Genomic DNA, 114,206 nt, shown 5'->3' on the forward strand with positions numbered 1-114,206 from the left:
GAAAGGTCGCGCCGCCGAAGCCGAGTGGGATCAGCGTTTCGCGGCTTACTCCGCGGCGTTCCCGACCGAAGCCAATGAACTGGTGCGTCGCCTGAGCGGCGAGCTGCCGGAAGATTTCGCGGAAAAAGCCTCGGCGTATATCGCGGAAGTCGCGGCCAAGGGCGAAACCATCGCCAGCCGTAAAGCCAGCCAGAACGCCTTGAATGCCTACGGCCCGTTGCTGCCGGAACTGCTCGGCGGTTCCGCTGACCTGGCCGGTTCCAACCTGACCCTGTGGAAAGGTTGCAAAGGCGTGTCGGCGGAAGACGCCAGCGGCAACTACATGTACTACGGCGTTCGCGAGTTCGGCATGAGCGCAATCATGAACGGCGTGTCCCTGCACGGCGGCCTGGTGCCTTACGGCGCGACCTTCCTGATGTTCATGGAATACGCGCGCAACGCGGTGCGCATGGCTTCGCTGATGAAAAAACGCGTGGTGTTCGTTTACACCCACGACTCCATCGGCCTGGGCGAAGACGGCCCGACGCATCAGCCGATCGAGCAATTGACCAGCCTGCGCAGCACGCCGAACCTCGACACCTGGCGTCCAGCCGATGCCGTGGAGTCGGCGGTATGCTGGAAAAAAGCCATCGAGCGCAAGGACGGTCCTTCGGCGCTGATTTTCTCGCGTCAGAACCTGCAGCATCAGGAGCGCAGCACGCGGCAAATCGCCGACATCGCCCGTGGCGGTTACGTGTTGAAGGATTGCGCGGGCGAGCCTGAGCTGATCCTGATCGCCACTGGTTCGGAAGTCGGCCTGGCGGTTCAGGCGTACGACACACTGACCGACCAAGGTCGCAAGGTTCGCGTTGTTTCGATGCCGTGCACCAGCGTGTTCGACGCGCAAGACGCCGGTTACAAGCAAGCGGTCCTGCCGCTGCAAGTCAGCGCCCGGATCGCCATCGAAGCGGCGCATGCGGACTATTGGTACAAGTACGTGGGCCTGGGTGGCCGCGTGATCGGCATGACCACGTATGGTGAATCGGCACCTGCACCGGCGTTGTATGAACTCTTCGGGATCACCCTCGAAAACGTGCTCGAAACTGCGCGCATCCTGCTGCTCAAGTCGCGGGCGGGGGCGTAACCATGGACGCCGAAGTCGATTGTGAAGCCCTGGCTGCCAGGGCGACGCTACTTGCCCTGTCTACGTCCGAGCGGAAACCTTCCATCAAGCATTACCTGCAACCGCTGGACGCCACCGGTCTGCCGTCCTGGCGGGCGCTGCAAAAGCACCGTCTGGCCATGCAACGCTTCAACATGCGCGACGAGTTCGAGGTTGATCCTGGACGCTTCAATGAGTTCTCCGTTTCCAGCGGTGGTCTTTTCCTGGATTACTCGAAGAACCTGATCACCCGTGAAACCCGCGAGCTGTTGATTCGGCTGGCTCGGGAATCAGGGCTCGGCGAGGCGATCCAGGCGATGTTTGCCGGTGAGCCGGTCAACGCCTCGGAGCGGCGTCCCGCGTTGCACACGGCGCTGCGTCGGCCGTTGGGCGATCGCCTGATCGTTGATGGACGCAACCTGATGCGCGACGTCCACGACAGCCTCGGGAAAATGACCGAGATCGTCGGCCGCATCCATAACAAGCTGTGGCGCGGCTACAGCGATAAAGCGATCACCGATGTGGTTAATATCGGTATCGGTGGCTCGTTCCTCGGGCCCGAACTGGTGTCTGAGGCGCTCTTGCCCTACAGCCAGCCGTCCGGGGTGCGCTGCCATTACCTGGCGAACATCGATGGCAGTGAGTTCCATGAGTTGACGGCGCGGCTGAATGCCGACACCACGTTGTTCATCGTGTCCAGCAAGACGTTCGCGACCCTGGAAACCCTGAAAAACGCCCAGGCTGCCCGTGCCTGGTACCTGAGCAGCGGCGGCAATGAGCAGCAGTTGCACCGTCATTTCATTGCCGTCACCAGCAACAATCAGGCAGCGATCGACTTCGGTATTCGCGAGAAGAACATCTTCCCGATGTGGGATTGGGTCGGTGGTCGCTATTCCTTATGGTCGGCCATCGGTTTGCCCATTGCGCTGGCGATCGGCATGACCAACTTCAAGGAGTTGCTGTCCGGTGCCTATGCCATGGATTGCCATTTCCTCGACGAGCCGTTCGAAAGCAACATGCCGGTGCTGCTGGGGATGTTGGGCATCTGGTACCGCAACTTCTGGGATGCCCAGGCCCACGCGTTCCTGCCCTACGATCATTACTTGCGCAACTTCGTAAAACACCTGCAGCAGATGGACATGGAGTCCAGCGGCAAGAGCATTCGTCAGGATGGCGCGGCGGTGTCCTGCGGGACCGGGCCGGTGATTTGGGGCGGTGTTGGCTGCAATGGCCAACATGCGTATCACCAACTGCTGCACCAGGGGACGGCGCTGATTCCCGCGGACTTTATCGTCCCGGTGGTCAGTCACAAGCCACTGGCCGACCACCATCACTGGTTGTACGCCAACTGCCTGTCGCAAAGCCAGGCGCTGATGCGTGGCAAGAACCTGAAGGAGGCCGAGGCCGAGTTGCGGGCCAAGGGACTGTCGAAAGCCAATGTCCAGCGTCTGGCTCCGCACAAAGTGATTCCGGGCAACCGGCCCAGCAACACCCTGGTGATGGAAACCCTCGATCCCCGGCGTCTCGGCGCATTGATCGCGCTGTATGAACATAAGGTGTTCGTGCAAGGCGTGGTCTGGGGGATCAACTCGTTCGACCAGTGGGGCGTGGAGCTGGGGAAGGAGTTGGGCACCAGCGTCTATAGCAGCCTGACCGGGTTCGATCCGCCCCCCGCCGACGATTGTTCAACCCAAGGCCTGATCGATTATTTCCGCAGGCGTCACCGCGGCTGAATCCAGCCGTTTTCAAAGCAGGCGAACAACCTGAACGGGGTGTTCGCCTGTCGGTGCTGGCGCTCGTGGCCAATTATTTACATGGAGTGATCTATGCTTCTCAGAAAGCTGAATCTCGCGCCTCGCTCGGTGGTTTGTTTTGGGCTTTTCTGCTTGTTGATCAGTGGCATGGGCCTGTTCGCACTGAGGCAGGCGTCCGCGTTGAATGACGCAGAAGACTTTGTGGAAACGACGATCGTTCCCACGATCCAGGTCTTGGGGGAGCTGGACAAAAGCTTCGTCCTGGTTCGTACCGACAACGCCAATTTGCGTAATCCGCTGGAAACCGAAGAAGTGAATACGGCGGCTTTGGCAGAGATAGCGGCGCTGCACGCCAGCACTCAAGACAAAATGAAACGCCTCTCGGGACTGATTGTGGCAGCCAGGGACAGGGCGGTATTCGATGAGCTGGAAACCATGATCCAGGCCTTCAATGCCATCGAAGAAAAGTACCTGGCCTTCATCAATGGCAACGACTTGATCGGGGCCAACCGCTTTACGATGACGGATGTGCGACCGTCCATCGACAAGGTGTCTGCCAGCGTCCAGAAACTGATTGATCTGGGGCAGCTCAAGGCCAGACAGGCCGGCGAAGCGGCGGACACCGTCTATCTGCATACGCAGGTCCTGGTCAGTGTGTTGATCGTCATTTCATTGCTGGCGACAGTGTTGTTGGCCTGGCTGTACACCCGCAGCGTCACCGTTCCGCTGAGCCTCTCGCTGGCGATTGCCCGACGAATTGCCAACAACGATTTCAGCCAGCCGATTGCGGTGAAAGGTTCGGATGAACTGGCGAGGTTGCTGGCTGCACTGGCGACCATGCAGGCCAACCTGCGTGAGACGATCGCCCAGATTGGCGGCTCATCGACTCAGCTCGCCACCACCGCTGAACAAATGTTCGCGGTGACCGAGGACGCCTCCAAAGGGATGATCCGTCAGAACAATGAAATCGAGATGGCCGCGACCGCCGTCACCGAAATGAGCGCGGCGGTCGATGAGGTCGCGAGCAACGCGGCATTGGCCTCCGACGCAGCGACCCAATCGAGCGCTACCGCTTCGAGCGGCCGCAGCCGTGTCGATGAAACCCTCGGAGCCATCGGCCTGATGGTGACCAGCGTGCGCTCCACGTCCAGCGAGGTTAAACGCCTGTCCGTCATGGCCGTGGACATCAGCAAAGTGCTGGATGTGATTCGCGCCATCGCCGAGCAAACCAACCTGCTGGCCCTGAACGCGGCAATCGAGGCCGCACGTGCCGGTGAGGCGGGGCGGGGGTTCGCGGTGGTGGCGGACGAGGTGCGGGCGCTGGCCCATCGCACCCAGGTCTCGACCCAGGAAATCGAGCAGATGATCGGCAACATTCAGACCGGGACCAGCAACGCCGTGATGTCCATGGACCAGACCACTGTGCAGGCCGAAAACACCTTGCGCCTGGCGGAAGCCGCCGGTCAGGCCCTGAGCGAGATCACCGAGTCGATCATTCAGATCAACGAGCGCAACCTGCTGATTTCGACGGCTGCCGAAGAGCAGGCCCAAGTCGCCCGCGAGGTCGACCGGAGCCTGATCAGCATTCGCGATCTGTCGACGCAAACGGCCACCGGCTCACACCAGACGTCGATTGTCAGCGGCGAACTGTCAAAGCTGGCCGCTGGCCTCAATGGTCTGGTCGAGCGTTTCAGGTTGTAAGGCTCTGATTCACACAAGGTCTCTGGACGTCAGCATCCGGACCCCGGCAGACCTCGACAGCACGGCATCGATCATCACCCTGGCTATATTAGCCGGGGCGTTGATCCACAAGCTTCGCGGCAATATCGGCTTAAGCAGGGCGGCGATAGGGAGAATCACGCGCTCGGCGGGACGGAACTCTTCACGGCTGCCGCCAATCATTCCAGGGCGGATGATCGTCAGCGAAGGGAACCCGATGCCTTGAATATCCCGTTCCAGCTCACCTTTGATCCGGCAGTAGTAAACCGGAACGGACAACGAGGCGCCGGGCGACGAGATGATCGCGCAAGCCTGTGCGCCGAGGCTCAACGCCAGTTCGCCGAACTTGATCGGCAGCACGTAATCGACCAGTCGAAATGCCTCCTTCGAGCCGGCCTTCGACGGGGTGGTGCCCATCGCGCAAATCATCGCGTCGATCGACAGCCTGGCGACATCCGGCAGTACCTGGCGCAGATCATTGGCGACCGGGTTGATGAGCTTGGGGTGTGCCGCCATTGCCCGGCGCGTGGGTGCGATGACCTGCTCGATGCGCGCATCGTCCAGCGCTTGCTGCAGCACATTGCGGCCAACTTGTCCGGTCGCGCCGAGAATCAATACTTTCATCGTGGTGGTCTCTGTGTTCAGCGGGCCGCAAGCCCCGGGGTCTTGGAAGGAGTGTGGAATATCGAGTGGTAATACGTACGGCCATCATCAAGGTGTTGGTCGAATGCGAAGCCTTGTTTGAGCATAGTGTCCATGTCGGCCTCGGTGATGCGCATCACGTAGCTGTGTTCGGTGGTGATCAGCGCGAAGCGCGCGCCCTGGGCTTCGCGCAGGTTGAACCACTTGCCCGGCGCCGCGTGTCCGCTGGGAAAGGTGTTGCCGTCGTAGTGCAGGCGCCATTCGCCATCGAGCAGGATCCAGTAATCCGTCGCTGACGCGCCGGTCTGATCGTCCTTGGCGATGACCGATCCCGCCTCGGTTTCCCACTCGCGCGAATGGTCGATGACCCAGCGCAATTGGTCGGTCGACAACGTCGTGAAAAACGGTGTGTGGCGAAGCAAATGCAAATAGGTGATGGAGGGTTTCATGGTCATGTCCTGCTTGGCATCGGGTGTGCGCTGAGCGCCACACGCCGTGAGACAAATCGTGGCGAAAAGCGCCAGGCTGGCGATTTTCAGGCGACTGGGCAGCGGTGCCATGGCGTTACTCGGCGTGAGACAAATTAATGGGCATAGGCGCTTCTCTCGTGGGCAGTGGCGAGCGGGCGCATGATGGACTGTTTTTTTACGCCGATAATTACGTCAAAACGGGTTATATAATTCCATTTACTTCAACTATCAGGCGTTGTGTCTTGCGATGGATCGATTCCAGGAAATGCAGGTGTTTATCCGGGTTGCCGATCGCCAGAGTTTTACGGCGGCGGCGGAAGATCTGCGCATCCCGCGTGCCACCGTGACCAATTTGATCAAACGCCTGGAGTTGCGCATTGGCGTGCGCTTGTTGGAGCGCACCACACGCCAAGTGCGCCTGACGCATGACGGCGAGGCTTACTACCATCGTTGCGTGCGTTTGCTGGCGGACCTGGAGGAAACGGAAACCTCCTTTCGCGATGCAAAACCCAAGGGCCTGCTGCGGGTGAATCTGCAGGGCACGCTGGCCAAGCACTTCGTGATGCCGGCGTTGGGGGATTTTCTGGCGCAATACCCGGATATCACCCTGCACCTGGGCGAAGACGATCGTCTGGTCGACCTGGTGCGTGAAGGCGTGGACTGCGTATTGCGCGCCGGTTCTTTGCAGGACTCGTCGATGATTGCCCGGCGCGTGGCGCGCATGGAGCAAGTCACCGTGGCCAGCCCTGCATATTTGCAGCGTTATGGTGTGCCGCTCGATCTTGAAGCGCTGCGCTCCCATGTGGCGGTGAGCTACGTATCGAGCGCCACCGGCAAGCCCATGGGGCTGGACTTTATGCTGAACGATGAAGTGATCGAGATCGACTTGCCGGCCATCGTCTCGGTGACCGGCGCGGATCTGTACACGGGGGCCGCGCTGTCCGGGCTGGGGTTGGTGCAAGTGCCGCGCTACCGGATCGAGCAGGAGCTGGCCGAAGGTCGGTTGACGATCGTCTTGCCCGGTTTTGCGCCACCGCCCATGCCGGTGTCGGTGCTCTATCCGCAGAGTCGTCAGTTGTCCTCTCGCGTGCGTGTTTTCGCCCAGTGGCTGGGCAAGCGCTTTGAAAATGCGCCCTACACCGTGGGGGATTGAAGCCATGCCCCGCAGCACCTGTGGGAGCCTGCTCGCGAAAGCGGTGGACCAGCCAACATCAATATTGAATGACACACCGCCTTCGCGAGCAGGCTCGCTCCCACAAGGATTGCAGGCTTTCCTTCTGTGGGTGTGAAGTGAGTTTCATGGCCGGCGGCTAATCCCTGCGGCGCATTGCCGGTAGTGTCACCGCGAAGTATTGAATGCATGTTTTATGCGACCAGGAGCTGATGATGCCACCGATTGTTCGTCGCGATTTCCTCAAAGCCGCGGCAGTCCTGCCGGCGGCACTGGCAGGGCTGATGGACGTAGCCTCAGCCGACACCACACCCACTTCTGCCAAACAGGCCAAAGCACCGTCGGAGTCGTTCGATTATGTGATTGCAGGCGCAGGCCACAACGGCCTGGTCTGCGCGGCCTATCTGGCTAAAGCGGGTTTCCGGGTGTTGGTACTCGAAGGCGATGCCGTCATTGGCGGTGGCTGCAAAACCACCGAGCCGTTATTGCCGGGATTCAAGGAAGACCTGTGCTCCAGCGTTCACGGGGTGATTCTCAACAACCCGCTGATCCGCGACCATGAATTGGACCTGGCGCAATACGGCTACGAACTGCTGTACCCGGACGTGGTGTTGCACTACCCGTTCCTCGATGGTGCGTCCTTCACCGTGTTTCGCAATGATGTCGAGCGCACGGCGGCGACCATCGAGCAGGTCTCCAAAAAGGATGCCCAGACCTTCCGCCGCGCCGCTGCGGCCCGTGCGGGGCTGGCGACAATGAGCGCAGAAGCGGCGGCCAATTCACGTGACGGAATCTACCTGCGTCGGTTAAGCGAAATGACCGGTTTCGCCGCTTCCCAGACAGTTTGGGAGAGTCCGCAAATGCGCGCCGCAGCGCTGTCGGGCGGGCGGTTTTTCGGGCCGATGGGCAGTGACTACGGCACGGGGAAACAGGCGTTCTCGATGCTTGATCACCTGAAGGGGCGGCCGATTCCCAAAGGTGGCTCGGGGATGTTGAGCGTGGCGCTCGGGCGGTTTATCGAAGCGCACGACGGGGTGATTCTCACCGACAGACCGATTACCCGGCTCGTGATAGAAAACGCTGCGTGCAAAGGCGTCGAGTGCGCGGACGGCACGCAATACCGAGCCAGCAAGGGCGTGGTTTCCAGCATCCACGTCAAGCATCTGATCAATATGGCGCCACAGGAGTTGTTCGGCGACGGGGTTCTCGATGGCGTCAACCTGATGCAGCCAGAGCTGGCCATGTTCCAGTTTCATTTCGCCTTCAGCGAGGAGCCGGAATATGCGCTGGCCTCAGGGGGCACCGTTGCCAGTGTCGAGGCGTCGTTGATGGAAGACCCGGCGAGTATTTTCAGCCTCAGCCCGGACGACGCCCATGGCGAACTGAACATTGCCGACTACCCGCTTCAGGTGTGTCATCCGTCGGTGTTCGACAAGACGCGCGTGCCGGAGGGGCAGGGTCTGTTGAAAATCGAAGGCTGCATGCCGTACAACCTCAAGGGTGGGCCGCAGCGCTGGGATGAGATCAAGGATCAAGTGGCCGATGCGGTATTGACGCGCTACCTGCGTTACACGAGCAATCTGAGCAAAGACAAACTGCTCGCCAAATTCCTGCTGAGCCCACTGGATATCGAGCGGATGAACCCCTCGATGTGGCGTGGCAGCGCGCACCATTTCGACAATCGCGGCGGCAACTTCGCACCGTGCCGCATGGGCATTCTCGGCCTTTATCAGACAGGCGCCTGTACCGCACCGGGCGGATCCATCAGTGGTCTGCCGGGCCGTAACACGGCACAAGTGGTGTTGCAGGACCAGGGGCTTGATCTGAAGGAAGTGGTGGCCAGGGGGGCGTCGGGTCGTCGGGCGACGACCTGATCGGGATAGTCGGGCGGCTAGCCGTGAGGTCGCCGCCCGGTACTCGCCTTGCTTCAGGCTTGACCGAACACCTGCAGGATCTGTTTGTACTCCAGGAAGTCATCCAGGCCGGCCAGGCCGCCGAGCCGACCTTGTCCGCTGTTCTTGAAACCACCTTCTTCGAACTCGACCTGCATGCTGGCCCAGTCGTTGATGCAGATGTGACCGGCATCGAGTTGTCGAGCCACGCGAATCGGTCGGTTGACATCGCGACTCCAGATACAGGCACTCAACCCGTACACGCTGTCGTTCGCCATGGCGATGGCCTCATCTTCGGTGTCGAACACTTGCAACGTCTGCACCGGGCCAAACACTTCGTCCCGTGAAATCGCCAGGCCCGCCGCTGGCACTTCCAGCAGCGCGGGGCGATAGAATGCACCGCCGGCCAGTGGGCCTTCGCTGATCAAACCACCGCGCACGATCGCCGTGGCGCCTTCGTTGAGCGCGACCTTGACCATCTGTTCCACACGCTCGGCCGCCTGGCGGTCGATCAGTGGCCCTATCTGGCTGGCGGGATCGGCCGCTGGCCCCGGCTGCACGGCCGACAGGCGTTCTGCGAGCAAGCCCTTGAGTTTTTCCGCGACGCCACGTTGCACCAGGATGCGGCTGCCGGTGACACAGAACTGACCGGCAAACACCGTCGATGACGCGACGATGGCCGGCACTGCCGCTTCAAGGTCTGCATCGTCAAACACCAGGTGCGGTGTCTTGCCACCCAACTCCAAGCCAATCCGCTTGAACTGCGCAGCACCGGCAATGGCGATGTTGCGACCGGTCGAGGTACTGCCGGTGAAACTGATCACCGGTACGTCGGGAGAGTCCACGAGGAATTTCGCGCCTTCTGCGCCGCTCTCGACAAAAATGTTGATCGCGCCCTTCGGAATCTCCGCAACGCTGGCCAGTATTTGCGCAGACAAATACGCGGTCTGCGCGGCTTGGGCCGGGAGCTTGATCACGGCGGTGCACCCGGCGGCGAGGGCCGGGGCGAGGGCACGAATCAGCAGAAACGCGGGGGAGTTCCACGGCACGATCAGGCCGGCCACACCCACTGGCTGACGCAACGCCATGGATTGTGTGCCCGGGCGCGGTTCAGCCACGCGGCCGAAGGTGGTCAGCGCCAGGCCGGCGGCGAAGCGCAGGGCGCGAACGATCTGCATGGCTTCGAAACCGGCTTCCATTTTCAACTTGCCGTTCTCGCTGGTCAGGCAGTCGATCACTTCTTGTGAGCGGCGTTCGTAGGCATCCGCCAAATGGCTGAGTGCGGTCGAGCGGCGCATTGCATCGACTTTCCAGTCGCTGTCGTGAAAGACCTGTCTGGCGGCGGCTACAGCTTTTTTCGCTTCAGCCAGGCCACCATCGTAGAACGTGGCGAAGGCTTCTCCGGTGGCGGGGTTGATGCTGTCACGCAGTTGCCCGCTGTCCATCCATTCGCCATTGATCCAGTGCTTTGCTAGCTGTCCCATGAGAAAACCTTTGAAATATTCGGGAGGTAAAGAATGCTGTTCTCGATTCGATAATTCAACATAAATCTAACAATATGGGATTTGTGTGTTTATCTGGCATCGATCACGATCTTGCCGAAATGCGCACCCGATTGCAGGTATTCATAGGCGGCGACGGCTTCATCGAACGGGAAAACCTTGTCGATGGTCGGCACGATCCGGTTGACGTCGACGAACCGCACCAAGTCTTCGAGCATGGCCCGGCTGCCCGCTGTAACCCCGACCAGCCGCTTGGCGCCGCCGATCAGCATGCCGGGCTCGATCGAGACACCGCCGCCGCCACTGACGCGGCCAATCACCACGACGGTCGCGCCGACACCGGCGGCCTTGAGGGAGCGGGCCAGCGTGTCTTCGCCGCCGACTTCGACCACCAGATCGACCCCGGCGCCAGCGGTCAGTCGCAGCACTTCGTCTTGCCAGTCTGGCGTCGTGCGGTAGTTGATCGTCCCATCGGCCCCGAGGGCTTTGACCCGTTGCAGTTTTTCATCCGACGACGAGGTCACGATGGCGAACAGGCCGGCGGCCTTGGCCAGTTGCAGCGCCCACAGCGATACGCCACCGGTGCCCAGAATCAGCACGCTGGAGCCTGGCTTGAGCGCCCCGGCGACGAACAGCGCATTCCAGGCGGTGACGCCAGCGCAGGACAAGGTCGAGGCCTGTGTTGGCGTCAGACTGATGGGGGCTGCAGTGAAAAACTCCTCGCTGGCGACCACTTCCCCGGCGAGGGTGCCGTCGAACTGGGCGCCAAATGAAATCGCGGTTTTGCTCGACGACAACGCCCCATCCACCCAGCGTGGGTAGTAACTGGTGATCACGCGATCACCGATTTTGAAGCGAGTGACGGCGTTGCCCACCGCAATGATTTCCCCGCAGCCGTCGACCAGCGGGATGATCGGATAGCTTGGCGGGTTATAAAACTGGCCCTTGGCAAAGCTGAGATCGCGGTGGTTGAGCGAAGTCGCGTCGATGCGCACTTTGACTTCGTGGGCGTCGGGGCTGCGCTCGGGACGCTCGACACGTTTGAGTCCGGCAATGCCGGTGCCCGCCAGGATTTGATAAGCCTTCATGGTTGCTTCCTCGAAGTAGGTCAGTGATGGATTCGAAAGTGCCAGGTCAGCTCGCGTAGGCGGCCCGGCGTAGTGCGGTGGGGAAGTCGCCGCTCATGCCGGCGACGGCGGTATTGGTCAGCGTCACCACGCTCAGGCCCTGGACGGGATCGACCCAGAAATTCGTGCCGTAAACCCCGGCCCAGTTCCAGCTACCGGCGTACAGCGGCAGTTTCGCCGCCACCGGGTCTTTGAGCACCGCGACGCCCAGGCCCCAGCCAAACCCCGGGCCGGCGGCGGCGACCGGCAGATTGCCGATGGCGTTGCGCGTCATCGCCGCCACCGTGTCCGGCAGAATGATCCCGGCGCCGCCGGTACGCATGGCTTCGACGAAACGCAGGTAGTCCCTGGCCGTGCCGACCATGCCGACGCCGCCCGAAGGGTAAGCGCCGTCATCGAAGGCCCGGGCGGGCGAATAGACAATCGCGCTGGGGCCGAATGGCAGGGAGAAATGCTCGGTCATTCGCCCGGGGGCAGGCGCGGCATCGCCGTACGGAGTGGCCAGCACGCTACCGGCGTCGGCCACGAATTTGAGGCTGGAAGTGCCCAGCGGATCGGTCACGATTTGGCGTACGGCTTCGGCCAGGGGCAGGCCGGTCACCCGTTCGATGACCGCGCCCAGCACATCGATGGCGACTGAGTAGTGCCAACCGGTGCCCGGTTCGAACAGCAACGGCGCCGCGGCAATACGTCGAAGATTTTCGTCCAGGGTCAGGCCGGATGCATCCAGCCCATCGGAGACGCCAAGCCGATGGTAAGGTCCGTCCGGCGCTTCCAGAAAACCGTAGGTCAGGCCCGCCGTGTGGGTCAGCAGATGGCGCACGGTGATGACCGGTTCGCGCCCGTCTGCGAGTTTGGGGCGGAAATCCGGAAGCCAGCGAGTCAGCGGATCTTCCAGGCCCAGTTTGCCCTGGTCGATCAGCGCCAGCGCCGTCACGCCCACGATGGGTTTGGTCATCGAGGCCAGGCGAAAGATTTCATCTTCTTGCATCGGACGCCGGGTTTCCCGGTCGGCGAAACCGGCCGCGCGCTGGTAGACGATTTCGCCGTTTTTCGCGGCGATGACGGTTGCGCCAACAATCTTGCCGCTGTTCACTGCACTGAAGATAACGTCATCCATGGCCTTGGCCCGATCCCATGTCGGCGTTGCCGCCAACGCATGGGAAAGGGGGCCGGCCAGCGCAACGCCCAGGCCTCCTACCGAGGCGTTAACGAGCACCTGGCGGCGTGAAAATTGTTTAGCGGTTGCCGCGTTTTGAAGCGGTGTGGACTCCATGGCTGATTCCTGTCGCAAGCATGATGAAGTGAATGATCCGCACTCTAGCTCTTCACTATGAGGGTGATAATCCACTACGCTGGCGGTTCAGTTTTTAGCGACAGTGAGAAATCGAAATGCTGGATCGGATTACCGGAATGCAGGTGTTTTCTCATGCCGCCCATCTCGGCAGCCTCTCGGCCAGTGCTCGGCAGATGGGCGTGTCGCCGGCGATGGCGACCAAACATGTGGACGCCCTGGAGGCGCGATTCGGTGTGCGTCTGTTTCATCGCAGCACGCGCAAGCTGACCCTGACGGAAGCGGGCCAGCAATATCTGGAAGCGTGCAGCCGGATTCTGCCGGACCTGGAAGATGTGGAAGCGATGATCGTCTCCCAGCGTGTGGATGCCAGTGGGTTGTTGCGGCTCAATGTGCCGCTGTCGTTTGGTGTGCGCTTCGTCGCGCCGCTGCTGCCGGAATTCAATCGCAAGCACCCGGGCGTCACCGTTGACCTGGGGTTGAATGATCGCGTGGTGGATTTGATGGAGGAGGGATGGGACCTGACGATCCGCGTGGGGCCGCTGAAAGACAGTCGCCTGGTGTCGCGCAAACTGGCCGACAGTGCCATGGTCGTATGTGCCGCGCCGGGCTATTGGGACCAGCACGGACGCCCCGCGCGCTGGGCGGATTTGCCCGCGCATAATTGCCTGAGTTTTTCCTTGTCGAGCCTGTCGCGTCCCGATGAATGGCGCTTCGGCAAGGAGGCCGATAAGCGTGTGGCGATCAAGGGCAGCCTGCGCACCAACAACGGCGATGCGCTGGTGGCGGCGGCTGCCGCCGGTCTGGGTGTGCTCTACGAGCCGGCGTTCATCGTCGCCGATGCCATCCGCCAAGGGGCGCTTGAACAGGTCACACTGGATGCGCCGACCGCTGACCTTGGCGGGATTCATCTGGTGCGCTCGTCCGATCGCACGCCACCGGCGAAGGTCCGCGTGATGACCGACTTCCTGGTCAATGCCTTCAATCCGCTCGCGCCGTGGTCGCTGCCTTGAGCTGAGTGCCCGTAGCGGCCGTTCAGCCGCAACGGGCGGTCGGATCAGTCAGGCTTGATGAGGCCGGGGAACCCTTGGTCTGTCATCGATTTGCGCTTGCCCGGCAGGGTTTCCTTTAAGAAAAGGCTCACCAGCAACCCGATCCCCAGACTGCCCAGTGCCAGCAGCAGGGTTTTCTCAATGCCGTAATGCTGGGCGATAAAACCGGCCAGTGCCGGCGCCACTGCGCCACCGAACAACTCTGCAGCGCCGACGATCAGGCCTGTCGCCGTGGCGATCAACGAGGGCGGCACCGATTCACTGGTCAGCGGGCCGTTGAGCACGCAAATCATGCTGAAGTTGAAAAAGGTCGTCATAAACAACAGGCCGAACAGTTTCAGCGGTTCGGCGCCGGTGTTGGTCAGCAGCCAGAGAAACAGCGCCGTGCCCACGAACGACAGCAGCAGCACGGGTTTGCGTCCGAAACGGTCCGACAGCGAGGGCATGATCATGTCCCCGATAAAGCCGCCGAAGCCGATGGCCGACATGACGAAACCCATCTGCGAAATGCTTAGGTGCAGGTAATCGGTCAGGTAGTTGGCCGTCATCACACTGACGACAAACAGACAGGTCAGCGCGCAACACATGCAGATGATGTTCAGCGGCATGTTGCGATGGCGCAGCACGGTCAGCCAGCTGTGTTTCTCCACCGGTTCAGCGCTGGCCACCGTGGCCTTGGCGCGCTGCGGCCGGGTTTCCTTGAGGTTGCGGTAGATCAACCAGGCCAGTACAAAACCCGGCAGCGCGACGATGGCAAACACCCAGCGCCACGACGGCACCACGGCGAGCAGTTGCGTGGCGATGATCGGCGCCAGGCCTAAGCCGAGCAGGGGAAAAAAGCCCAACTGGATGCCCATGTTTCGCCCGCGTCGCAGCGGATGGGAGACTTCGGCGTTGGTGGCAATGGACGTGGTGGTGAACGCACCCTCGGCCACGCCCATGACCGCGCGGATCAGCAGTAACGAAGCGATGCCGGTGGCCAACCCGGAGAGGCCGGCCAGCAGTGAAAAGATCATCAGCGAAGGAATCAGTACTTTGCGGCGGCCGAACGTGTCCGAGATCCGCCCGATCAGGATGGACGACAGCGCCCAGGCCAGGGCCAGTACCGCCGAAATATTGCCCAGGTCCTGATAGTCCAGGGCCAGGTCTTTCATGATCGCCGGGAACAGCGGCAGGATGATGAAACGGTCTAGGCCGACCAGGCCAAAACCGAACGCCAGGAGCAGCACAGCTTTCCATTCGTAACGCGAGTCCCATGCAGATTTGTTGTTGTTCATGGTTCGGGTTTCCAGTTTTCAGGGATGAGAAGTGCCCATGGCCCGGGGCTTCCAGGGCCAGATGCGGCTCGGGAACAGCGGTTTAGAAGTAGAACAACGCATCCACGGTGGCGGTCAGCTGATCGCGATCGCGGCCGTTTCCGAAGGGGTGATCCTCACGATTGCCGTCGAACCAGTCGTAGCGAAGTTCCGGGCGCAGCGAGAGGTAGCGGTTGACGTCATAACGAAAGCCGGCGGTGAGCGCATTGAAGTCGCCGCGCGCGGCGCTGACCGGGAACAGGGCGAAACCGTCCGGGTCGCTGAAGTGCTCGCCGCGTACCGAAAAGGCCAGGTCCTTGCGATAGCGGTAGGTCAGCACCGCGTTCGCGCCCCACCAGCGGGCACCGTCGAAACCGGGGCCGTTGACGATGTCGACGGTGTCGGGTTTGCCGTCGCCGGCCTGATGCCCATACAGCACTTCCGCGCCCATCGACCAGTGATCATCGAAGGCATGCCAGCCGTTGACCGAGTGCTGTTGCTTGAGCTGGCCATCCGGTGAAATCAGGCGTTGGATCGGTGCCTGGACATCGTCGGTGTTGCTGTTCTCCTCGTTACCGACGACGAACTCATAATCGATCCAGGTTTTCATGTCGGGCGTGCGCCAGCGCACGGCGCCGGTCAGCGACTTGCTGTCGTTGTTGTCACGCAGGTTGTTCCAGCCTTGCACCACGCCCAACTCGACGCCCAGCACCCCACTGGCATTGCTCATCAGGCGTGTGCCCATCAGCACGCCGGAGAATGTGCCCGGCTCCGAGACCAGGGCGTAGGTCTTGGTGGCGAAGGCGTTGCGCGCTTCGCGAATGTCCGGCGGGATTTCGTAGCCGATCCCCGGGCCAAAAATCCCGGCCATGACCGTCAGGCCGGTGCCGATCGGCACGTAGGCGGTGGCGGCCAGGTTGGGCACGGCGAGGAAGCGTTGTTTGTCCCGTTGCGCCTTGGCTGGGTCATCGTCACCCGGAGAGTTCACGCCCCAGTGCATGTCCCAGCCGAAGGTCCGGGCGAATTGGGCATTGCGCCCGTAGTTGCCTTCAAAGGTGAAACCGAAGGAGAAGTTTTGCGGCGTCGGACCGGGCAGCGGCGTGACCCGGGGAATCACGTTCGACGCCAGCGGCTTGTCGATAAACAAACGCAACGAGCCGAATTCCACGTTCTCGTCACCGGCGCCGATGATCGGGAAATTGCTCATCCCGTCATGCCGTTCGGCATGGGTCGAGTTGCTGTTGCGCGAGAACGTGGTCTCCGACAGACCGGAGACGATGATCCCGGTTTCTTTCTCGAAGTTGTCACCGAAAATCGAGGTGAACAGCGCGCCTTCGCCCCGATCTTCCGTCGGTGCAGCATGCACGTTGAGCGTTACGCAGGCGGCCAGAACCGCACCAAGCTGAGTGATCTTGATGGTATGCATTGCCTTTTCTCTTGTTTTTGTAGGTAGGCGAATTCACTGCCCGCCCGGTCCGGGCGAATGCCTGGAGACGGGAGGGCAGCCTGTTGCTTGCGCCGGGGTTTAACCCATACGCAGGATCGGTTTGACGGTCAGGCCGCTTTGCGCGTCGGCAACGGCCTGGTTGATGTCATCGAAGTCGTAGAAGCGCACCAGTTTGTCAAAGGGGAATCGGCCCTGGCGATACAACTCCAGCAAGCGCGGAATGAACACCGAGGGAATACTTTCGCCCTCGATCACCCCGCGAATCGTGCGGCCCTGGGTCATCACCTCGTTGACGTCGAAACTGGCTTCGGTGCCGGCCGGCGGCGCGCCGACAATGGCGCAGGTGCCGCGCGTGCGCAGCGCATCAATCGCCTGGCGCAACACGGCGGGGCGGCCGCTGGTTTCCAGGGTGCAGTGCGCGCCGCCGCCGGTGATGCGCCGGACCTCTTGCACAGGGTCGACTTCCAGGCTGTTGACCACATGCGTGGCCCCCAGGGATTTGGCCAGCTCCAGGCGTCCCGGCGTGATGTCGACCGCAATCAGCGTGGTGACGCCGGCAATGCGCGCCGCCATCAGCGCGCTCAAGCCCACGGCCCCGGCGCCGAACACCGCAAAGGATGTCCCGGCCTTCGGTTGCAAGACATTCAGCACCGCGCCCGCGCCGGTTTGCACACCGCAACCCAATGGCCCGAGCAACTCCAACGGCAAGTCCTTGTCGACCTTGACGAGGTTGCGGCGGTTGGCAATCGAGTAGGTGGCAAACGAGGACTGACCGAAGAAATGGTCATGGATCGCATGCCCGTGGCTATCGTGGGTTGAACCGCTGCCGTCGAGGCGACTGCCTCCAAAATTCAACGGGAAGGTGTGGGTGCAATACGTTGCCTCGCCGGTGTTGCAGGGTTCGCAGTGGCCGCAGGAGAGGTAGGTCATCACCACGTGGTCGCCGACGCTGAAGTCCTTAACATCGGCACCCACCGCTTCGATCACCCCCGAGCCTTCATGGCCCAGCACCATCGGCAGCGGGCAGGGGAAGTACTGGTCCCGCACGATCAGGTCGGTGTGGCACACCCCGCAGGCGACCACCCGCACCAGCACCTCATCGGCGCGGGGCGCTTGCAGTTGAATCTCTTCCATCAGGAAGCGCCCGCCCTTTTCCCGGACGACCGCCGCTTTGGCGCGGCGCAAGTTTGACTGTGGCTGTTGCATGAGCAATCACTCCTCGGGTCAGAACGGATACGGACGTGGCGCGTGTTGCACGCTGATCCAGTGGTCGGTGGTGAAGGCGTCGATGATCCAGTCGCCGTTGAAACGTCCCAAACCGCTGTTTTTCACCCCGCCAAACATGCTGTTGGGGCTGTCGTTGGCCGGGATGTCGTTGATGTGCGCCATGCCTGCCTGCAACTGCTGGGCGAAGCGCAGGCCGCGGCCTTCGTCGCGGGTGAACACCGCGCTGCTCAAGCCGTATTCGGTGTCGTTGGCCATGTTCAAGGCATGAATTTCATTGTCGGCGCGGATGATCTGCGCAATCGGGCTGAACAGCTCGGCCTGGGCCAGCGCCGAGTCATTGCTGACCGGACCGAACACATGCGGCGGCAACACCAGCCCTTGCGCCTCGCCGCCGAGCAGTTGCGGCAGGCCATCGGCGCGGGCCTGGGCGATGTGCGCCAATGCGCCGTCCAGTTGACGACGGTTGATCAGCGGGCCGATCACCGTGTCGGCGGCGTCCGGGTCGCCGAACTTCAGGCGCGACACCCGTTCGATGAACAGTTCGACAAAGTCGTTGTAGAGCGAGCGGTCAACGATGATCCGGTTGGTGCTCATGCAGATCTGGCCCTGATGCAGGAAGCGCCCGACCACAGCGGCATGCACCGCGTGCTCCAGATCGGCGTCATCAAGGACCACCAGCGGCGCGTTGCCGCCCAACTCCAGCGCGACGTGCTTGAGGGTGCTGGCGGCGGCGATCTGCGCGTTGATATGACGACCGACGTTGTTCGAGCCGGTAAAAGAGATAAAACGCAGCGCAGGATGCCGGACGAACGCATCGCCAATCTCGCTGTTCTGGCCCACCACCACGTTCAACAGCCCGGCCGGCAGACCGGCTTCTTCATAGATGCGCGCCAGCAGCAGGCCGCCAGTGATCGGAGTTTCCTGGGACGGCTTCACCACCACCGCGTTGCCGAGGGCCAGCGCCGGGGCGATTGAACGGTGCGACAGGTGCATTGGCCAGTTCCACGGGCTGATCACGCCGATCACCCCCAGCGGCTTGCGATAGACGCGGCTTTCCTTGTCGGCGATATCAATCGGTAGAATCCGCCCCACAACCCGGTTGGGGAAGGTCGCGGCTTCGAGCATGCCATCGCGCACGGCGGCCCATTCCATGTTGGCCTTGGTGCGGGTGCTGCCGCTTTCACGGATCAGCCAGCTGACGATTTCTTCGCGGCGGGTCTGCATGATCTGCACCGCGCGGTGAAACACTGCGCTGCGTTCGGCCGGCAAGGTGCGCGCCCACTTCAACTGTGCGGCTTGAGCGGACTGGCAGGCCCGTTCGAGGTCAGTGAGGTCGGCCAGTTGCAGTTCGGCGATCACCTCGCCGTTGTACGGGTTGGTGTCCAGCAACGGGCGACCACTGCCGCCGCTGCGCTGCTCACCGTCGATGTATTGCCCGGCAAAACCGGTGTAGTGACTGGTGCTCATAATCTTCGCTCTCTAAAGGGTGACGAGCGCCGCGCGCTCGTGGCGGTCTCAGCCTCGGCGCAAACGCGGGAACAAGCGCAGCGCATTACCACGGGCAATCGCTTCGTGTTCGCTGGCGCTCAAACCTTCAAGCTCGCGGAAATGCTTCACGTTGGCGGCGACATTGGCCGCCGGCTGGAACGGAAAGTCCGTGCCGAACAGGATCTGCGACAGCGGCGCCAGGGTGCGCAAACCGTCGAAGGTCGGCTGGTTGGCCGACATCGCCACGTCGTAGTACAGCCGTTGCAATTCCTCGATCACTTCGGTCCCCGGCTTGGGCGTCGGCTTCATCTGCGGCATGCCGGACAACAGCGCGATGCGCCGGGCAATCGACGGCAGTACGCCACCGGCGTGGGGCAGGATCAGGTTCAGGTCCGGGCAGCGCTTGAAGGTGTTGGAAAACACCAGGTCGATCACCGTGCGGGCGGTGTCCACCGGGAATTCGAACAACGGCGCCGGGCGACCCAGGCCCACCGCGTCGAAGCATTGCGGCGACGTCGGGTGCAGGAACACCGTGGCCTGGCGGCGGTTCAATTCATCGAAAATCGGCGCCAGATCTTCGCTGCCCAGGTACTTGCCGTCGGCGTTGGTTTCGATCACCACACCGTCGAATTTCAGTTCGTCGAAGGCGTAGGCGATTTCCGCCAGCGACGCCTGAACGTGGGGTAATGGTAGCGTCGCGAAACCACCGAAACGGCCGGGGTGCTGCTGGATGACGGCGGCGGTGTCTTCGTTGATCGCGCGGGCCAGGGCCACGCGCTCGTGTTTTTCCTTGAGAAAGCTGACGCTGGGCGACGAGACGGACAGGATCATCGTCTCGATATTGCCGGCGTCCATGACCGCGAGGGCCTTTTCCGGCGACCACTCCGGCACCGGATAACCGCCGTCCAGGGTCAGCAGACCGGCGTTGGTCAGTGCCGCTTTATAGGTCGGCGACAGGCAATGGGCATGAACATCGATCAGGCCGCAGTGGCAGCGCGCTGTCGAATCGGTGGGCAGGGACATGGCGATTCCTCGACTCAATACAATTGCAATTCGATCGGCAACCAGCCGTAGCCACTATCGCGTTCGACCAGATGACCATGGCCCGGAAACGGGAAGTGGTAGGACAGAACGGCGTAGCGTTTGCGGGCGACTTCTTCGAGGACTTTGATGCGGGTGTGAGCGGCGGCCGCATTGTCATAGTCGAACAGGAAACCCCATTGCGGCCGCTGCAACAGCAACACCTGGTGGTGACACAGATCGCCCCAGAGCACGAGCGTCTGCTCCTGGCTTTCGATTTTGTACAGGGTGTGGCCCGGGCTGTGACCGGGGGTGCTGACTGCGGTGATGCCGGGCAGCAGTTCGAAGCCGTCACCGATCAGGATGATGCGTTCCAGTTCCACGTACGGCGTGAGGTTCTTGTGCGCACCCAGGAAGTGGTCGCGCATGTGCGGGTTCATCGCTTCGCCCTTGGGCGTCGACAGAATGCTCAGGTCGGTCCAGTAATCCAGTTCGCGTGGGTCGATGGCGATCCGTGCATTCGGGTAGAGCAACTGACCGTCATCGTCCACCAGGCCCCAGCAGTGGTCGGGGTGGGCGTGGGTGAGGGCGACGATGTCGATGTCCGCCGGGTCGATGCCCGCCGCGCGCAGGTTGGTCAGGGCCTGGCCGGTTTGCGCGCCGAAGGTCTTGATGCCGAACTCGGCATTGACCCCGGAACCAGTGTCGAATAACACCAGTTGGCTGCCGGTGTTGACGATCAGAATGTTCTGGTTCAGGGACATCCGGTCTTTGGGCAGGAAGTTGTCTTCCAGCAACTGGTCGATTTCCTTCGGATCAGCGCCGATGAAGGTCGGATGCGGCGCGCCCATGTGCAATGGGCCGTCGGTGATTACCGTGCATTCGAATTCGCCGTGCATGAAACGAGTCCAGCCACCTTGCAGTTGCTGAGTGAATGAAGCGCTCATAGGTCACCTGTCTGTTGTTATTGTCGTGTTGATGGGGAAGGCGTCGCTCAGGTTCTGATCCAGGCCTTGCCCCAGGAGTTGAGTGAGTATTCGCAGTGCGGCCAGACGCCGGCCTGGCGCTCCGGGCGGGTGATTTCCAACTCGGAAGACAGCTCCAGGCGATTGCGGTCGGCATCCACCACCATGAAGAACAGGTTGTTGCCGGGGCCGTGGCGACCGGGGCCGAAGAAGATCGTGATGTGTTCCTTGGCGAAGCGATCACCCCAGTCGCGGATGTCGTTCCACTCATTGGTTTCGTAGCAGTGGTGATCCAGTTCGTTGCGCGAGCCACGGAAGAACGCCAGTGAGTGGTGTTCGTTGTCCGAGCGCATGAAGCGGGTCATGAGTGCGCCGTTGGCCTCATCGACGACATCGTCGGACACGGTGAAACCGACCTTGTTGATGTAGAAGTCCAGCACCGCTTCCAGCTCGGTGGTCTGGAACACCACATGTTGCAAGCGGCCCGGCATGCCGGGGTGGCTGGCGTCGGGAATGTCCCGGCCAACACCGAACAGTAACTGCCGGCCCTGGGGGTCGCGGATGCTGAAGGCGTTGTCTTCCAGCAACGGCGAACGGACGTCCTCGGTCTGGCAATCGCGAGTCTGCAGGTTGATGCGCAAGCGGTTGAGGCTGGCCTGGTCGGCGACACCATAGGCGGCGGCGAGAAAGCCGTTGCTGTCGGCCGGGCTGATTAATACCGCGCGTTGCGGCCCGGTCAGCACCCAGGTGCCATCGGCTTGTCGGTAGCCCTGCAAATCGAGCATGCGTGAGTAGAAATCGACCTGGCGCTGCGGCTCTTTGCTGGAGAGGTGCAGGTATAACAGGCGCGCGGGGGTTTGAGTCTGCAACGTATGCATGACGGTCTCCTTGGCGGTGATTACGGAGTCAGGGTGTCGACGAGGGTGCCGCGCGGGTCCATCGCGGCACTGGCCGGGATCTGATGAATGCCCAGCAGGGTGGCAAAACCATTGGCGATGGTTTGCTCCTCGGCGAGGGGGAAAATCGCCGCGACATAGCGGTCCGGGCGCAACAGCAACAGTTGTCCCGAAGGCTCGCCGAGCAAGGTCGCGAGGGCGCCGTCGCGGTCGACCCAGACGTGTTCGGCGCTGGCCGAATCAACCTGGCTGCCCTTGGGCAGAATCAGGATGCGCCGCGCTTCAAGGCGATCCCACAACGGGTGTTTCAGGGCACTTAATCGACTGTCGACGAGGGGCGCGTATTGCAGCAGGGCGAAACCGGTGCCGAGGACTTTATCCAGCAGCACCGAATGGCCCGCTGCGTCCTCGACTGTCGGTTGCGGGAACATCTGCCCGCAGCTCAACTGGCCGGCGCTGCCGTTGCCGATCACCAGGCCCTGAGTGAAGCGCGGCTTGGGCTTGAAGCGCATCTGCAGGAAGTAATCCCGCAGCGGCGGCAGCAGGCCGATCACGCGGAAGGCTGCGCTGATCAGGTTCGCCCGCCACACACTGGCAGGCGCCATGACCACACCCAGGCCCAGGGCCAGTTTGATCAAGGCCCAGGCGTGATCGCGGCGCTCGGTTTCATAACTGTCCAGGGCATCGCTGCTCAGGTGACCCTTGAACACCCCGGCCAGTTTCCAGCCCAGGTTGTGCGCATCCCGCACGCCGCTGTTCATGCCTTGCCCGGCGTAGGGCGGGGTCAGGTGCGCGGCGTCACCGGCCAGGAAAATCCGGCCTTCGCGCCAGCGCTCGGCCACCCGGGCGTGGAAGGTGTACACGGTCTTGCGCACGATGGAGAGCGGTTTGTCGCCGCGAAAGGGTTTGACCAGTGCTTTGATCCGCGCTTCGTCGAGCATTTCGGCATCGGTTTCGTCGGCCTTGAGCATGAACTCGTAGCGCCGGGTGCGATGCGGACCGGGCACATCCACCGTCGGGCGACGGGCGTCGCAATACATCCGGCATTGCCAGAACGGATCGTCGTCCTGATCGGTGTCCACCACCAGCCAGCGCGACTGGAAGCTTGAGCCGACCATGTTGATGCCCAACTGTTTGCGCACCGGACTGCGACCACCGTCACACGCCACCAGATACCGCGCCTTGACGGTCAGGATCTCGCCATTGGCATCGCGCACGCTGGCGGTGACGCCCGTCGCATCCTGCTCGACGTGCAGCAGTTCATGGTCGAAGCCGACGCGCAGGTTATCGAAGCGGTGCATGCCTTCGTGCAAGGTGGCTTCGAACAGTGGCTGGCGAAACGCATTGCGCTTGGGAAAACCGTACAGGGTCGAGGTCGGCTCGACCTTGCCGAAGCAACGGCCGCCGGGGCGTGTGTAGTAATGCACGCCGTAGCCGGGCACGACATCCTTGAGCACGGCTTGATCCATGCCCACGGCCTGCATGGTGCGCAGGGACTCATCGTCGATCGAAACAGCGCGAGGTTCGCCCACGGTGCTCTGTTTGCGATCGATGATGAACGTCTCCACACCCGCCTGGCCCAGGTAGTTGGCCAGCGTCAGACCGGTGGGGCCGGCGCCGCTGATGAGCACGCCGGTGTTGATAATCTTGGAAGTGGTCATGATCAATACCGATGTTGTTTAGTCCAACGGCCGGGGACGCCCGGAAAAAGCCTGCATGAGTTGCGACAGTTTTTGCGCCAGTTCCACGACTTGCTGGCCGTACTCGTCATCGCGTTCGGCGTCGCACTCACTGTCCAGGCGTACGCAGCTGATGCTGCCGATGGCCTTGCCGTCGCTGTCGAAGATCGGCGCCGCGACCCCGCAAATACCGCTGTCGACTTCGGCCCGCGAGACGACATAGCCTTTTTTGCGCAGGCGCTGCATGGCGCGACGGAATTCTTCCCAGTTCTGCCCCAGATGGCTCAGGCGCACCTCTTCGTGCTTCTCCAGGTACAAGCGGTTGTGCTGGCGTGAACCGAGGTTGGCGAGGATCGCCTTGGAGGTTGCGCCGAGGAACAACGGGCGAGGCGTGCCACGGGTGTAGCTGACTTCGCTGGCGAGGCTGCCGCTCTGGTGCACGCACACGACCTGGTCCTTGAACAACCGACACGTCAGCCAGACCTGGGATTCGCTCCACTGCGGAAACTCCCTCTCCAGTTGGCTGGCGGCGCGCACCAATGGATCGCTAACCCGCAACTGCCGGTCCCAGGTGATGATCCGTGCACCGAGTGCATAGCGACCGGCTTCGACCTGGAACAGCAAATCCACATCGGCCAGTTCACGCACATAGCGGTAGATCGTCGAGCGGGTGAAACCCATGGCAGTGCCCAGGTCGTCGACGGTCCACACCGGTTGATGCTCGGTGAACAGGTCCAGCACTTTGAGCATGCGCTCCAGGCTGGAGCCCTTGGTGTCGGCAGCGCTTTCCGTTGAGTCGGCCAGCGTCTCGGCAGGTTTGTTCGCGTCGGTCATGATCAAATCTCGTCCGTGATGGTGTTGCGAAGAATGCCGAGGCCGGAAATTTCCACTTCCACCACGTCGCCCGGTTTCATCCACACCGGTGGTTCACGGAATGCGCCGACGCCGCCGGTGGTGCCGCTGACGATCACATCGCCGGGGGCCAGTTCGGTGAAAGTGGTGCAGTACTCGATGAGCTTGCGCACGTCGAAAATCATGTCGCTGGTGTTGGTGTGCTGCATGATTTCGCCGTTGAGCCGGGTAGTCAGTTCCAGCGCCTGTGGATCTGGGATTTCATCGGCGGTCACCAGCCACGGGCCGAAACCACCGGTCTGCGGGAAGTTCTTGCCGGGCACGAACTGGATCGTGTGCTTCTGCCAGTCGCGCACGCTGCCATCGTTGTAGCAGGCGTAACCGGCGACATAGTCGAGGGCGTTTTCGGCTTTGACATGGCGCGCTTTCTTGCCGATGACGATGGCCAGTTCACCTTCGAAGTCCAGCTTGTGCGAGGCTTTCGGGCGCAGGATCGATTGCAGGTGCGCGGTCTGGCTGTCGGCGAAACGGGTGAAGATCATCGGGTAGGTCGGCATGTCGCGGCCGGTTTCACGGACATGGGTGGCGTAGTTGATGCCGATGCACAGCACTTTGCCCGGGTTGGGAATCACTGGCATGAACGTGACGTCGCTCAAGGCCAGGCGGGGCAGTGCGGCGAGGCTGGCCGGTGTCAGGTCGCTCAGCAGGCCGTGGGTGATCGCGGCTTTCAGGTCATAGCCGAGGTCGGATTTGAGTGATTGCAGGTCGATCACCTGATCGCCATCGACGATGCCGTAGCTGGGGATTCCCTGGTTGAAGAAACTGGCAATTTTCATGGTGTGTCTCCTGAGAGGATTAATAAGTCGGGGCAGGGTGAGAGGCGTTGTACCGGCGCTGGCTGAAATGGATCGCCAACAGGGCGCACAAGGCAATCAGGCTGGGAATCAGCGCGGCCATGAACACTTGCTGGACGTGCCAGCCAAGGCCGACCATCAGGCCGCCGAGCAAGGGGCCGAGGATCGAGCCGATCCGGCCGACGCCCAGCGCCCAGCCAATGCCGGTGGAGCGGATTTCCTGGGGATAGAGTTCGGCGGCCAGGGCGTTCAGCCCGGCCTGGGCGCCCTGAATCAGCACGCCCATCAAAAACAGGATGGTCAGGAAGCTCGCCGCCTTAAGCGGCAACATCACCAGTACCAGGACCAGCACTTGATAGGCCAGGAACTGCGCGATCAACACCCGGTGGGCTCCCAAAGCATCCATCAACCGGCCCTGGACCAGTGAACCGAGGACACCGCCCAGGCTGAACAGGACGATGGCCTGAACGCCGGTGCTGGCGGGAAGCTGAGCGCTGCTCAATACGGTCGGCACCCAGCTCATGATCGAATACAGGATCAGCAGGTTCATGGCATAGGGCAGCCACAGCAGCAGGGTGCGACGCCACATGCCCTGTTCGAACAGACGGCGTGGGGAAATGCGTGGGGCATTGGCCTGTGGGCGATTGAACAGAGAGTCCGGCAGGGTTTTCAGCGTCGGCATCAACCGCGAAACGATGCGGGTCACGTGGGCGCGGTTAGCCGGGCTGCGCGACAGGAACTCCACCGATTCCGGCAGGCTGCGCCACAACAGGTCCGCGATGATCAACGGCAGCAGGGCCCCGCAGATAAACACGGCGCGCCAGCCCAGGGCCGGGAGCAGTTGTTCGGCAATCAGGCCGGCGGCCATGGCCCCCAACGGCATGCCGCAAAACACCAGGGTCACCGCGCTGCGGGCATGGCGTTTTGGCGTGTATTCGCAGACCAGGGCAATCAGGTTGGGGATGGCGCCGCCCAGTCCGAGGCCAGTGAGAAAACGCGCCAGCAGCAGTTGTTCGTAGCTGTGGGTCAGGGCGGTGAAGAGTGAAAACAGGCTGAAGGTGGCGACGCAGCCCAACAGGACTTTCTTGCGCCCAATGCGATCAGCCAGCGGGGCCAGGCTCAGCGCGCCGACCATCAATCCAAGCAGGGTGCTGGCAAACACCGGACCGAAGCTGGCGGGTGGCAAGCCCAGGGATTCCGCCATCGGGCCGACCAGAAAGCCCATGACTTGCGTATCAAAGCCGTCGATGGCGGCGAGGATCACGCACAGGCCAATCAATTCAAGCTGCAAACGCCCCATGGGACGTTGGTCGATCACGTCGCTCAGGACGTTTTGGGTTTCAGGCACGGTTTGCATGGCATGGACTCTTCTTTTTGTTATTGCGGCCCGTGTTTCGGCAGGTGGGCCCATGGAGCCAATCTAGTCCCAATCAAAAATTCTGTAAATAGAGATTTAACAAATATTCTGCATTGTGAGATTTATGTGATTTTCATGAGAGAGGAATTTATTGGCGGGGAAGGAAAGATGCCGCGCAATGCAAGGTGTTGACCCAGGCCTTTGCAGAGAGGGAGCAGATCAAGGAAAACGCTTCTCCCCGAGCAGAAAGCGACGTAACGTACCGCGCAAAATAATCAGACATTTAAGGATGATGCGCGTGGGGGCTTATCGGCTGCTGCTGGCGATGCTGGTGGCGATTTCTCATATGGGCGTGACGTTGGCAGGCTTCAACCCTGGCGTCATTGCGGTGGTGTCGTTCCTGATCATCAGCGGTTTTGTGATGACTTCGTTGATCGAGAGGAACTACAACGCCCCCGAGCAATTTCACCTGTTTTATGCGGATCGGGTGTTGCGGCTTTATCCGCAGTTCCTGCTCTATTTCATAAGCTCCTGCGCCGTGATCTATTTCCTGTTGCCCGGCACGCCCCAAGCGGCGGCGTTGACCGTCAACAACATCGTCACCAGCCTGCCGATTGTGCCGATGGGCTTTTACATGTACGGCATCACCGTGCCTGAAATACTGCCAGCGGCCTGGTCGCTGGGGCTCGAAATGTGTTTCTACCTGCTGATCCCTTTTTTGATCGTCTACAAGCTGCGAGGCGTTGCCTATGCGCTGTCCGTGGCGGTGTTCATGGTGGCTTCGCTCGGTTACATCAACACCGATGTCTACGGCTACCGACTGCTGCCCGGCGTTCTCTTCATCTTCCTCTGCGGCAGCTACCTGTACCGGATGCAGGCCCGAGGAAGGGTGATCGTTGCCGCCACCGCCATCGTCGCCACGCTGATGTTCCTGGCCATTGTCAGCGGATTCATTCCCCGACGCCCCTTCAACGCGGAGGTCACCGCCGGCATTGCCTTGGGCGTCCCGGCCGTGTTCCTGCTGAGCAAGTTGAAGTACCACCGAATGGATGAGTTGCTGGGGAACATCAGCTACGGCGTGTTTCTGAACCACTTCGTGGTGATGTATGTGCTGCGGGCTTTCTGGCCGGTGGCGTACGACGCAACGATGATCGCTGCTGTTCTGCTGCTGTCGTTCGCGTTGAGCGGTCTCTCGTATTACTGCGTCGAACGGCCAGCCTTGAAACTTCGTCACGCGCTTCGGGCTGGCGTCAGATTTGGATCGAGTGGAGAACAGCGCAGCGGAACTGCCGGCTAGTCAGGCATCAATTGCCCAGCGAGGCACAGGCCGCCGCGATCTTCGGTTGTTTAGGCAACCTGGCTTCTTGCGACAAGATAAGGAGCAGACCGAGCACCGGAACGATGGCCGCGGCGAACGGGATGGCGGAGGCGCCAAGGTGGCTGTCGATCACGGCACCGCCGATGAACCCGCCCAGGGCATTGGCGATGTTGAAGGCCGAGATGTTCGCGGTGGCTGCCAGTTCAGGGGCTTTCGCGCCGTACTTCATGACCCGCATTTGCATCGGTGGCAGGTTGGCAAACGTGGTCACGCCGTAGATGAATGCCGCTACCAGGAACAGCCATTTGTAAGGGGCAACGAAGCCGACCAGCACCAGCGCGGCGATCATTGCGATCGGCCAGGCGATCAGCGAGCGGCGCAGATTGGCGTCAGCGGTACGCCCGCCAATGCTGTTACCGACCACCAGGCCGGCGCCGACCACGACCAGTACCCAGGTAATCGCACTGCGGTCGAAGCCGGCGATTTGTTCTGCCACCGGCGCGATGTAGCCGTACAGCGTCATGAAACCAACCCAGCCGAGCATGGTGAAGGCGAGGCTAGCCAGTAGATTGCGGTCACGAAAGACCGAGAGTTGAGTCAGCACCGAGGCCGGTTTTTCGGCGGGCGTACGGGTGATGGTGACGGCGATCATCAGCATCGCGATGACGCCCATGACCGAGACCACGAGAAACGTGGTGTGCCAGTCGAAGGCATTGCCGATCCAGGCTCCGGCCGGTACGCCGAGCACGTTGGCCAGGGTCAAGCCACCGAACATCTGGCCAACGGCTCTACCGGCCATGTTGTCGGCCACCATGCGTGTCGCGACGACCGCGCCGATCCCGTAGAACGGCCCTTGGGTCAGGCCCGCCACCACACGGCTGATCATCAGCGTCGTGTAGTCGGTGCTGAAGGCGGACATCAGGTTGCCGGCGACAAACAGCCCCATGAGCACGATCAGTACGTTGCGCTTTTCGAAGCGCGACAACCACAACGTCAGCAACGGGCCACCGATCACGATGGCCAGTGCATAGGCCGTGATCAGGTTACCCGCCTGGCCGGTGCTGATTTTCAGGCTGTCGGCCACTTGGGGCAGGATGCCGGCGATGAGAAATTCGGCGGTGCCGATCGCAAAGGCGGAAAGGGTCAGGATCCAGATTTGAATCGGCATTCTTGAAGTCAGTGACATGGTCATTCTCCTTCTAAAGGTCAGTTGATCAGTGCGCGGATGGCACAGGTTCGGAAAAAACCGCTTCGAGCAGCGGGCCGCCAGGGGCGCGGAAGAACAGGCGACGTTCCTGCAATTCTTCCAGGTCCATGGTTGAGTAGCGGATGCCCAGGCGTTCCAGCTTCTGGCGGAAGGCGCCGTAGCCGTCGAGGCGAAAACCCACGTGGTCAATCGCTTCGGCGGCGTGGTCGATGCCATAGCCCTGGGTGCCGATGATGTGCACCAGTGGCTGGCCGTCGGTGTAGAGCCAGTGACCGGGAATGCGTTTGATGGCTTGCGGGCGTTCGCCGTCCTGCAGATCGAATACGCTGCGGAAAAAATTCCGGGTGCCGTCGATATCGCGGGTGCGGATGGTGACGTGATCTAAGTGCATGGCTGTCTCCTGCCGGTTGATGTGGCGAAGATAGACATTGCGCAGCAATTTGATAATTGCTTAGGATTCGAAATTACTTTTCGGAGATGGCGAAAGATGACGCTGGATAACCTTGCGCTGTTTCTGATGATCGTCGAGAAGGGCGGTCTGTCTGCCGCCGGCCGTGAGCTGGGGCTGTCGCCGGCGTCGGTCTCCGAACGCCTGGCGATGCTTGAAGGCTATTACGGCGCGAGTCTGCTCACCCGCACCACGCGCTCGATCAGCCTGACCGATGAAGGACGACTGCTGGCCGAAGGCGCCCGCCGCTTGCTGGCTGAAGCCGATGAGCTGGAAAGCAGCATCCGCCTGGGGGCGCAAAAAATCTCCGGGCTCATTCGCCTCAGTGCGCCGGTCGATCTTGGGCAAGCGCAGATTGTGCCGATTCTCGACCGGTTTCTGGCCGAACATCCTTCGGTGACCATCGACCTCAATCTCACCGATGGTTTTGTCGACCTGGTCAGCCAAGGCATCGACTTCGCCGTGCGCTACGGGCTCCTGGCCGATAGCACATTGCGCTCCAAACCGATTGGCGAGAACCGCCGTGTCATCTGCGCGGCCCCCGGCTACCTCGAACGTAACGGCACCCCCCAGCACCCGGACGACCTTTCCCGACATGACTGCATCGTCATGCGCTTTGGCAGCAACATCGATCGGGTCTGGACCTTCCGCGTGGCGAGTGAGGCCTACCGCGTCGTGGTCAGGGGCCGCCGGGTGGCGAACAACGGTGGGCTGGTCCGGCAGTGGTGTCTGGATGGCCACGGTATCTGCAACAAATCCGTCTGGGATGTCCAGGCCGACCTCGCGGCTGGACGGCTGGTGGAAGTGCTCCCTGATTATTCGCCCGGTCAGACGGCGCTGCAGATTGTGTACCCGCCGGTGAGTGTGTTGCCACGCCGCGTCCGGGCCTTGATTGACACCATCAGCTCGGAACTGGCGCTGGAAGTGAATGGCTGACCGCTAGCGTCGGGCCGTGCCGCCTCAAGGGTGGCTGGGATAGTCGATGTAACCTCGGCTGTCGCCACCGAAGAAGGTCGCGGGGTCGGGTTCGTTCAACGGCAGACGCTCTCTCAGGCGCACAGGCAGGTCCGGATTGGCGATAAACGGTCGTCCGAACGCGATGATATCCGCCCGACCCTGGGCAAGCGCTTGCTCCGCGCTTTCGCCGGTGTAGCCGCCAGCAAGCATCAACACGCCCCGATGCAGTGTTCTGAGTTGGTGGATGATTTCGTCCCAGCGCGGGTCGAAGTTTTCGTCCTTCACGGTCCCGACAACGGCGGGTTCCACCAGGTGCAGATAGGCCAGGTTCCAGTCGTTGAGCCGGCTCACGATATGGCCAAAGGTGGCTTGCGGCGTTTCGTCGCCCATGCCCATGAATCGGCCCATGGGTGTCAGGCGGACCGCAACCCTTTGGGCGCCCACTTCGTCGACAACGGCCTCGACCACTTCCAGCAGCAGGCGGGCACGGTTTTCAATCGTGCCGCCATAGATGTCCTGGCGATGATTGCTGTTGCTGTTGATGAACTGGTCGAGCAGGTAACCGTTGCCGGCGTGAATCTCGACACCGTCCATGCCTGCGCGGATGGCGTTGCGCGCCGCGCGGCGGTAGTCGTCGATGATCTCCCGGATACCGTCGAGGGTCAGTTCCTGAGGGACCGGAACATCGCCCCAGATGCCGTTGCCCTGGTCATCGACAATGAAGGTTTTGCCTGGCACGGGCAGGGCACTGGGGGCGACTGGCAGCATGCCACCGGGTTGGAAGGACGGATGGGAGACGCGACCGACATGCCACAGTTGCATGAAGATCGTACCGGCGCGGCTGTGAACGGCCTCGCTGACCGCTTGCCAGGCCTGAACCTGTTCTTCGCTGTAAATCCCCGGCGTCCAGGCATAACCCTGACCTTGCCGGGAAATCTGTGTGGCTTCGGTGACGATGAAGGCGGCACCGGCGCGCTGGCGGTAATACTCGACGTTCATTTCAGTTGGTACATCGCCGGGTTGGCCGGCACGGGAGCGAGTCAACGGGGCCATGGCCACCCGATGTTGCAAGGTGGAAGTGCCCAGTGCGATCGGTTGGAAAAGATGAGTGTTCAAGGTGTTACTCCTTGGAAAAGTCGTCATGTGATGACGCGAATTCTAAAAAGGCGCTCGGCCGGGTATGGGGGCCAACGGCCGGGCGCAAAGGGGTGATCAGAGGCCGGCCAGGGTTTCATCCAGCCAGTCGAAGATGGTCTGGTGAGCGCGGAACATCGCGCCCATGTGGCAATGCTCGCCTGCACCTTCTGCTTCGGTCAGCGTCACCAACTGTTTCGCTGACTTGAGCGCGGCGTGGATCGCCTGGGGCTGGCCTTTGAGGAACTGATCGTTCTCGGCATCGAGCACCAGTGTCGCTGCCGTGATGTCACCGGCGATCCCGGCCAGTGTGTAGAGCTTGCTCTTGCGCACGAACTCGCTGGGAGAGGTGGTGCCGAAGGTCCACATACCGTTCTGCATGGCCCAGCGCGGGCCGGTTTTGAGGGCCATGATCATGCGCAGCACCGAATCGGCCTCGTCGTCTTTCTGTGCATGGATCCACGACACCAGGTACGGCGGCAGCATGTGTTCGAAGGCGGCATGGAAGTCCAGGATGCCGTCGTCCAGGATGATCGCGGCCGGTCGGTGATCGAACGCGGCGGCACGTGCCACCAGGTAGCTGCCCAGGCTATAGCCGAACAGGGCGATCTTGTCCGGCGCCACTTCCGGGCGGGTCAGGGCGAAATCGATGACCGGCGTGATCACGGCTTCCCAGTCATGACGAAACGTCAGCTTCGACTCGCGAATGGCCGCGCCCTGGCCAGGGCCATCGAATGCAAGGACGTTGTAGCCACGACTCAAGGCGGCGGCGCCGATGGCGACATAGGATTCTTCTTGCGTCGAATCGAAGCCGTTGTTGTAAATGATCGTCGGCTTGGGCTCACCGGAGTGGTCGGCCAGGAACAGGTAGCCGGGCAGCGTGGTGTTCTCGTAGGGGATTTCGACGATCTCGAAAGGCGTCTCGAGCAGTCGGGCCGCTTGAATAAAGGTCTGAGTCGAACGACCGGACAAACGGGCTACATCGGCATCATTGACCGGGTTGGCGCGTTTGAAGAACTCGGCCGTGCGGTAGTAGTTCGAGGCGCGGAAGAAGGCCTGGCGTGCACTGACAGAATGCCCGGAGGCAAGGGATTTCTCGCCGATTTTCGCCACGCGATCGGCCGTGGCCTCCCACTGTTTCAGCCAGGCATCTTCATCGCCTTCGGGAATGGCCCGTGCGGTGACAATGACTTCGCCGAGGTCGGCGCCACCGTAGTTGGCGAAGCCGGCAGTGCGCAGGGTTTCGAAAGAAAAAGACTCGTCTTCAAACAGGAATTTCATGGAAGTACTCCTACGGTTTTTCGATAGAAAAGTGTTTGCGTTTATCTGGCGGTAGCCGGACGCGACGACTGGAACAAAAGGTGATCACCGATGCGGCTGCCCTGGTCGCGCAGATACCTGCCAAGCGCCAATTGCTCTGGTTGCCAGTGGCTGAGCGCCAGGTCCGGATCGTCGGGAAAGGTTTGCAGTGCAGCGAGTAACGACAGGGCATTGCTCGCGGCTTTTGAGGTGCTTGCCGCGGTATGTGGCCGGGGGATCGACGCTGCATCGCCGAGCAAAATGATCCGACCGTCGACCATGTGATCGACCGCGAGGTCGCGGATCGCTTGAGCAAAGGGTTGCGTTGTGGCCCTGACCACGGCCCGCAAAGGCGCGGGCAACAGCGCATCGGCCTCACGATAGAGGTGCTCGCGCCAATGGGACGCAAGCTTTCCCTCGGGAATCGAAAAGCCACGATCGCGACCGCCTGCATCGGTCATGATCTCGTGCAGTTGCGCGTTATCGGCGACGCGATACCAGACCCAGTTGTAGAGCCGGTGGCCTGGTCGCGTATCGTTGCCATCACCGGGAACGAGATAGCCGAGGATGTGCGACTGCACGTTGCTGGAAAAACTGAAGTCACCCGATAACGCCTCACGAGCCATTGCCGGCATTTCGTCCTCGGGGACCAGGCCACGCCACGCCAGATAGCCGGCGTAGCTTGGTTCTTCGGTGGGCCACAGCAGGTGGCGCACCGTGGAACTGCTGCCATCGGCACCCACCAGCAGGTCGGCAGTCTCTTGTGTGCCATCCGCGAACCGTGCCGTCACGCGGTGGTCCGGTGTCTGGCTGAGGCCCACCAGTTTTTGGCCCTGGTGATAATGTTCCTCACCGAAAGCGGCGCGCATTGTCGAATAGATGAGCGACCAGGATGTCTGGGTCTGGGGCGCGACATGCTTGCTCTGGATCGAGCCGTCGGGCCGAAATACCGTGCGTGACCGGGACTGGACACCCAGCTCAAGCGGCTGGAGGTCCACGCCGGTCCGACGAAAAACCTCAACCACTTCGGGCTGAAGAACGATGCCGCCGCCACGGCTGTCGAGACTGTGCGGCGAGCGCTCATAAATATCGACATCCCACCCGGCACGCCGCAGCAGGTTGCCCGTAAACAGGCCGCCGAGTGAACCGCCGATGATCAGTGCACGTTGAGGGGATCGTTCAGGCGTGTTCATGACGTGACGCTCCGACGCGCGTTCATGGGGAATAACAGACTCGGGAGAACGGGACGCTGATGTGACATCGATCAAAGTTGGCATGATTGCACCTCGCTTGGACGTCACTGTAGGTCGTAGCGCAATAATTGATAATCATGCAGAATCGGGTAGGTTCGTTGCGCAAAACGCAAAGGTGGAGCATGGATACATTCGCAGCGCTGAAAGCATTTGTGGCCGTTGTCGAGAGAGGGGGATTTGCGCCTGCCGGCCGACAGATGGGGGTGGCCACTTCGTCGGTGACTCGCCAGATCGATGCCTTGGAGAGAAGTCTCGGGACCCAGTTGCTCAATCGATCGACACGCAGCGTGACCTTGACCGGCTTGGGCGAGAGCTACTTCGAGCATGCGGTGCGAATTCTGGGCGACCTGGAAAACGCCAACCTTGAGGTCAGCGAGTCGGCAGGCCCGCCTCGTGGGCTGTTGAGAGTGAGCCTGCCTGTAACGTTCGCGCGTCTGCATATCGCTCCTGCCATCCCGGCATTTGCCAGGTTGTATCCAGAGATCCAGCTGGATCTCACGTTGTCGGACGACGTGGTCGATCTGGTCGGGGAGCGGCTGGATCTGGCCATCCGCCTCGGCAGTGTCGAAACCTCAAGCGTTGTCGCACGTCGGATTGCACCTCATCGCCGGCTGGTGTGTGCCAGCCCGGACTACTGTGACCAGCGGGGAGCGCCGCGATCACCCGCCGAACTCTCCGGCCACAATTGCCTGACGTTCTCCTACACCCGGGGCAACAGCCTCTGGCGGTTTTCTGGACCGTCCCAGGAGTCCGTCCGCGTCAGCGGTAGCCTGCGCACGAACAACTCCGAAATACTGCGAGAAGCTGCCATCGGCGGCATGGGCCTGGTGCTGCTGCCCAGTTGGCTCGTGGGTGCCGACATCGAGGCAGGGCGCTTGCGCGTCGTTCTCCCTGAATGGGAGGCAGGACTCGGCGGCAATAGTGGGTCGATCTATGCGGTGTATCTGCCGAATCGTCGCGCCTCGAAGACGGTTCGTGCGTTTGTCGACTTCCTTGTCGAGCGTTTCGGCGCGCCGCCGTACTGGGATGCGTCGAGCGATGCCTGAATGGCGAACGAGTGTCCGCAATCAGGCGAAATCAGTCCCCAGCGAAACCGTTTCCCATTGCTGTATTTCCGCTTGCAGCGCCGCGAGCTTTTCCTTCACAAATTGCACGGCGTCACGCCCCAGCAGCAGATGCGCCGGCGGCGTCGGCGAGGCCACAACCTGCAGGATGGCCAGGGCTGCCTTGAGCGGATCGCCGGCTTGCTGGCCGCTGCGTTCCATTCTTGCCTTGCGCTGGCTGTCGAAGGTTGCGTCGTAGTCCGCGACGGAACGTTCAGCCCTGACCATGGAACGGCCGGCCCAATCGGTGCGGAAGGCGCCGGGTTCAATCGCGGTGACCGCGATACCGAACGGCTTGACCTCTTTGCCCAGGGTTTCGGAAATCCCTTCCAGCGCAAATTTGCTGCCGTGATAGACCCCAAGGCCCGGGAACGTGGTCAGCCCGCCCATGGAGGTAATGTTCAGGATATGCCCGCTACGGCGCTCACGCATAAACGGCAGTACGGCTTTGATCATGGTCACGGCACCGAACACGTTGACCTCGAACTGCTGGCGAAAGTCCTCCAGCGAAGACTCTTCGATCAAGCCCTCATGACCGTAGCCCGCGTTGTTGACCAGGACATTGATGGCGCCAATCGTGCTTTCGATCTCGGCGACCGCGCCTGGAATCGAAGCGCTGTCGGTGACATCCAGCAGGCGTCCAAACGAATAACCCGGTTTGAGTTGATCGAAGGCCTGGCGCTGCGCCTCGTTGCGCAACGTGCCGACGACGCGGTGGCCGGCTGACAGCAGGGTAGTGGCCAGCGCCTTGCCAAAACCGGAGCTGACGCCGGTGATCAGCCAGGTTTTATGCGGTTCGTGAGTCAGGTGTTCGGTAGCCATGATGATTCCTCCGGTAAGACGCAGGATTGTTCAGGCTTGCAACCGCTCGGACAATCCGCTGGAGTTGACTCAGGCTTTGAAGTCAATCTTCATAATGCTTGTGGTATAAAAAATGACTTTTGCGGAGGGTAACCATGCGCCAGGACCAACTCGATGGGCTCGTGACCTTCGTCTGTGTGGCCGAACATTCCAGTTTCTCGGCTGCGGCGATCAGGTTGGGGGTTTCACCTTCGGCCGTGAGCCAGGTCATCCGCAATCTGGAGCGGCGCCTGGGCATTGCGCTGTTCAATCGCACCACCCGCAGTGTCAGCCTGACCGAGGCCGGCGTCGGATTTCTGGCCAAAGTCCAGCCCGCAGTAAACGTGTTGACGTCTGCCGCGCTGGAATTGGGAGACACGACAGGCGCGCCGTCCGGGCTGCTGCGCTTGAATGTTCCGCGCTCGGCGTACATGTCGATTCTGCAACCCATGTTGTCGGCGTTTTTAGAGGCGTATCCGCAAATCGACCTGGAAATCAGCATGGAGAACGCGTTCGTCGACATTGTCCGGCTGGGTTTCGACGCAGGCATTCGTTTCGGCGATTTTGTCGAGCGTGACATGGTCGCGATCAAAGTCGGGCCCAAAGTCCGCATGCGCATTATTGCGTCTCCGGCCTATCTGGCGCGTCACGGCACCCCCGAACAGCCCACCGATTTGCTCAACCACAACTGCATTTGCTTCCGATCCTCCGGCGGCGTGATCGAGCGCTGGGACCTGGTCAAGGGCAAGGAAACCCTGCAGTTGCCCGTGCGCGGCCGGCTGATCGTCAACGACTCGGCCGCCCTGGTGCAAAGCGCGCTGGATGGCAACGGTATCGGCTACATGATCAGCGGCTACATTGATCGGTTTATCGAGCGTGGCGAGTTGGTCAGCCTGTTCGAGGAGTGGGGCCCCGAGCTTCCCGGGTTCACGCTGTATTACTCCGACCGTCGCCGGGTGACCCGCAAACTCAGGGCGCTCATCGACTTCTTGCGTGATCCTTCGGGCGGGCATTTTTCCGATGCGCCGCCTCTGCGGCCAGCGGAGTCGCTACGGATTCTTTAACGGCTGAATTCAGCCCGTTGCCATCGAAACAGGAGGTTGTCATGAAGTACGTGAATCTGGGGCGCACGGGACTCAAGGTTTCCCGATTGTGTCTGGGTTGCATGACTTACGGCGAAGCGTCGCGTGGTCGGCATACCTGGACCTTGGCCGAGCAACCGAGTCGGGTGTTGATCAAGCAGGCGCTGGATGCCGGGATCAACTTTATCGACACCGCCAACAGCTATTCGGCGGGCACCAGCGAAGAGTTTGTGGGGCGCGCCCTAAAGGATTTCGCGCGCCGTGATGAAGTTGTATTGGCGACCAAGGTGTATTTTCCCTGGGGCGACAAACCTAATACGGGAGGCCTGTCGAGAAAGGCGATTTTCCAGGCCATCGACGACAGTCTGCGACGTCTGGGCACGGACTATGTCGACTTGTATCAGATCCATCGCTGGGACTATTCGACCCCGATCGAAGAAACCCTTGAAGCACTCCACGATATCGTCAAGGCCGGCAAGGTTCGCTACATCGGTGCCTCGTCGATGTACGCCTGGCAGTTTGCCAAGGCGCTGTACACCGCCGACCTCAATGACTGGACGCGATTCGTCAGCATGCAGAACCACATCAACTTGCTCAGTCGTGAGGAAGAACGGGAAATGTTGCCGTTGTGTCGCGAGGAAAACATTGCCGTGATGCCTTGGAGCCCGTTGGCCCGTGGTCGCCTGACCCGGGACTGGGGCCAGAGCAGCGAGCGCTCGGAAAACGACGACATTGCCAGGAACCTGTACGCCGATGACGATCTGGCCGACCGCGCGATCATCGAGGCGGTGGCGACGGTCGCTCGGGCCCGGGGTGTGCCCCGCGCACAAGTGGCGCTGGCATGGGTGCTGGGCAAATCTGAAGTCACCTCGCCGATTGTCGGTGCTTCGAGGGCCGGGCACCTGGAAGATGCCATCGCGGCGCTGAGCATTCAGTTGAGTCCTGAAGAAGTGCAATTGCTGGAAGCGCCTTATCGGCCCAAGGCGATTGTCGGCCAGTAAGGTGGGAGCGGGGCGCGGCGACCTCAGGTCGCCTGCGCATCCGTTGATTCAAGTTTCACCAGCGCCGCCCGCAGCGCTGTCGGCAATGCCTTCACCGGCCTCCTGTTCACACTGTCCACGTACACATGCACGAAATGGCCTTGCGCAGCGGCAACGTTGTGGCCGCTGCGAAAGACCGCCAGTTCGTAGCGAACGCTGCTGGTGCCGATGCGGGCGACACGCAGCCCGATGTCCAGTACGTCAGGGAACTGCGCCGAGGCGAAGTAACGACACTGGGTCTCGACCACCAAGCCAATGGTTTGCGCGCCGGCCTCCAGGGGCAGCAAGGCACGTTGCTCCATGAGCCAGGTATTCACCACCGTGTCGAAGTAGGCGTAATACACCACGTTGTTGATATGCCCGTAACTGTCGTTGTCCGCCCAACGCGTCGGCATCGGGCGGAGTACTGGAAACAGATCACGGGTTTGTGCCGCCTGTCGTTGCGTCACAGCGCCCCCTGATAAATAGCCAGGGCTGCGTCGTAGGTCATCTCGCGTGGGTTGTTGATCAGCAGGCGCGTTTGCTTCATGGCGTCTTCCGCCAGTTTTGGCAGATCGGTTGCCTGAATGCCCACGTCGGCGAGGCGCGTCGGCAGGCCCAATTGAACCGGCAGGCGCGTCATTTTCTGCAGCAATGCAGCCGCCAGCGCCGCGCTGTCGCCCTCAGCGTCGGGCACGACCACCCTGGCCAGTTCGGCGTACAAGGCTTGGGCTTCGGGCAGGTTGAACGCCATCACCCCCGGTAGTAGCAGGGAATTCGACAGGCCATGCGGCACATGGAACAGCGCGCCGACGGGATAGGCGAGGGCATGCACGGCGGCCACCGGCGCATTCGCGAACGCCATTCCGGCCAGGCAGGCACCGAGCAACATTGCTTCGCGGGCGGCCACGTCCTGTCCCTGCTCGCAGGCCTGAACAATGTGCGTGCTCAGCAGGCGCAGGGCGTCGAGTGCGAGGCAGTCGGAAATCGGGTTTTTCAGACGCCGGCTGGTGTAGGCCTCCAGGGCGTGAACCATCGCGTCAATGCCGGTCGCCGCCGTGACCGACTTTGGCAAGCCCAGGGTCAGGAGCGCGTCGAGCAGCGCACAGTCCGGCAGCAGCAGCGGCGAAACGACGCCTTTCTTTTCGCCGCTGGCGGTGGTGACGATGGCCACGGGAGTGACTTCGGAACCGGTGCCGGCCGTGGTCGGAATCAGGATCAGCGGCAGGCGTTGACCGCTGGCGAGGCCGACGCCGTAGATCATCTCCAGGGTCTGTTCGCCCCGGGCCAGCAAAGCGGCGAGTTTGGCGACGTCCATGGGGCTACCGCCACCGATGCCGATCACGCCATCCGCGCCGACGAAACACGCTGCGGCGGCCGCAGCTTCAACCATGGCTGACGTGGGGTCGGCTTCGACATCGGTGAATACGCTGATGGTGACGCCGGAGGCCTGCAAACTGGCTATCGCAGCGTCCAGCAGACCCAGGCGCTGGACGCCGGCGTCGGACACCAGCAGCACTGAGCGCATCCCGTGCTGGCGGGCGATTTCACCGAGGCGGGCCGTTGCACCCGCTTCGACGAGCAGGGATTTGACGGTCTGGAAACTGAAGCTTTTGAGCATGGGCAGGTTCTCGAAGGTGACGGGGAGTGCCTGGCGGGCGAGAAAAGCCGCCACCATGGCTTTCAATCGATTATCGACGTCGACTACCGTAGGCAGTAGCGGCTAATTCCATTGAGTGGGATTGGCTGAGACGTCGTCTCCGCGTTTTCTGTAAACCGTTGAGCCGCCGTTGTCATGATCAAGATTGAGGAACGTACCGATGCCCAGAAAACTCACTGAGTCCCGCAGCTCGCCCTCCAACCGTTCAGTCGAGCGCGCACTGTTGATCCTGCGGGCCTTCCGTCCCGGCGTCGCGGCCCTCGGTAATGCAGAGTTGGTGGAGCTGACCGGTCTGCCGCGCTCGACCATCAGTCGTCTGACCCAGACGCTGGTGGAAAACGGTTTCCTGCAATACGAATTACAGCGAGGCACCTACCGCCTTGGACCGCCATTGCTGAGCCTGGCCCATGCCCTGCGCCTGGAATCCGAGATCCTCAAACTGGCCCAACCGCTGATGCGTGAGATTGCTGAAGGCCACAAGATCAACGTCGGCCTGGCGGTCGCCGACCAGACGGACATGGTGTATCTGGAGTCTGTGCGCAAGAACCGCAGCGGACTGTTTCGGCATGTCACCAGCGGTTCGCGCGTGCCCATCGAAATCACCTCATTGGGGCAAGCGTACTTGTCGACCTTGTCCGGCCCGGCGCTGGACTCGCTGCTGAATCAACTCAAGCCCCGCCACCCGAAAAACTGGAAGCAGGTGCGCGCCGCGATCGCTCAGGCACGTACAGCGCTGCACAACCAGGGTGTCTGTCAGGCTTCGTGGCAGGCCGGCATTACCTCCATCGCTTTGCCCCTTGGGCTTGAGGATCAACCGCCCTACGTGTTCAACATCAGCTTCGCCAGCCAGGATTTCACGGCCGGGCAAATCGACAGCGAGCTGGTGCCGTTGCTTGAAGGCCTGTTGCAAAAAGTCCGTGAGCAATTGGCGCAGGTCCGCGCCCTGGAAGACTTGTCGTAGAGGGTTTGCGCCCGTGAGCGAAGGCAAGTGGCGTGGATCTGCAGCGGCAGGTTGATCCGGGCAATTCCATTCAGTGGGATTAGGCCGTCGCTGCCGGGCAAGCGCTTGCACATAATCGGTTGACATGACCTGCGGCCCTTGCGGCGCGGCGAAAACAAGAAACCGTTATGGAGATCGTTTTATGGGCACCTCATCCCGACCGTCAGTGTCGACTTCCAGTGCGCTGAAAGGCGTGCGAGTGATCGATTTGTCCAGGGTGCTGGGAGGGCCGCTGGCGGCGCAGATTCTCGCCGACCATGGCGCCGATGTGATCAAGGTCGAACCGCCGCAGGGCGATGAAACCCGCGAGTGGGGGCCTCCCTTCAGGGGCGACGCCTCGGCCTACTTCCTGAACGTCAATCGCAATAAACGCACACTGGCCCTGGACCTGTCCAAAGAGGAGGGGCGTGAGGTCCTGATGCGTCTGCTCGAAGACGCGGACGTGCTGATCGAGAACTTCAAACCCGGAACGCTGGAGAAATGGGGCATTGGCTTTGACGTCCTGTCCAAGCGCTTCGAACGATTGATTCACGCCAGCGTCACCGGTTTTGGCAAGGACGGGCCATTCGGTGGCCAGCCGGGTTACGACTTGATGGCGCAAGCGTGGTCGGGACTGGTCTCCACCAACGGCACACCGGAAAGTGGCCCGCTTCGCTTGGGGATTCCGGTGATCGACATGTCCACCGCCAGTAACGCTGTGATCGGCATTCTGCTGGCGCTGTATGAACGGGATCGGTCCGGCCAGGGGCAGCATGTCGACCTGACGCTCTACGACACGGCGATCAGCCTGTTGCACCCGCATGCGCCCAACTGGTTCATGTCCGGCAAAGTGCCGGGGCTCACCGGCAATGAACACCCGAGCATTTCGCCTTACAGTCTGTTCACCACCAAGACCCAACCGGTGCTGATCACTGTGGGCAACGACAACCAGTTCAAGCGGATGTGCGCGGTGCTGGAGTTGCCGGAACTGGCCGAGGATGAACGCTTTTCCAGCAACGCCAAACGCATCATCAATCGCCGGGTTCTGACGGATGCCATGGAAGCGCAACTGGCGCATTTCGAAGGCGTGGACATCTGCCAGAAACTGATGGCCGTGGGCGTGGGTGCCGGGGCTGTGCAGTCGGTGGACCAGGCGTTGACGCATCCCCACACCGTGCATCGCGAGATGGTGGTGCAGATTGGCGAGTACCAGAGCACCGGGATTCCGATCAAGTTGTCGCGTACCCCCGGTCAGGTGCACAGCGCACCGCCGGAGTACAACCAGCACGCCCGGGAGATTTTGCGCGAAGCGGCCTATTCGGACGCGCAGATCGAGCAGCTGTTGGGTCAGGGCGCGGTCTTGTCCGAGCGAAAACGCCATGATTAATGACTCCGCGTTTGCCGAGGAAGATGCTCCGTCCGTGCTGTATCTGCTGGATCGTCAGGTGGCCTGGATCACCCTCAATCGCCCGGCAAGACGCAACGCCTTGAGCGCCAGCATGGACGCCGAGTTGCGGGCCAGTGTGATCCGTGCCGAGCACGATCCGGACTGTCGGGTGATTTGCATCAGCGGCATGGGTGAAGGCTTCTGTTCCGGGGCCGATTTGCGGGCCTCGCCAGCGCCGTCGGCGGAGTTGCCCTACGCCCTGGAGCCTCAGCGTCTCGAAGACTTTCGCTTCGGCTACCTGATCCAGGCGCGCAAACCGATAGTGGCCGCGATCAATGGCGCGGCCGTGGGTGTCGGACTGGTGTTGGCAGCGTTTTGCGACATCCGTATCGCCTCGGCCCAAGCGCGTATGGGCTTCACTTACAGTCGGGTCGGGCTGGTCGCCGAGTACGGCATCGCCTGGTGGCTGCCGCGGTTGATCGGGCCGGGCGCGAGCAACGACCTGTTGTTGTCCGGGCGTTTGATCGAGGCGGCGGAAGCCCGGCAAATGGGGCTGGTCAATCATGTGGTCGAGGCCGAAGGCTTCAACGCTCACGTCGAAGATTATCTGCTTGCGTTGGTGGAGCGTTGTTCGCCGCGCTCGCTGGCGGTGATCAAGCAGCAGGCCTGGGCCGCCCACGAACAAACGTTGCTGGAAGCCGTCCGTAGCAGCCAGCAGGCACTCAATGTCGCGCGCCGCAGTGCCGATCATCAAGAAGGTGTGTTGGCGTTTCGCGAGAAACGCTTGCCCCGGTTCTCTGGAGAGTCTCAATGACCGACGTTCCTTTTGTCACTGTGGTCGAGCGCGATGGCATCGCCGTGCTGACCCTGAATTCGCCGGATACCCGCAACGCGCTGAGCACCGCCCGGGAGTTCGACGCCATCGAGCAGGCCTGCGCCCGCCTGCAGAGCAACCGCAGTATTCGCGTCGCGATACTGACCGGCGCCGGCAAGGCCTTTTGCGCTGGTGGCGATGTAAAACTGATGCACCAGCGTGCCCAGGATCGCACCGCCGAACCGATTGAAGAACGCTATCGCTACCAGGAAGGCATCCACCGCGTGACCATGGCCTTGCACCGGTTGGAGGTGCCGATCATTGCCGCGATCAATGGCCCCGCCATCGGTGCCGGCCTGGATCTGGCCTGTATGTGTGATCTGCGGATCGCCAGTGAAAAAGCCACCTTCGCCGAGAGCTTCGTCAAGGTCGGGATCATTCCGGGGGATGGCGGCGCCTGGTTGCTGCAGCGCGCCATCGGGGTCGCACGGGCAGCGGAAATGACGTTCACCGGCGACACCATTGATGCGCCCACGGCCCTGGCTTACGGCCTGATTTCCCGAGTGGTTGGGCACGAGGCACTGCTGGATGAGGCGCAGGCCCTGGCCGAGCGCATCGCCGTCAACCCCGGTCACGCGTTGCGCATGGCCAAGCGTTTGATGCGCGAATCGGCCCATGCACGGCTGGAAACCATCCTGGAAATGTCGGCGGCTTTCCAGGCGCTGGCCCATGCCACCGATGACCACCGTGACCGGGTCGAAGCCATTGTTCGGCGCATCGGTTGACCCACTCTTTTCAGGACTGCCTGTCATGACGAATATGTACGAAGTGCGCGCAGGGATCGCGTTGCTGACGCTCGACAACCCACCGGTGAACGCCTTGAGCCACGCGTTGCGTCGCTCCCTGGCCGAGCGTCTGGCGCGCTGCCTGGCCGACCCGTCGGTGCGCGGCATCATGCTGCTCGGCACCGGTGGCCGAGCCTTTTCGGCGGGTGCCGATATCAGTGAGTTCGACTCGCCGGCCAGCCAGGCCGATCCTTCCCTGAGCAGCTTGATTCAGCGGATCAAGAACTCATCCTTACCGGTGCTGGCCGCCATCGACGGGCATGCGTTGGGCGGTGGACTTGAGTTGGCCTTGGGCTGTCATTGGCGAGTCGCCAGCGGCAAATCGCGCCTCGGATTGCCGGAAATTCACCTGGGACTGATTCCCGGTGCGGGTGGCACGCAGCGTCTGCCTCGACTGATCGGTGTTAAACCGGCTTATGAAATGATGCTTTCGGGTCGTCCTGTCGATGCCGAGCGGGCGCTGGCGCTTGGTCTGGTCGATGGCGTGCTCGAAGGCGACTTTCGCGAGCAGGCCATCCATTGGTTTCTGGCCTTGCTCGACAGCGGCAGAGGCGTGCGCCCAAGTCGCGAACAACCGGTCGCCGAAGACGCTCTGCCACCGCTGTCCGACAGGACCTCCACTCACGCAGCTCAGGCATTGCGTCGTTGTGTCGAAGCGTCGATCCATCAGCCGTTCGATGTCGCGCTGCAATTGGAGCGTGAGACCTTCGCCACGCTGGAGCAAAGTGCTCAATCGGCCGCCTTGCGCCATGGCTTCTTCGCCGAGCGTCGCGCCAGCCATTTGCTGGGCCTGGAGGCCGGGACGCGGCCCTTGCCCTTGCGCCAGATTGCGGTGGTCGGCGCGGGAACGATGGGCAGCGGGATCGCCATGTGCTTCGCCAATGCCGGGTTTGCCGTCAGCCTGCTCGACGTCAACCCGGACTCTCTGGCCCGTGGCTTGAGCACCATTCGCCAGACCTACGAGGATCAAGTGCGCAAGGGGCGACTGAGTGTTGAGGCGGCCGAAGGGCGGGTCCGGCAGATTGAGCCACACAGCGGTTTCGAGGCCATCGCCGACGCGGATCTGGTGATCGAGGCGGTGTTTGAAGAGCTGGCGGTCAAGCAGACGGTCTTTGAAACCCTGGACCGGGTCATGAAGCCGAGCGCCTTGCTGGCGAGCAACACGTCGACGCTGGATATCGACAGCATCGCCGGTTTCACTCAGCGTCCGGGTCAAGTCCTGGGCCTGCACTTTTTCAGTCCGGCGCCGGTGATGCGTCTGCTGGAAATCGTCCGTGGTCGCGCAACCCGCGATGACGTGCTGGTCACCGTCCTGGACCTGGCCAAGACACTTGGCAAAGTCGGCGTGGTGGCGCGCAGCGGTGACGGGTTTATCGGCAACCGTATGTGGCATCAATATTTGCGCCAGGCCTCGTTGTTGGTGGAAGAGGGGGCCTCGCCGATGCAGGTGGATCGCGCCTTGCAGGACTGGGGCTTTGCCATGGGGCCGTTGCGGGTCGCCGACCTGGCGGGGCTGGATGTCGGGTACAGCATTCGTCAACGCCAGTACCGCGACTATCCGCATCAGCGCTGGTCCGGCTGGCTCGATCGCATCAGCGAGGCGGGACGGCTCGGCCTCAAGGGTGGCCAGGGCATCTATGCGTACCCCGAAGGCAGTCGGCAACCCGCCGAAGATCCGGTGATTCAGGCGCTGATTGATGAGTTCCGGCGTGAACACGGCGTCGTGGCCCGCTCGTTCAGCGATGAAGAAATCGTCAGCCGTTGCCTCGACGCGCTGAGTGTCGAAGGGATTCGCCTGCTCGAAGAGGGCATTGCCCAGCGAGGTTCGGACGTCGATGCCGTGTTCCTCAATGGCTATGGGTTCCCCCGGGCGCAGGGCGGGCCGCTGTTCCAGGCCGATCAGGCCGGATTGCCGGCGCTGATCAGCCGATTGAAGCTGCGCGCCGCCGAATCTGAAGTGCCGTTCTGGACGCCACCGCGTTTGCTCTGCAACCTGGCGCAGCGCGGTGACAGTCTGTCGGCCTATGAAGGGGAGGGTCGCTGATGAACGAGGTCGTGATTCTTTCCACGGCGCGCACGCCGATCGGCAAGGCCTATCGCGGTGCCTTGAACGCCACTCACGGTGCAACCCTGGGCGGGCATGCCGTGGAACACGCGTTGGCACGTTCCGGCCTTGAGGCCGGGGACATTGATGATGTGTTGATGGGCTGTGGCCGCCCGGAAGGGACGGCGGGCGAGAACATCGCCCGGCAAGTGGCATTGCGTGCCGGGCTGCCGGTGTCGGTGCCGGGTGTGACCATCAATCGCCTGTGTTCTTCGGGCTTGCAAAGCATCGCCATGGGCGCACACATGATTGCTGCTGGCGACGTGCAGACCGTGATCGCCGGTGGCCTGGACAGCATTTCCTGCGTGCAAAACGAGCACATGAATCACTTTATGGAGCAGGACCCCTGGCTGCTTACCCGGCGACCCTCGATCTACTTGAGCATGATCCAGACCGCTGAAGTCGTCGCGCAACGCTACGGGATTTCCCGCGAGCGTCAGGACGCCTTCGCCGCACGCAGTCAGCAACGCAGCGAACGGGCTCGGGCCGAAGGCCGTTTTGCGACGGAAATCGCGCCGATGGACGTGCTGCGCCAGGTGCGGGACAAGGACACCGGACAGTTGCGCCACGAGTCCTGGCGTCTGGTCGAGGACGAAGGGATTCGTCCGGGAACCACTGCCGAAACCCTGGCCACCCTCAAACCCGTGATTGAAGGAGGCTGCGTCACGGCGGGCAACTCCAGCCAGTTATCCGACGGCGCATCGGCTTGCGTATTGATGGACGCCCGCCGGGCTGAACGCGCCAACCTGCAACCCCTGGGCTATTTTCGCGGGTTTGCCGTAGCCGGTTGCGAGCCGGACGAAATGGGCATCGGACCGGTGCTCGCGGTGCCTCGCCTGCTGGCCCGGCACGGTTTGCACGTCGACGACATTGATCTGTGGGAACTCAACGAAGCGTTCGCCGTGCAGGCGTTGTATTGCCAGGAACGTTTGGGCATCGACGATGAGCGCTTGAACGTCAATGGCGGCGCGGTCGCCCTGGGGCATCCCTATGGCATGTCCGGTTCACGTCTGGCTGGACACGCGCTGATCGAGGGCCGACGACGAGGGGCTCGCTGGGTGGTGGTGACGATGTGCATTGGTGGAGGGATGGGCGCAGCGGGTTTGTTCGAAGTGGTCTGAGGCCACCAATTTCAATAAAAACAACAACACGAGAGCTTTCTTATGAACACAGCCAATAACAGTGTGACGGCCGGGGCTTGCGTCCCAGCCTCGCAAGCCCCGAGTGCTGACGCCAGCCGTCAGTCTATCCGCCGGGTCGTGCTGGCCGGCGCCTTCGGAACGGTGGTCGAGTACTTCGACTTCAGTGTCTACGCGTTTCTGGCGACCACCCTGGCCGCCGTGTTTTTCCCTGCCGAGAACCCTACGGCGGCGTTGCTCTATACGTTGGGCGTGTTCGGCGCCGCGTTTGTTGCCCGTCCGTTGGGCGGCATTCTGATCGGCCACCTCAGCGACCGTTATGGTCGGCGTCCCGCCCTGACTGTCGCGGTGGTCGGCATGGCGTTCGCCAGCACCTTGATCGGTTTGTTGCCGGCCTACGCCAGTGTCGGGATCGCTGCGCCGGTGATGCTGTTCGTCCTGCGTTGTGTGCAAGGGTTGTCGGCGGGCGGTGAACTGGGGAGTGCCGGTTCCTACGTGGCGGAAGTGGCGCCGGACGGGCGTCGGGGGTTTCTTACCAGCACCACCCAGGTCGGAACGCTGGTGGGCACCATGCTCGGTTCGTTGTGCGTGGGCTTGATGCACTTGGGGCTCAGCAACGAACAGATCCTGTCCTGGGGCTGGCGGATTCCGTTCCTGATCTCGCTGCCACTGGGGATTGCCGCGCTGATCGTGCGCAGCAAAATGGAGGAATCGAAACAGTTCGAGCAGGTAGAGGAACAGGGCGCGGTGGCGAAGATTCCGGCGCTGTCGGCGCTGGTCTCCCACCCTCGGGCCGTGTTCAGTGTGTTTGGCCTGACCCTGGTGTCGTTCGCGTCCTACTATTTGGTGTTTACCTATATGTCTACCTACTTCGAGCGTCAGGGCATCATGCCTCCGGGGCTGGCGGCCTGGTCGACGACATTGACGCTGTTGCTGGCGGCGGTGGCTATCCCGGTGTGGGGCAAGATCACCGATCGCATCGGTCGCCGGCCGATTCTGATTGGGGTGTGTATCGCCAATCTGCTGCTGGCCTGGCCGCTGTTCATCTTTATGCAGACTTCGGTGGGGGCGGCGTTCTTTTCGCAGATCGTGCTCGGGCAAATCGAAGCCGCCTACCTGGGAGTGATCCTGGCCGCCTATTGCGAGATGTTCCCGGCCCGGGTGCGCTCCAGTGGTTTCAGCCTGGGTTACAACTTCTCGGCGATTCTCGCTGGCGGCAGCGCACCGTACCTGGCCACGTGGTTGATCGCAGCGACCGGCGCCCCGCACGCCCCGGCCTGGATCCTGATGGCCATGGCTTTTCTTTCCTTGTTGGTGGCCTTGACGGTGCGTGAAACCGCCAATCGCCCGATGCCGACCGTTTAACGCACTGGAGTCGAGAATGAGCATTCCAAGTTACCCGCAGATTCATCAATACATTGCCGGACGCTGGGTCGAGGGCAGTGGCGCGACGGTCGAACAGGTACTCGACCCCGCGACCGAGCAGGTGCTGGGCAGCTATCGCCACGCTTCGCTCGCGGATATCGATGCGGCGCTGGTTGCCGCAGACGAAGCTCTTCCGCTGTGGCGCGGGCACACCGCTGAAGCGCGCTATCAGATTCTGCGCACGGCCGCCGGACTGTTGCGCCAGCGCAGCGAAGAAGCCGCGGCGATCCTCAGCCTCGAACAAGGCAAGCCGCTGAGTGAATCGAGGATGGAAATCCAGGTCAGCGCCGACGTGCTGGACTGGTATGCCGAAGAAGGTCGAAGGGCGTATGGCCGGGTGATTCCTGGCGCGGCCAACAGTCGTCTGCTGGTGGTCAATGAACCGATTGGCGCGGTCGCGGCGTTCACACCGTGGAATTTCCCCGGCACCACCGTTGCCCGCAAGTTGGGAGGTGCCCTGGCGGCCGGATGCACGGCAATCATCAAGGCCTCGGAAGAAACCGCCGCGACGGCCGTGATCATTTTCCAGTGCCTGGAGCAGGCCGGCTTGCCGGCCGGCGTGGCAAATCTGCTACTGGGTATCCCGGCTGAAATTTCCACGCGATTGTTGAGCAGCAACGTGATTCGCAAAGTTTCCCTGACCGGTTCACTGGCGGTCGGTCGGGTGCTCGGGCACCTGGCGGTGGATAACGACTTGGTGACCACCATGGAGTTGGGCGGCAACGCGCCGGTGATCGTCTTCGACGATGTGGATGTCGAGGCGGTTGCCAGGCTTTGCGCCACGGCCAAGTTCCGCAATGCCGGACAAGTCTGCAACGTACCGAGTCGTTTCTATGTGCATGAGCGCATTGCCGAACGGTTTGCCGCCACGGTGCAGGCCTTCGCCCGGGAACTGCGGGTTGGCCCGGGTATTGAAGCCAGCACGCAAATGGGGCCGCTGGCCAACGTCCGGCGCCTGGCGGTGATGCAACAGTTGGTGGATGACGCACAGCAACGCGGGGCCGATTTGTTGGCCGGCGGCAAACGTCTGCAGCGTGCCGGCTACTTTTTCGAACCGAGCGTGCTGGCCAATGTTCCGGACGCGGCGCGGATGCTGGTCGAAGAGGCGTTTGGCCCGATCATGCCCATCACCACGTTCAGCGATCGCGATGAAGTGCTGTTTCGCGCCAATAACACGCCGTATGGCCTGGGGTCGTTTGTGTTCACCGAGTCCCTGGATCACGCGACCTACGTCAGCGATGCCCTGGAAGCGGGCATGGTCGGTGTCAACACGACGGTGTTGTCGCGCACCGAAACGCCGTTTGGCGGGATCAAGGCTTCCGGGCACGGCTTCGAGTCGGGGATCGAGGGCCTGGAAGCGTATCTGCGCAAGAAGGTCATTCTGCAACACCCACCGGTTCGCGGCGCTGCACGCTGAATCTTGTCGATCACGCCAACCGGACAATCGAGTTGGCGAAGAGGGAGAACATCATGTCTGTTGAAAAAGTGGCGGTCGTCACGGGCGCTGGCAGTGGCGTAGGGCTAAAGACCGCTGGCCTGCTGCATCAGAAAGGCTTTCGGGTGGTGCTGCTGGACATCGACGGCGATGCGGCGATGACCCAGGCCTCGTTGCTGGACCCCAGTGGTCTGACGGTGCTGGCGGCCCCCGTGAATATTTGTGATGAAACGCAGGTGCGTTCGGCCATCGCCCAGGTCTGGGCGCGTTGGGGGCGGGTGGATGTCCTGGTCAATAACGCGGGCCTGCCGCAAGCCAATTTGCCATTCGAGGCGGTTTCAGCCCAGCTCTGGAGTCAGGTGCTGGCTGTCAATCTGATGGGGATTGTCCACCTCGCCCAAGCGGTGGTGCCGCTGATGCGCGAGCGGGGCAGCGGACGCATCGTCAACGTCACTTCGGTGGCCGGTAGCCGTGCCCGACCGGGCATGAGTGCGTATTGCGCGGCCAAGGCTGCGGCCATTTCTCTGACCCAGACCCTGGCTCTGGAACTGGCCGACGCGGGCATTTTGGTGAACTCGGTAGCCCCCGGTTCGCTGGAAACCCCGATGTTCAAGAAGTTTCTGCAACCGGATGAAGCCTGGGACGCCGCCATGGAGCGTTACCTGCCGAACATCCCGCTGCATCGGTTGGGGCAACCCGAGGAAATCGCCGAAACGATCGTCTGGATCGCCAGCGAAGCCCCCGGATTCATGACCGGGCAAAACATCATTGTCGATGGAGGGCGATGCCTGTAAAGGGGCCGCACCCGTGTTGCGCCGTTCAACTTCGCAACACGGGATGCCAGTAAAAGCCGCTATGAAAGTTCATATAACGCGTTAACCAAAACCCGATAAACGTTGCAAAAAAACAGTTTCGTACTTCGAAGCTGCGGATTCTTTTTGTCTGATAAATCCAATAATAAAAGGTGGCGAATATGAAAGTTTTATCGCGCTCAACCGCTTTTCTGCTGGTCGGGACCGTGGTGTTGAGTGACTCGGCATTGGCCGCGGAGGCCTTTGATACGGCGTCTCCGTGGATGTTGGGCGATTGGGGAGGTCTGCGCAGGGAGTTGCAGGAAAAAGGTTACGACTTCGGTTTGAGTTACATTCCGGAAGTGGCGACCAATATCAAGGGCGGATATAACCATGATCGTACGGCGCGGTATGCCGATCAGTTCGCCCTGAGTTCACATTTCGATTTGCAAAAGATTCTGGGGATCAAGGACGCCGACTTCCAATTGACGGTGACCGAGCGCAGTGGCCGGGACATCACCAATGATCGGCTGGTGGACCCGCGCTCCGGCTACATTTCGTCTTCCACCCAGGAAATCTATGGCGCGGGCCAGACCTGGCGCCTGACCCGGCTGTGGTATCGGCAGATGTTTTTCGACAAGGCGCTGGATATCAAGTTTGGCCGGATCCCCGTCGGCGACGAGTTCGGCACCACCGGTTGCGAGTTCCAGAACTGGGCGTTCTGCGGTGCATTGAGTGGCCACGGTTCCAAAGTCTGGTACAGCGCACCGGTCAGTCAGTGGGCGGGGCGGGTCAAGTACAACTTCAATAAAGAAGCGTACTGGCAAGTCGGTGCATTCGAATTCAACCCATCGGAGCTGGAGCCGAGCAACGGTTTCAAACTCAATACCAGCGGGCGTACCGGCACGACTTACCTGACGGAATTGGGCTGGAACCCGCTGTTCGGTGCCGGCTATCAGGGCATGTACAAACTCGGCGCGTATTACAACACCGCGAAAACCACCGATGCCCTGAATGACGCCAATGGCACGCCGCAACCCGTGTCGGGATTACCCCTCGAAGAACGCGACAACAAGCACGGCTGGTATGCCTACGCGCGGCAGAAAATCACGGCGGATGCCAGCGATCCACGTCGCGGTCTCAGCGTTTTTGCCCATTACTCGGCCAACGATAAAACCACGTCGATGATGGATTACCAGGTGGAGCTGGGCGCGATCTATACCGGGGTGTTTGCGTCGCGTCCCGAGGATGATCTGGGCTTTGCGGTGGGCACGCTTCACATCAATCCGGCGTATGCCAAACGCATCGATCTGCAGAACCAGGTGCGCAATCTCACCGACTACGATGATCCGCGCTATCAGCCCGAACGCAGCGCTGAATACGTCGCCGAACTGCATTACGGGTTCAAGGTCGCGCCTTGGCTGACTGTGCGTCCGAACATTCAGTACCTGGCGAATCCGGGCGGTGCGTATCAGGTCGATGACTCGGTGGTGTTGGGTGTGCAAGTCATGAGTAACTTTTAAGCTCGGCTGTTAGCCGGCGGGCGTGTCCGCACCGGACACGCCTGTCGTTCACCATCGACGCTGGATTGCGCTTGTTAGTCAGGCTTCAAAGTCCATGAAGCCTGGGTAAATTCTCTCGGCAGTGCGTTGCTTCTAAGATGCCCGATAGCGTTTTGATCCGTGGCGGAGTCTGCCCGGCTGCTACCCCATCGACCGGCAAGAGGTGAACATGGCTCAGACTTTGAAGATCAATGGAACGGTGCACACGGTCGATGTCGATGACGACACACCGTTGCTCTGGGTTCTGCGGGATGTGCTCGGCATGACCGGCACGAAATTCGGTTGCGGTATGGCCCTGTGTGGCGCGTGCACGGTGCATATGAATGGCGTGGCGATTCGCTCGTGCGTATTACCGGTGAGTGCGGCGGCCCAGGCCGACATCACCACCATCGAGGCGATCGGCGACACGCCTGCCGGCAAGAAAATCCAGGAGGCCTGGCAAGCCCTGGAAGTGGTGCAATGCGGTTATTGCCAGTCCGGGCAGATCATGTCGGCCTCGGCGTTGTTGGCGACCAATCCCGCCCCGAGTGACAGCGATATCGATAACGCCATGTCCGGGAATATCTGCCGTTGCGGCACCTATGTGCGTATCCATGCCGCGATCAAACAGGCGGCGGGGCAGACGCCTTTCGTCAAGGTGGGGGCATGACCATGAAGCTCGACACAATGGCCGTTTCCCGCCGGGGATTTCTGAAGATCGGTGCCGCCAGCGGAGGCGGCTTGTTGCTCAGTCTCGCGTTGCCAGGAGCCGTCGGCGACAGTTTTGCCGAGGGCGCCGAGACGTTTGCGCCCAATGCGTTCATCCGTATCGATCGCCAGGGCAAGGTGACGTTCACCATCGCCCAGGTCGAGATGGGGCAGGGCACCTACACCTCGATCCCGGTGTTGATTGCCGAAGAACTGGCGGTACGGCTCGATCAGGTGGTGATCGAACACGCGCCGGCGGATGACAAACGCTTCGCCAATCCGCTGCTGGGATTTCAGGTGACCGGCGGCTCGACGTCGATCCGCAGCGCTTGGGAGCCGTTGCGCCAGGCCGGCGCTACCGCGCGTACGCTGTTGATTCAGGCGGCCGCCTTGCAGTGGAAGGTTGCACCCAGCGCTTGCATGGCCCGCGAGGGTGTCGTGGTGCATGAAGCCAGTCGGCGAACCCTCGCCTACGGCGAGTTGGTCGAGAAGGCCGCGACCTTGCCGGCCCCGGAAAAAGTTGACCTGAAAACCCCGGAGCATTTTCAGCTGATCGGGCTCACCAGCAAGCGCACCGATTCGCCGGGCAAGGTCAACGGCACCGCCGTGTATGGCATCGACGCCCGGCCCGAAGGGGTCAAGGTTGCCGCCGTGGTAGCGTGCCCGGTGATCGGTGGCACCCTGGCCAGTGTCGATGACCGTGCCGCGCTGGCGGTGAAGGGCGTGCTGCACGTCCTTCGGATCGAGAACGCCGTGGCGGTGGTCGCCGAGCATACGGGCGCGGCGCGCAAGGCGCTGACCTTGCTCGATATCAAGTGGAACGAAGGCGCCAACGCTCAATACACCACGGCGCAGATGCTGAGCGCGATCGAGCAGGCTTCACAGGCGACCGGCGCGGTGGTGCGCAACGTTGGCAATGTCGAGCAGGCACTGGCGCAAGCCGACAAAACACTCGAGGCGGTTTATCAGGTGCCCTTTTTGGCCCATGCCTGCATGGAGCCGATGAACTGCACGGTGCATGTCCGCGCACACGCGTGTGATCTGTGGCTGGGGACTCAAGTCCCGGCTCGCGCACAAGCCGTGGCCGCGCAAATGACCGGGTTGGCCGACAGTCAGGTCCAGGTGCATAACCACCTGCTGGGCGGTGGTTTTGGCCGTCGGCTGGACGTGGATTTTGTCACTCAGGCCGTGGCCTTTGCCAAACAGGTCGCGTTTCCGCTCAAGGTCATTTGGTCCCGGGAAGAAGACACCCGTCACAGTACGTTGCGGCCGTATCATTTCAATCATCTGAGCGCCGGTCTGGATGCCCAGGGGCGGCCAACGGCCTGGACCCACAAAGTGACCGGTTCCTCAATTCTCGCTCGCTGGTTGCCGGCGCGCTTCGCCAACGGCATCGATGGCGATGCGACGCGCGACCCCAGCGGTCCCTATGACTTTCCCAACATCGGCGTGAGTTATATCCGCCATGAGCCGCCAGCGGGCATCACCACCGGTTTCTGGCGGGGTGTCGGTCACACGCAAAACGTGTTCATGGTCGAAGGGTTCATCGATGAACTGGCGGCCAGCGCCGGGCAGGACCCCGTGGCCTATCGTCTGGCGCTGCTGGACAAGCACCCGCGTGCGCGCAAAGTGCTGGAGACCGTCGCGCAAAAATCGGGTTGGGGAACCCCTCTGGAGAAGGGCCGTGGGCGTGGCGTCGCACTGACGTTCTGCTTCGGCACTTACGCTGCCCAAGTGGCGGAAGTGAGTGTCGACCAGGGTGGACAAGTGCGGGTGCACAAGGTGACCTGCGTCGTCGATTGCGGGCGCTCCATTGTGCCGGACAGCGTCGTGGCGCAAATGCAGGGCGGGGCCATTTTCGGCCTGACGGCGACCTTGTTTGGCAACATCACCTTCAAGGACGGGCGAGTCGAACAGGGGAATTTCGACACGTACCGTGTCTTGCGGATGAATGAGACGCCCGTGATCGAAACGCACCTGCTGGACAGCCACGAAACACCCGGCGGGATCGGCGAAGTGTCCACGGTGACGATTGCGCCGGCGGTGGTGAATGCGGTGTTTGCGGTGACCGGCAAGCGACTGCGAAAGTTGCCGGTCGACGCCAGTCAACTGACCAGCGCCTGAGTCGGCATAACGTTTGGAAGACGCTGCGCACTCAGCTTGAGACTGGGATGCGCAGCTCTGAATCGTGGATCGGGCGTTCCCGCCATTTCAACATCTGGCCGCTGCGCGCGTTGAGCACCGCGGTCATTTCCGCGAGCACGGCCAAGGCCACGGCTTCCGGGCCGTCGCCGCCGATGTCCAGCCCCATGGGGTAATGAAGCCGGTCCAGTCCTGGCAGCTTTGGGGTGGTTTCCTGGATCTGCGCGAGCAGTCTTTCGGTACGGTTTCGCGGCCCGAGTTGGCCGATGTATGCCGCCGGGCCGGTCAATACCCGTCCCAGCCGATAGGCCGAACCCTCGACTTTGACCACCGTGGCCAACACGTGGGTGCCAGCGCCGGATTGCCTTGCCTGCATCATGGCTTTCAGTTGACTCACCGTATTCATGGGTGACTCCGCATGACGGTCTGAAATGACGGCTCAGCCACTGTGATCAGAACGGATACTGGCGAGGCACGTGCTGTACCGACATCCAATGTTCGGTGGTTAGCTCATGGATCAAGCCTTCGCTACCGAAGCGCCCCAGGCCGGAGTTCTTTTCCCCGCCGAACGGCATATTCGGCAGGTCGACGGCGGTGATGTCGTTGATATGCGACATGCCGGTTTTCAGACCGGCAGCAAAGCGCTGTGCGCGGGCAATATCCCGGGAGAACACCGCGCTGGAGAGTCCGAACTCGGTGTCGTTGGCCATGTGCAGCGCTTCGGCGTCACTGTAGAAAGACTGGATCGGCGCGACGGGGCCAAACAGCTCGTTGCGACCGATCAGCATGTTCGGGGTGATGCAATCAAACACATGCGGCGGCACGATCAAGCCGTCCGCCGGACCACCCAGGCGTTGTCGAGCGCCTTCTGCATTGGCGGCCGAAATCGAACGCTGGACGCTGAGCAATTGCTTTTGGCTGATCAAAGGGCCGATGACGGTGTCCGGATCATCTGGATTGCCGACTTTCAGGTTCTGGACGCGGGCGACATAACGTTCGACGAACTCGTCGTAGAGTTTTGCATGCACCAGTATCCGGTTGGCAATCACGCAGATTTGGCCCTGGTGCAGGAACTTGCTCACCACCGCGGCATGCACGGCCAACTCCAGGTCGGCATCTTCCAGCACCACCAGCGGCGCATTGCCGCCGAGTTCCAGCATCATTTTCTTGAGCCGTGAACTGGTGGCGATGTTGCTCGCGATACGTCGGCCCACACCCAGCGACCCGGTGAACGAAACGACCCGAGGTATGGGATGTTGAACAAAGCCGTCGCCAATCACCGCAGGATCACCGACCACCACATTGAGCACGCCCGCCGGCAGCCCGGCCTCTTCGAAGATCCGGGCAATCAGTAATCCGCCGGTGATCGGCGTTTCACTCGCCGGTTTGACCACGACAGCGTTGCCCAGGGCAATCGCCGGCGCGAGCGTTCGGCACGTCAGGTGCAGGGGCCAGTTCCACGGGCTAATGACTGCAACCACCCCGACCGGGTTGCGATAGATGCGGTTTTCTTTACCGGGGATGTCGCCGGCGATGATTCGGCCGTACACCTGAGCCGGGAGCATCGAGGCATCCAGAATAATGGCGCGGGCAGCGCCCCATTCCATTTCAGCCTTCATCCGGGTGCTGCCGGATTCGCGAATCAGCCAGTCGACCACTTCGCCATGGCGCGCATCAAGGATCTCGACGGCTCTGCGCATGACCGCTGCGCGCTCGCCTGGCAGGCTTTGCTCCCACTGAGCCTGCGCCGATTGCGCTGCGTTGTAGGCGCGGTCGACATCGTCCAGATTGGCCTGGTGCAGTTCGGCCAGGCGCTCATTGGAATAGGGATTGTTGACTTCAAGCACGGAGCCGGCATTACCCGCACGCCATGCTCCATCGATAAACAGTCCGGCAAATGTATAGGGCGCAGGGGGCGTGTTTGTGCCCGCAATCGTTGATTGAGTCATGGCGGTTCCTTGGTCTTCAGGTCAGGGTCGAGAGGGTTGGAAGCGGGTGGTTCAGCGGGCCTGGGCGGCGCCGCTGCGCAAGGCGATCAGCAATCCGAGGGTACAAATGGCCAGGCCGCACCACTGGGCGATCGTGGGCAGCTCGCCCACCAATGGCACACCGAGCAAAATCGCGATGGCGGGCGCGAGCGCGGGAAAGAGCGCGGCTCGGCCAGCACCGAGATACTGCACAGCCCGGGCGAACGTGAAGAGCGCGACAATGCCCGATAGCAGGCCTTGAACAACGCCTTGCTCGATCAGCATGGCGATCGGCGTTACCGACAAGCGTTGAGTGCCTGCCAATGCCAGGTAAAGCGGGGAGTAGATCGCACCGCTGAGGACCGACACCACGGCGGTGGTGGCGAAGGCATTCAGTTTCCAGCGACGCACCAGGAGGGTGAAAACGGCGAACATTGATCCCGCCATGGCAAACAGCAGATCGCCTTTCCAGGCCAGGGACTGGCCTTCGAGGAGACCGGGGCCGGCAATCGTCACCAGCCCGGCGATGATGACGCCGAGCCCGAGAATACGTGACGCCTTCAGCGGCTCGCGCAGCAGTAAGGCGGCCAGACAGACACTCATCAGCGTGAGAACACCGAGCTGAATGACCGCGCCATGGGCGAGCGGGGCGTATAGATAACCGCTGGCGCCGATCAGCACAAAAAGCGGCCCGGCCAGCAGCGACAACACAATACCCCGTCGCCAGCCGATTCCGGCCAACGTCCGAGGTGAGTTCGTCAGCACCCATGGCAGCAAAATGGCGCCGGCGACGGCATAGCGAATAAAAGCCAGATCACTGGCCTGCAATCCGGCACCGATTCCGTGACGGGAAACCGCGAGAAACGCCCCCCAGATAATCGCCGCTATCGATCCAAATGCAATGCCATAGTGAGTGTTACGGCGCAGTGACGGTAAGGCCGACGCACGTGCAGTTAGGCTTGGCATTGTTTTTCGTCGCTCCTTCACACCCTTGAAAACAGGATTGTTTGTCGGGGAATGAGCCATGGTAGGAGCAAGGAGTGCGCTGAATAACCCCCAAGGCTGGCAATGCCCTTTGAAGGGGAGCTTCATAAAAGGGTGCCTTGTTATCGTCGAAAACTATGGCAAGGCTGTGGTGTGGAATTGCGGGCACAAGGCCAGGCGTTGCCGCACGCCGGCCCGAGCCAATCGATAGACACCACGCGCACTCAGAGGACGTTGCTGCCAGCCTGTGCGAGGTGGTTTTCCTGCATTCCGGCGATCAGATGCAGAGGAATGTGTTGTTGTGCTTCAACGCAAGGGACTTCGAAACTGCCCACTATCTGGAGATGTCGCTCACTCAGTCCGGTCGACTCCTCTGCCTTTGCCATAGCCATTCTCGCGTGGTTCGCTGCGATTTCATTGAGAGTTGACACGTTACATCTCCGGGGTGACTGACCAAACTGGTTTGAGTGCCGCCGCGTCAGAATTATGTCGTTCTGGGGCTGCTACGACCGGCCTTTGCAATCCCCACGCCAGACACGCTCGTGCGCGGCTCGCCAACTTTTCGCAGGCGACGAATGGTGTCCTGCCGACGCTTTTGCAACGCACCGACCGTCAGACTGCTTTGAATTATAGGGACGGGCGGGACTCTACCGTTCGAGGGGCAACTGTTCCTCAATGGCGGTGAACTCCGCACTGAGGCAAGTTAATGACTTCGTTCGATGACTTCAGAATGAAATCCCATGAGCTTTTGATAGAGCTGGACGCCGCGACGATGGGAATGATGACATTGGTGACCTCAAAATGCGTTTCGGGGCCGGAATGGGATGCGGCTTCGAAAAGACAACACGATGCCTATGAACGCTGGAACGCCTTCCTCAATATCCCTGGCTAGCAACCGCAACGCGGGCGGTTTGCGATTCGCGCGTAAAATGGCCATGCACTTCATCAAGAGGAGCCGCACATGGACGCCGACCAAGTGAACAAGCAAGCATCGGAACAAAGAGTGTGGGATCGATACTTCTGCGCTGCGCTGATTGCGGAAAGCAATTTGACGGCACCGATCGTGGGCGAGACCACTCATGACGACAGGCAAAACCTGCTCGTTGAACGGGCCAAAAAGCTCGCTGACAAGATGATGGAACACAGAAAGTAATCAGAGCCCAGCGCGATGGACTTATTCCCTAAAGATACATAGTTCGTGAACGAGTACTCATAAGAGCCAGTAAATGCAGGATTTTTAGGATCAATACCTTGTTATGTATAAATACATCGCAAGGCATCGTAAATTCCAAGCGCCGACGGCGCTTTTCCAGTTGCATTTACCCTTAATCGTTGACGTCAACAACCTGCCCAGAACCGTAAATCCAATCGAAGCACGCTTGATCGAACCACGTAGCGAAGCGCTCGACCTCAGTGAGGACTGTATTGAGCTTGTCCGAATCGACGTGCAGCGTGGGTTCGATCATCCACATCGAATCCATATCCAAACCGCTGGCCTCTACGTGAGCAAGTAAGTCACGTTCATGGTCAGCAAGGAAGAATGGGCTTGGATGCTTCTTCAGATCCTTCGCCGCATGCGTTGGAGTGACACGTGTCAGACTTCCTGGGTGCTGCGCCCGATTCCTGGCCAACACGAGCTGCTCAAGCATGCCAAGATTCGCACCGCTGTCGTCGAATTGCACACCGATGGAGTTCGAAAACACAGTCCTGTAACCGTGCAACCACCCCTTGTTGCGGAACAACGGCTTCCGTTTCTCCGGTTCGATTTCTATCCCGACCTGCTGCTCCCAAGTTTCGAGGTAGACGTGAAGTGCGCCGGCCAGCATCGATACGCAGGAATGGCCGAGCACTTGAACGGCATCAGATGCCTCGTTCCATTCGATCTCGTACGGTGGCTCTCCGTCCTCGCTATATGGCGGCTCAAATGGAGGTTCACCCGCTTCGATTAAACGTATACGCTCGACAAAGGGCGCAGTGGCATCGCGATACAAGTGCCGAATGAAGTTAACGCGCTGTTTCAGAAACCAAGCGACGTCCATCAGATACTCCCTGCAATTGAGCGTTTTAGAACGTAACTGAACGATAGGTATTCCGTCTTTTCAACGGCCCAATGATGTAAGCGCCGACCTGGCCATCTTCAGAGTTGCAGCCACTACAGAGTTCAACGTATACCTGCGCATTCGGTCAGTCGCCCAATACCTTGCGGATTGCACGCGCAAAGCCCACCTCAAATATCGTTCGGCCACGCTCGTTGACGATTTCACCATGGCTTCCTTCGCACATTCCCCGCTCTTCGAGATAGTTCCGCGATACCGCCTTCTGTAAGGCTTCACGTTCAGACTGAGTCAGCTGTGCGGACAGAGCAAGGACAGCAATCGGTTGCGCTCCAGGCACAGACGCGATTGTTGAGCCAAGTGGACGCCGGTCTACGGTCACCTGTGTATTGGCCTTCAGGATGTTGAGTTGTGCCTTGAGCTTGTCACGCTCGGTGATAATAGTCTGCATGATGGAGCGAATGGCCGGATCCTCAATGCGTAGCAGATACTCGTGGCTTGCCAAAGTCTTTGTAGTTTTGGGAGCCGCAGGCCCGACGTAGACGGCCCAGGATTCGATGAGCGCGCGATAGTCGGCAGACGGGGCGTTGTAGAGCGCACGCCCTTTCATAATGCCTGCTGCTTCAGCCAAGCGACCAATGGCCGGCAGGGAGAAGTCGCGTGAACCAGCCTCATGCTGTTTGCGGCACAACTCATGCATTTTTGCCAGGTTTTCCCGGCGATTCGAACGCCCCCCCTTGGCCAGCAAAGCTTCCAACATCGCATCAGGATGAATGTCTGTCAGACCGTTCATACTCCACCCCCTCGATTATGTGTGCGGACCAATGGGAGGCGTGTGCACGTTTTCGTTCTGAGGCAACCATGAAGATAGATCCTTACCGAAATACTGACTCAGGCGTTCTCCCGCATCTATAAGTTGAATCACCTCCCGTCGGCCGAGTGCAGGATTGTCTGGGTTCATTTGCTGGGCAAGGCGTCTCATGAAAATGTTGCCTGCGAACAATTGTTCCTGCTCTGTCATCAGCATAAACACAGGTGGTCGGTCGTCACCATACAGCACGGCATCGAGCAACTGGCTGCGGCGAAATACCGCCTTGCCTGGCTGCAAGTCAGGATAGATCTCGACGTTTTCACAAACACCGACCAATTGGAGCAACTCCGACTCCGTTTCCTCGAAGACAATTTGCACGTCGCTCATCGTGCCTGTAGCAATTAGCTGCTTGCCATCACCATGCGAGGCATTAAGTGCTGTTTTGCAACGTTCGATGAGTCGCCAGCAGGCCACCAAGTCTTCAGCCAGGTCGCTGAAGCGTTTCATTGAGGCCTCCCAGATTCGCTCGACTTGCCGGTAAGAGTCTAGCCGGGTGAATGGCTGACCAGTCTCCTCCGCATCCACCCTCTGCTTCTTCATATCCTGCAAATCTTTTTCGCGTAGAAGGCAATCATTGCGCGCTTCGTCGAAGTAATAGGCGAGATTGTTGAAGTGGGCGACCAGAGCCGGAAGGTAGTGCGGCTCCGTGACGAACCAGCGACAGCGCACGCAATTGCGATTGCCACCAGGCACGGGACCGTTTCTCTGATTTGACGAAGAACCCTTAACGATTATCGGACCGCCGTTGTAACACCCCCCCACTGCGTTGTTGCCCTCAACATCACTAGTGTTGCCGCCAACCAGACACATGCCGTGGTGCATGGGCATCCAGCCCGTTGGGTTCCGTGCAGCTGGATGCAGAGGGATAGCTGCGGCAAGGCTAGCCGGGCTGTTGCAGATGGCCCTTTGCAACAATTCCTCATGCTCGGTGTCGAGCAGGAAGTTCTGGATACTGGACACCTTGTTTACTTCCAGCCGCTCCGCCGCCCCTAGGAGTACATCGCGAATGTGCGTTGCACCGGGCTTGGTGTAATAAAGCGTCATCAGCAGGCGGCTGTGGCCGACGAGTTTTTGCAGAACAGGGAACGGTACTTGGCCTTCGAGCGCCAAGGCAGTGATGAGGGAGACGCGCAAGCTATGCAAGGGAAAAAGGGTAGTCACGCGGTATCTCTGTCCCTCCGACAGTGGAAGGAAACGAATCGGTGCGCCGTTGCTATGGGTTTCTCCCCGGTCAGCGAGTCGCAGTTCCAGGGCCGCAAGCAAGCGAAACCAAGCCGTGGTCATTGTTTTCTCCGTAAGGGGGAGATGACGATCACCCTCAACTGCTTCCGGCATTCGGAACAGGAAGCAAGCGTCCGGAAAACTCGCAAGTTGCACGTCACTCTTCGCGTCGATGTGACGACCATCCAGCTCCGACCATCGCGTGCGACGCGAAATGGGGTTGTATTTCTCCTGCCAATTGCGCAGCTTCTCCAGGCAGTAGATGACGTCCTGATACACTGGCCCACCGAAGAGCCAGGGCAGGACGTAACCTTTTTCAGGCCCCGACTTGGCGATATCCGCGGTTTTGTTGGTGTTGATGTAGAGCATGGTCGAAGCGGCGTCGCCGTCTGCGGGTGAGGTATTGCGGCGGAAGACTCCCTGTCGAAGCGTGTGACGCTCGCTGCCTTGCGCGAGCCTGCTCGGGTTCAATGTCCAATCACCGCCCTCGTAACGCCAGGTGTCAGCCTCGCCTGAGTCGAGCATACGAACCTGAATCGTGCGCAGCGGTATGATGAGCTTTACGAGCAGAGCAACCCAACGAACCGGACTCCACATTTCCAACACCGCCCCACCTCGATAGTGAGGATTCACCATCTTCCGCTCGCGCCATACGCAGTCTGGGTCGTTGCGGTCAATCTGTTCGTCGTTCACCTCGAACCAGTCAGGTCCTAAGGAGGCGACCTGGTCGACTCCTCCTCTCAACGCACTCTGTGCCCACTGCCAATCGCGGAAATGCGGCCCCGCTGCCAGCATTTGCCGCAGTTCGTCAATGTAGCCGTAGGGCAGTGGCGAATGCACGCTCTCTTCGCGACGGGGGAGGCCACTGTTTGACATCCGGGCCACAGGGTTGCGAAAGGCTGGCGAGACCACTGGCTGCCCGCCATCCGCAAATTCACTGAACTCTCGCAACAGTACGAAGTTCAGGAAAGAGTGGATACGGTTATTGCACTTGATGCCATATGCCGAATCAGGACAACCCGTCCGATAGAAGTCAGGTAATACAGTGTTGCGCGTTAAAAGCTCCGCCGGGTCGAGCGGAAGGCCTTGCTGGATAAGGTATCGCTCGAAGAAAGCTACTAACGCGTAAAGCCGGTCAGATACGCCATGTGTTTCGCCCTTCAACCATTCCACTGCCAAGGTACGCCAAGCGGCGAGTTGCGGGTATTCGCGTGCGACCCAACCTAGGGTCGTGTCTGTCTCACGCTTTACTCCTTTCGCCTTGTCGGGCGGAAAGGAGAGGTTCTTGGGCGCTGGCTTTGTTTTCTTCTCAGCCATAAAGGTTTCTCATTCATTGAGTTCGAGGCCGTACAGCAACTGGTCGGATGCGGCGAGTACGCTGGGATATCTTTCCCGCAGCCGCTGGGCAGCAGCTCTAAGTTCTGCCATGGCCTCTCGGCTATTGGCCTGCGTATAGACTTCTTGGCTCTCCAGGGAAGCGTGGTGCATGAAGCGGCGGATAAGCGGCTTGTCGATGCCGGCGTTGAGTAAGCGGCGGCCATAGGCATGGCGGTGACCGTGCGGGGTCGTGCCCAGTGTTTTGCTCACCATCAGCCCGATTCGCTCGCAAGCGGCTGCATGGGCCTTGTTGTACTGCGTCAGTGTGTACATCGCGCCAAGAGGGGCGCGATTCAGGTTGATGAAGGCAAAGGGATGATCGCGCTCCATACGCGCCACCTGCTCCAAGTAACGGTGCCACAGGTGCAGGAACCACTCGCCGTACTCTGGCAAGAACCAGAACGCCAGCTTGTAATAGGCCGCATCATGGGTGCCCCCCTTCCAGCCGGCATGGCGACGGTCCATCAGGTCTGTACGAGGTACTAGTCCGAACTGGTGGGCAAGATATTCCGCTCGGTTGCCTTTACGTGGTCGCCCCAGATCGTCGCGCCAATCAACGGGTGCGGCACCGTAGCTTGGGTGATGAATGAGAACCTTAGCTTGACTGGCGGTCGCTGGATCCGGAAATACGTCGGAGATGTAGAGATGGAAAGGCTCTGATTCGCGGAAGCCTGCGCCGTGCAGCAGCAGCGTGATGAGCATGCCGCGATAATCAGGGCGCCCGACTGCGCAGAATCCCTTGAACAGTAGTTCTTCAAAGCGCTCTTCTGGGAAGGCCGGCGGTTCGCCTTTTTCGATCTTTGGGAGGCGTCGACCTCGCACACGGTGCCCGGTCTTGGCGGGGGATGCGTTCGTCGCCCAAGAGTGTCCGAGAAAGGCCTTGCTGCGTAGGAACTGGTAAGCAGCGTCGTCAGTTTGTCGATCGAATGCCCCACCCGAATAGCGCGGATTCACCTTTCCCACCTCGGGGCGCATCTCGCTGAGCCAATCGAAGAAGTCGGTCAGATTGGTGATGATGTGCGAGGCATCCTGCGGCGATCGTGGGGCCCAGCATAGTCTGCTCGGGTCGATGCCTGTTTCTAGGTCGAACGTCCCCGTGTAGAGACGTTGAGCGAAGTTTTGAAAAAGTCGATAGCTGTCGCGCTCTGCGGGATTGGTTTGTAGGTATTCGAGGAACATTCGTACTGAGCGTGTCACTTTCCTCATCCACATCAGACTTCGGTCGTGACTGCGGTAAAGGCAGTAGTCGAGCAACGACTCCAACACACCAGCGGGCGTCAATAGCGCGGGAAGCTCCGTGTAGACACCTGTGGCATCTGTATAGACGCGCGCCTTTACTGTCACAAACATGAGGCCTGCTCTATCTGTGTATTACGCACGTCAAAGCGCCCATTCGTGGCCTTCTCCGACGACTTGGTGCGACTCGCTGACTACGATTAGCGACCTGCCGCGATGCACCAAGCAGAAGCTAGACACGAGGTCTGCGTCGACGCCGGCTGCGGATGTTGTGTCGCCAAGCTTGCCGATCCAAACATAGCGGTGGGTTTCGAGGCAGGCCAAGTAGTAGCCGATAGGCATAGCATTGCTCCATCGATGTAATTGCGACACCCAAGCGTCTTTGAGTTATAGAAGACAGATGCAGGCAAAGCAAAAATGAAACGTCAAAGCCCTCCTGCCTAAATTAGTCGCTGCCGCCTACTCGATACCGGTCCCATCATGTATACATCACCTTAAACAAGGAAAAATCCCACGATGGAGCAGCACAGCGTTGCCCGCGCTGCCACCTTCGAACGGTGCAATATCAAGCAGTAAAATGACAACCTTCGAGCCAAGGAATAGCCAATGCTGCAAGCGGCGACAGGAAAGCTGTTTACCAACCGTAATGATCCACGTATCCGCACACTACGCGGCGTGATCTACACCAATCTGAGCCTTTGTACTTGGGAGCCCTTCAAGACCTTAATCGGAACTCTCCAGAACTTTGATTCGGCCAGCAACCCCAACGCTCTGTCTTATGAGTTGGTTGAGCAGATGGAAGCTGCACAGCCAGCTGCTGGGGTCTTGATCTCTCGGACAGTGGGCGCTTACATTCACGACTTTGCTGACGTGGCATCCTTCGGACTGCGTGCGATTTGCACGCCGGATGTTCGTGTCGCCGAACGTCTGTTGCACCAAAGACCCAGGCCCGGTGATCGACACCCGAGTGAGCGGTTAGCTCACTTCTATGATGCTACCGTCAATACCACGCTGGATGACCTCAAGGCTTTCGAGCATTTCGCCGAGCAACTGATGGGGCTTCGCCGCTCAACGTATCTCGCAGTCATTCAGGCCATCAGGACATACGTGGCTGCGGTGCACAGAATGAGCGATGACCTGAATCTCGCCTACACGCTTCTGGTCATGAGCGTCGAATCACTGGCGCAGAAGTTCGATGGCTACAAAACAGTCTGGGAAGACGTACCGAATAAAAACCGCGAGGCGATCGATGCAGCCCTAACCGGCGTTTCATCGGACCATGCACAAGCTGTTCGGGAGGCTGTTGTTGCATCTGAACACCCGCGCTTGGGGCAGCGATTCGTTCAATTCGTCCTCGAATACCTGCCTGCTGGCTATTTTTCCGAACTCGCCGACCGGGAAAAACGCCCGATCGGTCGCCGAGATATGGAGGCGGCCGTGCGGAACCTCTACGGGATCCGATCCAGCTACGTTCATACCCTAGAACCGCTGACGAAAGAGTTTCTTCATTTGGCCAGCCTTGGGGAAACCTATGAAGATCATGAAAAAATCATGTTCTCCTTTCAGGGGCTTTTTCGCTTGGTACGCGCCGTAATCATGGAATTCGTCAGCAAGGCAGAAAAGGTCGATCACGAGCCCTATGATTACGAGTGGGACAACCCCCATCTGCTGCGGCTACGGCAGGATCCCTCAGCTTGGATCTACAACGCTGAGGGACTGAATAATCAAAGTTGCCGTGCCTATTTCAGGGGGTTGGTCGAGCTCATCGACAGTTGTCTGTCGGAGTTTCCCAACCGAAAACTTCACCCGTTCGACGCGATAATTGAGAGTGGACTCAAGATGAGGCCGCAGTTTAATTCAGCCTCTCAGCTTGCCCTACTGGGGTTCTACTTCATCAACCAGCACTATCTAGGACAAGGCCAAGGCTCACCTACCTTTTCCGAGCAGGACATTGAGCTCATAAACAAACCGAGTCTCGAATCACTGATTACACATGCCGTGATAGGCAACGATACGGAATGGTTGCCTTCGGAGCACCGCCAACAGCTTGAACGTTACTATGCACAACGCTTCAAGCCAACTGGCATCAAAGCCCCGTCCCAGGTGGAAGCTTGCATGGGACTTGCTTTGGCGGAGCGTTACCGTCGGGCAGGGCAGGCGGAAGAGGCTCGATCCCAGATACTCAGGACGGCAGAGGACTTCGCGCACGATCCTAAATTGCGAGAGTTTTCACAGACCTTTGAGGCTGATGAGCCGATCCAGTGGCTGCAGATCGCGTATCCCAAAACGGCGTCTGGCAAAGTCCCCACGCTGGAGTGCATCGGTCTATGAGTGCCTGCTAATGGATAGCTTAATTGCGCGAGCACCAGCAGAGCGTTGTATGAAGCAAATTCGGTCTACATAGATATATGTCTCAACTACATCTGATGCTAATTTAAGGTATAGCTTTCTTATTTTCTGGTCAAAAAAATACCCCTCAGATAGGGGTATTGATGTACCCACAACCAGAAATACCCTAACTATGTATTCCCAGTTGGGGGCAATAACGTCGCGCTGGGCTTTTCACATGTCTCGAAAAAAGCCGAGGCGCGCTCAGAAATTTGATAACGATTTGCCCGACTCATGAATTAGTATTTCGCGCTCCCCATTCAAGGAGGACATCCTGTGACTTCAGTGCGGTGCTCTGGCTGCACGTTTTATCTATCTGAGTAGGCCATGGAAGACGTACGAAGCACCTGCACTCTTGTTCGAAAGTACCGGGCATTTATCAGCTACTCTCACGACGATGGCGAGGTCGCAAAATGGCTACACAACGCCCTTGAGACATGGAAGCTGCCATCAGACATACGGGCGCTGGTGCGCAAGCAACGGGGGGATTTGCGTCGTCTTTTTCCTGTCTTTATTGACCACGGAGAGTTGTCAAGTTCGCCCAGTCTTCGGCAGGCGCTCAAGCAAGCACTGGACAATTCCGATGCCTTGATCGTGCTTTGCTCACCCACATCGGCTACGTCCAACTGGGTGAATGAAGAGGTTCTGCATTTCAAGCGCACGCGACGAGGCGAGAAGATCATTACGGTCATGGTCGATAGCGCCCCAAAGCGCACGAACCATGCGTCGCCGAGTGACGAGTACTTTTGTCCGGCGTTGCGTCATCCGTTAGGTGAAGACAACGAGCTTGAAGTGAGTCAGCGTGAGGAACCTCTTGCGATCGATATGCGTGAACGCTCCGGCATCAGTCGTCGGGACGTATTGCTCAAGGTTATCGCCGGCATTGAAGGTGCGGCGGTTAGGTCGGCTTCGGTGAAGTTGAAAGTGGTGCCGCAGGATGCGGTGTGGGTGCCGGGTTTGAAGATGTGGAGTGGGTTCATGGGGGTGCGCTTTGGTGGGGATGGTGAGCGCAGTTTGGGATGGTGTTTGCGGCGGGGCTTTTAATCGGGTTTAGGGAGTGAATACGGCGGCGAACAATCGTCCGCGTTTATAGTTTTCTAGCAAAATAAAGGAGTGGCTTCTATCGAGGCCATTCCTTTTAATTACTGCCTAGCGACACTGAGCCGCTTGGCCTTTGGTCAAGCGCTGTGTTGTACCGGCGCGAATTCCGCCCTGACGAAGTATGTTTTTTCCTCTGCCCCAAGACTCGAAATTCCTGCCTGTGCGCCAACCTCTACTAGTTTCGCCTTGACCGAAAGTTCCAGGTTTTTGTCCGTGGAAAATGAGGTGTTTTCTTTAATTTCCAAAGAGGCTGACAGGCAACCGCCGACTTCGCGGGCAAATACTACGGCTTTCCAGGAGGGTTCGAAGGAGAGCCAAAAGAAGTTTTCACGTTTGACTGTGCTATCTGCTTTCCAAGGTCTGCCGGTTAATGAAAATTCACGGGTATCCAGTATGTCGTTGTTGCGTTCGGTTTTACCCGTGTAGCTGACGTCACCACCACCCATAGGGCCGACTTGGACCGATGCCTCCGCAGTGACGGTGCTGCGGGTTTTATCGGAAGCTTTTTTCGTGATGCTGATTTTGGTGGCCCCGAGATCAACTAATAGCTTGATCAATTCCGACTCGCGTTCTTCCAGAAGGATGGCGTCGTAGCTATCGCTTGGGATGTAGAGATTCCCCTTAACCGGATTCGAATCGTCGGTCAGTGGGTGTTTCCGGTAAGCCTTACCAACGACAGGATGGCCCGGCTGGAAACAATAGCCTTCGGCATTAGCTTGGCTGCGCGACAATGAGTGATGTTGTACATAGGCAGCGAGCAAGCGCGCTTCTTCTTGTACGGCTTGGCTGGGCTCTTCGGATGTTGCGCTACGGCCTTTTCCGATTAGAGATGCGCCAGCGCCCACGCCGGCGACAGCAGCCGCTATGACAGAAATAGGTAGGATAGGAATGAGGAATGACGACATAGCCGCAGCCGCAGCCCCTGCAGCCACTGCACCTGACAAGGCTGGTTTCGCGGTGAGGAGTGTTGTGTCTTGACCTGGGAATGTGAAGTTTGGCGTGTAGTCTGCGTCACCGCTTTGGGTTGGGCTTGATGCGAACGGGTCTTCGATGATGTAAATAAGATCTAGCATTGAGTAACGCTCCTTGTAGGCCAGACGCTTGTTTGCCAAGCCATGGTTTTGATCACTTCCTGCAAAGGAAGCGTTCTTCGATCCCTTTGTGTCGGCTGTACTCGACTGACCTTGATGAGGGGCATGTCGTTTAGATCCACCAACCTCGGACTGACTACACGTTTTAGTTCGGTTGAGCGGCTTTATAAAGGGGTTTATCGCGGATGTTAGTTACCCCGGCAAGCGGAGCCAGGACGAGTCTAGAAGGCTATGGATCGCTTCAGAGATTGCGTTCTTTGTTGATTGCCAAAGGCGTGAAACACCTGGGACCGTGGGCGGTCTAGGTGTTCGCCGCGACTTCGGTCATATGTTGCGTAAGCAAGGCGAAGTTTCAGATGCACTGAGTTGAATGGTTTAAGGCTGCTTTGCTACCGAACGGGGGCAAACCCCCTCGCCACAGCGTGTTCCATCAGCAATAGGTGCAGTGAGGGAGCCAGCCCCTCACTGCTGCGCCTGGCTGCTACCCAGGCTTGTGGTTATCCAGTACTCGGTTGACCGCCATCTCGCCCATCGTGATCAGCTGCTGCAACAGCAGCATCCTCTTGCGCTGCGGGCCTTCCATCAGCTCGGCGAAGTCGCTGGCCATGACGCTGGCCGATGACAACGAATCGTAGGCCTGGACCAGCAACGTTTCGTCATTCACCGCTGGATTGATGAGGAAGGTGCTGCTGGGGTTGCGGGACGGTATCGGCTCTTTCTGTGCCCCGGGGTTGAGGTAGAAGTTGAGCGCGCGGTCTGCCGCTTCTTTCATTTTCTTGGGGGCAAGATCGAGAGAGGCGTCGTAGGGTACTGGGCCGGTGTGCGGGGGATTCGGCGTTACTTTGAACATGAATTAGGTCCTCAAATGAGGCCGCAACTCTTTAGCTACTAAACAGAAGGGTGGCGGCTGTTCGCAGGTTAGTAGACCGGGGACCTAGCAATCCGGCGCGCCCGAGGGCGCCCTGCGCACAGCCACCATCAAGTGCAGGCATGTGAATACCTTACTGATAGATGCAAGTGCACCTGCTAGGAAACCGGGCTACTAAACCCGACCACTGATGAGCAGTGGCAGGTAAACGATAGAGGCCGAGGTTCAAGCGCACAAGCCAGCGAATTCTGGCGTACGCGTAGGCAACGACGCAAGGCGTTGTAGCCTCTTATGACGTAACACCGAGTGTCTTTAAACGCTCGCGCAAAAACCTGTTTAACCACGGCAGAAGCCGGCCGACATGCAGCCCAGTGTCGTTGTCGCGACTTCGTTCACATGTTGCGTATGGCTTCGTCATCCTTAAGCACGAACTCAAGCTCGATGCCCACGCCCTTCAGTACTTCGGTCACACGATCAATAAAGAACTCGCCTTGTTCGGGTAGCTAGTACAGTCCATTGATACGGATCTTAGGGTTTTTGCCTTTAGCCGGTGGGTAGCTTTCCAGCAATTCACCACTCTCAATGAAGGCTATGTAGGTGTTGATTTTCTCTTGAAGCAACAGCAGGTGCTCGCCCTCTTGGGCCTTGTCGCCCCATTCAAGGTGGTCGGTGATGACCAGCACGACGTTGTCGGGCTCCCACTCGGGTACTGCAATAATATCGACGACTTTTGTTTCTACGATGGACATGTCTGCTCCCTCAGAGCGTTGGGTCAGGTCGAAGAATGTCGACTCTGGTTGGTGGAATGGTGGTGCCGATTCAGTTGCTAGCTCAAGGATGGCCTGGCCGGCTTCTGGTTGCAGGTTGCCTTCGGTATCCATCGGCAGATATGGCCACTCAGGTATGTCACCCCACGGTGCGGAAAATCCGCCTGTTCCCCACCAAGTTGCATCATCGCCGCATACGGTTTGTTACTGCCAACGATGGCCGATCTGTCGGTCGCGTGGGTAGTGATGGAGGCCGATAGGCCGGCGGCGCTGACCTGCAGAATTTGGCCGGGCCAGTTGCCGTGTTTAGCGCGGTTCTCTGTAGTGACGGCGGAGACGTTCGGGCCATTGGGGGCGGCCTTCGTGTTCGAAGTTTTCCTCGGTTTGGGTGGCGAGTTCGGTGGCGATGGATTGCATGAGGGGGTTTAGGTTGCCGGTGGTTTGTTCGATTTGGTGCAGGGTTTGTTGTAGGTGCTGGGAGTTGAGTTCGATGGTGAGCATGGGGGCCTTGGTTTTGGGGGGGGGTGTGTCTGGGGGATTTGGGGGTTGGTTTGGGGCTGCTTTACAGCCCAGCGGGAGCAAGCTCCCTCGCCACAGGGGTGTGTTTGGTTTTGGGGTTTTGGTGGGATTGGGGGCGCCAGGATCAAAAGATCGCAGGCTTCGCCAGCTCCTACAGAGGGCGGCTTGCGGAGCGACGCGAGCTGGTAGATTGCGAGGCATTGGATCGTCACTTGATGAAGCAACTGGCATCCGCCGCGGCGGTATGGGGAATAGAGTCGCCTGCTTATTCGGCCGTAGGAAGTTACTCCGCAAAAGAGAAAATCAAGGCGCTTCAGTTAGGCACTTACCATGCTGTAGCGGGTTGTTAGTGTCGGGTGGTATTCACTTGGGAGCATAGACGTCACTGGCTGTGCCATTGACTCGCGGCCTACCAGAAGGTAGGGTCCGGCGATGACCACCTACTCAAGCACCTTTTACGAAATTCTCAACTGTGCCCGCACGCTCATTATCGCCGGCGGGTACAACGGCTTCAGCTATGCGGATATAGCCGAGTTTGTGGGTATTCGCAAAGCCAGTATTCACCACCACTTCCCTACCAAGGTGGATCTTGTACGCACGCTTGTTATGCGCTATCGAGAGGAAGCAGAAGCGGGACTGGGCGAAATAGAACGCCACTGTCCAGCCCCCGAAGACCAACTGCGCGCCTATATGGGGTATTGGCAATCCTGCATAGGTGATGCAACAAAAGGCTACTGCGTCTGCGCACTGCTGGCGACTCAGATTCCGGTATTACCGCAAGACGTGGTGGTCGAGGTGCGAACCCACTTTCTCGCGCTTTCCGGCTGGCTCACTTCCGTCCTTGAGCGAGGGTCCGCGCAAGGCGATTTCATGCTGCCCCGCGATGCACGCTCCGAGGCAGAAGCGTTTATGGCAACCGTTCACGGCGCGATGCTCTCGGCTCGCGCATACGGCGATCCCGAGATGTTTGGCGTGATTACTCTCCCGCTCATCGACAGGTTCCTGATCAAGCCATAGATGAATCGTCAGCCTCGGGTGGATGGCCTGTCGAAAATCGGCGCGCCGCAATCAGAACTGGAAGCAGCTGGCGCCCCATGTCCGACATTTGATACTCGACACGCAGAGGCTTTTCGCCGAAGTCGACGCGTTCGATCAAGCCATCCCTGGCCAGTTCGCGCAGATGCGCCGTCAGCATCTTCTGGGAGACGCCAGGCAGATCGCGCTTCAATTGCAGCGTGCGGATCGACGGATCGGCGTAGAGCCTGAACAGAATCGGTAGCTTCCATCGACTCTGGATCATTCTGATCATCCGGGCCACGTGCCAGGCCGAACCCTCAGGTCCAAGGCAAATCTCACGTTGTTGCTGACTGATAGGCACATAAAAGTGCGTACTGGTCTCATCCATCATCTCTATTTCGTTTCTGGCAAGCCCGGTTGCCGGGTACATCACCGGCGTCAATTTACGTATTGATGGGGGGCTTTCTCCGGTGATCTGAATTCGTGATGCATCGTTCCTGACATCGGACCGGCTTCGCGGTTGCCCTGAGTATCCCCTACGGTTTAGGCTGCGCCGGAGCTCAGGGAACCCGTGCACATGGTCATTGAAAAAAAGATAAACACAGCATCGGTCAGCATGAAGTCGCTGCATCCACTCGATCATGCGCTCGAGTTGCTGCATTTCGGGTTTCGCGGGCTGACCGTCAAGGCCGATCAGTTTCTGGCGACGCGCGACCTGTCCCGCATGCATCACCGTGTTCTCTACATCATCGCCCGGGCCGACGAGATAAATGTTGGTGATCTGGCGATGACATTAGGCATCAGCAAGCAAGCGTTACATCGACCGCTCAAGCACTTGATCGATCAGGATCTGGTGTGTTTCAGCCGCGCCCCGGAGCGCCATCGTTTCAAGCTGCTGGCGCTCACGGAAGCGGGCAGGACGGTCGAACAGACCGCCACTGAACTGGAGCGCCAGACCCTGGATCAAGCCTTTCACAATGTAGGGGCTGAAGGGCGAGAGGCCTGGACGACCGTGATGGCGTCACTGGCCGACAATCTGAACTGAAATCAGGTGATGCGCGCTCGCACCATGATGCACTTGGCGAGTGGGTCAAGCAGCGCTTCGGTTGCCTCATCGGGCGAGACCACGGTAGGGCTCACCATTAGAGGGTCGCAGGCCCCGCTGCTGACGAGGTCGAATACCTTGGGAATGTGTGGGCGTACATTGCAAAGGCCCACCGAAAGCGTGACGTCGCGCAGGTACATGCCGAAAAGGGGAATCTTCGGGTCATCGAAGATGATGCCGATGCACGAGCAGTGTCCGCCCGGCGCCAGTGCCAGCAGCCCACGGTGCAGTGACTCATGATCGCGGGTGGCGGATACGACAACGTCGTAACGCTCATCAAGAATCGTGGGCAGTTCGACGTTGGCACCGCTACGCAAAGCGAGACCCCGACGATATTCATTGTCGTCCAGATAGTCGACGCTGCCAGCGCCTGCGGCGACGGCCATCTGGACCGCGAGCACGCCGAGGCTTTCGGTGCCACCCACGACCAGAACGCGGGCGTTTTCACGGGTGCTGATTGGGCGGCTGGTGGCGACCCAGGCATCGGTGAGGTTGTCACTGGCGCTTGCCACCGCCAGCGGGTTGAGCCCCGTGGGCAAAGGGACCAGCATCGCGTCGGCAAATGGCACGTCGACCACTTCCGAAAACAGCCCGCCCCAATGGCCACCTGCCGGGACACCGTAGGCCGCGTGGCGCGGCACTGTCGTGCATGCGGTGGCACGCCCGGCGAGGCACTGAGGGCAAGTGCCACACGCGATCTTCCACGGCACGGAAACGAGGTCGCCGCGACGCACGGTCAGCACCGCGTCGCCTACTTTCAATACTTCTGCGACACACTCGTGGCCTAGCGCAAAGGGCGGTTTGAAAGGCGTAGTACCGGCTATCAATCGCCGGTCCAGGTCACAGGAAGCGGAAGCTATGGGGCGGACCAGCGCGCTGTGGGCACTGGAAAGCTTCGGTGACGGAGCCTCGATCCAGGCCAATCGGCCCGCACTTTGGACATTCAATACTTTCATTGGGTCAGCCCCCGGACACTGCAAACGTGGTGGTGGCTTTGGCGAACAGCTTGCCCGCCTCATCGACCACGTGCGCATCGCAAATCGCCAGGCTGCGGGTACGCTCCACGACCCATCCTTCGACACGGTAGATCTGGCCGGCGCGCAGCGGCCGCACGTACTTGACGTTGAGGTCGATCGTTGAATGGGGCGTGGACGTTTCCAGTGTCGAGAACAACGCCAACGCCGCCGCGCCATCGAGGCACGTGGCGGCGAAACCGCCGTGTACGCTGCCTGCCGGGTTCAGATGACGATCGTCAGGCCGAGCCTCCAGCGTAATTCTTCCGGGGCTTACCATGACGGCGGTCAGGCCCATCGTCTGAGCGATGGAAGAGGCGGGAATCTCCCCGCGAATCAGCGCACGCAGCGCTTGCAACCCAGATATTTCGTGTTCGGTCATGTAATTTCCTGTGTGGCCGGCCCCCCGTGCGTCGGGTCCGTTGCCACCTTTGCGCCAGTTATTGTTGGAATACTTGTCAGGAGCGAGGAATTTCTGTGGTCGCTGTACGCGGTGGAACAGCGCACAACACGGGACAAGCTATACGCTGTGAATAGCTTAAGTCAACATGGTTGATGTGAGGATTGAGCGGGCATTGCGCTCGCTCAAATTTCGCGAAGCGAGGTGCTACGTACCGACCATTTCACCCGCGAGATCCGCAAGGGCGCGCAGCCTGTCCATATGCCTCATGTCGTGGTGATACCCCATCCAGATATCGCGCCCGGGTGGTTCACTGCCGACGTCTACCAATCTCAGGGCGGTCAATTGATCGCCAAGTGCGCGTGGCAACACCGCTACGCCCAATCCTCGGCCGCACATCTGCGCCTGCACGGTTCGGCTGCTGCTGGTGAACACGGTATTGGCGAGAGGAAACATCTCTTTCAGCCAGAGCACGTCGGGGTAGTGCGCCTGTGCGGTGTTCATGAGGATCAGCCCGAGACCTTCTCCGTCCCGGGACGGTGAGAAAGGCACGTCTGCCGCAGCGTAGAGCCCGTAGGGCAGTGTCGTGAGTCGACGTTGAACGATGTCCGGTTCGGTGAACGGCACGATGCGAAAGGCGATATCTGCATCGCGGCGCGCCAGATCGAACAGGCGATGTCCGGCGATGACCTCTGGAACAATCAACGGGTAGCGTCGCGACATTTCGCTGAAGACGGGCGCCAGCACATAGCAGGCAAACCAGTCCGCCGATGAGATCCGCAACAGCCCCTCAGGCTGATCACTGTCGCCCGCCAGGTGCCGTTCAATGGAAAGAGCGCTGCGCTCCATTTCCTCGGCCAGGCCCAGAATTCGTTCACCGCTGTCCGTTAGCACAAGACCTTGCGCGGTGCGGCGAAAAAGAACCTGTCCGCTGTGCTGTTCAAGCACGTGAAGCCGCCGCCCGACGGTGGGGTGGCTAACGCCCAGTTGCTTCGCGGCGGCGCCCAGCGAGCCGGTGCGGACGATCGCCAGAAAGACGCGTAAGTCGTTCCAGTCCATGGTCCACCTCTAACGAAAATGAACGGCGAAGATGCAGTAATGGCAGTCCCGTTGCAAGCCCGTCTCCCCGCACACTTGATCCATCCACGTGCAAGAGGGGCTTCACATGAATATCGGATTTGTAGGTGTCGGGAGCATGGGGCGAGCCATGATGGCGTTGCTCGTTGAGGCAGGTCATCAGGTGAGTGCATGGAATCGCAGTGCCGATGCGCTTGCCGGGTTAAGTGAAATCGATGTGCTGGCGTCTGCGGCGACTGCATTTCAACGGCCGGTGGTCATCAGCATGCTCGCCGATGACACGGCGGTGCGCGAGGTGCTGCTGGAGTCCGCAGCGTTGAAAACAGCCTGTGACGGCTGCATCCATATCGTCATGTCGACGCTGTCGCCGGCGTTGATGGAGCAACTGCAGAAAGAACATGACGAGGCGGGTCTGGTGCTCATCGCCGCGCCGGTTTTCGGCATACCGGCCGTCGCGGCCCAGGGTGAACTGAACATCCTGACGGCCGGACCGGAGGCCGCCATTGATCGCGTTCAGCCCCTGTTTGATGTGCTCGGTAAAAAGACCTGGCGGCTGGGCGAACAGCCCGTGCAGGCCTGCATCGCAAAAATCGCGGGCAACATGATGATCGCCCAGGCCATCGAATCTTTGGCTGAAGCCAGCTCGCTCGCTGAGCACTATGGCCTTGGCGCGTCAGCCTTCATCGAAGTCGTCACCCAGACCCTGTTTGCTTGCCCCAGTTATCAGCGCTATGGGCAAAACATGGTCAACGACCACTTCGAGCCAGGTTTCAAGCTGTCCCTTGGCTTGAAGGATGTGAACCTTGCGTTGCAGGCCGCCGAGGGGAGGGGGCTCAACCTGCCCGCCGCAGGAGTGGTGCGTTCGAGAATGGAAGCGGCCGTCGCGAACGGACTGGGTAACAAGGATTGGTCTGTGTTCAGCAACCGGACTCAGTTGAAAAGGCGTCAGGCATGAATATCAAGGCACTGGCCGCCCGACTGGAACACCTTGAAAGTCGTCTGGCGATCGAAACGCTCATTTCCGCTTATGCGAATGCGTTCGACGTTATGAATCGCGATCTTTTGCAGCAGATCTGGCATGTGGATTCGACCCTGGATCTGCCCGGATTCGGCGCTGCGGGAAGTCGGGACGACATCATGTCAATGGCTGAACAGAGCTGGCGACAGATGCCGCATATGCATCACTGGATGGCCAACCCGCTGATCCAGATCGAGGGCGACAGCGCTAATGGGACGGTTGCAGCCAATTGCCTGTTTCACGATGTGGAGCAAGGTCCGGTGCAGGTCAGTGGCCTGTATCACGACAGGTTCGAACGGCGTGACGGCCAGTGGAAGTTTGTATCCCGGCGCTTCGAGCTGCACTACCTGACGCCGCTCAAGGAGTGGGTTCCCATCTTGGGGAGCGAGCGTTTTCAAGTCGGCTCGTAACCTCTGAGGCGGGCAGGCGAGGTGGTTGAACGATTTATTTTCGCCACTCCAGCCCCTTACAAATATGCACGGGAAACGTGCAGCTCTGGCAGTGCCGCAGCCGCTGGCTGGCGCTCACAATGTGCGTCAGCCGTGTCTTTCTGGAGTTGCCCAATGACATCCCAACCGGATTCTTCAAACGTAGCGGATTCGCGCCGATGGTTTGCGTTCGCTGTTCTTCTGATCGGCGCGTTTCTTCCGCCGCTGGACTTTTTCATCGTCAATGTTGCATTGCCATCAATTCGCGGCGGCCTCGCTATTACGCCAGCGCAAGTCCAATGGGTCATCTCGGGTTATGCCGCTAGCTATGCCGTTTTTCTGATCACGGGAGGTCGCCTGGGTGACCTGCTAGGCCGGCGTCGCGTGTTCCTGGCAGGCATCGCCGGGTTCGGCGTTTCGTCCCTGATTTGTGGACTGGCCAACTCACCAACGACATTGATCTTCGGACGCGTGCTGCAAGGATTGAGCGCTGCGGCCATGGCTCCGCAAGGGCTGGCATCCATCCACACGTTATTTCCGGAACACGAACGTTCGCGTGCGCTGGCGGTATATGGCGCGACGATTGGCTTCGCGGCGGTTGTCGCCCAGGCGCTTGGGGGGTTGCTGATTTCGGCGAACGTTTTCGACCTGCAATGGCGGGCGGTTTTTTTGATTAACTTGCCTATCGTCGTCGCTGTTTTTATTGGCGGCGTACCTTTGCTTCCCGATTCCCGAAGTAAAACCCCGGCGCCGTTGGATCGCATGGGCGTGGTGCTGTGTGCGCTGGCGGTCGGGCTGTTGGTGCTGCCGTTGGTTGAGGGCAGAGAAGCCGGCTGGCCCTGGTGGCTTTGCCTGATGCTGCTGAGCTCACCCATCGTCGCCGCCGGTTTCTGGCGCTACGAACGTAGGCTGGAGCGCCGAGGCGGCACACCACTGGTCAGCCCGCAGCTCAGTCGAGCACCCGGCCTGGTCGCCGGGCTGGCGGGCGTATTGTTTTTCTACGTCATATCCGCATTTTTTTTAACGTTTTCGATTTATCTACAAGACGCGCTCGGCGCAACCCCATTGGTCTCAGGGCTGATGTTCGTGCCCTTTGGCGTGGGCTTTCTGATTGGTCCTTTGACCACACCCTTTGCAATTCGCTGGTTCGGTCGTTTTGTACCTGCCATGGGCATGATGCTCGAAGTACTCGGATGTCTGATCCTGAGCATTGCAGTTGCGACCGCGCCGCCAGGCAAAAGCCCCGACCTGGCGTTTGTGATTCTGGCGGTGGGGTTGCTCGGCTTTGGCCAGGGTTGGGCGCTGCCCACACTGATTCGCACTGTCATAGACCGTGCGCCACTTGGCGGATCGGGAATGATCTCCGGCGTCGTCAATTCGGCGCTGCAGATTAGCGCCGCACTGGGGGTGGCGGTCCTCGGTGGCGTGTTTTACGCACTGGCCGCGCCTGCGCAAAGCCCTTCCTCGCTGGCCACCGGATTCATCGCCACCCTGCTGGGCATCGCCGCTTGCCTGGTCGTTTCAGCGCTGCTGTCTGTGTATGCCTCGATGCCTCGATTACCCAAAGCGACTGCTCCTTTCGGCATTTCGGTCAGCCCAAAGCTTGACTGATGCCAGCGCCGAGTCGTTGCCAGATTTTCAACTCACCCTCAATGCGTTACTCAGGAGTCAACACATGTCCGGCAAATTTATCAATCAAGTAGCGGTCGTCACGGGCGGCTCGACTGGCATCGGCTTTGCGATTGCCAAAGCGCTGCTAGCCGAGGGCGCTAAACGCGTTTATATCACCGGGCGTTCGGCGGCAACGCTGGACGCTGCGGTTACGGAACTGGGCGCGAATGCCGTGGCGGTGGTGTCTGATGTCGCTCGACAAGCCGATCTTGATGCGCTCAAGGCCTTGGTCGAAGAACGGGACGGTCAACTCGACGCGGTGTTTGCCAATGCCGGTATCTGCGAAAAAAACCCGGTCGGCGAAACCACTGAAGCCGCTTACTACACGATGTTCGATATTAACGTTAAGGGCGTATTTTTCACGGTTCAGACGCTGTTGCCATTGATGAAGGATGGCTCGGCAATCGTTCTGACCGCTTCCATTTGTTCCAGCAACGGGATGGAAGGTCTGAGTCTTTACAATGCCTCAAAGGCTGCGGTGCGTTCATTTGCACGGACTTGGGCTAATGAGCTCAAAGGCCGAAAAATTCGCGCGAACGTGCTCAGTCCTGGCTTTACCCGGACACCGTTGATGGACAACGGACTGAAGATGGACGAGAGCCAGATCGAAGCCCTCAAAGATCACGTCGGACAAATCGTGCCGCTGGGCTACATGGCCCAACCGGAACAAATCGCGGCGTCGGCACTGTTCCTGGCCTCCGCTGACGCCAGTTACGTCAACGGCGTGGAATTGATGGTCGACGGTGGCCTCTCACAAATCTAAGGGCATTCCAGGCTGGGAAAATGCTACCGGTTGGGCAGTTCCGCAGAGGAGGGCGGAGCTCCAGCCGGGATATTCGCAGGGAAAAACAGCGAAAAGCGGATCGTCCCGGGCGTGGGCTGCTCGACACTCACATCACCGCCATGCAATTGCATGATCGCCACGACGATGGCCAGGCCCAGGCCGTAGGAGTCGGAGCTTTGGTGACGGGACGCATCGCCGCGGTAGAAACGGTCGAACAGCTTGCGCAGGGTTTCGTCGCTCAGCACGGGGCCCTGGTTCTCCACTTCAATTCGCCATCCGCCGTCGGCGGCAATGACCCGCATCAGGATCTCGCTGCCTTCGGCGGCGTAGCGAATCGCGTTCGCGACCAGATTGCTCAGCGCCCGGCGCAGCAGCAAAGGGTCGGCGTGCACGATGCCATCGCCAGTGGTCTGCAGGGTCATTTGCCGCTCTTCTGCCAGGCCTTCGAAATAGCCGGCGATGCGCTGTGATTCATCGTGCAGCGACAGTGGCTGGCGCTCGACCAGCGATTGCGCTTCGTCGGCGCGAGCGAGGAACAGAATGCTTTCGACGATCCGCGAAATACGCTCCAATTCCTCAAGGTTCGAGGCAATCAGCGCTTGATAATCGTCCTCGCTGCGGGGCTGGCGCAGGGCGACCTGGCAGTGCCCCATCAACGAACCCACGGGCGTGCGTATTTCGTGAGCCAGGTCGGCGGAAAACTGCGTCAGGCGCTGATAACCCTTGGCGAGGCGATCGAGCATGGCGTTGTAGGCGTCACTCAGTTGTTGCAGTTCAACCGGCGTGTCGGCGCTGTCCATCCGGCTGTCGAGCCGTTCAGGCGTGATGTTTGCCGCATGCGCGGCCATTTTGCGCAACGGGCGCAGACCTCGACGCAGCAGCACGTAACCGAGCAACGCGGTGAGCAGGAAGGCCAGCGTCACGGCCAGGTAAATACGTTCGCGAAACGCCGCGAGCATGGCCATTTCCTTGCCCATGATGTGCGCGGCAGTCAGGCGAACTTCTCTCCCGCCCGATGTGGTTTGCACGGTTGCGGCGCGTAAAGGCGTGCCTGAATCGGTCATGCCGCTGCGCAGGTCGTCGACGCTCAGCTTCGCCTCTTGGCCGATCACGGGTAATTCAGGCAGCGTGACGTTCAGCGGATTGACCAGGATCACCGGCTGCTGGCCGGGCTCGGCGATGATGAAGATGTCGTCTTCACTGTCGAGCATGTTCTTGAAGATCTGCGGGCTGTCGCGCAGCTTCTCGATGGCCAGCTCGTAATGCAGCAGCTTGCGAAAGTGATCCAGGCGCCCCATGACCGCATGGTCGCTGTAGATCAGTACCGAGGCTTTCATCGACTGGTACAAATAAAACCCGGCCCCGGCCACGGCGAGCATGGCCACCAGCGAGAACGCCAGGGTCGAGCGCAGGGTCAGGGATGGTTGGCGTCGGGTCCGCATGGCCTCACCTCGCATACATAGCCGATACCGCGGATGGTATGGATCAGCTTGATCGGGTAGGGCTGGTCGACCTTGTTGCGCAGGCGTTTGACGGCCACGTCCACGACGTTGGTATCGCTGTCGAAATTCATGTCCCAGACTTCCGAGGCAATCTGCGCTCGGGACAGGACATCACCTTCACGGCGCAGAAACAGATGCAACAGGGCGAACTCCTTGTTGGTCAACACGATCACTTGCTGCTGGCGCGTGACGCGGCGGCGTACCAGGTCCAGTTCCAGGTCCGCGATGTGAAAATGATCGGCTTCGCGGACCACGCCACGCCGCAGGATGGTGCGAATGCGCAACAGCAACTCGGTGAAGGAAAACGGCTTGACCAGATAGTCATCGGCGCCCAGTTCCAGGCCGCGAATGCGGTCGTGCAACTGATCACGGGCGGTGAGGAACAGCACGGGCACGTCCTGTTTCGCACGTAACAGCTCAATGATCTGAAAGCCGTCAATGCCGGGCAGCATCACATCCAGCACGATCAGGTCGTAGGCCGTTTGCAGTGCCATGTGCAGGCCATCGGCGCCGTGCTGGGTCCAGTCGACGTTGTAGCCGGATTCGCCAAGGCCCTTTTTCAGGTACTCGCCGGTTTTGGTGTCGTCTTCGATCAGCAGGATATGCATCGTCAGGGGGCGCTCGGGTCTTTCAGCCTTGCAGTGTAACCAGCGGAGAAGGTTGAGTCGGTTACATTTCTGTCATTCATGGGAGAGGCGTGGCGAATGACAAAAATGTCATCTGCCGGTCATGGTGAAGTCCCGGTCAGGGGCCGAGGATGGCGGCACATAAACCAGTGAGGAATTGTCGCAATGAAGCTGAAGACTGCTCTGTCCACCACGTTCGGTTTGCTGATGCTCAGTGCTGCTGTCATGGCCACTGCGGCCGATATGCCGGTGATCAAACCGCTGCGTGGCACCGTTGAAGGTGTCAGCAACAATACGCTGACGTTCACCACCCGCGCTGGTGCACAGCAGACCATCGGTCTGACTGACAAGACCGATATCAAACGGGTGTCAAAGGCTGACATCGAGTCGATCAAGGCCGACAGCTTCGTCGGCTCGGCAGCCATCCCGCAGGCCGACGGTTCGCTCAAGGCGCTGGAAGTTACCGTGTTCGAGTCCAGCCTCAAGGGCAGCGGCGAAGGTCATTACGGTTGGCAGAATGCGGATGGCAGCACCGGCACCATGACCAATGGCACCGTGGGCAAACTGTCCAAAGCCAATGGCCGTACGCTGACCGTCAATTACAAGGGTGGCGAGAAGCAGCTTGTGGTGCCGGAAAATGTGCCTATCGCCTACGTAGAACCGGGCAAAGCCGATGAGTTGGTCAAAGGCGCGAAAATTGTCGTGTTCCCGGCTCAGGATGGCACCACCGCACGCGGTATTGCCGTCGGCAAAGATGGCTTCCAGCCACCGATGTAATCACCTGAACCTGTTGAAGCGGGGCCGCCCGGCCTCGCTCTTGCGGATGCAGGGTTTCCAAGGCAGGGAAAAACATGAGTAAAAAAGCAATCCATCCCTGGCCCGTTCGCCTCACCCATTGGCTCAACGCCGCCTGCATGATTTGCATGTTCATGAGCGGTTGGGCGATTTACAACGCCTCGCCACTGTTCGCCTTCAGGTTTCCGGCGGCGTTGACGGTAGGCGGTTGGCTGGGTGGCTCGCTGGCCTGGCACTTCGCATTTATGTGGCTGCTGTTCTTCAACGGCCTCATCTATGTGCTGTACGGCGTGATCAGTCGCCATTTCAAACGTGATTTTTTGCCGATCAGTGTTCCGGCGGTAAAGCGTGACTTGATGGATGCACTGCGTTTTCGACTGGTGCACGAGAAGGGTGTTTACAACGCGGTGCAGCGCCTGATGTATTGGGTGGTGCTGGCCGCCGGTGTAATGGTCGTGATTTCGGGGCTGGCGATCTGGAAGCCTATTCAACTTCAAGAACTGGTCGCGCTCCTGGGCGGCTATGACATTGCCCGATACTTGCATTTCGCGGCGATGGCGGTCATTGGCGCGTTCGTCGTTGTGCATCTGGCCTTGGTGTTGCTGGTGCCGAAAACCTTGTTGCCCATGATCACTGGCGGAAAACTCGACCATGATTGAGCCAAAAAAACGCGCGATTCAGCGCATCAGACTTGAACCCGCGCAGCAGCTACAACTGGAAAACCTCCAGCGTCGCCATTTTCTTCGGGGTGGCTTGACCGTCGGCGCGATGGCGATGCTGAGCGGTTGTAACCTGCAGGACGGGGATCAGGTCGACAAGGTGCTGTGGGCCATGTCGCGTTGGAACGACCGGGTTCAGGCCTGGCTGTTCAGCGGGCAGAAACTGGCGCCGACGTTCACCCAGGCGCAAATGACCAAGCCGTTTCCCTTCAACGCGTTCTACGGCCAGGAGGATATCCCGGACGTCGATCTGAGCGATTATTCGCTCGCCGTTTCCGGGCTGGTACGGGACAAGGCACCGTGGACGCTAGAGGGGCTGCGCAAACTGCCGCAGCGCACCGACATCACGCGCCTGATTTGCGTAGAAGGCTGGAGCGCCATTGGGCAATGGGGAGGCGTGCCGCTGAAAAACTTCCTGGAGCATATCGGGGCTGATACGACGGCTAAATTTGTCGGCTTCAAGTGTGCTGACCGCTATTACTCCAGCCTGGACATGCCGACGGCATTGCATCCGCAAACGCTGCTGGCACTGGATTTCGGCGAAGTCGCGTTGCCACCGGAGTATGGCTACCCACTACGGGTGAGAGTGCCGACCAAGTTGGGCTTCAAAAACCCCAAGCATATCGTTGAGATCTTCGTCAGTAATGATTATCCCGGCGGTTACTGGGAAGACCAGGGCTATAACTGGTTTAGCGGGATTTGATGAAGCGGACACATGGATAGTCAGCTTCTTCAAGTCACCCATGATTGCCGTCGACATCCGAATCGGGTTGATCAGGGAGAGGCTGGCGCCGGCGCCAAATCCGGATGCGGGGCGATTGCAGTGGCGCTCGAACGGTTTCGGACGGTATCCAGATCAGGGTGCTTCCGGACAGCGCCACGGCGATTGCTGCAGCATTAATTCCGCCCCAAGGCGCGTCAGCGAAGAATTCGCTCCCAGAGGATTCGGCGCACCACTCGGTCGGCTCTTCGATAGGCTCTGGACACAGAATGCCGCTGTGCTCGTCGGCGCCAGTAAGATTGATCATCTCGGCGCTTACCAGAACCGTATGATCGGCGAAACTGTAGTCCGGGATGGCCAAGCCACTCGCTAATGCCCCTGGTACCGAGCGACCCACCTTGCTCGGCACATTGGACGTCATCTTCCGCCCGGCCAGCAATTGAAGCATCGCTTCCACGTCCGGCCGGCGCGACAAATCCGCGGCCGACTCCGATAGCACCAGCACGCTTGCCGGACCGGGTGGTAACAAAGGGGACTCAGACTGAGCCTTCAATTGGGACTGAAAGTCTGGACCAGTGGTCATCGCTCGCGGATTGTTGTCGGCCCCTGCAGCATTCGGTAAGACAGAAAGAACTGGCAGCAGGGCAGGGATGCTGGTCATAAGAGCGCCTCATTATCGGAGGCTGACGGACCATTCGTAATTCCGGTCTTCCTGATAGCTGCAGATGTTAAGGATTGCGGGATGATTACGAGCGACGCGCTGGTGAGGTCGAGAGTGGGCAACTGGGGTAGTTTGGGCAGATCCATCGGTCTCTCCCGTGGGTGGGGCAAGTCTGGAGGGTACGAAGTCCGTCGTTTAAGTGCTCACTATCTACCAACTAGTAGGTTTGTACAATGGCGGGCGATGAGATAATCGCATAAGGCCGAATGTGCTCGACGGTGTTGCTTATCCCATATCGCGCTGCGAACAAACCCCGCAGCACCCCAGCAATTATGAAGGCCCTTATCCCTGAGCAAACCGCCTTTCACCGTCGCGGCACATCGAAATTTGATCAGGGTTTCCAGCATAAGGGTTGCAGTGCGGCTCGGGCTCGAATGATGCAACGCTTGGCCGATGAAGGGTCTTCAAGAGTCGATCCACTCTCATTGGCTCGTTACCGATGCGTTTGCTGGGAACGGGGTTTCGCTGTTTGCTGCCGTTTAGGGATTGCCTGAACCAATAGCCGGACGACCGATACACGATGCATCCCATAACGTCATGAGTTGCGTCACCGCGTCGTCTATCTGTTGGAGGGGCACACCGTCTCGGGCCAGTACCGAAATCCCCAGCAGAAAGCTGTCAAACACCGTGGCCAATGCCTCGGGCACAACCGTGGGTGGCAGCTCCCCGGATGCGATAGCGCGTTCGACACACGCCACAATCCCTGCACGGTTCAAGGATCTTGCGTCAGCCAGCGGCTGGGAGATGGCTTTGCTTTCATCCGTGCAGGCACTCAGCAGACCCAGCGCCACCAGGCATCCTGGCGGGTGGTCGGGCTCACACTGCATTTGCGCGGAGCGCCGCAGCGTGAGTTCGATAGATTCTCTTGGGGAGAGCGTGGTATCGAACAGGCTATCGGTCACCCGGCCGTGGGTGTTCAGATAACGTTCCATCACTTCATTGAACAGCGCCTGCTTTGAGCCGAATGCGGCGTAGAAGCTGGGTGCGGTGATGCCGCCGCCGATATTTGCCTTGAGCTGGCTGAGTGATGTTGCGTCATAGCCGTGCTCCCAGAACAAATGCATCGCCTGAGTAATCGCCACGCCACGGTCAAAGGTGCGTGGACGTCCCATCTGTGCCATGTGAACCTCCTCTCGATCACTTAAATACTAATCGATATATAAGTCGTTGACTAGATCGCGGTACGCCTCCATATTATACCGATCGGTATATATATGAGGTGGCAAATGACTATAGATGAGCGACAGAGCGGAAAGCTTCCGCTTGGGGCCCTACTTGCACTGGCGATGACGGGTTTCATTTGCATTGTCACTGAGACCTTGCCAGCGGGCTTGCTACCCGAAATTGGCAGTGGCCTGGGTGTTTCTGCGTCTCTGGCCGGACAGATGGTGACTGTCTATGCGTTGGGGTCGTTGCTGGCGGCAATCCCGCTGACCATTGCCACGCAAAGCTGGCGCCGCAGAACGGTACTGCTGGTGACCATAGTCGGCTTCCTGGCATTCAACTCCCTCACGGCGCTGTCTTCCGATTACTGGCTGACGCTGATTGCACGGTTTTTCGCCGGGGTTTCAGCGGGGCTGGCCTGGAGCCTTATCGCGGGCTATGCACGGCGCATGGTCGCCCCTCATCTGCAGGGGCGCGCATTGGCGGTGGCGATGGTGGGTACGCCCATCGCGTTGTCGTTGGGTGTGCCGTTGGGAACCTGGCTGGGTGGATTCATGGGCTGGCGCATGGCCTTTGGATTGATGTCCGGCATGACCCTGGTATTGATCGTTTGGGTGCTGATCAAAGTGCCGGATTACCCAGGTCAGTCCTCCTCACAGCGTATGCCGTTACGTCAGGTGTTTTTCACCCCAGGCGTGCGCTCGGTATTGGCTGTCGTCTTCACCTGGATGCTGGCCCACAACATTCTTTACACCTATGTCGCGCCCTTCGTTTCCAAGGCTGGACTGAACAGTGACGTCGATTTGGTATTGCTCACATTTGGTGTCGCGGCGCTGGCCGGCATCTGGCTCACGGGCCGACTGGTTGACCGGCACCTGCGAACAACCGTGCTGGCCAGCCTTGCAACCTTCGCAGCGGTTTCAATTTTCCTCGGAGTGTTCTCAGGCTCCGCCGCGGCCATTTACGTGAGTGTCTTCATGTGGGGGCTGACCTTTGGTGGCGCGGCCACCCTGCTGCAAACAGCACTCGCCGACGCCGCCGGCAAGGGCGCCGACGTTGCGCTCTCCATGAACGTAGTGGTCTGGAATAGCGCTATCGCCGGCGGTGGACTGCTGGGTGGCGTGTTACTCGGCCAATGGGGAACAAGTGCATTTCCGGGCGCGTTGCTGGCGTTGCTATTGATCAGCCTAGCCATTGCATTTCGGGCACGGGCGCATGGTTTTCCGCAAGGTCAACGGCACACCACCGAGGTGATCCACAGCCATTGATCGGTGGATAGCACGCCTACGCATGGTCGTCATTTTCAGTCATAACTCGATGGATAAATAAAATGAAAAAGCGCATTGGATTGACCCTCGCCGCAGTCGCAATCACCCTGGCTTTGCCATGCTTGGCTCAAGCGGCAGAGTTTCCTGTTCCAGCGGGATTCAAGAGTGAATTCAAAACCATAGACGGTGTAAGGCTCCACTATGTGAAGGGCGGTTCCGGGCCTTTGGTTTACCTGGTCCACGGATTTGGTCAAGCCTGGTATGAGTGGCACAGCTTGATGCCCGAACTCGCGAAGACTCACACCGTAGTTGCGGTGGATTTACCGGGCCTGGGCGAGTCGGAACCACCCAAGACCGGTTACACCGGCACTGACGTCTCGAAATATCTGTTCGCCCTCGCGACACAGCTAAGCGCCAATCAGCCGTTTGATCTGGTTGCGCATGACATCGGTATCTGGAACACCTATCCCATGGCAGTAACGCACCAAAGCCAGATAAGGAAACTGGTGTACATGGAGGCACCGATTCCCGACAAGCGCATGTACGATTTCCCGGCATTCTCACCACAGGGTGAGTCACTGGTCTGGCATTTCAGCTTCTTTGCCGCTGGCAACCAATTGGCCGAAAAGTTGATCTCAGGGCATGAAAAGTTGTTCCTCTCGCACTTCATCAAAGAACACGCGACCAACAAGGATGCCTTTACGCCTGAGCTGCTCGATCTTTACGCCAAGTCATACGCCAAGCCCCATACGCTGAACGCGTCGTTTGAATACTACCGAGCGCTTAACCAATCGATCACTGAAAACGTCGAGTTGTCGAAGACGCCCCTGAACATGCCCGTGCTGGCAATCGGCGGTGGAGGGCACGGCGGAATGGGGCAATTTCAAGTGGATCAGATGAAACAGTACGCGACCAATGTACAAGGTCAAGTCTTGCCCAATTGTGGGCACTGGTTGCCGGAGGAATGCTCCGCTGAATTGAATCCTTTAGTGGTTAAATTCTTGAATAACTGACGGATGTTCTTGATGCGTAAGGTGGCTGCTATTTGAGGCACGGCGGCCACCGGTGTGAACCACGGTCTGGGCTTGGCAAATGTCGGCTTTTGGCTGATTACACGGGTCTGGCTAGCAGGGTTGGGCCGCTAGGCTATTACTGACGTTACGCCCCAGCACAAGCACCGTAACAAAACCGCAGCCCACTAAGGCCGTAGCTAGACTCAACAGCACCGAGCTGCCCAGTTGGTCGACGATCCGCCCGCCGAAGAACGAGCCCAACGCAATAATTACCTGGAACAAGGCGACAAATAGTGGCATGCCGCGTTCGACATCCTTGGGCGCTACGACAAACATCCAAATACTGGCGCAGGCCGGGAAGGCGCCGAAGGCAAAGCCCCAGAGCGCGATCAGCATCGCCGCGCCGGTCATGCCGGTGGCGAAGTGGGGGAAAAGGGCGGTGCTGCTGCCGATCATCAGTGCGACCAGCAACAGGGTGTGCCGCACGCTACGGTTGGCGGCGAAACCGGCGAAAATATTACCCATTACCCCTGCCACGCCATAGAGCAAGAGCAGTGAGCCAATAGTCGGCCCATCGAAGCCAGCACTATGTTTGAAGAAGGGAGCAACGTAGGTGTACGCGGCAAAGTGCGCCAGGCCAATCAGCAATACAGCGATCAACCCAACCCGAGCTTGTGGATTGATAAACAAGGCAGGGAGGTCACTGATGCGAATGGCCTTGTCGGGGTTGAGCCGCGGTAGCAGGAAGATCTGCGCCAGTAGCACCGGTACGCCCACCAGCGCGGTTACCAGGAAGGTCATGCGCCAGCCCATCAGACCACTCAGCCAAGTCCCTACGGGCACGCCCAGTACGGTGGCCAGGGTCACACCGACCATGATGATCGAGGTAGCCTGGGCTACGCCAACGCCCTTGGGGGCCAGGCGGCCGCTAAGGGCAATGGCAGTCGCCCAGAAACCGCCGATACTGATGCCCAGTAGTACGCGACCGAACAGCAGCAGGCTGAAGTCGCTGGCGTAGGCCACGACCGAGTTGGCGATGATCATCAACAGCGTCAGGCCGATGAGCAGATAGCGACGGTCCGAGGCACCAATGCCCACAGACAGCAAGGGGGCGGCGAGGGCAGCCGCTATGCCGGGCAAGGTAACCATCAGACCGGCGTGGCCTGCACTGATACCGAGGTCGCTGGCGACATCGTTGAGTACGCCCACCGGGAGAAACTCGCTGGTAACCAAGGCGAAGGCACCCACTGCGACCGAGAGAATCGCCAGCCACTGCTGTTTGACACTCTGTTGATTATGTTCGGGTAGGCCGTGCTGGGCCGGGCTGGCGCTTGGCATAGTGCTGGGTTCCAAGGGGGGAATGTCGCCTGAAGACAGGCGGGGAAAGCGGGGAGAAATCGGAGGCGATTATATGAGTCAATTTTGGCAACCAGACAGGCGGGTCTTTCGATAGTAATCATCAGCGCAATCGATGAGCCTCCCTGAGGAGAGCGTCCGTATATGGACTCCTCCTTGTTGGGACGCTTCCTTCGCTTTGGCGCCCGTGCCGACTGCACACGTATATTCGGCCTCTTACTGCGGCATCGATGCAGGGCGCATGGCCTGGTTTTGGACAGAAGTCACCGCGCTCACTCCGATTGTCAGACATACACGCCTTTCCGGCTGATCCTCAGCCGTTCGCAGGTGGGTTCCCCTCTCCCAAAACGCAAAAACGCCACTCACTGAGCGGCGGTTTTGTTTGCGCGTAGTTTGTTGAGCTGCGTCGAAGAGAGATCACAACCCCTGTTTTCGTTCCGGCGCTTCCTGTGGAAGCGGCCTCTAAACCCGTTCTTCAGGCCTGCAGGTGTAAGCAAGAGACCATTCGAAAAATTAGCCGCTGGTCGAAAAGCAATGCTTCATCCAAGGTGTGGGCTGAAGTGTGGGCTGGAAGGTTCTGTCAAAAGCCAGAAACGACAAAGCCCTGAATAATCAGGGCTTTGTCGGTACAAATATGGCGGAGGCGATGGGATTCGAACTCATGGACCTGTTACAGTCGACGGTTTTCAAGACCGTTGCCTTAAACCACTCGGCCACACCTCCGTTTGCGTTGCGGGCGCCATAATACCCGAATGAAACACACTGTCAAACTCTCTGCATGGCTTGTTACAGAGCGTCTGTTATGATCTTTGCGACTGAACGTTTCAAACCAACAGGAGTTTCGCTATGCGCGAACAGGATTACGCAGTTAATAACAGCGTGCAGGCTGAGCAGCTAGAGGTTAGCCGCGTCCTGCGCAACACGTACGGCTTGCTCGCTCTCACCCTCGCATTCAGCGGTGTGATGGCGTTCGTCGCTCAGCAGATGCGTGTCGGTTACCCGAATATTTTCGTGGTGCTGATCGGCTTCTATGGCCTTTTCTTCCTGACCAACAAACTTCGTGATTCGGCCTGGGGCCTGGTGTCGGCGTTTGCCTTGACCGGTTTCATGGGTTTCCTGCTCGGCCCGATTCTCAATCGTTACCTGGGCATGCAGGGCGGGGCTGAAGTGGTCAGTTCCGCTTTCGCGATGACCGCACTGGTGTTCGGTGGTCTGTCGGCCTATGTGCTGATCACCCGCAAGGACATGAGCTTCCTGGGCGGTTTCATCACTGCCGGGTTCTTCGTGTTGCTGGGAGCGACGCTGGCGAGTATTTTCTTCCAGATCAGCGGTCTGCAACTGGCGATCAGCGCAGGTTTTGTGCTGTTCTCGTCGGTTTGCATTCTGTTCCAGACCAGCGCCATCATTCATGGCGGCGAGCGTAACTACATCATGGCGACCATCAGCCTGTATGTATCGATCTACAACCTGTTCATCAGCTTGTTGCAGATCTTCGGCATCATGAGCCGCGACGACTGATCGCGCGCCTTGAGTAATAAAAAACCCGCTTCGGCGGGTTTTTTATTGTCTGCAATTCAGGATTACTCATTAACGATAATGCTGCCATCGGCTTGCTGCCGGTAGACGGTGTAGGGCAGCAGCAGGGTGTCGGCCACACCGGAAATGACCGCGTCAACCAGCACAACGACCGGAACAGTGGTATGTGTCTGCGCGTCGATGCCATTTTCCAGCGGTGCATTCAGATAGCAGAAGTCATAGGTCACGCCGCTGTAGATCCGCGGGACAGCGCCGCAGTAACTTTTTCGCTCCTTGAGGCTCTTCGCAGCCGCGTCGTCGCTGCGCACCACCGTCTGCACCGTGCCGCATCCCGCGAGCATCAATGCAGCCAGAATCATTGCCTGAGTTTTCATACCGTCAGTCCTTCGCCGGAAAATAACCAATCTATCCTATTCATTGTCGAACAGCACTCACGCCATTGGCGGCAATCGGCGCTTGACCGGGGTTTTCTTGACGATCGCGGTGTTGGTCTCGGCGTGGGTGTTGAGGCGGTCGAGCAGGGTGTCCAGTTGTTCCATCGAGCGCACATGCAGGCGCGCAATAAAGCAGTCGTCGCCGGTGACCTTGTCGCACTCGGTGAACTCCGGAATGGCCTGGATTTGCCGTTCGACCTCCTGCAATTGCCCCGGCAACGGACGGATGCGCACGATCGCCTGCAGTTGATAGCCGAAGCATTTTGGGTCAATTTCGACGGTGTAGCCCTTGAGCACACCGCGTTCCTCAAGACGACGCAGACGCTCGGCCACACTGGGCGATGACAACCCGCTGATCTGCGCCAGGGCCTTGAGCGAACGCCGTGAGTCTTCCATCAGCGCGCCGATCAGCACTTGATCTATGTCGTCGGTCATGGCGAAACCTCGATTAGGCAATTAAACAAAACGGCCTCGATAAAAAAGGCAGAAACCGAGTTTAGCCTGATTTTTGCGCTGGAGAGTCGCAGAGGCGGATTGGCATAATTTGGCCTCAAGCACAGGAGGTTGAAATGGACAAAACACTACGTCGCGGCTCATTTGAAATGACCGCCGCCATGCTTATTTCCGGGACCATTGGCTGGTTCGTGCTGGTGTCCGGGCAACCGGTGCTGGACGTGGTGTTCTGGCGCTGTGTGTTCGGTGCCGGCACTTTGTTGCTGATCTGCACGGCGTTCGGCTTCTTGCGCCCCGGCATTCTGACCCGCACTACGTTCCTGCTGGCGGTGCTGAGCGGCGCGGCGATTGTCGGCAACTGGGTGTTGCTGTTTGCCTCCTACTCCCGCGCGTCGATTGCCATTGGCACAGCGGTGTACAACGTTCAACCGTTCATGCTGGTGGGCCTGGCCGCGCTGTTTCTGGGCGAGAAAATCACCTTGCAGAAGCTGTTCTGGCTGGGTGTTTCGTTCCTCGGGATGCTGGCGATTGTCAGCGCCCATGGCGAGCAGGGCGCCGATGGCAATGATTACCTGATGGGGATCGGCCTGGCGCTGGGTGCGGCGTTCCTGTACGCAATTGCCGCGCTGATCATCAAGCGTCTGACCGGTACGCCGCCGCATCTGATCGCCTTGGTCCAGGTCTGCACCGGCGTGCTGTTGCTCGCACCGTTTGCGCACTTTTCGGCGCCGCCCCAAGCACCGAGTGCCTGGGCCAGTCTGGTGACGTTGGGCATCGTGCACACCGGTTTGATGTACGTGCTGCTCTACGGCGCCATCCAGAAACTGCCAACGGCACTGACCGGCGCGCTGTCGTTTATCTACCCGATAGCTGCGATCTTCGTTGACTGGTTCGCGTTCGGCCATCGTCTGGAACTGCTGCAATGGCTCGGCGTGGCCGCAATTCTGTTGGCCGCTGCCGGTATGCAACAGGGCTGGGGCCTGAAGTTGCGCCGAGTGGCCACGCAGTAAGCCTTAGAGGTTCCAGCGCGGCGCGGTTTTGGCCAGACGCTGGCGCATTTCGCCGATGTTGGCGGCCAGTTGCCGGGTCAATAAGCGATAACCGTCCAATGGGCTGTAGACCGGCACATCGAGGCTGGCATCCGGCAACTCCACCGGGCGGTTGAGCCGCTGGGACGCCCCGGATTTCAAGGCTCTAGCCATGCCGATCAATTGAACACGGATCTGCCGGTGCTCGGCTTTCAATGCCGTTTGCAGATGAGCCATGGCGACCGGATCACTGGCATCCGGTCGCGTATTGCCGAGGATCTCCAGGGTGCTGACGCACATGCGCAAATGCCGCTGAATGGCATCCAGTTCAGTCATGGAGATCCGAACTTCCTTGGACACCGACGGCATCAGCGAGCGCAGTTGCACCATCACGGCATTGAGGCGGCCCATCAGTTTGAGGTGTTCGTCAGCGCTAACCGATTGGCCATCAATGATGCGTCCATACACAGACGCGCAATCGCGCAACGCATCGGCCAGGTTGTAGCGCCAAGAGAACACCGCGTACAACGGCAGGGCGAAGGAAAACGCGAGGGCGAGGGCGATGCCGATCAAAATATCGACCCCGCGCCACAACCCATCAGTCACCGGATTATCGCCATGCCCGGCGACGATAAACACGGTGATCGCCGACAGCAGCGCCGTGTAGCCGCCCTTGCCGATGGCGTGATACGAGAAGAATCCGCACACCACCGACATTGCAAAATAGGTCAGCCAAGGCATGCCGAGCCAGGCCTGCTGTGCCACCAGCAGCAAGCCAACCCCGGCACCGATCAAGGTGCCAATCGCGCGCTCGGCGGCTTTTTTGCCAATGTTGCCGTGGTGCTGCAAACCGCCAATCACCACCAACATCGTCACCGACGCCCACTCGCCGTGGGGCAGGTGGATACCGGTGGTCAGCAGGATCGTCGCCAGCAGCCCCAGCGAAACCCGCACCGCGTGGATCACCCGGGCATTGCGATAACGCCGATACGGGTCCAGCAACGGACGCAGCAGTCGGCGCATCAACGGTGGCAGGCGATAAGCGCTCAGATTGGCTCTCCTCAGAAAATGTAATCAGTGGTCAGGAAGCTCGAATCCCGTCCGCGAATGATTTCGCTGATGAGCGCCTTGTTGCTGTCCTGGAACTTGGTCGCCACCAGCGTGCGGATCGAGAACACCCGCAACGCATCGTGGACCGACAAGGTGCCTTCGGCGGAGTTTTTGCGGCCGTTGAACGGGAAGGTGTCCGGGCCGCGCTGGCACTGGGCGTTGATGTTGATGCGTCCGACCTGGTTGGCGAAGGTGTCAACCAGTCGGCCAACGGCCACCGGGTTGGTGCCGAAGATACTCAACTGTTGGCCGAAGTCCGATTCCAGGACGTAATCGATCACCGTGTCCAGATGCCGGTAGGGCACGATCGGTACCAAAGGCCCGAACTGCTCTTCTTGGTAGACGCGCATTTGCGGGTTCACCGGGTACAGCACCGCCGGGTAGAAGAACGACGCGCGCGCCTCGCCGCCGTTTGGATTGACCACGGTCGCGCCTTTGCTGACCGCATCCGCCACCAGCGAATGCAGGTAATCAACTTTGGTCGCTTCCGGCAACGGCGTCAGGGCCACGCCACTGTCCCACGGCATGCCGGGTTTGAGGGTGGCGAGTTTGGCGTTGAATTTCTCGATGAACGACTCGACCACGTCTTCGTGGACAAAGAGGATTTTCAGCGCGGTGCAGCGCTGGCCATTGAACGACAGCGAGCCGGTGAGCGCTTCGCTGACGGCGTTATCCAGATCCACCTCGGGCAGGACGATGCCGGGGTTCTTCGCATCCAGGCCCAGTGCCGCGCGCAAGCGGTGAGGTTTGGGGTGGAGCTTTTTCAGGTCGCTGGCGGCTTTGTTGGTGCCGATAAACGCGAAGATATCGATCTTGCCGCTGGCCATCAGCGCACTGACGGTTTCGCGACCGCTGCCGTAGATCACGTTGATCACGCCGGTCGGGAAGCTGTCGCGGAACGCTTCCAGCAAAGGCCGAATCAGCAACACGCCGAGCTTGGCCGGTTTGAACACCACGGTGTTGCCCATGATCAGCGCCGGAATCAGCGTGGTGAAGGTTTCGTTCAGCGGGTAGTTGTAAGGCCCCATGCACAAGGCGACGCCCAACGGTACGCGGCGGATCTGGCCGAGGGTGTCCTGTTCCAGTTCGAAACGGCTGGAGCGGCGGTCAAGTTCCTTGAGCGCATTGATGGTGTCGACGATGTAATCGCAGGTGCGGTCGAACTCTTTTTCCGAGTCCTTGAGGTTCTTGCCGATTTCCCACATCAGCAGCTTCACCACGGCGTCACGCTGTTGGCGCATGCGTCCGAGGAAGGCTTCGACGTGTTGAATGCGCTCGGCCACGCGCATGGTCGGCCACAGGCCTTGGCCACGGTCGTAGGCGCGGACGGCGGCGTCGAGGGCGGTCAACGCGGTTTCGGCATCCAGCAGCGGCGTGCTGCCGAGGATCACTTGTTCGTCGCCATTTTCGCCAGTCAGGTACACCGGGCTGCGGACCTGGGCGAGCGGGCCGTTCCAGGTGCGCAACTCGCCATCGACCAGGTATTCGCGCTGCTCGGTCTGGCCGTCGAGGCGGTATTTTTCCGGGATGTCGCTGCTGTCGGGAAACAGATTGCCAAGGATGTGTGCTGTGGTCATGTCGCTACCCCGTCTGGATTCGGTAATGCGTTGATGAATCGTTTTAGCAGACCTGGGCCGTGCTTGTCATGACCCATCTCAGGTGAGCGTTGCTTATTCAAGATAGACGACAAGGGATGGGATCGACACCAAACCCCTTGTGGGAGCGGGCTTGCTCGCGAATGCGGTGTGTCATTCAACATTGATATTGGCTGGTCCACCGCTTTCGCGAGCAAGCCCGCTCCCACAGGAAATGTGCTGGCCTCAGAAGCCCCCCTTAATGTCCCGCAATGCCCTCAACCCCCGCGATGTGCCTGGCTTAACGTGGCCTCTCCTTGATCACAATAACAATGTGCACCCGGCTGGCCGGTGCCCCACACGAGAGGACGGCTATGCCGACAAACAGGTATGCGGCGTTTCTGATCGTCGCCACGCTGCTCAGCGGCTGCGGCGAAGAGTCCAAACCCCAGGCCTCCCGAAGCGAAGCGGCCGACGCAGCACCCAGCGATGCGGCATTGGCCCAGATTTACGCCAACAGCTGCCAGCTGTGCCACGCCAACCCTGCCGCCGGGGCACCTCTGACCGGCGATAAAAAAGCTTGGGCGCCTCGCGTACAGCAGGGCGCCAACACGCTGCTCGATCACGCGATCAACGGCTACAACGGCATGCCGCCGATGGGCCTGTGCATGCAGTGTTCGGAGGAAGAATTCCTCGCGCTGATTTCCTTTATGTCCGGTCAGTCCATCCAACAATAAGAACGGCAGGTGCACTTCATGACAATGGACCTGACTCGACGTCAGTTATTGCAACGGGCGAGCGTCATCGGCGCCTTCACCGCTCTCGGCTCAAGCCCGGCGTTGGCCGAGTTGTTGCGCGCGCCTCGGTTGATTCCCTGGCGCAACTGGTCCGGCGGACAGAGTTGCCTGCCAGCGGCGCGGCTGGCGCCGAAAAACCTCGATGAATTGACCCAAGTAATTCGCCAGGCGCCCGGCAAAATAAGACCGGTCGGCTCGGCCCATTCCTTCAGCGCCCTGGTGCCCACCGACGGTACGTTGTTGTCCCTGAGCTACTTCACCGGGTTGCTCGACCACGATCCCAACACCTTGCAGGCCGAGTTCGCCGCCGGCACGCCGATGTCGCGCATGGGCACACCGCTGAAGGACGTCGGCCAGGCCCTGCAAAACATGGCCGACATCGACTACCAGACCCTCGCCGGGGCGATTTCCACCTCGACCCACGGCACCGGCAAGACTTTTCAATCCTATTCCGCCCACGTCTGCGGCTTGCAACTGGTGACCGCCAGCGGCGAGGTGCTGGACTGCGACAGCACGCGCCATCCTGAAGTGTTCAGGGCCGCCCGTGTTTCCCTCGGCGCCTTGGGAGTCGCCACTAAAATAAGACTGCAAAACCGCCCGGCCTATCGCCTGCGGGAACGCCAGTGGATCGCCAAGACCGAAGAGCTGCTGGAAGACATCGACAAGAACACCCAGGAAAACCAGCACTGGGAAATGCTGGTGGTGACCCATTCCGACTACGCCTTGTCGATCGCCCTCAATGAAACCACTGACCCGGCCACGCCGCCGATCCCGGCGGACGAAGAGGGCGGCAACGAGTTCGTGACCCTGATCGAGAAGATCGACAAGTACGGCAGCGACTTCCCCGACCTGCGTCGCACGGTGCTCAACAACCTGCGCCACCTCGCCAGTTTCGATGACCGGGTGGGCGACTCGTTCGACATCTACGCCAACGTGCGCACGGTGCGCTTCAACGAGATGGAATATTCGGTGCCGGCGGAATACGGCCCAGCGTGCCTGCGAGAGATTCTCAAGCTGATTCAGGACAAGGACCTGCGCACCTGGTTTCCCATCGAGTATCGCTACGTCAAGGCTGATGACATTCCCCTGAGCATGTTCGAAGGTCGCGACAGTTGCTCGATCTCGGTGCATCAGCATTACCAAATGGACCATCACAACTTCTTCGCCGCCGTCGAGCCGATCTTCTGGAAGTACAACGGCCGGCCGCACTGGGGCAAGTTGCATACCTTGAATGCTAAAAACCTGCAGCCGTTGTACCTGCGCTGGCGGGAATTCGTTGAGGTGCGCCAGGCACTGGACCCCAGCGGCAAGTTTCTCAACGCGCATTTATCGTCGATTCTGGGGGTGAACTGATGTCCGTGAATCGTCGCAATTTCCTGCTCGGAACCTTGGGCGTGGGCGCTTTGCTGGTGGGGGGCGGCGCGTGGCTGCGGCCGGGGGATCGGGGCGGTCCCTACAGCGATTATTTCCGTGCGCTGAATCGTGAGCTCAAGGATCACGGGCCGATGCGCCCGGTGATGCTGATCGACCTCGACCGCCTCGATCACAACATCGACGTGGTGCTGCAATCGGTCCAGCGCGCCGGCAAACACCTGCGTCTGGTGGAGAAATCCCTGCCAGCGCCGGGGTTGCTGACGTACATCGCCCAGCGTGCGGGCACGAAGCGTTTGATGTCGTTTCACCAGCCGTTTCTCAACCATGACGCCGTGCAGTTTCCTGACGCTGACATCTTGCTGGGCAAACCGCTGCCGGTGCGTTCAGCGCAGTTGTTTTATGAATCTCACAAAGGCCCGTTCGACCCGGCGAGGCAGTTGCAGTGGTTGCTTGATACGCCCGAGCGGCTCCAGCAATACCTGGGATTGGCGCAAGGATTGGGCACGCGGTTGCGGGTGAACATCGAACTGGACGTCGGCCTGCATCGTGGCGGTGTCAGCGACTTGGGCGTGCTCGGGCAGATGCTGACGCTGATCAGCGCTCATCCACAGCATTTGGAATTCGCCGGTTTCATGGGCTACGACCCGTTCGTGGGCATGGGCGTGCCGGGGATTCTCGGTTCGCCCGAGGAACTGTTCGCCAAGGTCATGCTGATCTACAACCGCTGCGTCGATTTCACCCGCCAGCAATTTCCTGGCCTGTGGCGCGAAGGTCTGACGCTCAACACCGCCGGCAGCCCAAGTTATCGCATGCACGAACAGGAACGCCTGAGCACAGAAGTGTCGGTGGGTACGGCGATGCTCAAGCCGACGCATTATGACTTGCCGTCGCTGGTGGACCATGTGCCGGCGGCGTACATCGCCACGCCGGTGTTGAAAAGCACCGGGGCGGTGAACATTCCGGCGCTGGATGACAAGTCGAAGCTGTTCTCGTGGTGGGACGCCAATCAGCGCGAGACGTTCTTCATTTACGGCGGCAACTGGATGGCCGAGTTCGAGTCGCCCCGGGGTTTGCAGAGCAACGGGGTGTATGGCCGCAGCTCCAATCAGGAAATGGTCAACGGCTCCCGCGCCGTGGGCCTGGCGGTGGAAGATCAGGTGTTTCTGCGCCCGACCCAGACTGAGTCGGTGTTGCTGCAATTCGGTGATTTGCTGGCGGTGCGGGGCGGCAGGATTGTCGACGCGTGGCCGGTTTATTCCTGAGCCTGAAACACAAGTGCAGCAATGTTCCGGCAACAATCAGCAGAGGACGCTCGACGAACAAGCACGACAGGGAGTCATCAATGGCATTTATAGAATCCGCAAGCGCTCAGGGCTCGGGCGATTACCGCTACCCCGAGGCGAAATCCGAATCCTGGCTCGCGCTCGCAGCCGGGATCGAGGCCGAGGTGGCGCAGTACTTCATGGTCAGCGCCCGGTGCGGCTGTTTCATGCAGGCCGCGCGCAGCCTCAACGTCAGGACGACGTTGCTGCGCAAGCAACTGGCGAAACTGGAAGCGCAAGTGCAGCGTTCCCTGTTCAACTTTCAGGGCAGCAACCTGAGCCTCAGCCGCGAAGGGCTGCAACTGCATGCCCAACTGATTGCGCTGGCCCATGAACGTACCTTGCCGCTGGTCGAACAGCCGCTGATCCGGCTGGCGGTGGCCGAGTCGATCCTGCATGACATCCTCGGCCGCGACCTGATCGCGCTGCTGCGGCGCAATGCCAGCGTGCGCCTGGAGATCATCTCGCTGGACAGCGAACTCGCCTTGCAAGCCGTCAGCGTCGATGTGGTGCTGTGGCTGGGGACCGACGATTCACCGCTGCCCGGCCCGACATTCGTCACCGATGAGCCGCAATGCCTGGCGCAGCTCGACTATTTTCCGCACATCGCCAAACGGTATTCACGGGTCACGTCCCGGCCGGACAGCCTCGACGACCTGACGGATTTCATGCTGGTGCATTGGCAGCACGACCGGCAGATCGACAGCTTCGGGCCATGGAACCGCCTGGTGGAACAACGCCTGGCCGGGGTCGTGCAGTTGCAGTCCTACGAGCTGATGCTGGAAATGATCCGCTGCAGCGCCTGCATCGGCCTGCTGCCCGGCTACATCAGCCGCTTCGACCGCGCCCTGATTGCGCTGCCGGGGTTGTTCCGCGAACCCATGCGACGCCAGGCGTGGCTGGCAGTGAATGCCGATTCCCAAGGACAGACCGGCGTGCAGGAACTCGTCGACCTGATCCGCAACACCTTCCATGAGCGGCGAGACTGGTTCGAAAGCTGACGAAACCCCCCTGTGGGAGCGGGCTTGCTCGCGAAAGCGGCGTGTCAGCCGACTTCATTTTGGACTGTTGAGCCGCCATCGCGAGCAAGCTTTGCTCCTACACCGGATTCGCGTCGTGCACAAAACCTGCCTACAACGCAGCCCCCCGTAGGAGCAAAGCTTGCTCGCGAAGACGATATGTCAGGCAACACTAATGTCGACTGATCCACCGCCTTCGCGAGCAAGCCCGCTCCCACAGGGTTCTGGTCACAATGGATTGGCGCGGTTTAGAGTGAGCGGCCATTCAAGGAAGAATCGCCATGCCCACCACCGACCCCGGCATCACCCTCCAGCGCTTCAGCGAAGCCCACATCGACGGCATCACCGCGCTCTACAACGATCCGTCCGTCACCCGTCAGGTCCTGCAAATGCCGTTTCAGTCCACCGAGGTCTGGCGCAAACGCCTGATGCCGGAAAACGAGCGGGTGGTGCAACTGGTGGCGCTGTATCAAGGGGCGGTCATCGGCAATATCGGGCTGGAGCAGTTCTCGCGCATCCGTCGCAGCCACGCCGGCAGCATTGGCATGGGCGTCGCCGGGGAATGGCAGGGCAAGGGTGTAGGCACTAAATTGCTGGCCACGGCGCTGGACATCGCGGACAACTGGATGAACCTGCGTCGGGTCGAACTGTCGGTGTATGCCGACAACGCAGCGGCCATCGGGTTGTACCGCAAATTCGGTTTTGTAGACGAAGGCCTGTTTCGCGACTACGCCGTGCGTGACGGCGTGCTGGTGGATGCCTTGAGCATGGCGCGTCTTCGGGGCACGCCCAAGGCCGGTTGAGTCAGTCGCCCAAGGCAAACGCCACGGCGGCCTGCGCATGCAGTTCGGTGGTGTCGAGCAGGGGCAGGGCGCTGTGCTCGGGTTTGATCAGCAGGCCGATTTCCGTGCAGCCGAGGATAATTGCCTGGGCGCCACGTTGGGTCAGGGATTCGATGACTTGTTGGTACACCCGGCGCGACGCTTCGCTGATTACCCCGACGCACAACTCGTCATAAATGATTCGATGCACTGCCTTGCGTTCTTCAGCCTCCGGCACCAGAACCGTCAACCCCTTGGCCGTCAGGCGATCCTTGAGGAAGTCCTGTTCCATGGTGAACGCGGTGCCCAGCAACCCGACTTTCAGCGCGCCGGCATCCACCGCTGCCTGACCGGTGGGGTCCGCGATGTGCAGGAACGGAATGCCGATTGCCGCCTGAATCTGCCCGGCGACTTTGTGCATGGTGTTGGTACACAACACCACGCATTCGGCGCCGCCAGCCTCCAGCCTGCGCGCCGCATCCACCAGGATCGCCGCCGCATCGTCCCAGCGCCCGGCATGTTGGGCCTGTTCGACAGGCCCGAAGTCGACGCTGTACATTAGCAATTGCGCCGAACGCAATGGCCCGAGGCGGTCACGGACCTGTTGGTTGATGAGGCGATAGTATTCAGCGCTGGACTCCCAGCTCATGCCGCCGATAAGGCCGATGGTGCGCATGCTGTGCTCCTGTTTGTTGGCAACCCTTTGTCAGAGAGTGTCCCGTGGATTCCAGCGCCGATCTATCAGGAAATTTCACATGCTGAGCCAAAGCCTGCTGGGCGATCAAATCGGCCTGCACCTGCTGCCGCGCGCAGCCTACAGCGCCCGGGACCCCGCGCAATGGCACACACTCGGCGTGACCCTGGAACGCCAGCAAGGCGTGCACGCCATCGATTCCGACCTGCGGGTGGATTTCGACACGCTGCCCGGCGTGCTGGCGCATACCCCGGTTGGCGTGGAAGTGTTTTCCGAATCGGCCAACGGTGGCGAATACCTGCTGTTGCGGCTGGACGAACCGTTCGCCCGGCAGCACCTGCCGTCGGTTAGCCATCGGGTGCAGTTCGCCGGGCAGGGCCGGGCGCTGGGGTTGGCACGGGAGTTGCGCCGACTGCTGCTGGCGCCGCAACCGGACCGCTTGGCCCTTGAACAAACTGCTTTGGCGTTTATCGATTTGGCGAGTATGCCTGCCGGGCGCGAGCATCGAATCCCACCCAAGGCCTTCACCCGAGTCCTGGATCAGATGGCCGAGCAGTTTCATCAACCCCTGAGCCTGGAGCAGTTGGCCGTCACATACGGACACAATGAATTGCGGTTCCTGCGCGACTTCACCCGCACCATCGGCCTCACGCCCCACGCCTACCTGATCGAAGTCAGGCTCCAGGCTGCGCGCCGGATGATCGAGCAAAGCGATCTGTCCCTGGCCAGCATCGCCCTGGACGCAGGCTTCGCCCATCAATCGCACATGGGCAGCGCCTTTCGCAAGCACCTGGCCATGACCCCCAGCCAATACCGCTCACGCTTTTAGTCGTACGCCGGCCGCTGGCATCTGCCATGCTCAAAGTCCGCAACAACGCTTCAACCAAAGGAACACCGCAATGGACGACGTACAGCAACTGGGCGAGATGCTTCGCCACTACGCAGAAAGCGAAGCGCACAAGAAGCAATTGTTTGAATCGCAATCGGCCGTGTGGGCGACGCGCATTGGTGAGCTGTTCGATCAGATCCAGCACTGGCTGGAGCCGGTCCAGACGCCGAACCTGCTGGAAGTGAGCCGCGAGGTGTACGTCGCGTCCGGGCCAAGCGTGCCGGTCGAGACCTCGATCTTCAAGACCGAGAAACTGACGGTGGTGATTGCCGGCAAACCGGTGGAGTTCGTGCCGGATGTGATGGGCGTCGGTGGTCAGATTTCATTGGCAGTGATGGGCCTGACAGCGGCGCGTTACGGCAGCATTTCCCTGGTGTGCCTGCCGCCGTCTGCTAGCTGGCAATGGCGCAAGACCAATGGGTTGAAAGACCCGGATACCTTTGGCTTCGATGCGAACTTCCTGGCGCAGCAGTTGCAGAGCTTGATTCCGCGCGAACGCGGCTGAGAGATTTCTTTCCAGTCTTAAGAGCCACCCCTCACCCCAGCCCTCTCCCCAAAGGGGAGAGGGGGAAAGGGAGTCGATCTCCATGGTTTTCAGATCTAGAGTTCGACTCGATATTTCAGGTCGATGTAGCTCCAGGAACACCTTGGTCGGCTCCCTCTCCCTTCTGGGGAGAGGGCTGGGGTGAGGGGTGGTCCTGACTGACCCCCCAAAAACCATCAAACCTCCAAATTTCCCCAACCAGGCTTAGCCTCTTCCGGCGCCACGGCCTTCACCTTTTTTCCCGTCGCCAACTCCACCCGCCGCGCCACTTCCGGGTCATCGGCAAACGGCATCAGGCTCGCATCTTCAAGGCTCTCGGGCGTCTGATGCTTCAGGCAATATTCGATCGCCAGCCAAAACCCGACGACGCCAAATAGATTCAACGCTATCTCGATCATCTCCCACCTCACGCAATCTGCGCTTCACGTTCAGCCATCGCCACGTCCGCCACCCGCACGGTGCGCCAGGTGTTGTAGGCCATCAGCAACATGCCGCTAAGGAAGAAAACTCCACCGGTAAACCGCACCACATAGCCCGGATGACTGGCCTGCAAGGCTTCGACGAAGGAATAGGTCAGCGTGCCGTCGTCGTTGATCGCGCGCCACATCAGCCCCTGGGTAATGCCGTTGACCCACATCGACGCGATGTACAACACCGTGCCAATGGTCGCCAGCCAGAAGTGTGCGTTGATCAGGCCGATGCTGTGCATCTGTGGGCGGCCGAAGACTTTCGGCACCATGTGGTAGATCGCACCGAAGGTGATCATCGCCACCCAACCCAGCGCCCCGGCGTGAACGTGGCCGATGGTCCAGTCGGTGTAGTGGGAGAGGGCGTTCACGGTTTTGATCGCCATCATCGGCCCTTCGAAGGTCGACATGCCGTAGAACGCCAGCGACAGCACCAGGAAGCGCAGGATCGGGTCGGTGCGCAACTTATGCCAGGCGCCCGACAGCGTCATCATCCCGTTGATCATCCCGCCCCAGCTCGGCGCCAGCAAAATCAGCGACATCGCCATGCCGAGCGACTGCGCCCAGTCCGGCAGCGCGGTGTAGTGCAAGTGGTGCGGGCCGGCCCAGATGTACAACGTGATCAGCGCCCAGAAATGCACGATCGACAACCGGTAGGAATACACCGGTCGCCCCACCTGTTTCGGCACGAAGTAATACATCATCCCGAGGAACCCGGTGGTCAGGAAAAAACCCACCGCGTTGTGCCCATACCACCACTGCACCATGGCGTCGGTGGCCCCGGAATACACCGGGTAGGACTTGAACCAGTCCACCGGAATCGACAGGTGATTGACCACGTGCAACATCGCGATCACCACGATGAACGCGCCGAAGAACCAGTTGCCGACGTAGATGTGCCTGGTCTTGCGCTGCACCACGGTGGTGAAGAACACGATGGCATAGGCCACCCAGACCACGGTCATCCACACCGCGCCGGAGAATTCGATCTCGGCGTATTCCTTGGTGGTGGTGTAGCCCAGCGGCAGGGTGATCAACATGATCACGATCACCGATTGCCAGCCCCAGAAGGTGAACGCGGCGAGTGTGTCAGAGTACAAGCGCACCTGACAGGTACGCTGCACCGCGTAGTAACTGGCGGCGAATTGCGCACTGCCGGCAAAGCCGAAAATCACCAGGCTGGTGTGCAGTGGGCGCAAGCGGCCGAAGGTGGTCCACGGCAGGTCGAGGTTCATCTCGGGCCATACCAATTGCGAGGCGATCCACACGCCCATGGCCATGCCCACCACGCCCCAGACGATGGTTGCCACGACGAATTGGCGGACGACCTTGTAGTTGTAGGCCTGTCCGATTGTTGCTGTGCTCATGGTCAGTTCATCCATGCAAAGTCTTGCCAGGCCACCCGGTCTGGCATGGGATGCACTGTAGAAACACCGCAGGAAACAAAACAGACTCAGGAAAACTTGATTTATGCGGATCAGATGCGAGGCATGCCTGCGGCCATCTGCCGCGCTCTGATACGGTTTTTTAGGTTTCAGGTGGGTCTGTAACGCGCTGCGCCGCAGGTTCATCATCCCGGCCATAAAGCTCCGTAGCAGCTGTCGAGCAGCGCGAGGCAGCGTTCGGCGGCGAAGCCGTCGCAAACCCCTTTGTCGCGGTCTACCTGATGCACCGCGTCGCTTGATTTCACGACGGCTTCGCCGCCGAACGCTGCCTCGCGTTGCTCGACAGCTGCTACAGGGCACAATCAATCCTGATGAGGCAACCCCATGTATCAGTACGACGACTATGACCGGGCGCTGGTGTTCGAACGGGTCGCGCAGTTTCGCGATCAGGTCGAGCGCTTCGTGGCGGGTGAATTGAGCGAAGAAGAATTCCTGCCGCTGCGCCTGCAAAACGGCCTGTACATGCAAAAGCACGCCTACATGCTGCGGGTGGCGATTCCCTATGGCACCTTGAGCGCCGGGCAGATGCGCACCCTGGCGAGCATCGCCCGGGATTACGATCGCGGCTACGGCCACTTCACCACCCGACAGAACATGCAGTTCAACTGGATCGAACTGGCCCAGGTGCCGGACATCCTCGAACGCCTGGCCCAGGTGGAAATGCACGCGATCCAGACCTCCGGCAACTGTGTGCGCAACATCACTACCGAAGCCTTCGCCGGGGTCGCGGCGGACGAGCTGATCGACCCGCGCCCTCTGGCGGAGATCCTGCGGCAGTGGTCGACCATCAACCCGGAATTCCTGTTTCTGCCGCGCAAGTTCAAGATCGCCATCTGCTCGGCGAAACAGGACCGCGCGGCGATCATGATGCATGACATCGGCCTCTATCTTTATCCCGGCGCTGATGGGCAAATGCTGTTGCGAGTGATCGTCGGCGGCGGTCTCGGGCGCACGCCGATCCTCGGTTTGCAGATTCGTGAAGGCTTGCCGTGGCAGCACTTGCTGTCCTACGTCGAGGCAGTGCTGCGGGTCTACAACCGCCACGGTCGGCGGGACAACAAGTACAAGGCGCGGATCAAGATTCTGGTGAAAGCCCTGGGCATCGACGCCTTCGCCAAGGAAGTGGAGGAGGAGTGGCAGCACCTCAAGGACGGCCCGGCGCAACTGACCGACGTCGAATATGAGCGGGTCGCCAGTGCCTTCGTGCCGCCGGTGTATCGAGCGCTGGCCGACACCGACCTGGATTTCGGCACACGCCTGGCGCAGAACCCGGCCTTCGCTCGCTGGGTGGCGCGCAACGTGCAGCCGCACAAAGTGCCGGGTTACGCCAGCGTCGTGCTCTCGACCAAACCGGGCATCGCTTCGCCGCCGGGGGACGTTACGGCCGAGCAAATGGAGGCAGTGGCCGACTGGTCCGAGCAATTGGGTTTCGGCGAAATCCGCATCGCTCACGAGCAGAACATCGTGCTGCCGGACGTGACCAAAACCGATCTGTATGCGCTGTGGTGCCTGGCCTGTGATCAAGGTTTGGGCTGCGCCAATGTCGGCTTGCTGACCGACATCATCGCCTGCCCTGGTGGCGACTTCTGCGCACTGGCCAACGCCAAATCGATCCCCATCGCCCAAGCCATTCAAGGCCGATTCGAAGACCTGGATTACCTCCATGACCTGGGCGATATCAGCCTCAACATCTCCGGCTGCATGAATGCGTGCGGCCATCATCACATCGGCAATATCGGCATCCTGGGCGTCGATAAAAATGGCAGCGAGTGGTACCAGATCACCCTCGGCGGCGCTCAGGGCAAGCACAGTGCGCTGGGCAAAGTCATCGGCCCGTCCTTCAGCGCTGCCGAAGTGCCTGATGTGATTGAGCGGATCATCGGCACCTTCGTGCGTTATCGCGAAAGCGAAGAACTGTTCGTCGATACGGTGCAGCGCATTGGGCTGGAGCCGTTCAAGGAGCGGATCTACCCGAAAGTGCTGGAGGTGTCGGCATGAACAATCTATTGCGCCTGGAGGAGGGCGTGGCGCGGATTGATCTGGGTGACCCGTGGACCCTGGTTCGGGAGATCGACGCTGAATTGCCGGCGGGACGCTTGATCCTGCCATTGGCCCGATGGCTGGATAACCCGGCGCGACACGGTGTCTGGCTCGGGCCGGACGATGAAGTGGAAAGCCTGAAATCCTGCTTCAACCTGCTGCCGCTGATAGCCCTGGATTTTCCGAGTTTTCGTGACGGTCGTGGTTACAGCCAGGCGTATTTGCTGCGCACTCGGCTGGGCTGGAACGGCGAGTTGCGTGCGATTGGCGATGTGTTGCGGGATCAATTGAGCCATATGCGGCAGTGCGGGTTTGATAGTTTTGCGGTGCGCGAAGACAAGTCCGCTGAAGATGCGCTCAAGGGATTGGCCGGGATGAGTGTGTTGTATGGGCGTTCGGTGATTGAACCGCGGCCACTTTTCAGACGCCGCTGAGCTTTTTGTAGCAGCTGTCGAGCAGCGCGAGGCAGCGTTCGGCGGCGAAGCCGTCGTGAAATCAGCCAACGCGGTGTATCAGGTAGACCGCGAGTTCAGGGTTTACGACGGCTTCGCCGCCGGACGCTGCCTCGCGTTGCTCGTCAGCTGCTACAGGGCGTATTCAGAGAGTGTTTTTGCTTGGGCCAGTACTGGCATTTTGGTAGAGTCCGCAACATTGGCTACATGGACGAAATCAAGAAGGGAGTCTGGCGTTGTGAGTTTCGGCAAAAAGATTTTAGGACTGTCGGCATTTCTGCTGATGTTGACCCTGTGGGCTGGCTACTTTTACGTATTCCAGGAAAACCGTGGCGGGCAGTTGGGCGGTGCCTATGACAGCACTGCGTGGTGCGGCACGCCACCGTCGGCCGACGCGCTGTCCCTGGGCAAGGATCAACTGACCCTGCGCGTCACCAACAACCTGCGTGGTGAGTTCATGCTCGGCGGTTCGATCATCGTTTCCGAGCGCACCTTCAACCGCTATGACCTGGGCCGCAACGAACTGCGCCTGCGCCTGGAACCGTTGCAATGGTCGTTCGGCGCCACGCCGGTGTCCCTCGAACAGGTCAAAATCAAACCCCTGAGCCGCAACCTCGCCGCCGACAACAAAAGTGCTTACGCCGAGCTGGAACCACGCCCCATCGGCGTGCAGGGCCGAGCCATCGAGTTTCCCTTCGACACTTACCGCTACGGCTACAAACCGGTGCTGTATTACCTCAAGGGCAACGAGCGCATCGACCTGCGTTTCCGCCACATCACCACCGTAATGGAGATGTCGAACACCTTTAGACCGATCCAGAAATACAACCGCGCGGAGTACATCAACGAGAAAAACTCGCTGGTGCGCGATGAGGATTACAAGCCTTACGCGACCACGGAATGTGCGTTCAGCGTCGAACGCAAAGGCTCGTTCAAGCTCATCGTCCTGCTGCTGTTGCTGGTGATCTGCCTGCCGCTGATGCATGTGTTTTATCGCGATGAGCCGGGGATCGACTTCCTCGCCACGCTGGTGGGCATCGGCGCCGTCCGGGTGATGCTGGTGGGGCCGTTGCAGGATTTCCAGCTGTACAACATCGACTTTTTGTTTGGCTCGGCGATTTTGCTGGTGGGGTCGGTGTCGCTGGTGAAGGCGATGCGGGCCAATAGTCGGCGGGAATTGGCGGCGCGGAGTGGGTCGACTTGGTGAATACCCTGTAGCAGCTGCCGAGCAGCGCGAGGCAGCGTTCGGCGGCGAAGCCGTCGTGAAATCAGACAGCGCGGTGATTCAGGTAGACCGCGTGCGCTGGGTTTACGACGGCTTCGCCGCCGAACGCTGCCTCGCGCTGCTCGACAGCTGCTACATAGGCGGTTATTTCAACGCCGGATCCCCCATGTTCATTTTCTTCCACCCCTGCAACAACACCTGGGCCTTCGGTTCCTGCCCGTTCTCCAGGTAATACTGGATCAGCGACAACCGCGCATTGCGGTTCGCCGGTTGCACTTTCAACAACCTTTCCAGCTCTTCGCACGCCTCATCCACCTTGCCACTGTCATGCAACGCCACCGCCAGCACATACCCGTACTGCGCGCTCTGGGGTTCCAGGGTCGCGGCTTTGCGCAGCAACGGCATGGCTTGCGCGGTTTTACCCGCACGAATCAGCGACAGGCCTTGGGTGTGCAGCAACAGCGGTGCGTCCGGGTGATTCTTGACGCTCTGCTCCAGCAACGCTTGCGCCTCTTGCGCGCGGCCGTTGGCCTCCAGCCATTGCACCAACGTCACCAGCGCCGGGTAGAAGCCCGGATCACGTTTCAGGGCGGTGCGCAGCAGCGGCTCGACCTCGGTCGTACGACCGCTGGCCTGATACAACATCGCCAGGTTGAGGTTGGCTTCGGCGCGTTCCGCCAGGCTTTTCTGCACGTCCTCGTACTCGCCGATGGCCGCGTTCCAGTTGGCCTGGGCGCTGCCCAAACCATTGCGGGCGACACTCAGCAGGTCCCGGGCGGCGACGATTCGTACTGCCTTCACCGGATCCCCCAGCAACGGCGTCAGCAACGGCGCGCGCTCGGGTGGCGGCAGGAACGCACTGATCGCCCGCACCGCGCTTTCGCGCACTTGCGGCGCCGGGTTTTTCAGGTCTGCCGTCGCCAGTTTCAACGCTTGCTCGCTCGGGTACAGCGGCAGCTCGGCCAGCAGGGTCGCCCGTTGAATCGCTGGCAGGTTGCTGCGCTGCAACTGCTCGTGCAAGGCCTGCGCCGCCCCCGGTTGACCATTGCGGATCAGCCACAGGCTTTCGTCATAACGTGGCGCCTGAAGTTCGGTGGCCGTGTTCCAGAGCTTGAACTGCTCGGTGACCTTGTCCCCGGCCTTGCCCTGGTGGCAGGTCAGGCACGCGTCCGGCGTGCCGAGTTTTTTCGCCCGCTCAGGATTGGGAATGCTGAAGCTGTGGTCATGCCGGAAGTCGTTGCCCATGTAGAACTTGCCCGGCATGTGGCAATCCACGCACTGCGAACCCGGTTGACCCATGGTGTGGCGGGTGTGTTCGATGGAATCGTAGTTTTTCGCTTGCAGGCCCTTGCCATCGACGCCTTCCACCGCCGTCTTGCCGGCGGTGTTGTGGCATTGCAGGCACACGCCGTTGCCCGGTGCCTTCAGCTCGGTGCTGTGGGGGTTGTGGCAGTTGCTGCAACGCACGCCCTTGTCGAACATTTTGCTCTGGGCGAAGGAGCCGTGTTCGAACACTTCATCCTTGATCTTGCCGTCCAGTGCATACAGTTCGCGGGTAAGGGGGCTGGGCAGATAGTCGTCCATCAAGCGCTTGCCGACGGTGTAGCCATCGCCCAGTGGCGCGCGGCGCGAGTGGCAGCGGGCACAGGTTTCGAGCTCGACGGTAGCGTTCTTGTCCTTGAGGTCGACGGCAAACCCGGCGTGAATCAAATCACCTTTTTTTGCCGCCCATTCCAGGTGATTGGAGGCTGGGCCGTGGCAGGCCTGGCAGCCGACACCGAGGCTGTTCCAGTGGCTCGCAAAGGTGTTTTTCGTTGCATCGAAATTGCGCTTGTAGCCGGTGGTGTGGCACTCGACGCACATGAAATTAGCGTTCTGGCTCGGCTTGCTCCAGTGCAGCGGATTCTTGAAGTTCACGCCCTGGCCCGGATACAGATGAAACCAGCGGTGCTTCTCGGTATCCCACGCCACGCCCAAGGCTTGCAACCGACCCTCGCCAACCTCGATCAGGTATTGCTGGAGCGGGGCGATGCCGAAGGTGTAGGCGACTTTGAAGTCGGCATTCTTACCGTCGATTCCGGGTGTGTTAACCCAAAAGTCCTCACCCTTGCGCGAGAACAGCGTGGTCTCTTTTTCAGCCTTGAAGGTGACGTTGTTGAAGTCGCCCAGCATCGTCTCGGCCGTGGCCGGCTGCATCGCCAATTGGTGGTGCGAACCTTGCCAGTCCTTGACCTGCTCGGTGTGGCAGCCCTGGCATTGCTGCTCATCGACCATCGTCGCCGGGGCCACAGCCACCACCGGTTTAACCGGTTGCACGACGGGCGCGCTGACCGGCGCCGGCGTCGAAGGACGCGGCGTGCTGCTACTGAAAAGAAACCAGCCAATCGCCGCCACGGCCAGCAGCAAGACGCCGATGGTCACGGGAAACAGGTAACGGTTGATCAGGGTCGGGCGCGAATCAGGGTTTGGGTGGGCGGCTTTATTTTTATGCTTCGGCATTGCGACTTCCATAGTCCGAGTGCGTTGGCCGTTCAGGGCTCGCGTTGAAGCTCGATGCAGCTTTGCCGGATGGCACGCGTCTGTCAAATGAGGTTTGTGCGGTGTGCCACAGCCTTAGGTGAATCTTCGATGATGATGGCGGCACATTATTGATTTTTGTCTATAACTAATCAGGCACTTCTCGACCTCTTACAGGAGTTACAGCATGAAGCTTGCGTTAATGATGAGCACACTGTGCATCGCCTCGATCGGGGTGGTCGGCTGCTCCAGTAAAGTGGTCGAACCTGACCAGTATTCAGGGTTTCTCAAGGACTACAGCCAGCTCAAGGAAGCCAAGTCGCCGTCGGGCGCCGAGGTCATGCGCTGGATGGACCCTAAACTCAAAATCGATAAATTCACCAGCGTCTACATCGAGCCGACCCAGCTCTATCCCAAGCCGCAAGCGACTGTGAAAATTCCTCAAGCCACGCTCAACGGTATCACCGGTTATTACGACCAGGCACTCAAGCGCGAACTGGGTAAATCCCTGCCATTGGCCGCAGGTCCGGGGCCTGGGGTGATCGTGGTGCGCGCGGCCATTACGGCCATCAGCAGCAAGACCGAAGGCCTCAAGCCGTATGAAGTGATTCCGATTGCCCTGGTGGCGGCGGCGGTCAGTACAGCCAGCGGGATTCGTGATCAGGAAACGACCCTGGCTACCGAAGCGGTGTTCCTCGATGGTGGCAACAACACGGTGGTTGCCCAAGTGGTGCGCAAAGGCACCGGCAAACCGTTAGAGAACGACACTCAGGTGATGAAGGCGGATGACGTCAAAGGCGTGATCGATGGCTGGGCTTCGGATTTGCATCAGTCGTATCTGAAACTCAAGTCCAAGTAAAAGCCTAAAAGCTTCGCGAGCAAGCCCGCTCCCACATGGGATCTCTGGTGTACACGAAATGTGTGACCAAAACAGATTCACTGTGGGAGCGGGCTTGCTCGCGAAAGCGGTCTATCAGGCAAAGAATCACTCCCCGACAAACCACCGGTAATAAGGATTCCCCCCATCCCCACGCATCACCTCGCCAATGTCCCGCGCCCAGGCATCACGATCCCCGTCATAGGCATGCAAACTCGCCCGATAAAACTGCATCAAGCGCTGATGGTGCGCGTTCATTCGTTCGTTGAAGCCGTCATCGGCATTCACCAGCGGCGGCGCGACATACAAGTCGAGCAGCGCCGGCAATACGCGGCTGATCTCCTTGGCCCGCACCCACGGCGCGTACTCGATGCGCGGTTGATCGTCGGTCACAGGTGCCGCGTCAGCGGCGAAACGTTCCAGCCCCGCACGGCCCGTCACCCACGTCGCGAGCAACGCGGCAGCCGAGCCGATTCCCACATCCTGCAACGTACTGCGAACGCTGTCCTGCTGGTAGCGCTGGGTGATTTTCGCCGCATCCAGTTCGATCGGTTCCATCGAACCCACCAAGAGCATTTCGTGGAACTCGCTGGTCCACAGCGTCGCGTAAGGGAAGACGTCGAGGAAGCTGCGCACCAGTGAGCGCGAGTCGTCGATGTTCTGGGTCGGCAGCGGCAACCACTGGGCGACCAGACCGTTGTTCTCCAGGCGGCTGGCGGCCAATTGGTAGAAGTCCCGGGAGTAGAGGTTTACCACTCCGGCGGCGGAGGGCGGTGGCGGTTCGAGGGTGATCAGGTCGTAGGTCTGCGGGTTGCGCAGCAGTTCCTGGCGGCCATCGCGCAGGCGCACATCGACTCCCGGATTGCCGGCGGCATTGAAGTTGCCCTCGAACAGCGGCGCAGCCTTGACTACCGACGGCAGCAACTCGGCGACCACCCGATGTTCCAGCCCCGGATAACGGGTCAGGGCGCCGGCGGTGATGCCGGTGCCGAAACCGATCACCAGTGCCGAGCGTGGTTCGCCGTTGTGGATCAGCAGCGGCAACAGCGCCTGGATGCGCATGTAGCGCAGGGACGGCATGGCGTCACCGGTGTTGGAGACACCTTGGATGTACAAGCGCTGAAAGGCCTTCTTGCCCTTGCCCTGGGTGACCACCGCCACGGTGCCGCCGCGTCCCTCTTCGTAGAAGGCCAGGGTCGCATTGCGCGCGCCGGGCAGCAGGCTCGCGAGTTTGTTGACCGGGGTGAACACCGCCAGCGCCAGGGACAGTAG

Annotated in this window: 104 protein-coding genes, 1 tRNA gene and 3 pseudogenes (1 of these 108 running past the window's edge); 51 read left to right on the forward strand and 57 right to left on the reverse strand. The window is 60.2% G+C overall.

The window, feature by feature from the left end; translation table 11 throughout:
* From HB680_RS11395 to HB680_RS11405, 3 genes are all read left to right on the forward strand, one after another.
* Positions 1 to 1,123: transketolase C-terminal domain-containing protein (locus tag HB680_RS11395; RefSeq protein ID WP_276572261.1), on the forward strand; the 1,123-nt coding region annotated here is incomplete at its 5' end.
* Positions 1,124 to 1,206: 83 nt separating this feature from the next.
* Positions 1,207 to 2,874 (forward strand): glucose-6-phosphate isomerase, encoded by a 1,668-nt coding sequence (pgi, locus tag HB680_RS11400; RefSeq protein WP_213939003.1) that lies wholly within the window; start codon positions 1,207 to 1,209, stop codon positions 2,872 to 2,874.
* Between the two features lie 93 nt (positions 2,875 to 2,967).
* Positions 2,968 to 4,596: a methyl-accepting chemotaxis protein gene (locus HB680_RS11405; RefSeq protein WP_213938632.1), complete on the forward strand. Its 1,629-nt coding sequence runs from the start codon at positions 2,968 to 2,970 to the stop codon at positions 4,594 to 4,596.
* 9 nt (positions 4,597 to 4,605) lie between these two features.
* Here the strand turns inward: HB680_RS11405 and HB680_RS11410 are convergent, their stop codons facing one another.
* Both HB680_RS11410 and HB680_RS11415 read right to left on the reverse strand, forming a co-directional pair.
* Positions 4,606 to 5,238 carry an NAD-dependent dehydratase gene (locus HB680_RS11410; protein ID WP_213938633.1) on the reverse strand — a complete coding sequence of 211 codons (633 nt, stop codon included), beginning with the start codon at positions 5,236 to 5,238 and terminating at the stop codon, positions 4,606 to 4,608.
* Positions 5,239 to 5,255: 17 nt separating this feature from the next.
* Positions 5,256 to 5,816, reverse strand: a complete 561-nt coding sequence (locus tag HB680_RS11415; protein WP_256735510.1) for a hypothetical protein — start codon at positions 5,814 to 5,816, stop codon at positions 5,256 to 5,258.
* A gap of 157 nt (positions 5,817 to 5,973) precedes the next feature.
* Here HB680_RS11415 and HB680_RS11420 point away from each other — a divergent pair, with 157 nt between their 5' ends.
* Both HB680_RS11420 and HB680_RS11425 read left to right on the forward strand, forming a co-directional pair.
* Positions 5,974 to 6,879, forward strand: coding sequence for a LysR family transcriptional regulator (locus tag HB680_RS11420; protein ID WP_213938634.1), 906 nt, complete (start codon positions 5,974 to 5,976; stop codon positions 6,877 to 6,879).
* Between the two features lie 233 nt (positions 6,880 to 7,112).
* Complete coding sequence (locus tag HB680_RS11425; protein ID WP_213938635.1) at positions 7,113 to 8,771, forward strand: NAD(P)/FAD-dependent oxidoreductase; 1,659 nt, start codon at positions 7,113 to 7,115, stop codon at positions 8,769 to 8,771.
* A 53-nt stretch (positions 8,772 to 8,824) separates the two neighbouring features.
* On the opposite strand, the gene HB680_RS11430 is transcribed toward HB680_RS11425, so the two are convergent.
* The 3 genes from HB680_RS11430 to HB680_RS11440 all read right to left on the reverse strand — a co-directional run bounded on the left by HB680_RS11430 (position 8,825) and on the right by HB680_RS11440 (position 12,694).
* The gene (locus HB680_RS11430) at positions 8,825 to 10,273 is read right to left on the reverse strand and encodes an aldehyde dehydrogenase family protein (protein WP_213938636.1); all 1,449 of its coding nucleotides are present in this window, start codon (positions 10,271 to 10,273) and stop codon (positions 8,825 to 8,827) included.
* An 89-nt stretch (positions 10,274 to 10,362) separates the two neighbouring features.
* Positions 10,363 to 11,379 carry an NAD(P)-dependent alcohol dehydrogenase gene (locus HB680_RS11435; protein ID WP_213938637.1) on the reverse strand — a complete coding sequence of 339 codons (1,017 nt, stop codon included), beginning with the start codon at positions 11,377 to 11,379 and terminating at the stop codon, positions 10,363 to 10,365.
* Between the two features lie 46 nt (positions 11,380 to 11,425).
* Positions 11,426 to 12,694 carry a serine hydrolase domain-containing protein gene (locus HB680_RS11440; protein ID WP_213938638.1) on the reverse strand — a complete coding sequence of 423 codons (1,269 nt, stop codon included), beginning with the start codon at positions 12,692 to 12,694 and terminating at the stop codon, positions 11,426 to 11,428.
* Between the two features lie 116 nt (positions 12,695 to 12,810).
* Between HB680_RS11440 and HB680_RS11445 the strand changes: the two genes are divergently transcribed.
* Positions 12,811 to 13,725, forward strand: a complete 915-nt coding sequence (locus HB680_RS11445; RefSeq protein WP_213938639.1) for a LysR family transcriptional regulator — start codon at positions 12,811 to 12,813, stop codon at positions 13,723 to 13,725.
* A gap of 44 nt (positions 13,726 to 13,769) precedes the next feature.
* On the opposite strand, the gene HB680_RS11450 is transcribed toward HB680_RS11445, so the two are convergent.
* The 11 genes from HB680_RS11450 to HB680_RS11500 form a co-directional block, all read right to left on the reverse strand.
* Positions 13,770 to 15,041 (reverse strand): MFS transporter, encoded by a 1,272-nt coding sequence (locus HB680_RS11450; RefSeq protein WP_213938640.1) that lies wholly within the window; start codon positions 15,039 to 15,041, stop codon positions 13,770 to 13,772.
* A gap of 82 nt (positions 15,042 to 15,123) precedes the next feature.
* A complete protein-coding gene (locus tag HB680_RS11455; protein WP_213938641.1) occupies positions 15,124 to 16,485 on the reverse strand; it encodes an outer membrane beta-barrel protein in 1,362 nt (453 codons plus the stop codon).
* Between the two features lie 99 nt (positions 16,486 to 16,584).
* The gene (locus tag HB680_RS11460; protein WP_213938642.1) at positions 16,585 to 17,712 is read right to left on the reverse strand and encodes an NAD(P)-dependent alcohol dehydrogenase; all 1,128 of its coding nucleotides are present in this window, start codon (positions 17,710 to 17,712) and stop codon (positions 16,585 to 16,587) included.
* Between the two features lie 18 nt (positions 17,713 to 17,730).
* The gene (locus HB680_RS11465; RefSeq protein WP_213938643.1) at positions 17,731 to 19,200 is read right to left on the reverse strand and encodes an aldehyde dehydrogenase family protein; all 1,470 of its coding nucleotides are present in this window, start codon (positions 19,198 to 19,200) and stop codon (positions 17,731 to 17,733) included.
* Positions 19,201 to 19,248: 48 nt separating this feature from the next.
* Positions 19,249 to 20,244 carry an amidohydrolase family protein gene (locus HB680_RS11470; protein ID WP_213938644.1) on the reverse strand — a complete coding sequence of 332 codons (996 nt, stop codon included), beginning with the start codon at positions 20,242 to 20,244 and terminating at the stop codon, positions 19,249 to 19,251.
* Positions 20,245 to 20,258: 14 nt separating this feature from the next.
* A complete protein-coding gene (locus tag HB680_RS11475) occupies positions 20,259 to 21,188 on the reverse strand; it encodes an MBL fold metallo-hydrolase (RefSeq protein WP_213938645.1) in 930 nt (309 codons plus the stop codon).
* Positions 21,189 to 21,235: 47 nt separating this feature from the next.
* Positions 21,236 to 22,084, reverse strand: coding sequence for a VOC family protein (locus tag HB680_RS11480; protein WP_213938646.1), 849 nt, complete (start codon positions 22,082 to 22,084; stop codon positions 21,236 to 21,238).
* Between the two features lie 20 nt (positions 22,085 to 22,104).
* Positions 22,105 to 23,763, reverse strand: a complete 1,659-nt coding sequence (locus tag HB680_RS11485) for a bifunctional 3-(3-hydroxy-phenyl)propionate/3-hydroxycinnamic acid hydroxylase (protein ID WP_213938647.1) — start codon at positions 23,761 to 23,763, stop codon at positions 22,105 to 22,107.
* An 18-nt stretch (positions 23,764 to 23,781) separates the two neighbouring features.
* Positions 23,782 to 24,615 carry an IclR family transcriptional regulator gene (locus tag HB680_RS11490; protein ID WP_213938648.1) on the reverse strand — a complete coding sequence of 278 codons (834 nt, stop codon included), beginning with the start codon at positions 24,613 to 24,615 and terminating at the stop codon, positions 23,782 to 23,784.
* A gap of 2 nt (positions 24,616 to 24,617) precedes the next feature.
* A complete protein-coding gene (locus tag HB680_RS11495) occupies positions 24,618 to 25,469 on the reverse strand; it encodes a fumarylacetoacetate hydrolase family protein (protein WP_213938650.1) in 852 nt (283 codons plus the stop codon).
* 19 nt (positions 25,470 to 25,488) lie between these two features.
* On the reverse strand, positions 25,489 to 26,844 hold the full coding sequence (locus tag HB680_RS11500; protein WP_213938652.1) for an MFS transporter: 1,356 nt from the start codon (positions 26,842 to 26,844) through the stop codon (positions 25,489 to 25,491).
* 298 nt (positions 26,845 to 27,142) lie between these two features.
* Here HB680_RS11500 and HB680_RS11505 point away from each other — a divergent pair, with 298 nt between their 5' ends.
* Entirely contained in the window at positions 27,143 to 28,141 is a 999-nt protein-coding gene (locus HB680_RS11505; protein ID WP_213939005.1) for an acyltransferase family protein, read from the forward strand.
* A gap of 7 nt (positions 28,142 to 28,148) precedes the next feature.
* Here the strand turns inward: HB680_RS11505 and HB680_RS11510 are convergent, their stop codons facing one another.
* Positions 28,149 to 29,348, reverse strand: a complete 1,200-nt coding sequence (locus tag HB680_RS11510; RefSeq protein WP_213938654.1) for an MFS transporter — start codon at positions 29,346 to 29,348, stop codon at positions 28,149 to 28,151.
* Positions 29,349 to 29,376: 28 nt separating this feature from the next.
* On the reverse strand, positions 29,377 to 29,760 hold the full coding sequence (locus HB680_RS11515) for a glyoxalase (RefSeq protein WP_213938656.1): 384 nt from the start codon (positions 29,758 to 29,760) through the stop codon (positions 29,377 to 29,379).
* Between the two features lie 96 nt (positions 29,761 to 29,856).
* Between HB680_RS11515 and HB680_RS11520 the strand changes: the two genes are divergently transcribed.
* On the forward strand, positions 29,857 to 30,753 hold the full coding sequence (locus HB680_RS11520) for a LysR family transcriptional regulator (protein WP_213938657.1): 897 nt from the start codon (positions 29,857 to 29,859) through the stop codon (positions 30,751 to 30,753).
* 24 nt (positions 30,754 to 30,777) lie between these two features.
* Here HB680_RS11520 and HB680_RS11525 read toward each other — a convergent pair whose 3' ends face one another.
* From HB680_RS11525 to HB680_RS11535, 3 genes are all read right to left on the reverse strand, one after another.
* Complete coding sequence (locus HB680_RS11525) at positions 30,778 to 31,890, reverse strand: alkene reductase (RefSeq protein WP_213938659.1); 1,113 nt, start codon at positions 31,888 to 31,890, stop codon at positions 30,778 to 30,780.
* Positions 31,891 to 31,986: 96 nt separating this feature from the next.
* Entirely contained in the window at positions 31,987 to 33,189 is a 1,203-nt protein-coding gene (locus HB680_RS11530) for an alpha/beta fold hydrolase (RefSeq protein ID WP_213938661.1), read from the reverse strand.
* Positions 33,190 to 33,230: 41 nt separating this feature from the next.
* A complete protein-coding gene (locus HB680_RS11535) occupies positions 33,231 to 34,400 on the reverse strand; it encodes an FAD binding domain-containing protein (protein ID WP_213938663.1) in 1,170 nt (389 codons plus the stop codon).
* A 182-nt stretch (positions 34,401 to 34,582) separates the two neighbouring features.
* On the opposite strand from HB680_RS11535, the gene HB680_RS11540 reads away from it, so the two are divergent.
* Complete coding sequence (locus tag HB680_RS11540) at positions 34,583 to 35,506, forward strand: LysR family transcriptional regulator (RefSeq protein WP_213938665.1); 924 nt, start codon at positions 34,583 to 34,585, stop codon at positions 35,504 to 35,506.
* Positions 35,507 to 35,527: 21 nt separating this feature from the next.
* Here the strand turns inward: HB680_RS11540 and HB680_RS11545 are convergent, their stop codons facing one another.
* The gene (locus HB680_RS11545) at positions 35,528 to 36,385 is read right to left on the reverse strand and encodes an oxidoreductase (RefSeq protein ID WP_213938667.1); all 858 of its coding nucleotides are present in this window, start codon (positions 36,383 to 36,385) and stop codon (positions 35,528 to 35,530) included.
* A 134-nt stretch (positions 36,386 to 36,519) separates the two neighbouring features.
* Here HB680_RS11545 and HB680_RS11550 point away from each other — a divergent pair, with 134 nt between their 5' ends.
* Both HB680_RS11550 and HB680_RS11555 read left to right on the forward strand, forming a co-directional pair.
* Positions 36,520 to 37,467 (forward strand): LysR family transcriptional regulator, encoded by a 948-nt coding sequence (locus HB680_RS11550; protein WP_213938669.1) that lies wholly within the window; start codon positions 36,520 to 36,522, stop codon positions 37,465 to 37,467.
* Between the two features lie 41 nt (positions 37,468 to 37,508).
* Complete coding sequence (locus tag HB680_RS11555) at positions 37,509 to 38,486, forward strand: aldo/keto reductase (RefSeq protein WP_213938671.1); 978 nt, start codon at positions 37,509 to 37,511, stop codon at positions 38,484 to 38,486.
* Positions 38,487 to 38,509: 23 nt separating this feature from the next.
* On the opposite strand, the gene HB680_RS11560 is transcribed toward HB680_RS11555, so the two are convergent.
* Positions 38,510 to 38,920: a thioesterase family protein gene (locus HB680_RS11560; RefSeq protein ID WP_213939006.1), complete on the reverse strand. Its 411-nt coding sequence runs from the start codon at positions 38,918 to 38,920 to the stop codon at positions 38,510 to 38,512.
* Positions 38,921 to 38,970: 50 nt separating this feature from the next.
* Positions 38,971 to 40,125: an iron-containing alcohol dehydrogenase gene (locus tag HB680_RS11565; RefSeq protein ID WP_213939007.1), complete on the reverse strand. Its 1,155-nt coding sequence runs from the start codon at positions 40,123 to 40,125 to the stop codon at positions 38,971 to 38,973.
* A 199-nt stretch (positions 40,126 to 40,324) separates the two neighbouring features.
* Here HB680_RS11565 and HB680_RS11570 point away from each other — a divergent pair, with 199 nt between their 5' ends.
* From HB680_RS11570 to HB680_RS11625, 12 genes are all read left to right on the forward strand, one after another.
* A complete protein-coding gene (locus HB680_RS11570) occupies positions 40,325 to 41,125 on the forward strand; it encodes an IclR family transcriptional regulator (RefSeq protein ID WP_213938673.1) in 801 nt (266 codons plus the stop codon).
* Positions 41,126 to 41,306: 181 nt separating this feature from the next.
* The gene (locus tag HB680_RS11575) at positions 41,307 to 42,530 is read left to right on the forward strand and encodes a CoA transferase (protein WP_213938675.1); all 1,224 of its coding nucleotides are present in this window, start codon (positions 41,307 to 41,309) and stop codon (positions 42,528 to 42,530) included.
* Complete coding sequence (locus tag HB680_RS11580; RefSeq protein ID WP_213938676.1) at positions 42,523 to 43,344, forward strand: enoyl-CoA hydratase-related protein; 822 nt, start codon at positions 42,523 to 42,525, stop codon at positions 43,342 to 43,344. The genes HB680_RS11575 and HB680_RS11580 overlap by 8 nt, the downstream gene beginning before the upstream one ends.
* Positions 43,341 to 44,129, forward strand: a complete 789-nt coding sequence (locus HB680_RS11585; protein ID WP_213938678.1) for a crotonase/enoyl-CoA hydratase family protein — start codon at positions 43,341 to 43,343, stop codon at positions 44,127 to 44,129. The genes HB680_RS11580 and HB680_RS11585 overlap by 4 nt, the downstream gene beginning before the upstream one ends.
* A gap of 25 nt (positions 44,130 to 44,154) precedes the next feature.
* A complete protein-coding gene (locus HB680_RS11590) occupies positions 44,155 to 46,233 on the forward strand; it encodes a 3-hydroxyacyl-CoA dehydrogenase NAD-binding domain-containing protein (protein ID WP_213938680.1) in 2,079 nt (692 codons plus the stop codon).
* A complete protein-coding gene (locus tag HB680_RS11595) occupies positions 46,233 to 47,414 on the forward strand; it encodes an acetyl-CoA C-acyltransferase (RefSeq protein WP_213938681.1) in 1,182 nt (393 codons plus the stop codon). The genes HB680_RS11590 and HB680_RS11595 overlap by 1 nt, the downstream gene beginning before the upstream one ends.
* A gap of 42 nt (positions 47,415 to 47,456) precedes the next feature.
* Complete coding sequence (locus HB680_RS11600) at positions 47,457 to 48,797, forward strand: MFS transporter (RefSeq protein WP_213938683.1); 1,341 nt, start codon at positions 47,457 to 47,459, stop codon at positions 48,795 to 48,797.
* Positions 48,798 to 48,813: 16 nt separating this feature from the next.
* Positions 48,814 to 50,274, forward strand: coding sequence for an NAD-dependent succinate-semialdehyde dehydrogenase (locus HB680_RS11605; protein ID WP_213938685.1), 1,461 nt, complete (start codon positions 48,814 to 48,816; stop codon positions 50,272 to 50,274).
* 53 nt (positions 50,275 to 50,327) lie between these two features.
* Positions 50,328 to 51,086, forward strand: a complete 759-nt coding sequence (locus HB680_RS11610; protein WP_213938687.1) for an SDR family NAD(P)-dependent oxidoreductase — start codon at positions 50,328 to 50,330, stop codon at positions 51,084 to 51,086.
* 179 nt (positions 51,087 to 51,265) lie between these two features.
* Complete coding sequence (locus HB680_RS11615; protein WP_213938689.1) at positions 51,266 to 52,606, forward strand: carbohydrate porin; 1,341 nt, start codon at positions 51,266 to 51,268, stop codon at positions 52,604 to 52,606.
* Positions 52,607 to 52,814: 208 nt separating this feature from the next.
* On the forward strand, positions 52,815 to 53,294 hold the full coding sequence (locus HB680_RS11620; protein ID WP_213938692.1) for a (2Fe-2S)-binding protein: 480 nt from the start codon (positions 52,815 to 52,817) through the stop codon (positions 53,292 to 53,294).
* A gap of 2 nt (positions 53,295 to 53,296) precedes the next feature.
* Positions 53,297 to 55,456, forward strand: coding sequence for a xanthine dehydrogenase family protein molybdopterin-binding subunit (locus HB680_RS11625; protein WP_256735513.1), 2,160 nt, complete (start codon positions 53,297 to 53,299; stop codon positions 55,454 to 55,456).
* A gap of 31 nt (positions 55,457 to 55,487) precedes the next feature.
* Here the strand turns inward: HB680_RS11625 and HB680_RS11630 are convergent, their stop codons facing one another.
* The 4 genes from HB680_RS11630 to HB680_RS33080 all read right to left on the reverse strand — a co-directional run bounded on the left by HB680_RS11630 (position 55,488) and on the right by HB680_RS33080 (position 58,856).
* Entirely contained in the window at positions 55,488 to 55,880 is a 393-nt protein-coding gene (locus HB680_RS11630) for an XdhC family protein (RefSeq protein ID WP_213938695.1), read from the reverse strand.
* Between the two features lie 46 nt (positions 55,881 to 55,926).
* On the reverse strand, positions 55,927 to 57,423 hold the full coding sequence (locus HB680_RS11635; RefSeq protein ID WP_213938697.1) for an aldehyde dehydrogenase family protein: 1,497 nt from the start codon (positions 57,421 to 57,423) through the stop codon (positions 55,927 to 55,929).
* 51 nt (positions 57,424 to 57,474) lie between these two features.
* Positions 57,475 to 58,533, reverse strand: coding sequence for a DMT family transporter (locus HB680_RS11640; protein WP_213938699.1), 1,059 nt, complete (start codon positions 58,531 to 58,533; stop codon positions 57,475 to 57,477).
* A gap of 116 nt (positions 58,534 to 58,649) precedes the next feature.
* Positions 58,650 to 58,856 carry a hypothetical protein gene (locus tag HB680_RS33080; protein WP_346657374.1) on the reverse strand — a complete coding sequence of 69 codons (207 nt, stop codon included), beginning with the start codon at positions 58,854 to 58,856 and terminating at the stop codon, positions 58,650 to 58,652.
* 275 nt (positions 58,857 to 59,131) lie between these two features.
* Here HB680_RS33080 and HB680_RS11645 point away from each other — a divergent pair, with 275 nt between their 5' ends.
* Positions 59,132 to 59,317, forward strand: a complete 186-nt coding sequence (locus tag HB680_RS11645) for a hypothetical protein (protein WP_213938701.1) — start codon at positions 59,132 to 59,134, stop codon at positions 59,315 to 59,317.
* A gap of 69 nt (positions 59,318 to 59,386) precedes the next feature.
* A complete protein-coding gene (locus HB680_RS11650) occupies positions 59,387 to 59,578 on the forward strand; it encodes a hypothetical protein (protein ID WP_213938702.1) in 192 nt (63 codons plus the stop codon).
* Positions 59,579 to 59,750: 172 nt separating this feature from the next.
* Here the strand turns inward: HB680_RS11650 and HB680_RS11655 are convergent, their stop codons facing one another.
* The 4 genes from HB680_RS11655 to gmtY form a co-directional block, all read right to left on the reverse strand.
* Positions 59,751 to 60,464, reverse strand: a complete 714-nt coding sequence (locus HB680_RS11655) for a hypothetical protein (protein WP_213938704.1) — start codon at positions 60,462 to 60,464, stop codon at positions 59,751 to 59,753.
* A 145-nt stretch (positions 60,465 to 60,609) separates the two neighbouring features.
* Positions 60,610 to 61,272, reverse strand: coding sequence for a gamma-mobile-trio protein GmtX (gene gmtX / locus HB680_RS11660; protein WP_213938705.1), 663 nt, complete (start codon positions 61,270 to 61,272; stop codon positions 60,610 to 60,612).
* A gap of 15 nt (positions 61,273 to 61,287) precedes the next feature.
* Positions 61,288 to 63,888 (reverse strand): integrase family protein, encoded by a 2,601-nt coding sequence (locus HB680_RS11665; protein ID WP_213938707.1) that lies wholly within the window; start codon positions 63,886 to 63,888, stop codon positions 61,288 to 61,290.
* Between the two features lie 9 nt (positions 63,889 to 63,897).
* Entirely contained in the window at positions 63,898 to 65,298 is a 1,401-nt protein-coding gene (gmtY, locus tag HB680_RS11670; RefSeq protein WP_213938709.1) for a gamma-mobile-trio recombinase GmtY, read from the reverse strand.
* Between the two features lie 492 nt (positions 65,299 to 65,790).
* Between gmtY and HB680_RS11675 the strand changes: the two genes are divergently transcribed.
* A complete protein-coding gene (locus HB680_RS11675; protein ID WP_213938711.1) occupies positions 65,791 to 67,515 on the forward strand; it encodes a hypothetical protein in 1,725 nt (574 codons plus the stop codon).
* Between the two features lie 384 nt (positions 67,516 to 67,899).
* Positions 67,900 to 68,616, forward strand: a complete 717-nt coding sequence (locus HB680_RS11680) for a toll/interleukin-1 receptor domain-containing protein (protein WP_213938713.1) — start codon at positions 67,900 to 67,902, stop codon at positions 68,614 to 68,616.
* A gap of 134 nt (positions 68,617 to 68,750) precedes the next feature.
* On the opposite strand, the gene HB680_RS11685 is transcribed toward HB680_RS11680, so the two are convergent.
* From HB680_RS11685 to HB680_RS32740, 5 genes and pseudogenes are all read right to left on the reverse strand, one after another.
* Positions 68,751 to 69,746 carry a hypothetical protein gene (locus HB680_RS11685; protein WP_213938715.1) on the reverse strand — a complete coding sequence of 332 codons (996 nt, stop codon included), beginning with the start codon at positions 69,744 to 69,746 and terminating at the stop codon, positions 68,751 to 68,753.
* Positions 69,747 to 70,245: 499 nt separating this feature from the next.
* The gene (locus tag HB680_RS11690) at positions 70,246 to 70,614 is read right to left on the reverse strand and encodes a DUF6124 family protein (RefSeq protein WP_213938717.1); all 369 of its coding nucleotides are present in this window, start codon (positions 70,612 to 70,614) and stop codon (positions 70,246 to 70,248) included.
* Positions 70,615 to 71,024: 410 nt separating this feature from the next.
* A pseudogene (locus HB680_RS11695) lies at positions 71,025 to 71,381 on the reverse strand (DUF6572 domain-containing protein).
* A gap of 77 nt (positions 71,382 to 71,458) precedes the next feature.
* Positions 71,459 to 71,698 (reverse strand): annotated as a pseudogene (locus HB680_RS32735) (phage virion morphogenesis protein); the annotation flags it as partial.
* Positions 71,699 to 71,705: 7 nt separating this feature from the next.
* The gene (locus HB680_RS32740; RefSeq protein WP_256735514.1) at positions 71,706 to 71,900 is read right to left on the reverse strand and encodes a phage virion morphogenesis protein; all 195 of its coding nucleotides are present in this window, start codon (positions 71,898 to 71,900) and stop codon (positions 71,706 to 71,708) included.
* A 450-nt stretch (positions 71,901 to 72,350) separates the two neighbouring features.
* On the opposite strand from HB680_RS32740, the gene HB680_RS11705 reads away from it, so the two are divergent.
* Positions 72,351 to 72,935: a TetR/AcrR family transcriptional regulator gene (locus HB680_RS11705; protein ID WP_213938718.1), complete on the forward strand. Its 585-nt coding sequence runs from the start codon at positions 72,351 to 72,353 to the stop codon at positions 72,933 to 72,935.
* Here the strand turns inward: HB680_RS11705 and HB680_RS11710 are convergent.
* Positions 72,925 to 73,365: a helix-turn-helix domain-containing protein gene (locus tag HB680_RS11710; RefSeq protein WP_256735515.1), complete on the reverse strand. Its 441-nt coding sequence runs from the start codon at positions 73,363 to 73,365 to the stop codon at positions 72,925 to 72,927. The two genes, HB680_RS11705 and HB680_RS11710, sit on opposite strands and share 11 nt — an antisense overlap.
* Positions 73,366 to 73,512: 147 nt before the next feature.
* On the opposite strand from HB680_RS11710, the gene HB680_RS11715 reads away from it, so the two are divergent.
* Complete coding sequence (locus HB680_RS11715) at positions 73,513 to 73,980, forward strand: MarR family transcriptional regulator (protein ID WP_213938720.1); 468 nt, start codon at positions 73,513 to 73,515, stop codon at positions 73,978 to 73,980.
* A 2-nt stretch (positions 73,981 to 73,982) separates the two neighbouring features.
* On the opposite strand, the gene HB680_RS11720 is transcribed toward HB680_RS11715, so the two are convergent.
* The 3 genes from HB680_RS11720 to HB680_RS11730 form a co-directional block, all read right to left on the reverse strand.
* Entirely contained in the window at positions 73,983 to 74,996 is a 1,014-nt protein-coding gene (locus HB680_RS11720) for an alcohol dehydrogenase catalytic domain-containing protein (protein ID WP_213938722.1), read from the reverse strand.
* Positions 74,997 to 75,000: 4 nt separating this feature from the next.
* Entirely contained in the window at positions 75,001 to 75,435 is a 435-nt protein-coding gene (locus HB680_RS11725; protein WP_213938724.1) for a PaaI family thioesterase, read from the reverse strand.
* Positions 75,436 to 75,660: 225 nt separating this feature from the next.
* Complete coding sequence (locus HB680_RS11730; RefSeq protein WP_213938726.1) at positions 75,661 to 76,512, reverse strand: LysR family transcriptional regulator; 852 nt, start codon at positions 76,510 to 76,512, stop codon at positions 75,661 to 75,663.
* 106 nt (positions 76,513 to 76,618) lie between these two features.
* On the opposite strand from HB680_RS11730, the gene HB680_RS11735 reads away from it, so the two are divergent.
* The 4 genes from HB680_RS11735 (at position 76,619) to HB680_RS11750 (ending at position 80,410) form a co-directional block, all read left to right on the forward strand.
* Positions 76,619 to 77,485 (forward strand): NAD(P)-dependent oxidoreductase, encoded by an 867-nt coding sequence (locus HB680_RS11735; protein ID WP_213938727.1) that lies wholly within the window; start codon positions 76,619 to 76,621, stop codon positions 77,483 to 77,485.
* Complete coding sequence (locus HB680_RS11740; RefSeq protein ID WP_213938729.1) at positions 77,482 to 77,958, forward strand: nuclear transport factor 2 family protein; 477 nt, start codon at positions 77,482 to 77,484, stop codon at positions 77,956 to 77,958. The genes HB680_RS11735 and HB680_RS11740 overlap by 4 nt, the downstream gene beginning before the upstream one ends.
* A gap of 153 nt (positions 77,959 to 78,111) precedes the next feature.
* Entirely contained in the window at positions 78,112 to 79,587 is a 1,476-nt protein-coding gene (locus HB680_RS11745) for an MFS transporter (protein ID WP_213938731.1), read from the forward strand.
* Positions 79,580 to 80,410, forward strand: coding sequence for an SDR family oxidoreductase (locus HB680_RS11750; protein WP_256735516.1), 831 nt, complete (start codon positions 79,580 to 79,582; stop codon positions 80,408 to 80,410). The genes HB680_RS11745 and HB680_RS11750 overlap by 8 nt, the downstream gene beginning before the upstream one ends.
* Positions 80,411 to 80,433: 23 nt before the next feature.
* Here the strand turns inward: HB680_RS11750 and HB680_RS11755 are convergent, their stop codons facing one another.
* Positions 80,434 to 81,873 carry a heavy metal sensor histidine kinase gene (locus HB680_RS11755; RefSeq protein ID WP_213938733.1) on the reverse strand — a complete coding sequence of 480 codons (1,440 nt, stop codon included), beginning with the start codon at positions 81,871 to 81,873 and terminating at the stop codon, positions 80,434 to 80,436.
* Complete coding sequence (locus HB680_RS11760; RefSeq protein WP_213938735.1) at positions 81,846 to 82,541, reverse strand: heavy metal response regulator transcription factor; 696 nt, start codon at positions 82,539 to 82,541, stop codon at positions 81,846 to 81,848. Before HB680_RS11760 ends, HB680_RS11755 begins: the two co-directional genes overlap by 28 nt.
* A 189-nt stretch (positions 82,542 to 82,730) precedes the next feature.
* On the opposite strand from HB680_RS11760, the gene HB680_RS11765 reads away from it, so the two are divergent.
* The 3 genes from HB680_RS11765 to HB680_RS11775 all read left to right on the forward strand — a co-directional run bounded on the left by HB680_RS11765 (position 82,731) and on the right by HB680_RS11775 (position 84,776).
* Entirely contained in the window at positions 82,731 to 83,336 is a 606-nt protein-coding gene (locus tag HB680_RS11765) for a hypothetical protein (RefSeq protein ID WP_213939010.1), read from the forward strand.
* A 74-nt stretch (positions 83,337 to 83,410) separates the two neighbouring features.
* Positions 83,411 to 84,013, forward strand: coding sequence for a cytochrome b/b6 domain-containing protein (locus tag HB680_RS11770; RefSeq protein ID WP_213938737.1), 603 nt, complete (start codon positions 83,411 to 83,413; stop codon positions 84,011 to 84,013).
* Entirely contained in the window at positions 84,006 to 84,776 is a 771-nt protein-coding gene (locus tag HB680_RS11775) for a molybdopterin-dependent oxidoreductase (protein ID WP_213938739.1), read from the forward strand. The genes HB680_RS11770 and HB680_RS11775 overlap by 8 nt, the downstream gene beginning before the upstream one ends.
* A gap of 34 nt (positions 84,777 to 84,810) precedes the next feature.
* Here the strand turns inward: HB680_RS11775 and HB680_RS11780 are convergent, their stop codons facing one another.
* Positions 84,811 to 85,455 carry a hypothetical protein gene (locus HB680_RS11780; protein WP_213938741.1) on the reverse strand — a complete coding sequence of 215 codons (645 nt, stop codon included), beginning with the start codon at positions 85,453 to 85,455 and terminating at the stop codon, positions 84,811 to 84,813.
* Between the two features lie 539 nt (positions 85,456 to 85,994).
* Entirely contained in the window at positions 85,995 to 86,636 is a 642-nt protein-coding gene (locus HB680_RS11785) for a TetR/AcrR family transcriptional regulator (RefSeq protein WP_213938743.1), read from the reverse strand.
* 105 nt (positions 86,637 to 86,741) lie between these two features.
* Here HB680_RS11785 and HB680_RS11790 point away from each other — a divergent pair, with 105 nt between their 5' ends.
* Positions 86,742 to 87,947, forward strand: coding sequence for an MFS transporter (locus HB680_RS11790; protein ID WP_213938744.1), 1,206 nt, complete (start codon positions 86,742 to 86,744; stop codon positions 87,945 to 87,947).
* A gap of 62 nt (positions 87,948 to 88,009) precedes the next feature.
* On the forward strand, positions 88,010 to 88,960 hold the full coding sequence (locus tag HB680_RS11795; protein ID WP_213938745.1) for an alpha/beta hydrolase: 951 nt from the start codon (positions 88,010 to 88,012) through the stop codon (positions 88,958 to 88,960).
* 111 nt (positions 88,961 to 89,071) lie between these two features.
* On the opposite strand, the gene HB680_RS11800 is transcribed toward HB680_RS11795, so the two are convergent.
* Positions 89,072 to 90,298, reverse strand: a complete 1,227-nt coding sequence (locus HB680_RS11800; protein WP_213938747.1) for an MFS transporter — start codon at positions 90,296 to 90,298, stop codon at positions 89,072 to 89,074.
* Positions 90,299 to 90,951: 653 nt separating this feature from the next.
* Positions 90,952 to 91,039, reverse strand: a tRNA-Ser gene (locus tag HB680_RS11805).
* Positions 91,040 to 91,162: 123 nt separating this feature from the next.
* Here HB680_RS11805 and HB680_RS11810 point away from each other — a divergent pair.
* A complete protein-coding gene (locus tag HB680_RS11810) occupies positions 91,163 to 91,834 on the forward strand; it encodes a Bax inhibitor-1/YccA family protein (RefSeq protein WP_092280745.1) in 672 nt (223 codons plus the stop codon).
* A 62-nt stretch (positions 91,835 to 91,896) separates the two neighbouring features.
* On the opposite strand, the gene HB680_RS11815 is transcribed toward HB680_RS11810, so the two are convergent.
* Both HB680_RS11815 and HB680_RS11820 read right to left on the reverse strand, forming a co-directional pair.
* Positions 91,897 to 92,226 (reverse strand): YceK/YidQ family lipoprotein, encoded by a 330-nt coding sequence (locus HB680_RS11815; protein WP_213938749.1) that lies wholly within the window; start codon positions 92,224 to 92,226, stop codon positions 91,897 to 91,899.
* A gap of 57 nt (positions 92,227 to 92,283) precedes the next feature.
* Positions 92,284 to 92,721, reverse strand: coding sequence for an Lrp/AsnC family transcriptional regulator (locus HB680_RS11820; protein WP_213938751.1), 438 nt, complete (start codon positions 92,719 to 92,721; stop codon positions 92,284 to 92,286).
* Between the two features lie 134 nt (positions 92,722 to 92,855).
* Between HB680_RS11820 and HB680_RS11825 the strand changes: the two genes are divergently transcribed.
* A complete protein-coding gene (locus HB680_RS11825) occupies positions 92,856 to 93,749 on the forward strand; it encodes a DMT family transporter (RefSeq protein ID WP_213938753.1) in 894 nt (297 codons plus the stop codon).
* A 3-nt stretch (positions 93,750 to 93,752) separates the two neighbouring features.
* Here HB680_RS11825 and HB680_RS11830 read toward each other — a convergent pair whose 3' ends face one another.
* The 3 genes and pseudogenes from HB680_RS11830 to HB680_RS33085 all read right to left on the reverse strand — a co-directional run.
* Entirely contained in the window at positions 93,753 to 94,790 is a 1,038-nt protein-coding gene (locus HB680_RS11830) for an FUSC family protein (RefSeq protein ID WP_213938755.1), read from the reverse strand.
* Between the two features lie 38 nt (positions 94,791 to 94,828).
* Positions 94,829 to 96,454: an NADP-dependent glyceraldehyde-3-phosphate dehydrogenase gene (locus HB680_RS11835; RefSeq protein ID WP_213938757.1), complete on the reverse strand. Its 1,626-nt coding sequence runs from the start codon at positions 96,452 to 96,454 to the stop codon at positions 94,829 to 94,831.
* Positions 96,455 to 96,591: 137 nt separating this feature from the next.
* Positions 96,592 to 96,681: pseudogene (locus HB680_RS33085) on the reverse strand (metal ABC transporter ATP-binding protein); the annotation flags it as partial.
* Between the two features lie 144 nt (positions 96,682 to 96,825).
* Between HB680_RS33085 and HB680_RS11840 the strand changes: the two are divergent.
* The 5 genes from HB680_RS11840 (at position 96,826) to HB680_RS11860 (ending at position 101,766) form a co-directional block, all read left to right on the forward strand.
* Positions 96,826 to 97,188: a cytochrome c5 family protein gene (locus tag HB680_RS11840; protein WP_213938758.1), complete on the forward strand. Its 363-nt coding sequence runs from the start codon at positions 96,826 to 96,828 to the stop codon at positions 97,186 to 97,188.
* Positions 97,189 to 97,212: 24 nt separating this feature from the next.
* Entirely contained in the window at positions 97,213 to 98,601 is a 1,389-nt protein-coding gene (locus HB680_RS11845) for a D-arabinono-1,4-lactone oxidase (RefSeq protein ID WP_213939011.1), read from the forward strand.
* A gap of 74 nt (positions 98,602 to 98,675) precedes the next feature.
* The gene (locus tag HB680_RS11850) at positions 98,676 to 99,884 is read left to right on the forward strand and encodes a DSD1 family PLP-dependent enzyme (protein WP_213939012.1); all 1,209 of its coding nucleotides are present in this window, start codon (positions 98,676 to 98,678) and stop codon (positions 99,882 to 99,884) included.
* Between the two features lie 80 nt (positions 99,885 to 99,964).
* Positions 99,965 to 100,945 (forward strand): LysR family transcriptional regulator, encoded by a 981-nt coding sequence (locus HB680_RS11855; RefSeq protein ID WP_213938760.1) that lies wholly within the window; start codon positions 99,965 to 99,967, stop codon positions 100,943 to 100,945.
* 299 nt (positions 100,946 to 101,244) lie between these two features.
* Positions 101,245 to 101,766: a GNAT family N-acetyltransferase gene (locus HB680_RS11860; RefSeq protein WP_213938761.1), complete on the forward strand. Its 522-nt coding sequence runs from the start codon at positions 101,245 to 101,247 to the stop codon at positions 101,764 to 101,766.
* 1 nt (position 101,767) lies between these two features.
* Here HB680_RS11860 and HB680_RS11865 read toward each other — a convergent pair whose 3' ends face one another.
* On the reverse strand, positions 101,768 to 102,460 hold the full coding sequence (locus tag HB680_RS11865; protein WP_213938763.1) for an aspartate/glutamate racemase family protein: 693 nt from the start codon (positions 102,458 to 102,460) through the stop codon (positions 101,768 to 101,770).
* A 79-nt stretch (positions 102,461 to 102,539) separates the two neighbouring features.
* Between HB680_RS11865 and HB680_RS11870 the strand changes: the two genes are divergently transcribed.
* Positions 102,540 to 103,307, forward strand: coding sequence for an AraC family transcriptional regulator (locus HB680_RS11870; RefSeq protein ID WP_213938765.1), 768 nt, complete (start codon positions 102,540 to 102,542; stop codon positions 103,305 to 103,307).
* A gap of 70 nt (positions 103,308 to 103,377) precedes the next feature.
* Positions 103,378 to 103,872, forward strand: coding sequence for a hypothetical protein (locus HB680_RS11875; protein WP_213938767.1), 495 nt, complete (start codon positions 103,378 to 103,380; stop codon positions 103,870 to 103,872).
* A gap of 215 nt (positions 103,873 to 104,087) precedes the next feature.
* Here the strand turns inward: HB680_RS11875 and HB680_RS11880 are convergent, their stop codons facing one another.
* Together HB680_RS11880 and ccoN are read right to left on the reverse strand one after the other, a co-directional pair.
* Positions 104,088 to 104,309 (reverse strand): cbb3-type cytochrome c oxidase subunit 3, encoded by a 222-nt coding sequence (locus HB680_RS11880; RefSeq protein WP_213938769.1) that lies wholly within the window; start codon positions 104,307 to 104,309, stop codon positions 104,088 to 104,090.
* 8 nt (positions 104,310 to 104,317) lie between these two features.
* Positions 104,318 to 105,745 (reverse strand): cytochrome-c oxidase, cbb3-type subunit I, encoded by a 1,428-nt coding sequence (gene ccoN / locus HB680_RS11885; protein ID WP_213938770.1) that lies wholly within the window; start codon positions 105,743 to 105,745, stop codon positions 104,318 to 104,320.
* Positions 105,746 to 106,147: 402 nt separating this feature from the next.
* On the opposite strand from ccoN, the gene HB680_RS11890 reads away from it, so the two are divergent.
* From HB680_RS11890 to HB680_RS11900, 3 genes are all read left to right on the forward strand, one after another.
* Positions 106,148 to 107,821 (forward strand): nitrite/sulfite reductase, encoded by a 1,674-nt coding sequence (locus HB680_RS11890; RefSeq protein WP_213938772.1) that lies wholly within the window; start codon positions 106,148 to 106,150, stop codon positions 107,819 to 107,821.
* Positions 107,818 to 108,297: a DUF934 domain-containing protein gene (locus tag HB680_RS11895; protein WP_213938774.1), complete on the forward strand. Its 480-nt coding sequence runs from the start codon at positions 107,818 to 107,820 to the stop codon at positions 108,295 to 108,297. Before HB680_RS11890 ends, HB680_RS11895 begins: the two co-directional genes overlap by 4 nt.
* Before the next feature lie 256 nt (positions 108,298 to 108,553).
* Positions 108,554 to 109,522: a hypothetical protein gene (locus HB680_RS11900; RefSeq protein WP_213938775.1), complete on the forward strand. Its 969-nt coding sequence runs from the start codon at positions 108,554 to 108,556 to the stop codon at positions 109,520 to 109,522.
* A 162-nt stretch (positions 109,523 to 109,684) separates the two neighbouring features.
* On the opposite strand, the gene HB680_RS11905 is transcribed toward HB680_RS11900, so the two are convergent.
* Positions 109,685 to 112,039, reverse strand: coding sequence for a tetratricopeptide repeat protein (locus HB680_RS11905; RefSeq protein WP_213938776.1), 2,355 nt, complete (start codon positions 112,037 to 112,039; stop codon positions 109,685 to 109,687).
* Between the two features lie 205 nt (positions 112,040 to 112,244).
* On the opposite strand from HB680_RS11905, the gene HB680_RS11910 reads away from it, so the two are divergent.
* Complete coding sequence (locus HB680_RS11910) at positions 112,245 to 112,916, forward strand: DUF3313 domain-containing protein (RefSeq protein WP_213938777.1); 672 nt, start codon at positions 112,245 to 112,247, stop codon at positions 112,914 to 112,916.
* Between the two features lie 126 nt (positions 112,917 to 113,042).
* Here the strand turns inward: HB680_RS11910 and HB680_RS11915 are convergent, their stop codons facing one another.
* Positions 113,043 to 114,206, reverse strand: partial view of a fused MFS/spermidine synthase gene (locus HB680_RS11915; protein WP_213938778.1) — the final stretch only. The gene runs 1,350 nt beyond the window's last position; 1,164 of the gene's 2,514 nt are visible here — the last part of the coding sequence; its start codon lies off the right edge, out of view — the gene reads right to left on this strand; the stop codon is at positions 113,043 to 113,045.

Source organism: Pseudomonas sp. dw_612 (assembly GCF_018449725.1).
GTDB lineage: Bacteria > Pseudomonadota > Gammaproteobacteria > Pseudomonadales > Pseudomonadaceae > Aquipseudomonas.

Coding starts and splice junctions, on each gene's coding strand:
- HB680_RS11640 (WP_213938699.1), bottom strand. CDS start 58,533: ATGAAGCTCCCCTTCAAAGGGCATTGCCAGCCTTGGGGGTTATTCAGC.
- HB680_RS11910 (WP_213938777.1), top strand. CDS start 112,245: ATGAAGCTTGCGTTAATGATGAGCACACTGTGCATCGCCTCGATCGGG.
- HB680_RS11610 (WP_213938687.1), top strand. CDS start 50,328: ATGTCTGTTGAAAAAGTGGCGGTCGTCACGGGCGCTGGCAGTGGCGTA.
- HB680_RS11865 (WP_213938763.1), bottom strand. CDS start 102,460: ATGCGCACCATCGGCCTTATCGGCGGCATGAGCTGGGAGTCCAGCGCT.
- HB680_RS11745 (WP_213938731.1), top strand. CDS start 78,112: ATGACATCCCAACCGGATTCTTCAAACGTAGCGGATTCGCGCCGATGG.
- HB680_RS11420 (WP_213938634.1), top strand. CDS start 5,974: ATGGATCGATTCCAGGAAATGCAGGTGTTTATCCGGGTTGCCGATCGC.
- gmtY (WP_213938709.1), bottom strand. CDS start 65,298: ATGTTTGTGACAGTAAAGGCGCGCGTCTATACAGATGCCACAGGTGTC.
- HB680_RS11665 (WP_213938707.1), bottom strand. CDS start 63,888: ATGGCTGAGAAGAAAACAAAGCCAGCGCCCAAGAACCTCTCCTTTCCG.
- HB680_RS11645 (WP_213938701.1), top strand. CDS start 59,132: ATGACTTCGTTCGATGACTTCAGAATGAAATCCCATGAGCTTTTGATA.
- HB680_RS11570 (WP_213938673.1), top strand. CDS start 40,325: ATGCCCAGAAAACTCACTGAGTCCCGCAGCTCGCCCTCCAACCGTTCA.
- HB680_RS11780 (WP_213938741.1), bottom strand. CDS start 85,455: ATGACCAGCATCCCTGCCCTGCTGCCAGTTCTTTCTGTCTTACCGAAT.
- HB680_RS11510 (WP_213938654.1), bottom strand. CDS start 29,348: ATGTCACTGACTTCAAGAATGCCGATTCAAATCTGGATCCTGACCCTT.
- HB680_RS11460 (WP_213938642.1), bottom strand. CDS start 17,712: ATGCAACAGCCACAGTCAAACTTGCGCCGCGCCAAAGCGGCGGTCGTC.
- HB680_RS11635 (WP_213938697.1), bottom strand. CDS start 57,423: ATGACTCAATCAACGATTGCGGGCACAAACACGCCCCCTGCGCCCTAT.
- HB680_RS11735 (WP_213938727.1), top strand. CDS start 76,619: ATGAATATCGGATTTGTAGGTGTCGGGAGCATGGGGCGAGCCATGATG.
- HB680_RS11800 (WP_213938747.1), bottom strand. CDS start 90,298: ATGCCAAGCGCCAGCCCGGCCCAGCACGGCCTACCCGAACATAATCAA.
- HB680_RS11430 (WP_213938636.1), bottom strand. CDS start 10,273: ATGGGACAGCTAGCAAAGCACTGGATCAATGGCGAATGGATGGACAGC.
- HB680_RS11565 (WP_213939007.1), bottom strand. CDS start 40,125: ATGCTCAAAAGCTTCAGTTTCCAGACCGTCAAATCCCTGCTCGTCGAA.
- HB680_RS11830 (WP_213938755.1), bottom strand. CDS start 94,790: ATGCGCCGACTGCTGCGTCCGTTGCTGGACCCGTATCGGCGTTATCGC.
- HB680_RS11740 (WP_213938729.1), top strand. CDS start 77,482: ATGAATATCAAGGCACTGGCCGCCCGACTGGAACACCTTGAAAGTCGT.
- HB680_RS11905 (WP_213938776.1), bottom strand. CDS start 112,039: ATGCCGAAGCATAAAAATAAAGCCGCCCACCCAAACCCTGATTCGCGC.
- HB680_RS11770 (WP_213938737.1), top strand. CDS start 83,411: ATGAGTAAAAAAGCAATCCATCCCTGGCCCGTTCGCCTCACCCATTGG.
- HB680_RS11480 (WP_213938646.1), bottom strand. CDS start 22,084: ATGCATACGTTGCAGACTCAAACCCCCGCGCGCCTGTTATACCTGCAC.
- HB680_RS11620 (WP_213938692.1), top strand. CDS start 52,815: ATGGCTCAGACTTTGAAGATCAATGGAACGGTGCACACGGTCGATGTC.
- HB680_RS11590 (WP_213938680.1), top strand. CDS start 44,155: ATGACGAATATGTACGAAGTGCGCGCAGGGATCGCGTTGCTGACGCTC.
- ccoN (WP_213938770.1), bottom strand. CDS start 105,745: ATGAGCACAGCAACAATCGGACAGGCCTACAACTACAAGGTCGTCCGC.
- HB680_RS11435 (WP_213938637.1), bottom strand. CDS start 11,379: ATGAAGGCTTATCAAATCCTGGCGGGCACCGGCATTGCCGGACTCAAA.
- HB680_RS11705 (WP_213938718.1), top strand. CDS start 72,351: ATGACCACCTACTCAAGCACCTTTTACGAAATTCTCAACTGTGCCCGC.
- HB680_RS11860 (WP_213938761.1), top strand. CDS start 101,245: ATGCCCACCACCGACCCCGGCATCACCCTCCAGCGCTTCAGCGAAGCC.
- HB680_RS11655 (WP_213938704.1), bottom strand. CDS start 60,464: ATGGACGTCGCTTGGTTTCTGAAACAGCGCGTTAACTTCATTCGGCAC.
- HB680_RS11450 (WP_213938640.1), bottom strand. CDS start 15,041: ATGAACAACAACAAATCTGCATGGGACTCGCGTTACGAATGGAAAGCT.
- HB680_RS11555 (WP_213938671.1), top strand. CDS start 37,509: ATGAAGTACGTGAATCTGGGGCGCACGGGACTCAAGGTTTCCCGATTG.
- HB680_RS11815 (WP_213938749.1), bottom strand. CDS start 92,226: ATGAAAACTCAGGCAATGATTCTGGCTGCATTGATGCTCGCGGGATGC.
- HB680_RS11470 (WP_213938644.1), bottom strand. CDS start 20,244: ATGTCCCTGCCCACCGATTCGACAGCGCGCTGCCACTGCGGCCTGATC.
- HB680_RS11680 (WP_213938713.1), top strand. CDS start 67,900: ATGGAAGACGTACGAAGCACCTGCACTCTTGTTCGAAAGTACCGGGCA.
- HB680_RS11625 (WP_256735513.1), top strand. CDS start 53,297: ATGAAGCTCGACACAATGGCCGTTTCCCGCCGGGGATTTCTGAAGATC.
- HB680_RS11440 (WP_213938638.1), bottom strand. CDS start 12,694: ATGGAGTCCACACCGCTTCAAAACGCGGCAACCGCTAAACAATTTTCA.
- HB680_RS11600 (WP_213938683.1), top strand. CDS start 47,457: ATGAACACAGCCAATAACAGTGTGACGGCCGGGGCTTGCGTCCCAGCC.
- HB680_RS11720 (WP_213938722.1), bottom strand. CDS start 74,996: ATGAAAGTATTGAATGTCCAAAGTGCGGGCCGATTGGCCTGGATCGAG.
- HB680_RS11825 (WP_213938753.1), top strand. CDS start 92,856: ATGGACAAAACACTACGTCGCGGCTCATTTGAAATGACCGCCGCCATG.
- HB680_RS11890 (WP_213938772.1), top strand. CDS start 106,148: ATGTATCAGTACGACGACTATGACCGGGCGCTGGTGTTCGAACGGGTC.
- HB680_RS11785 (WP_213938743.1), bottom strand. CDS start 86,636: ATGGCACAGATGGGACGTCCACGCACCTTTGACCGTGGCGTGGCGATT.
- HB680_RS11585 (WP_213938678.1), top strand. CDS start 43,341: ATGACCGACGTTCCTTTTGTCACTGTGGTCGAGCGCGATGGCATCGCC.
- HB680_RS11630 (WP_213938695.1), bottom strand. CDS start 55,880: ATGAATACGGTGAGTCAACTGAAAGCCATGATGCAGGCAAGGCAATCC.
- HB680_RS11595 (WP_213938681.1), top strand. CDS start 46,233: ATGAACGAGGTCGTGATTCTTTCCACGGCGCGCACGCCGATCGGCAAG.
- HB680_RS11710 (WP_256735515.1), bottom strand. CDS start 73,365: ATGTACCCGGCAACCGGGCTTGCCAGAAACGAAATAGAGATGATGGAT.
- HB680_RS11575 (WP_213938675.1), top strand. CDS start 41,307: ATGGGCACCTCATCCCGACCGTCAGTGTCGACTTCCAGTGCGCTGAAA.
- HB680_RS11425 (WP_213938635.1), top strand. CDS start 7,113: ATGCCACCGATTGTTCGTCGCGATTTCCTCAAAGCCGCGGCAGTCCTG.
- HB680_RS11715 (WP_213938720.1), top strand. CDS start 73,513: ATGGTCATTGAAAAAAAGATAAACACAGCATCGGTCAGCATGAAGTCG.
- HB680_RS11775 (WP_213938739.1), top strand. CDS start 84,006: ATGATTGAGCCAAAAAAACGCGCGATTCAGCGCATCAGACTTGAACCC.
- HB680_RS11410 (WP_213938633.1), bottom strand. CDS start 5,238: ATGAAAGTATTGATTCTCGGCGCGACCGGACAAGTTGGCCGCAATGTG.
- HB680_RS11500 (WP_213938652.1), bottom strand. CDS start 26,844: ATGCAAACCGTGCCTGAAACCCAAAACGTCCTGAGCGACGTGATCGAC.
- HB680_RS11755 (WP_213938733.1), bottom strand. CDS start 81,873: ATGCGGACCCGACGCCAACCATCCCTGACCCTGCGCTCGACCCTGGCG.
- HB680_RS11870 (WP_213938765.1), top strand. CDS start 102,540: ATGCTGAGCCAAAGCCTGCTGGGCGATCAAATCGGCCTGCACCTGCTG.
- HB680_RS11580 (WP_213938676.1), top strand. CDS start 42,523: ATGATTAATGACTCCGCGTTTGCCGAGGAAGATGCTCCGTCCGTGCTG.
- HB680_RS11605 (WP_213938685.1), top strand. CDS start 48,814: ATGAGCATTCCAAGTTACCCGCAGATTCATCAATACATTGCCGGACGC.
- HB680_RS11515 (WP_213938656.1), bottom strand. CDS start 29,760: ATGCACTTAGATCACGTCACCATCCGCACCCGCGATATCGACGGCACC.
- HB680_RS32740 (WP_256735514.1), bottom strand. CDS start 71,900: ATGCTCACCATCGAACTCAACTCCCAGCACCTACAACAAACCCTGCAC.
- HB680_RS11855 (WP_213938760.1), top strand. CDS start 99,965: ATGGCATTTATAGAATCCGCAAGCGCTCAGGGCTCGGGCGATTACCGC.
- HB680_RS11835 (WP_213938757.1), bottom strand. CDS start 96,454: ATGACCACAGCACACATCCTTGGCAATCTGTTTCCCGACAGCAGCGAC.
- HB680_RS11675 (WP_213938711.1), top strand. CDS start 65,791: ATGCTGCAAGCGGCGACAGGAAAGCTGTTTACCAACCGTAATGATCCA.
- HB680_RS11690 (WP_213938717.1), bottom strand. CDS start 70,614: ATGTTCAAAGTAACGCCGAATCCCCCGCACACCGGCCCAGTACCCTAC.
- HB680_RS11845 (WP_213939011.1), top strand. CDS start 97,213: ATGGACCTGACTCGACGTCAGTTATTGCAACGGGCGAGCGTCATCGGC.
- HB680_RS11685 (WP_213938715.1), bottom strand. CDS start 69,746: ATGCTAGATCTTATTTACATCATCGAAGACCCGTTCGCATCAAGCCCA.
- HB680_RS11405 (WP_213938632.1), top strand. CDS start 2,968: ATGCTTCTCAGAAAGCTGAATCTCGCGCCTCGCTCGGTGGTTTGTTTT.
- HB680_RS11445 (WP_213938639.1), top strand. CDS start 12,811: ATGCTGGATCGGATTACCGGAATGCAGGTGTTTTCTCATGCCGCCCAT.
- HB680_RS11540 (WP_213938665.1), top strand. CDS start 34,583: ATGGATACATTCGCAGCGCTGAAAGCATTTGTGGCCGTTGTCGAGAGA.
- HB680_RS11810 (WP_092280745.1), top strand. CDS start 91,163: ATGCGCGAACAGGATTACGCAGTTAATAACAGCGTGCAGGCTGAGCAG.
- HB680_RS11820 (WP_213938751.1), bottom strand. CDS start 92,721: ATGACCGACGACATAGATCAAGTGCTGATCGGCGCGCTGATGGAAGAC.
- HB680_RS11550 (WP_213938669.1), top strand. CDS start 36,520: ATGCGCCAGGACCAACTCGATGGGCTCGTGACCTTCGTCTGTGTGGCC.
- HB680_RS11875 (WP_213938767.1), top strand. CDS start 103,378: ATGGACGACGTACAGCAACTGGGCGAGATGCTTCGCCACTACGCAGAA.
- HB680_RS11535 (WP_213938663.1), bottom strand. CDS start 34,400: ATGAACACGCCTGAACGATCCCCTCAACGTGCACTGATCATCGGCGGT.
- HB680_RS11760 (WP_213938735.1), bottom strand. CDS start 82,541: ATGCATATCCTGCTGATCGAAGACGACACCAAAACCGGCGAGTACCTG.
- HB680_RS11530 (WP_213938661.1), bottom strand. CDS start 33,189: ATGAAATTCCTGTTTGAAGACGAGTCTTTTTCTTTCGAAACCCTGCGC.
- HB680_RS11840 (WP_213938758.1), top strand. CDS start 96,826: ATGCCGACAAACAGGTATGCGGCGTTTCTGATCGTCGCCACGCTGCTC.
- HB680_RS11560 (WP_213939006.1), bottom strand. CDS start 38,920: ATGCCGACGCGTTGGGCGGACAACGACAGTTACGGGCATATCAACAAC.
- HB680_RS11880 (WP_213938769.1), bottom strand. CDS start 104,309: ATGATCGAGATAGCGTTGAATCTATTTGGCGTCGTCGGGTTTTGGCTG.
- HB680_RS11650 (WP_213938702.1), top strand. CDS start 59,387: ATGGACGCCGACCAAGTGAACAAGCAAGCATCGGAACAAAGAGTGTGG.
- HB680_RS11895 (WP_213938774.1), top strand. CDS start 107,818: ATGAACAATCTATTGCGCCTGGAGGAGGGCGTGGCGCGGATTGATCTG.
- HB680_RS11475 (WP_213938645.1), bottom strand. CDS start 21,188: ATGAGCGCTTCATTCACTCAGCAACTGCAAGGTGGCTGGACTCGTTTC.
- HB680_RS11455 (WP_213938641.1), bottom strand. CDS start 16,485: ATGCATACCATCAAGATCACTCAGCTTGGTGCGGTTCTGGCCGCCTGC.
- HB680_RS11730 (WP_213938726.1), bottom strand. CDS start 76,512: ATGGACTGGAACGACTTACGCGTCTTTCTGGCGATCGTCCGCACCGGC.
- HB680_RS11485 (WP_213938647.1), bottom strand. CDS start 23,763: ATGACCACTTCCAAGATTATCAACACCGGCGTGCTCATCAGCGGCGCC.
- HB680_RS11520 (WP_213938657.1), top strand. CDS start 29,857: ATGACGCTGGATAACCTTGCGCTGTTTCTGATGATCGTCGAGAAGGGC.
- HB680_RS11415 (WP_256735510.1), bottom strand. CDS start 5,816: ATGGCACCGCTGCCCAGTCGCCTGAAAATCGCCAGCCTGGCGCTTTTC.
- HB680_RS11790 (WP_213938744.1), top strand. CDS start 86,742: ATGACTATAGATGAGCGACAGAGCGGAAAGCTTCCGCTTGGGGCCCTA.
- gmtX (WP_213938705.1), bottom strand. CDS start 61,272: ATGAACGGTCTGACAGACATTCATCCTGATGCGATGTTGGAAGCTTTG.
- HB680_RS11795 (WP_213938745.1), top strand. CDS start 88,010: ATGAAAAAGCGCATTGGATTGACCCTCGCCGCAGTCGCAATCACCCTG.
- HB680_RS11490 (WP_213938648.1), bottom strand. CDS start 24,615: ATGACCGACGCGAACAAACCTGCCGAGACGCTGGCCGACTCAACGGAA.
- HB680_RS11495 (WP_213938650.1), bottom strand. CDS start 25,469: ATGAAAATTGCCAGTTTCTTCAACCAGGGAATCCCCAGCTACGGCATC.
- HB680_RS11465 (WP_213938643.1), bottom strand. CDS start 19,200: ATGAGCACCAGTCACTACACCGGTTTTGCCGGGCAATACATCGACGGT.
- HB680_RS11545 (WP_213938667.1), bottom strand. CDS start 36,385: ATGGCTACCGAACACCTGACTCACGAACCGCATAAAACCTGGCTGATC.
- HB680_RS11615 (WP_213938689.1), top strand. CDS start 51,266: ATGAAAGTTTTATCGCGCTCAACCGCTTTTCTGCTGGTCGGGACCGTG.
- HB680_RS11725 (WP_213938724.1), bottom strand. CDS start 75,435: ATGACCGAACACGAAATATCTGGGTTGCAAGCGCTGCGTGCGCTGATT.